This is a genomic window from Candidimonas nitroreducens (assembly GCF_002209565.1).
In the GTDB taxonomy this organism is placed as follows: Bacteria; Pseudomonadota; Gammaproteobacteria; order Burkholderiales; family Burkholderiaceae_B; genus Candidimonas; species Candidimonas nitroreducens.
On record NZ_NJIH01000011.1, the window covers coordinates 1 to 115,343 of the forward strand.

Sequence of the window (115,343 nt, forward strand, 5' to 3'; positions counted from 1 at the left end):
TCGGCAATGTCGTACATCTTGGTGCTGCCCTGTTTGCGCGAGAGCTTGCGGGCGACTTCCTTGATGACCTTGTTGCGCGGGTCGGAGACGGTGTAGACCGGGTGGCCGAAGCCGATGACGACTTCTTTGTTCTCGACGCGGCGGCGGATGTCGGCCTCGGCCTCGTCGGGCGAGTCGTAGCGCTTCTGGATCTCGAAGGCGACCTCGTTGGCCCCGCCGTGCTTGGGCCCGCGCAGCGCGCCGATGCCGCCGACCAGCGCCGAGTACATGTCCGAGCCGGTGCCGGCGATGACGCGGCAAGTGAAGGTCGAGGCGTTGAATTCGTGCTCGGCGTACAGGATCAGCGAGGTGTGCATGGCGCGCACCCAGTCGCCGCTGGGCTCGGCGCCGTGCAGCAGGTGCAGGAAGTGGCCGCCGATGCTGTCGTCCTCGGTCTGCACGTCGATGATGCGGCCGTTGTGGCTGTAGTGGTACCAGTACAGCAGCGCCGAGCCCAGGCTGGCCATGAGGCGGTCGGCGATGTCGCGCGCATCCGGCGCGTTGTGGTCGTCCTTCTCGGGCAGCACGCAGCCCAGCACGGAAGCCGCGGTGCGCATCACGTCCATGGGGTGGCTGGCCGCGGGCAGCGATTCCAGCACGTTCTGCAGCTGGGCGGGCAGGCCGCGCAGCTTGCGCAGCTTCTGCTTGTAGGCGGCCAGCTCGGCCTTGGTGGGCAGCTTGCCGTGGATCAGCAGGTGGGCGATTTCCTCGAATTCGCAGGTGTCGGCGATGTCCAGGATGTCGTAGCCGCGGTAGTGCAGGTCGTTGCCGCTGCGGCCCACCGAGCACAGCGCGGTGTTGCCGGCCGCAACGCCCGACAGCGCCACCGATTTCTTGGGCTTGAAGGCGGGGGCGGGGGTAGAGGTCTTGGGTGCTTTGCTAGCCATGTCTCAACTCCTAAAGGTCGATGGAATCCGTCCTGCGGCGCGTGGGCCGAGGCCGCTCGGGCGCGGCCGCACAGGGTCTTTGCGTACGAGCGGCGGCACTTGCGCCGTCGCCGCCGGCCGCAGTCTTGCGGCGGCGGCCGCGGGCATGGGGCGCAACGCTTGCGGTGCGCCCGGCCGTCATTTCCTTCCGCGGGACTGCCGTCCCGCGCGGTGACAAAGCAAAGGCCCGCTGCCGGGCCTTTGCGCTTGTCTCTGCTTTACTTCAGCAGATCCTTCACGCCATCGCGTTCTTCGAGCAGTTCCTTCAAGGTGAAGTCCATGCGCTCGCGCGAGAAGGCGTCGACTTCCAGGCCGGTGACCCGGGTGTATTCGCCGTTGACGGTAGTGACGGGCACACCGTAGATGATGCCTTCGGGGATGCCGTAGGAACCGTCGGAGGGCACGCCCATGGTGACCCACTTGCCGTCGCTGCCCAGGATCCAGTCGTGCACGTGGTCGATGGCGGCGTTGGCGGCCGAGGCGGCCGAAGACAGGCCGCGCGCCTCGATGATGGCGGCGCCGCGCTTGCCCACGGTGGGGATGAAGGTGTCGCGGTTCCACTTGTCGTCGTTGATCAGCTTGGCCAGGCTCTGGCCGCCGACCGTGGCGTAGCGGTAGTCGGGGTACATGGTGGGCGAGTGGTTGCCCCAGACGATGAGCTTTTCGATGTCGGCCACGGCCTTGCCCGACTTGGCTGCCAGTTGCGACAGCGCGCGGTTGTGATCCAGGCGCAGCATGGCGGTGAAATTCTTGGCCGGCAGGTCGGGCGCCGACTTCATGGCGATGTAGGCATTGGTGTTGGCGGGGTTGCCCACTACCAGCACCTTGACGTTGCGGCTGGCCACGTCGTTCAGGGCCTTGCCCTGGGCGGTGAAGATCTGCGCATTGACGTGCAGCAGGTCTTTGCGTTCCATGCCGGGGCCGCGCGGACGCGCGCCCACCAGCAGGGCCACGTCGGCATCCTTGAAGGCGTCGCGCGGGTCGCTGTGCGCAGTCATGCCGGCCAGCAGCGGGAACGCGCAGTCGTCGAGTTCCATCATGACGCCCTTGAGGGCCTTCTGGGCTTTCTCGTCGGGAATTTCCAGCAGTTGCAGGATGACGGGCTGATCGCGGCCCAGCATTTCGCCGGAGGCGATGCGGAACAGCAGGGCGTAGCCGATCTGGCCGGCTGCGCCGGTGACGGCGACGCGCAGGGCGGGTTTGGACATGAACTATCTCCGGTAGATGAATGATGGGTGGAAAGAAAAACACCCAACAGTTTAATCCTTTGCGATGGCGCGCAAGCGGCCCGGGACGCGTGTGTGCGCGCAAGATGCCCGGCCTGCCGCCGCTGCCCGCCGCCCGCTACGGACTGCGTTGCACCGGCGTTGCGCGCCTCGGCCGCGGGGCATGCCCGCGTGGCCGAAGATTAGTGGAAATTGACGTTAACGTCAAACATTCTTGTATCTTATATAAGAGTGTTAGACAGGCGCGCTGCTACGTGCGAAAATGGCGGGTGTTTCCAATGGCGGGCTCGCTGCCCGGTTCCAGTCCATAATGCCAGACATCCCCTTGTCCGATCGCAGTCCGGGCGCCCAGCGGGCGGCCGGCAGCGCGGCTTTCAGTCCTCTGTATCAGCAGATCAAAGGCCTGCTGTTGCAAAGCCTGGATCGCGGGGAATGGAAGCCGGGCGAAGCCATACCCAGCGAATTCGATCTGGCTGCGCGGTTCCAGGTCAGCCAGGGCACGGTGCGCAAGGCCATCGATGAACTGGCGGCCGAAAACCTGCTGCTGCGGCGCCAGGGCAAAGGCACTTTCGTCGCCACCCACAACGAGGCGCGGGTGCGCTTTCGCTTCCTGCGGCTTACCCCCGACCAGGGCAAGCCGCCGGTATCCGGCAGCCGCATCCTGGAATGCCGGCGCGTCAAGTCGGCGCCCGACATCGCCCGCCTGCTCGACCTGCGCCTGTCCGAAACCGTGGTCAACTTGCGCCGCGTGCTGTCTTTCGACCAGGTGCCCACCATACTGGACGACATCTGGCTGCCGGGCTCGGTGTTCCGCGGCCTGACGGCCGAATCCCTGGCGCGCTACCGCGGCCCGCTGTATGCCTTGTTCGAATCCGAGTTCGGGGTCAGCATGGTGCGCGCCGAAGAAAAGATCAAGGCGGTGCGCGCCGGCGCCGAAGCAGCCGAACTGCTGCAGGTGCCGCAAGACGAACCGCTGCTGCAGGTCGAGCGCGTTTCCTATACCTACGGCGATCGCCCCATGGAATTGCGCCGCGGTCTGTACCTGACCGAGCACTTCCATTACAGAAACAGTTTGAATTAAAAAGGGTTTTGCCGGCAATGTCGTACTGATTTGATACAGCCCCTTCAATCGGCGAAAATACTGGCTGCTCTTTGCCCAAAAAGTTACTTGTCATAAATCCGAGGCTCATATGTCCGACTCAGCTTCCAAGCCGCGTCCGCAGTTCCGCAACCTCAGCATCTCCCAGATCCTGAGCTACCGGCTGCCGCTCGCGGGCAAATCGTCCATTCTGCATCGCGCCAGCGGGGCGCTATTGTTTCTCTGTCTGCCCCTGGTGATATTGCCGCTGTTTGCCCTGAGCGTGACTTCGCCCGATTCTTTCGCCGCCATGAAGGCCTACACCGCCAACCCCGCCTGTAAGGTGGTGCTATTGGTGCTGCTGTGGGGCTACCTGCATCACTTCTGCGCCGGCATCCGCTACCTTACCCTCGACCTGCATATCGGCAACGACAAGATCACGGCACAGAAAAGCGCCGGCATCGTGTTCGGCGTCAGCCTGGCGCTGACCATCGTGTTCGGTCTCAAACTTTTCGGAGCCTGGTAACCATGGCCACACAAGAACGCATCGGCACGCATCGCCTGGTCGTGGGCGCGCACTACGGCTCGCGCGACTTCCTGGTGCAGCGCATGACCGCCATCATCATGGCGATCTACACCCTCATTCTCATCCTGGCCATCATCTTCTCGCCCAGCCTCGACTTCCAGAGCTGGCGCCACCTGTTCACCTTCCATTTCTTTGCGATACCCCTGGGGCAGTTGCTGGCCACGCTGGCCTTCCTGTCGCTGGCCTGGCACGCATGGATAGGCGTGCGCGACATCTGGATGGACTATGCCAAGCCCACTGGCGTGCGACTGTTGCTGGAAGTCCTGACCGCCCTGTGGCTGGTCGGATCCGTCGTCTTTTTCGCAAAAATTCTCTGGAGTCTCTGAGCCGTGGCTGCTGTCAAACATACCCTACCCCGCCGTCAGTTCGATGTGGTGGTCGTAGGCGCCGGCGGGGCCGGCATGCGCTGCTCTCTGCAACTGGCGCAGGCGGGCCTGTCGGTGGCTGTGCTGTCCAAGGTGTTCCCGACCCGTTCGCACACTGTCGCCGCGCAGGGCGGCATCGGCGCATCGCTGGCCAACATGAGCGAAGACAACTGGTACTGGCACATGTACGATACCGTCAAGGGATCCGACTGGCTCGGCGACCAGGACGCCATCGAATTCATGTGCCGCGAGGCGCCTAACGCGGTCTATGAGCTCGAGCACTTCGGCATGCCCTTCGACCGCAATGCCAACGGCACCATCTATCAGCGGCCCTTCGGCGGCCACACCGCCAATTTCGGTGAAAAGCCCGTGCAGCGCGCCTGTGCGGCGGCCGACCGCACCGGCCACGCACTGCTGCATACCTTGTATCAACGCAACGTCGCCGCGCGCACCCAGTTCTTCGTCGAGTGGATGGCGCTCGATCTGCTGCGCAACGAAGACGGCGACGTGCTGGGCGTGACCGCCCTGGAAATGGAAACCGGCGACATCTACGTGCTGGAAGCCAAGACCACGGTGCTGGCCACCGGCGGGGCGGGGCGCATCTGGGCCGCCTCCACCAACGCCTTCATCAATACCGGCGACGGCCTGGGCATGGCCGCCCGCGCCGGGCTGCCGCTGCAGGACATGGAATTCTGGCAGTTCCACCCCACCGGCGTGGCCGGCGCCGGCGTGCTCATCACCGAAGGCGTGCGCGGCGAAGGCGGGATCCTGCTCAATAAAGACGGCGAGCGTTTCATGGAGCGCTATGCGCCCACGCTCAAAGACCTGGCGCCGCGCGACTTCGTGTCGCGCTCGATGGATCAGGAAATCAAGGAAGGCCGCGGCTGCGGCGACGGTTCCCACGTAGTGCTCAAGCTCGATCACCTGGGCGCCGAAACCATCAACAAGCGCCTGCCTTCCATCCGTGAGATCGCCATTCGCTTCGCCAACGTCGATCCCATCAAGGAACCCATCCCGGTAGTTCCCACCATCCACTACCAGATGGGCGGCATCCCCGCCAATTACAACGGCCAGGTGGTCACCACGCAAGACGGCCAGACCAAGATCGTCAAGGGGCTGTACGCCATCGGCGAATGCGCCGCGGTGTCGGTGCACGGCGCCAACCGCCTGGGCACCAATTCTTTGCTCGACCTGGTGGTCTTCGGCCGCGCCGCCGGCAACCATATCGTCGCCTCGCACCCCGAGCGCCAGCATTCCCACCAGCCCATTCCGGAGTCGTCCATCGACTACTCGGTCGACCGCGTCAACAAGCTGGAAAACCGTACTTCGGGCGAAAAAGTGCAAGACGTGGCCAACGCCATCCGCAATTCGATGCAGCATCATTGCGGCGTGTTCCGCACCATGAAGCTGCTCAATGAAGGCGTCGAGCAAATCGAAGAGCTCTCCAAGCGGGTGGACAACATTGCCTTCCAGGACAAGTCCAAGGTCTTCAACACCGCTCGTGTCGAGGCCCTGGAACTGACCAACATGATCGAGGTCGCGCGCGCCACTACCAAGTCGGCCGCCAACCGCAAGGAAAGCCGCGGCGCCCAGGCGCTCAGCGATTATCCCGAGCGTGACGATGTCAACTGGCTCAAGCACACCCTGTGGTACTCCGAAGGCAGCCGCCTGGACTACAAGCCGGTGCAGTTGAAGCCTCTCACCGTAGAGACCTTCCCTCCGAAAGCGCGCACCTTCTAAGCAGGACACCAGGACACTGAAATGAGCGAAAACCGCAAAGTGAAATTCGAGATCTACCGCTACGATCCCGACAAAGACGAACGTCCGTACATGCAGAAGCTCGAGGTCGAGCTGCAGCCCACCGACAAAATGCTGCTGGACGCCATCCTGCGCATCAAGAACGATGTCGACGACAGCCTGGCGCTGCGCCGCTCGTGTCGCGAGGGCGTGTGCGGCTCCGACGCCATGAACATCAACGGCAAGAACGGCCTGGCGTGCATCACCAATCTGCGCGAACTGAAAGAGCCCATCGTCCTGAAGCCGCTGCCCGGCCTGCCCGTGGTGCGCGACCTCATCGTCGACATGACGCACTTCTTCAACCAGTATCACTCGATCAAGCCTTATCTCATCAACGATCAGCCGCCGCCCGAAAAAGAGCGCCTGCAAAGCCCCGAGGCCCGCGAAGAACTCAACGGCCTGTACGAATGCATTCTGTGCGCCTGCTGTTCGACCGCTTGCCCGTCGTTCTGGTGGAACCCCGACAAGTTCGTCGGCCCCGCCGGCCTGCTGCAGGCCTACCGTTTCATCGCCGACAGCCGCGACGAGGCCACGGAAGAGCGCCTGGACAATCTCGAGGATCCATACCGCCTGTTCCGCTGCCATACCATCATGAACTGTGCGGACGTGTGTCCGAAGGGCCTGAATCCGTCGGCTGCAATCGGCAAGATCAAGGAACTTCTGGTTCGCCGCAGCATCTAGTCTTGTAGCGCTGCTTCGATGAGAACCTTGTCCGAGCTGGAACGCGCCCGCCTGAGATGGCGGGCGCGGCGCGGTTTGTTGGAAAACGACCTGATCATCACCCGGTTCCTGGATCGGTATGAAAACCAGCTGACCGATACCGATGTATCGGCGCTGACACAGCTGTTCGACATGGGCGATAACGATTTGCTCGATGTCTTGCTGGGTCGCACGCAGCTTCAGGGGGTTTACGACACCCCCGATCTGCGGCGCCTGGTCGGGCAGATGCGAGAGCTGTAAAACTTTAGAGGAATATTGCTATGCAACTAGCGGATAAAAAAGCCACGCTATCCTTTTCCGACGGTAGCCCTTCGATAGAATTTCCTGTCTACAAGGGTTCGGTGGGCCCGGATGTCATCGACATCCGCAAACTGTACGGCCAGACCGGCATGTTCACCTACGACCCGGGCTTTCTGGCCACGGCCTCGTGCGAGTCGGCCATCACCTACATCGACGGCGACAAGGGCGAATTGCTGTATCGCGGGTACCCCATCGAACAGCTCGCAGTGAACTGCGACTTCATGGACATCAGCTACCTGATCCTCAATGGCGACCTGCCCAACTCCGCCCAGAAAGCCGACTTCGACTCGCTGGTCACGCACCACACCATGGTGCACGAGCAGCTGCATTCCTTCCTGCGCGGCTTTCGCCGCGATGCGCACCCCATGGCCGTGCTCACCGGCCTGGTCGGCGCGCTGGCGGCCTTCTACCACGACTCCACCGACATCACCATCCCGCGCCACCGCGAAGTCTCGGCCATCCGCCTGATCGCCAAGATGCCCACGCTGGTGGCCATGGCCTACAAGTACTCGCAAGGCCAGCCTTTCATCTATCCGCAGAACGACTTGTCCTACACCGGCAACTTCCTGCGCATGATGTTCGCCACGCCTTGCGAAGACTACAAGGTCAACGAGGTGGTCGAGCGCGCCCTGGATCGCATCTTCATCCTGCATGCCGACCACGAGCAGAACGCCTCCACCTCCACCGTGCGCCTGTGCGGCTCGTCGGGCACCAACCCCTTCGCGGCGATCGCCGCCGGCGTGGCGTGCCTGTGGGGCCCGGCCCACGGCGGCGCCAACGAGGCCTGCCTGCAGATGCTCGAGCACCTGCAGGCCAACGGCGGCATCGAGAAGGTCGGCGCCTTCATGGAGCAGGTCAAGGACAAGAACTCGGGCGTGCGCCTGATGGGCTTCGGCCACCGCGTCTACAAGAACTACGATCCGCGCGCCAAGCTCATGCAGCAGACCTGCAAGGAAGTGCTGTCGGCGCTGGGCCTGGAAAAAGACCCGCTGTTCAAGCTGGCCATGGAACTCGAGCGCATCGCGCTGGAAGACCCGTATTTCGTCGACCGCAAGCTGTATCCCAACGTCGACTTCTACTCGGGCATCGTGCAGCGCGCCATCGGTGTGCCCACCTCGATGTTCACGGCTATCTTTGCCCTGGCCCGCACCGTGGGCTGGATCGCCCAATGGAACGAAATGCTGTCCGACCCCGACTACAAGATCGGCCGTCCGCGCCAGCTGTATGTCGGCCCGGCCGCCCGCGACGTGCCCAAGAAGCGCTAAGACACGGCAAATCGTGCCGGCGCCGCGCCGGGGGCTACGACCCCCGCGTGCCCGGCATGCAATAAACAGGGGCCCCTCGGGGCCCCTGTTTGCTTGGGTGCTTGCGGCTTAGCCCTTAGCCGGCGGCTTGCGCTGCGGCCTCTTGCTGCGCATCCACCACGGCCAGCGCGGTCATGTTGACGATGCGCCGCACCGTGGCGCTGGTGGTCAGGATGTGCACTGGGCGCGCTGCCCCCAGCAGCACCGGCCCCATCGCCACCCCGTGGCTGCCGGTCATCTTCAGCATGTTGTAGGTGATGTTGCCGGTATCCAGGTTGGGCATGATCAGCAGGTTTGCCGGGCCCTTCAGCGTCGATTCCGGATACGCCTTGAGGCGGATTTTTTCCGACAGCGCCGCGTCGGCGTGCATTTCGCCGTCGACCTCGAGCTGCGGCGCGCGTTGCGCGATCAGCTGGCGCGCCCGCGCCATTTTGCGCGAGGAGTCGGTGGGGCGGCTGCCGAAATTGGAGTGCGACAGCAGGGCGATCTTGGGCACCACCCCGAAGCGCCGGATTTCTTCGGCGGCCAGGATGGTCATGTCGGCGATCTGCTCGGCGCTGGGGTTTTCATTGACGTGCGTGTCGCAGACGAACAGCGTCTGGTCGGGCAGCATCAGCACATTCATGGCGCCGTAGGTCTGCGCACCGGGCTTCAGGCCGATGACCTGCTCGACGTACTTGAGCTGGTTGTCGTAGCGGCTGCCGACCCCGCACAGCAGGGCGTCGCCGTCGCCACGCTGCAGCAGCATTACGCCGATCAGCGAATTGTGCTTGCGTATCATCGCCTTGGCGATCTCGGGGGTGACGCCTTCGCGGCCCATCAGCTTGTAGTAGGCGGTCCAGGTCTCGTTGAAGCGCTCGTCGTCTTCGGGGTTGACGATCTCGATGTTTTCCCCGGCGTTCAGGCGCAGCCCGAACTTTTCGATGCGCATCTGGATCACCGCCGGACGGCCGATCAGGATGGGGTGGGCGATGTTTTCATCGACCACCGTCTGGGCCGCGCGCAGCACCCGCTCGTCTTCGCCGTCGGCGTAGATGACGCGCTTGGGCGCCGTCTTGGCCTGCATGAACAGCGGCCGCATCAGCTGGCCCGTGTGATACACCAGGCTCATGAGCTTCTGGCGATAGGCTTCCAGGTCTTCGATGGGGCGCGAGGCCACGCCCGAGGCGGCCGCGGCGGCCGCCACCGCCGGTGCAATCTTGACGATGAGGCGCGGGTCGAAGGGCTTGGGGATGATGTAGTCGGGGCCGAACGACAATTCCTGCCCCGCATAGGCCCTGGCCACCTCGTCGTTTTGCTCGGCTTCGGCCAGTTCGGCGATTGCCCTGACGCAGGCCAGCTTCATTTCTTCGTTGATGACCGAGGCGCCGGCATCCATGGCGCCGCGGAAGATGAACGGGAAGCACAGCACGTTGTTGACCTGGTTCGGGTAGTCGGAGCGCCCGGTGGCCACGATGCAGTCGGGGCGCGCCGCCTTGGCCACCTCGGGGCGGATCTCGGGATCCGGGTTGGCCAGGGCCAGGATCAGCGGGCGCGGCGCCATGGTCTTGACCATTTCGGCGGTGAGCAGGCCGGGGGCCGAGCAGCCCAGGAACACATCGGCATCGCGGCAGACGTCGGCCAGGCTGCGCGCGTCGGTGTCTTGCGCGTAGCGCGCCTTGTTGGCCTCCATATTGGCGTCGCGGCCCTTCCAGATGACGCCGCGCGAGTCGGCCACGAAAATATTCGAGCGCTGCACGCCCAGGTGCACCAGCAGGTCGAGGCAGGCGATCGAGGCCGCGCCCGCGCCCGAGCACACCAGCTTGACCTCGCCGATATTCTTGCCCACCACTTTCAGGCCATTGAGGATGGCGGCCGAAGAGATGATGGCCGTGCCGTGCTGGTCATCGTGGAAGACGGGGATCTTCATGCGTTCGCGCAGCTTCTTTTCAATGTAGAAGCATTCGGGCGCCTTGATGTCTTCCAGGTTGATGCCGCCCAGCGTCGGTTCCAGCGCGGCGATGATGTCGACCAGCTTGTCGGGGTCGGTTTCGTTCAGTTCGATGTCGAACACGTCGATGCCGGCGAACTTCTTGAACAGGCAGCCCTTGCCCTCCATGACCGGCTTGGCCGCCAGCGGGCCGATGTTGCCCAGGCCCAGCACCGCGGTGCCGTTGGTGACCACGCCCACCAGGTTCGAGCGCGAGGTGTAGCGCGAGGCCGCGGACTCGCCTTCGTCGTGGATGGCCATGCAGGCCACGGCCACGCCGGGCGAGTAGGCCAGCGACAGGTCGTCCTGGTTGGCCAGGGTCTTGGTTGGGGTGACGGAAATCTTGCCCGGCGTCGGGTAGGCGTGGTAGTCCAGGGCTAGCTTGGCGAGATCGGCGTTGGCGTCCATTATGAAAAACTCCGGATAACGATGATACGGGGATTGCTGATGCAGGGATTGCAGATACGGGAAATATGTTTATTGCGAATCTGTTGGGGGGCCATGCGTGCCGGGGCGGGTCATCGGGTGCGTGTCAGTGTTGTTCGTGTATTAGGTATTAGTGTTGTTCGTGTATTTCAGCAGAGTTTGCGCCCACATGGTTTTGCGACGCAATATAGGCCTTTCCCGCAAGCGCCGCGGCGAAGTGTTTGTTAATGTCAACGTCCGGGCTGTGGATTTGGCCCAATTGCCGCGTATATCGGTCTTGCTGCGTGGTTCGGCGTTATACTACCGCGAATACGGCTTATCAAGGCGTCGTACGTTGCCTTCTGCCCCGCTATCCGCTAACCGGTCTGGCCGTGTCGCGGAAGGTTTTCCTGCATCATAACGAGTGAGACACTCGGCTAGGTGAAGCGAACAAAATGTCATCGGAAACAGAACTCAAATCCAACTCTTATCTATTCGGCAGTAATGCTCCTTACGTAGAAGAACTCTACGAGTCCTATCTGGACAATCCCGGCTCGGTCACCGACGCCTGGCGCGAGTACTTCGACCAGCTCCAGCATCTGCCGGCTACCGATGGCCGCGAAATCACGCGCGACCAGGCTCACGCTCCCATCATCGAATCGTTTGCGCAGCGTGCCCGTGCCAATGCCTTCGTCAGCCGCGCCCAGGAACCCGACCTGTCGGTCGCCAGCAAGCAGGTCAACGTCCAGTCGCTGATCGCCGCCTACCGTTCGCTGGGCTCGCGGGTCGCGCAGCTCGACCCGCTCAAGCGCCACGACCGCCCCGACATCCCCGAGCTCGACCCCAGCTTCTACGGGCTCGCCGAGGCCGACCTCGACCAGGTCTATGCGGCCACCAATACCTATTTCACCAAAGCCGACACCATGACCATGCGCGACATGCTCAAGGCTTTGCGTGACACGTATTGCCGCGACGTGGGCGCCGAGTTCATGTATATATCCGACCCGGCCGCCAAGCGCTGGATCCAGGAACGCCTCGAATCCACCGGCGGCGTGCCCGCCTACACGCCCCAGGAAAAGCGCCACATCCTGCAGCAGCTTACCGAGTCCGAAGGCCTGGAACGCTTCCTGCATACCAAATACGTGGGGCAGAAGCGCTTCTCGCTGGAAGGCGGCGAAAGCTTCATCGCCTCGATGGACGAGATCGTCAACCACGCCGGCGAGAACGGCGTGCAGGAACTGGTGGTCGGCATGGCCCACCGCGGCCGGCTCAACATGCTGGTCAACATCATGGGCAAGATGCCCGGCGACCTGTTCGCCGAATTCGAGGGCAAGCATGCGCAGGGCCTGACCGACGGCGACGTCAAGTACCACAACGGCTTCTCCAGCGACTTGTCGACGCGCGGCGGCCCGGTGCACCTGTCGCTGGCTTTCAACCCCTCGCACCTGGAAATCGTCAACCCCGTGGTCGAAGGCAGCGTGCGCGCCCGTCAAGACCGGCGCGGCGACCAGGAAGGCCGCGAAGTCCTGCCCGTGCTGGTGCACGGCGACGCGGCTTTTGCCGGCCAGGGCGTGGTCATGGAAACCCTCAACCTGGCTCAGACCCGCGGCTACGGCACCGGCGGCACGCTGCACATCGTCATCAACAACCAGATCGGTTTCACCACGTCCGATCCGCGCGACACCCGTTCCACGCTGTATTGCACCGACGTGGTCAAAATGATCGAAGCCCCGGTGTTCCACGTCAACGGCGACGATCCCGAGGCCGTGGTGTACGCCACCCGCCTGGCGCTGGACTACCGCCTGCAGTTCCACCACGACGTGGTGGTCGACATCGTCTGCTACCGCAAGCTGGGCCACAACGAGCAGGACACCCCGTCGCTGACGCAGCCGCTCATGTACAAGAGCATCGGCAAGCACCCGGGCACCCGCAAGCTGTACGGCGACAAGCTGGTGGCCCAAGGCGTGCTGGCCGAAGGCGAACCCGACCAGATGGTCAAGGACTACCGCCAGCTCATGGAAGACGGCCAGCGCACCATCGAGCCGGTGCTCACCGACTTCAAGAGCAAGTATTCCACCGACTGGGCGCCGTTCCTCGGCGCCAAGTGGACCGACAACGCCGATACCGGCGTGCCCGTGGCCGAACTCACCCGCATCGGCGAGCGCATCACCACCGTTCCCGACAACTTCACCGTCCATCCCCTGGTGCAGAAACTGCTGACCGACCGCCGCCACATGGCGCGCGGCGAACAGAAGCTCGACTGGGGCATGGGCGAGCACCTGGCTTTCGCCACGCTGGTGGCTTCGGGCTATCCCATACGCATCACGGGCCAGGATTCCGGCCGCGGCACCTTCTCGCACCGCCATGCCGTGCTGCACGACCAGAAGCGCGAGCGCTGGGACGACGGGGTGTACGTGCCCTTGCAGAACGTGTCGGAAGGCCAGGCGCCGTTCACCGTCATCGATTCGGTGCTGTCCGAAGAGGCGGTGCTGGGCTTCGAATACGGCTATGCCTCGGCCGAACCCAACACTCTCACCATCTGGGAAGCCCAGTTCGGCGACTTCGCTAACGGCGCCCAGGTGGTCATCGACCAGTTCATCGCCTCGGGCGAAGCCAAGTGGGGCCGCCAGTGCGGCCTGACCCTGATGCTGCCGCACGGCTACGAAGGGCAGGGCCCCGAGCACTCGTCAGCGCGCATCGAGCGCTTCCTGCAGCTGTGCGCCGACAACAACATCCAGGCGGTGCAGCCCACCAACAGCGCGCAGATCTTCCACGTATTGCGGCGCCAGATGATCCGCCAGTTCCGCAAGCCGCTGATCCTGTTCACGCCCAAGTCGCTGCTGCGCAACAAAGACGCCGCTTCCGACCTGGCCGATCTGGCCAACGGCCATTTCATGCCGGTGCTGGGCGAGCAAGACCCGTCCATCCAGGACGCCGAGGTCAAGCGCGTGCTGGCCTGCTCGGGCAAGGTCTACTACGACCTCGTGCATGCCCGCAAGGAAGCCGGGCGCGGCGACGTGGCCATCTTTCGCGTCGAGCAGCTCTATCCCTTCGCGCACAAGGCCTTCCAGGCCGAGCTGCAGAAATATGCCAAGGCCAAGGAAGTCGTCTGGGTTCAGGACGAGCCGCAGAACCAGGGCGCCTGGTTCTACGTCCAGCATCATTTGTACGAGAACATGTCCGAAGGGCAGCGCCTGGGCTACGCCGGCCGTCCGCCTTCGGCTTCGCCCGCGGTGGGCTACCTGGCCAAGCACCAGGAGCAGCAGAAGGCCTTGATCGAAGCGGCCCTGGCCGCCAAGTTCAAGGGCTACATGCTTACGAAATAACCGAATACCTTCAAAATAACGGATTGAAAATCATGGCTATTACTGACGTTGTCGTTCCCCAGCTTTCGGAATCCATCTCCGAGGCGACGCTGCTCACCTGGAAGAAACAGCCCGGGGAGGCTGTCGAGGCCGACGAAATCCTGATCGAAGTCGAGACCGACAAGGTCGTGCTGGAAGTGCCCGCGCCGGCCTCCGGCGTGCTCAAGGAAATCGTCAAGGGCGACGGCAGCACCGTCACCGCCGGCGAAGTGCTGGCGCGCATCGATACCGATGCCAAGGCTGCCGCGGCGCCCGCCGCCGCACCCGAGGCGCCGGCTGCGGCGGCTCCCGCAGTGGCCGCCGCCGCAGCGCCCGCGCCGGCCGCCTCGGCCATCGCCTCGCCTGCCGCCGGCAAGATCCTGGCCGACAAGGGTGTGGATCCGGCCTCGGTAGAAGGCTCGGGCAGGGGCGGGCGCATCACCAAGGGCGATGCCCTGGGTGCCGGCGCCGCTCCGGCGGCCAAGCCCGCGGCCGCGCCGGTCGCGCCTCCCACGCTGTCGCTCGACGGCCGCCCGGAACAGCGCGTGCCCATGAGCCGCCTGCGCGCCCGCGTCGCCGAGCGCCTGCTGCAGTCGCAATCGGAAAACGCCATCCTCACGACCTTCAACGAGGTCAGCATGCAAGGCGTCATGGATCTGCGCAGCAAGTACAAAGAAAAATTCGAAAAAGAACACGGCGTCAAGCTCGGCTTCATGTCCTTCTTCGTCAAGGCCGCCGTGGCCGCCCTCAAGAAGTACCCGGTGGTCAATGCCTCGGTCGACGGCAAGGACATCATCTACCACGGCTACTTCGACATCGGTATCGCGGTGGGCAGCCCACGCGGCCTGGTGGTGCCGATCCTGCGCAACGCCGACCAGATGTCCATCGCCGACATCGAAAAGCAGATCGCCGATTTCGGCGCGCGGGCGCGCGACGGCAAGCTGGGCCTAGAAGAACTTACCGGCGGCACCTTCTCCATTTCCAATGGTGGCGTGTTCGGCTCGATGCTTTCCACGCCTATCATCAATCCGCCGCAGGCGGCGATCCTGGGCATCCACGCCACCAAGGAACGCGCCGTGGTGGAAAACGGCCAGATCGTGATCCGTCCCATGAACTATCTGGCCCTGTCCTACGACCATCGGCTCATCGATGGCCGCGAGGCGGTGCTGGCGCTGGTCGCCATCAAAGAGGCGCTCGAGGATCCGCAGCGCCTGCTGCTCGAAGTCTAAGCAGCCGTTATCAGGCGGCGCCGTGCGGCCCCGTAGCGGGGCGCGGCGCTTCGCCGGCGCGGCCCGCCCTAGGCCGCCCGCGCCGGTGCGCGCCAGCGCCGGCCCTTGCGCACCCATCGTGCGCTTCCATCCATACAGCGAGTAAACAACATGGCTAAACAATTCGACGTAGTCGTCATCGGCGCCGGGCCGGGCGGGTACATAGCCGCCATCCGCGCGGCCCAGCTGGGCATGAGCGTGGCGTGCATAGATGCCTGGACTACCGGCGACGGCAAGCCGGCGCCCGGCGGCACCTGCACCAACGTGGGCTGCATTCCCTCCAAGGCGCTGCTGCAGTCTTCCGAGCACTACGAGCAGGCCACGCAACACTTCGCCGAGCACGGCATCGAGATCAAGGGCGCCACGCTCAAGCTCGACACGCTGCTGGGCCGCAAGAACAACGTGGTCAAGCAGAACAACGACGGCATTCTGTATCTGTTCAAGAAGAACAAAGTCACGTTCTTTCATGGCATGGGCTCTTTCGCCGCCCAGGTCGATGGCGGCTGGTCGATCAAGGTGTCGGGCGCTTCCGACGAAGACCTGGTGGCGCGCCACGTCATCGTCGCCACGGGTTCCTCGCCGCGGGCACTGCCCGGCGCCCCCTATGACGAGAAGCAGATCCTGTCCAACGACGGCGCCCTGGCCATACCGGAAGTGCCGAAGAAGCTGGGCGTGATCGGTGCCGGCGTGATCGGCCTGGAACTGGGCAGCGTGTGGCGCCGCCTGGGCGCCGAGGTCACGATCCTTGAAGCCCTGCCCGAATTCCTGTCGGTGGCCGACCAGCAGGTCGCCAAAGAAGCGCAGAAGGCTTTCGCCAAGCAAGGCCTGGCCATCCACACCGGCGTGAAGATCGGCGAGGTCAAGACTGCGGCGCGCAACGTCACGGTCGTGTATACCGATGCCTCCGGCGCCGACCAGAAGCTGGTGGTCGACAAGCTCATCGTTTCTATTGGCCGCGTGCCCCGCACCGAAGGCCTGGGCGCCGAGGTGGTTGGCCTGAAGCTGGACGAGCGTGGCTTCGTCGCGGTCGACGAAGACTGCCGCAGCAACCTGCCCAATGTCTGGGCGGTGGGCGACGTGGTGCGCGGGCCCATGCTGGCCCACAAGGCCGAGGAAGAGGGCGTGGCCGTAGCCGAACGCATCGCCGGCCAGCATGGCCACGTGAATTTCGGCACCATTCCCTCGGTTATTTACACCTCGCCGGAAATCGCCTGGGTCGGCAAGAACGAGCAGCAGCTCAAGACCGAAGGCCGCGAGTACAAGGCCGGCAGCTTCCCGTTCCTGGCCAACGGCCGTGCCCGCGCCCTGGGCGACACCACCGGCTTCGTCAAGATCCTGGCCGATGCCAAGACCGACGAGGTGCTGGGCGTGCACATCATCGGGCCGGTGGCCTCCGAGCTGATCTCCGAAGCGGTAACCATCATGGAGTTCCGCGGTGCGGCCGAGGACATCGCGCGCATCTGCCATGCCCACCCGACCCTGTCCGAGGCCGTCAAGGAAGCAGCCCTGGCGGTGGACAAGCGGGCGTTGAACTTCTGAACCGCCTCATGCCGTAGCGGCGCCAGTGTGAACAGGGCGGACTCGAGTCCGCCCTGTTCACATGCGCGCCCGCGGCGATCCGGCCTGCTGTTTGGCCAGCCGGACGACCATCGGTCGCGCAGGCACTAAAATCCGGCAAGCCCATATCCCCTATCCCCGAATCCCATGAACGTACGCGAGTATTACCAGCAGGCGCTGGCCCAACACGGCTACCGGCCCGACGCGGCGCAGCTGGCCGCGGTCGAGCGCCTGCAGCGCTATTACGATGACTGGGTGGCATACCGGCGGGCGCGCTCCACACGGCTCAAGCGCATGTTCAATCATCCGGTGGTGCCGCGCGGCGTCTACCTGTGGGGCGACGTGGGGCGCGGCAAGAGCTTCCTGATGGACGCCTTCTACCTGACCGTGCCGGTCAAGCGCAAGACGCGCCTGCACTTCCACGAGTTCATGCAGGGCGTGCACCGCGAGCTGGAAGAGGTCAAGGGCCGGGAAAACCCACTGGACGAAGTGGCTAGGCGCGTGGCGCGCCGCTATCGCCTGATCTGCTTCGACGAGTTCCACGTGTCGGACATTGCCGACGCGATGATCCTGTACCGGCTGCTGCTGCGCCTGTTCGAGTTCGGCACATCGTTCGTGATGACTTCCAACTACGAGCCGTCGACCCTGTATCCCGACGGCCTGCAGCGCGAGCGCCTGCTGCCGGCCATCGAGCTGATCCGCAAGCGCATGGACGTCCTCAACGTCGATGGCGGTGTGGACTACCGCCGCCTTACGCTGCAGCAGCTGCGCATGTACCATACCCCCATCACCCCCGAGACCAACGCCGAGCTGCGCCGGGCCTTCGAGAGCCTGTCGGACACCGCGCCGCTGGATCCGGTCATTACCGTGGCCAAGCGCGAACTGCGGGCCATTGCGCTCAGCGGCAGCGTGGCCTGGTTCGATTTCGCCACGCTGTGCGGCGGCCCGCGCTCGCAGATCGATTACCTGGAACTGGCCAGCCGCTTCCACACCGTGATCCTGTCGGACGTGCCTTGCATGGGCCCGCGCCATGCTTCCGAGGCACGGCGTTTTACCTGGCTCGTCGACGTGTTCTATGATCACAGGATCAAGCTGATCATCTCGGCCGAGTGCGAGCCCGACCAGCTCTACACGCATGGCGCGCTGGCCCACGAATTCGTGCGCACCGTCTCCCGCATCATGGAGATGCAGTCGCCCGAATACCTGCAGGCCGAGCGCCGCCAGGCCGCCACGCTTTAGGGGCTGTTCATGCTAAAAGGGGTGCGGCTTCCCTTTTAGTGTAAATAGGCCTCACCCAAGCTGGACGCCGCCAAGGCCCGCGCCTTTGCCGCATCCGTCTCACGATTCAACCACTGCTGACACACCCGCCATGAACACCCGCGTATTGACAGGCATTACCACCTCCGGCACTCCCCATCTGGGCAATTATGCGGGGGCCATACGTCCGTCCATACGCGCCAGCACGCAGGCCGGCGTAGACGCCTTCTACTTCCTGGCCGACTACCACGCGCTGATCAAGTGCGACGACCCGCAGCGCATCGCGCGCTCGCGCCTGGAAATCGCCGCCACCTGGATCGCCGCGGGGCTGGACGCGGAGCGCGTCACCTTTTACCGCCAGTCCGACTTGCCCGAGATTCCCGAGCTGTGCTGGATGCTGACTTGCGTCACGGCCAAGGGCCTGATGAACCGCGCGCATGCCTACAAGGCCTCGGTCGACCAGAACCTGCTCAAGCAGGTCGACCCGGACGACGGCGTCACCATGGGGCTGTTCTCGTATCCGATCCTGATGGCGGCCGACATCCTGATGTTCAATGCCCACAAGGTACCGGTGGGGCGCGACCAGATCCAGCACCTGGAAATGACGCGCGACATCGCGCAGCGCTTCAACCATCTGTACGGCGGCGACTACTTCGTGCTGCCCGAGGTGCAGATCGAGGAAGACGTGGCGACCCTGCCGGGGCTGGACGGGCGCAAGATGTCCAAGAGCTACGACAACACCATTCCTCTGTTCGAGGGCGGCGCCGGCGCGCTGCGCGCCGCGGTCATGCGCATCGTCACCGATTCGCGTGCGCCGGGCGAGCCCAAGGACGCGGAAGGCTCTCATCTGTACACGATCTACCGCGCCTTCGCCAGCCCGGCGGAGGCGGCGCAGTTCCGCACGCAGCTCGAGCAAGGCCTGGGCTGGGGTGATGCCAAGCAGCTGCTGTGCGAGCGCCTGGAACAGGAACTCGCCCCCATGCGCGAGCGCTATGCCGAACTGATGGCCAGGCCCGAGCGCATCGAAGATATTCTGCAGGCCGGCGCCGCCAAGGCGCGCAAGCTGTCCGCGCCCTTCATGGCGCGGCTGCGCGAGGCGGTGGGGCTGCGTGCCGCCGCAAAGCCGGCCGGCAAGGGTGCGTCCGCCAAGGGTAAGGGCGCGGCCGGCGGCAAGGCGCGCTTCGTCAGTTTCCGCGACGAGCAGGGCCTGTTCCGCTTCCGCCTGCTGGGCACCGAGGGGCAGGAGCTGCTGCTGTCGGAATCTTTCGCCGACCCCAAGGCCGCGGGCCGCGCCGTGCAAGCCCTGCGCAGCGGTGTGCTGGACGAACTGCTGAGCCTGGAGGGCCAGTCGGCGGCGCTGAGCGTCGACGGCCGCGTGGTGGCGCGCCTGGCGGCAGAGCATTTGCCGCAGTTGCGCGGCGCCCTGGCCGAGCTGGCCGCGCAATAAGGGCAGGGCGGCGGTGCCTGCCAGAAACGGTTCCAGGCTCGCCAGGCTGGTGAGTCTGTCGTCGTGTAGGGTCAAGATCATTTCCCGATGACGGACGATCCGTCCCCTACGCTCCAGACTCATCTGATGTTGGAATCGCGTAGCCCCGCTCAGGCTCATCTGATATTGGATAAGGCTGGTATTTGACGCCATGCCGCGGCGGTGAAATAATCAAAACGAAAATCATTCTCACGATCAAGAGTGCTAATCCCATGAACATACTTTCCAGTAAATTCTGGGCGGCTGCGTCTTTTTCAGCTGCTGCCATCTTCGGTGCCCAGGCGGGCGCACAAACCCTGGTGATGTACAACGGCCAACACAAGGTTACGGCCAAGGGCGCGGTTCAGGCTTTCGAGAAAGCCACCGGCATCAAGATCGAATTGCGCAACGGTTCCAGTTCGCAACTGGCCAATCTGCTGATCGAGGAAGGCGCGAAGACGCCAGCCGATTTGTTCTATGCCGAAGAAACCCCGCCGTTGGCGGCGCTGGCCGAGAAAGGGCTGCTGTCGCCCATAGACCCGAAGACCCTGGCGCTGTTGCCGGGCGACTACCACGCCAAGAACGGCGACTGGATGGCCACTTCGGCGCGCACGCGCGTGGTGGCTTACGACAAGGCCAAGCTCAAGCCCAGCCAGCTCGAATCCTCGGTGCTGAACTATGCCACCGCAAAGTGGGCCGGCAAGATCGGTTTCGTGCCCACCAGCGGCGCGTTCCAGGAACAGGTGGTGGCCATCGCCAAGCTCAAGGGGCGCGATGCCGCGCTGGCCTGGCTCAAAGGCCTGAAGAAATACGGCAAGGTCTACAACAAGAACATGGCGGCGCTGCAAGGCGTCGAACGCGGCGAAGTCGAAGTTTCTCTCATCAACAACTATTACTGGTACGCGCTGGCCAAAGAAAAGGGCGCCAAGAACATGCATTCGGCGCTGGACTATATCGGGCATAAAGACCCGGGCGCACTCGTCACGTTCTCGGGCATAGGCGTGCTCAAGGCCAGCAAGCACCAGGAACTCGCGCAGAAATTCGTGGCCTGGCTCGCCAGCCCCGAGGGCCAGCGCAACATCGTCAGCGACGTGGCCGAATACCCGGTCAACCACAGCATCAAGTCGCCGTTCGATCTGAAGCCCTTCAGCGAGCTCGATCCCCCGGCGGTGTCGCCCGCCGACCTGGGCGACGCGCACGAGGCCACCGAGCTGATCCGCGAGGCCGGCCTCAGCTGATTAATCCAAATGGCTTGATCCCATGGTGGCCCAGACAATCGCGGCGGCCTGGCGCAGCTGCGGTTACGCAAGGCGCTCGGGCCGCCTGCCTTCTTTCTGGCATAGTGTCGTCATCGCGCTGGTGCTGACGGCCGTTTGCCTGCCTTTCCTGTATGTCATCTGGCGTGCCGGGCAGGTGGGCTTTACGCGCGGCTTCGACCTGCTGTGGCGGCCGCGTGTCGCACAACTGCTGTTCAACACCGTTGCGCTGATGGTGTCGGTCACCGCCGCCACGGTGCTGCTGGGTGCCGGCGCGGCCTGGTGCGTAGAGCGCACCGATCTGCCGGGGCGCCAGGCCTGGGCGGTGCTGTTCAGCATGCCGTTAAGTATCCCGGCCTTTGTCGGCAGCTATACCTGGGTGTCCATCAGTCCGATCTTCGAAGGCTATGGCGGCGCGGTGCTGATCCTGACCCTGGCCACTTATCCGCTGGTGTATTTGCCGGTATCGGCCGCGCTGCGGGGGCTCGATCCGGCGCTGGAAGAGGTCAGCCAATCGCTCGGCCGCAACCGCTGGCAGACTTTCTGGCGAGTGGTGCTGCCGCAACTGAAGCCCGCGCTGGGCGCCGGCGCGCTGCTGGTCAGCCTGCACATGCTGGCCGAATTCGGCGCGCTGGCCCTGCTGCGCTACCAGACCTTCACCACCGCCATCTTCGAAGAATACGAGCTGGAATTCAGCAATGCCTCGGCCGCGCTGCTGGCATTCGTGCTGCTGCTGCTGTGCGTGCCGCTGATCGTGTTCGAGCTGCGGGTGCGTGGCGGCGTGCGCCTGGCCAAGGTGGGCAAGGGCGCGCGCCGGCCGGTAACCCGCGTGCCCCTGGGGCGCTGGCGCTGGCCGGTGCTGGGTGTTTTTACGGCACTGATGACGGCGGCGCTGCTGGTGCCGCTGGGCACGCTGGCCTACTGGCTGACGCATGGCACTTCGGCCGGCATCGACTGGGGCAGCCTGCTGGAATCCACCGGCGATTCACTGTCCTTGTCGCTGGCCGGCGCGCTGTGCACGGTGCTGTGCACCGTGCCCCTGGTGCTGGCCGCCATGCGCTACAAGGCCTTGTTCGGCGACTGGCTGGATCGCATTCCGTATGTGGTGCATGCCTTGCCGGGGCTGGTGATCGCGCTATCCCTGGCGTTTTTCTCCATTACTTATGTCTCGTGGGCCTACCAGAGCTGGCTGCTGATCCTGGTGGCCTATGTGGTGCTGTACCTGCCCCTGGCCCAGGCCTCGGTGCGCGCCGCGCTGGAGCAGCTGCCCACCAGCCTCGAGGACGTGGGCCGCGCCCTGGGCCACAGCCCCTGGTCGGTTTTCTGTAAAATCACGCTGCCCTGCATCGCGCCCGGCGTGGCGGCCGGCGGCGCCCTGGTGTTCCTGCAGCTCATGAAAGAACTGACGGCAACGCTGATCCTCGCGCCCATCGGCGTCGATACGCTGTCGATGCAGGTCTGGTCGGAGACCAATAATTCCGCCTTCGCCGCGGCCGCGCCGTACGCCGCCGTACTCATACTCATTTCCGGCATACCCGTGCATATCCTGCGCAAGGCCGTCTACTTCGATGCGCAATGAACGCCAGCCCGCCACCCTGCAGGTACAGCAGGTGGAGAAATCCTTCGGCGCCCGCAAGGTGCTGCGGGACGTGGACTGCGTCGTCGAGCCGGGGCAGGTGGTGTCGCTGCTGGGCCACTCGGGCTGCGGCAAGACCACGCTGCTGCGCCTGATCGCCGGCTTCGAGCGCCCCGATGCGGGGCGCATCAGCGTCGCGGGCCAGCTGGTGGCCGACGCCCGGGTGTTCGTCGCCGCCGAGAAGCGCCATATCGGCTATGTGCCGCAGGAAGGCGCGCTGTTTCCGCACCTGAACGTCTACGACAATATCGGCTTCGGCCTGTCCAAGGGGCCGGCGCGCAAGCGGGCCGTCGAGCACATGCTGGAGCTTACCGGCATTGCCGAATTGAGTGCCCTGATGCCGCAGCAGCTGTCGGGCGGCCAGCAGCAGCGCGTGGCGCTGGCCCGCGCGCTGGCGCCGGGGCCGCGCATGCTGCTGCTGGACGAGCCCTTCAACGCGCTGGACGCGGCCTTGCGCGCCACCATCTGCCAGGACGTCATGGCGCTGCTGCGCCGGCTGGGCGCCACGGTGCTGCTGGTGACCCACGACCAGCATGAGGCCTTTGTTTCTTCCGATCGCGTCGCCGTGATGCGCGACGGGCGCATCGTGCAGTTCGACGAGCCGGCGCGCGTCTACCGGCAGCCGGTGGACGTGCAGACCGCGCAGCTGGTGGGCAGCGCGGTGTTCTTTGACGGCGTGCTGCGCGACGGCGTGGCGCAGACGGCGCTGGGCCCGATAGCCGCTGCCAACCATTGCGACGGCGCTGCAGCGGTGCGCGTGATGCTGCGCCATGAACAATTGCGCCTGGCCGAACCCGAGCAGGGCCGGCCGGCGCGGGTTACCGGCATTGCCTTCCACGGCCATTATTCCAGCCTCACGGTGGTGCTGGAGCCTGCGCCGCAGGCGGAGACCCCACCTGGCATGGGTGGCGCGGACGGTGCGCAGGACGGCGCCGCCCCGGCCATCGAGTTCCCGGTCAGGGCCCATTACCCCTTCGACTACCGCATCGGCGACCGCGTCGGCGTGCGCGTGCTCGGCCCGGCAATGATCTACGAGCCGCAGGCCTGAAGCGGTTCGGGCTGGTGTCAGGCGCTACGACGGCGTGCGGCACACGGGCAATTTCAATGCACAGCCGCTGCAGGCAGGCTTAGGCTACCGGCTCCAGGCCTACCGTTCCAGGCCGCCGGCTATTTGCGCAGCTTGGCAAACGCGGCGGCCATGGCTCCCATGCCGGCGGGCTCGGCGGGCCGGTCGCCAGTACGCCGGCGCGCCCCGGGGGCGCCGCCCGCGCCGCGTTCGCCGGGCGCGCGGCGCGCCGTGGCCGGGTCGTCCTTGAGCCGCATGGTAAGCGCGATGCGCTTGCGCGCGGCATCGACTTCCAGCACCTTCACCGTCACGGTCTGGCCGACCCGCACCACGTCGCGTGGATCCTTGACGAACTTCTCGGCCAGTGCCGATATGTGCACCAGGCCGTCCTGGTGCACGCCGATATCGACGAAGGCGCCGAAATTGGCCACGTTGGTCACTACGCCTTCCAGCGTCATGCCCGGCAGCAGGTCGGCCAGGGTGTGCACGTCTTCCTTGAAGCGTGCCGTCTTGAATTCCGGGCGCGGGTCGCGGCCCGGTTTTTCCAGCTCGCTGAAGATGTCCTTGACGGTCGGCAGGCCGAAGCGCTCGTCGGTGAACTCGGACGGCGACACACCCTTGAGCGCGCCCTGGCGGCCCATGACCTGGCGCGCATCGGCCTGCAGTTTCTCGAGTATGCGCTGCACCACCGGATAGGCCTCGGGGTGCACCGCCGAGGCGTCCAGCGGGTTGTCGCCGTTCGGTATGCGCAAAAAGCCCGCCGCCTGTTCAAAAGACTTGTCGCCGAAGCGCGGCACCGCCAGCAGTTTGCGCCGGTTGGCAAACGCGCCGTTGGCGTCGCGCCAGGCGACGATGTTCTTGGCCAGCGTGCCGTTCAACCCCGAAACGCGCGTCAGCAGCGCGGCCGAGGCGGTGTTCACGTCCACGCCCACGGCGTTGACGCAGTCTTCGATGACCGCGTCCAGCGAGCGCGCCAGCTCGCGCTGGTTGACGTCGTGCTGGTACTGGCCCACGCCTATGGCCTTGGGCTCGATCTTCACCAGCTCGGCCAGCGGATCCTGCAGGCGCCGCGCGATCGAGACGGCGCCGCGCAGGCTGACGTCGAGTTCGGGGAATTCCAGCGCGGCCAGCTCCGAGGCGGAATACACCGAGGCGCCGGCCTCGGAGACGACCACGCGGGTCAGCGCCAGGTCGGGGAATTTCTCGAGCATGTCGGCCACCAGCTTCTCGGTCTCGCGCGAGGCGGTGCCGTTGCCTATGGCCGCCAGTTCGACCTTGTGCCGCAGCGCCAGCGCGGCCAGCGTGTTGATGGCGCCTTCGCGGTCGCGGCGCGGCTCGAAGGGGTAGACCGTGGCCGTGTCCAGCAGCTTGCCGGTGGCGTCGATGAGCGCCACCTTGACGCCCGTGCGTATGCCGGGATCCAGCCCCATGACGGCCTTGTGGCCGGCCGGCGCGGCCAGCAGCAGATCCTTGAGGTTGGCGGCGAATACGCGTATGGCTTCCTGTTCGCCGCTTTCGCGCAGCCGCCCCAGCAGTTCGGATTCGAAGGCGGTCAGCAGTTTCACGCGCCACGTCCAGCGGCACACTTCACCAAGCCAGCGGGCGCGCGGCGCGGCGTCGACGCCGAAGCCGGCCGTCGGGCACAGGCGCTGGGCGATGCGTTCCACGCAAGGATGCGGCTGGCGGGTTTCCAGCGCTTCTTCCAGGCCCAGGCGCAGATCGAGCACGCCTTGCTGGCGGCCGCGCAGCATGGCCAGGATGCGATGCGAGGGCAGGGTGCGCAGCGGCTCGCTGAAGTCGAACCAGTCGCGGAAATTCGCGCCTTCGGCTTCCTTGCCCTGTATGGCCTTGGAATACAGCCGGCCGCTATTCCACAGGTATTCGCGCAGCTCGGCCAGCAGGTCGGCGTCTTCGGCGTATTGTTCGGCCAGAATGTCGCGTGCGCCGTCCAGCGCGGCCTTGGCGTCGTTGACGCCGGCTTCCGCGTTCAGGTAGCCCGCGGCCAGCACTTGCGGGTCGCAGCCCGGGTCGGCCAGTATGGCCTCGGCCAGCGGCGCCAGCCCCGCCTCGCGCGCGATCTGGGCGCGCGTGCGGCGCTTGGGCTTGTATGGGGCGTACAGATCTTCCAGGCGCTGCTTGGTGTCGGCGGCGGTGATCTCTTGCCGCAGTTCGGGGCTGAGCTTGCCCTGCTGCTCGATGGACTCGAGTATGGCCGCGCGCCGGCTTTCCAGCTCGCGCAGGTAGACCAGGCGCACTTCCAGGTTGCGCAGCACGGTGTCGTCCAGGCCTCCAGTGGCTTCCTTGCGGTAGCGGGCGATGAAGGGCACGGTCGCGCCGTCGTCCAGCAGTTCCACCGCCGCGCCGATCTGGCCGGCGCGCGCGCCCAGTTCCTGGGCGAGCTGGCTAATGATGCGCCCGGCTTCGTCGGCGGAGTTGCGGGTACGGGGGGCGGCGGCAAGAGATGTTTCTGTCATGGGGGAAGGCGCGATTACGTGATTCAAGCGGGGCATTTTGCCACAAGCCGTGTTCCGCCCGGGATCGGGCCGGGTATCATCGGGTGTGTGGCCGTTAGGGATTGTAAACAACGGCCCGCGCGCCGGGCCGGCGCTACACTACGGCCTCGATCACACACAGGCTGCCATGCTGCTGCAGGAACTCTCCGATATCTTCTCCGCGGACGGCCCGCTGGCGGCGGCCGTGCCCGATTATCGCCCGCGCCAGTCGCAAATCGAGATGGCGCAGGCCATAGAGGCCGCGCTGCAGAACCGCAGCACCCTGGTGGCCGAGGCCGGCACCGGCACGGGCAAGACCTGGGCCTATCTGGTGCCGGCTTTCATGGGCGGCGGCAAGGTGCTGGTGTCCACCGGCACCCGTACGCTGCAGGATCAGCTGTTCCGGCGCGACGTACCGCGGCTGCGCGCCGCGCTGGCGCTGCCGATCACGGTGGCACTGCTCAAGGGGCGCGGCAACTACGTCTGCCACTATCACCTGGAACGCCTGGCCGGCGACGAGCGCGCCTTGAAGTCGCGCGCCGAGATGGCGCAACTGCGCCATATCCAGGTCTTCGCGCAACAATCCAAGACGGGCGACCGCGCCGATCTGGCGCAGGTGCCCGAAGAGGCGGACATCTGGAACCGGGTCACGTCCACGCGCGAGAACTGCCTGGGGCAGGAATGCCCGCGCGTGCGCGACTGCTTCCTGATGAAAGCGCGCCGCCAGGCCCAGGACGCCGATCTGGTAGTGGTGAACCACGCCTTGTTCATGGCCGACCTGGCCCTGCGCGAAGAGGGCATCACCGACCTGCTGCCGGCCGTGGATGCCGTCATCTTCGACGAAGCGCATCAGCTGCCCGACATCGCCACCCGCTTCCTGGGCAGCAGCGTGTCCTCCAGCCAGCTGCTGGAACTGGCGCGCAGCATGGAGGCCGCGGGCCTGGCGCAGGCCCGCGAAGCCACCAACTGGAGCGAGGCCGGCAAACGCCTGGAACAGGCGGCGCGCGAGCTGCGCCTGGCCGCCGCGCCCATAGACAAGCTGCCGGGCCGCAAGGCCACGTTCGAGGCCATTCCCGAACCCGAAACCTTCGACCGCGCACTGGCCGAACTGCTGGCCGAGCTGGACAAGTGCGCCGCGCTATTGGGGGCGGTGGCCGAGAAGCATCCCGATCTGGCCGCGGCGGCCAAGACCTGTGTGGATCTGCGCGCGCGGCTGTTCCTCTGGAGCCAGCCCGACCGCCAGGGACACAATGCGCTGGCCGCCGTGCAGGCCCCCGCGCAGGCCGGCGAGGCGGGCACCGAGGCGGGTGCGGTGCGTTGGGTCGAGCACGGCCTGCATCACGTGCGCCTGCACAGTGCGCCGCTGTCGGTGGCGCAGGTATTCTCGCGCTGCCGTAATCCGGATCAGGCCTGGGTGCTGACCTCGGCGACCTTGTCGGTACACGGCGATTTCGGCCATTTCCAGCGCCAGCTCGGCCTGGGCGGCGCGGCCACGCAGCGCTGGGAATCGCCTTTCGACTACCCGCGGCAGGGCCTGTTGTTCGTGCCCCGCGGCCTGCCGCTGCCCAGCGACCGCCAGTTCAACGAGCGTTTCGTCGAGGCGCTGCTGCCCTTGTTGCAGGCCGGCAGCGGCGGGGCGTTAGTGCTTTGCACCACGCTGCGTTCGGTCGACCGCATCGCCGAACTGCTGCAAGAACACGGCCTGCAGCGGCCCATCCTGCGCCAGGGCGACTACTCGCGGCGTATCCTGCTGGAACGCTTCCGCAGTGAAAAAGGCGCGGTGCTGGTGGGCAGTGCCAGTTTCTGGGAAGGCATAGATGTGCCCGGCGACGCGCTGACGCTGGTGGCGATCGACAAGCTGCCGTTCGCGCCGCCCGACGACCCGGTGCTCGAGGCGCGCCTGAAGCGATGCCGCGAGCAGGGCGGCAATCCGTTCATGGAATATCAGCTTCCCGAGGCGGCCATCGCGCTCAAGCAGGGCGCCGGGCGGCTGATACGCTCGGAGGCCGACTGGGGGGTGCTGCTGGTGGGCGATGTACGGATGGTGGATAAACCCTACGGCAAGCTGCTGTGGCGCGGCCTGCCGGCCTTTGCTCGCACGCGAGAGCCGGCCGAGGCCTTGGCCTTCCTGGCTGCCCGGCAGGGACGTCAACATGAAGTGCAAGGGGTTTGAAAAACCGTCCAGGATGCCTGGCTGCGAGCCGGGATGCTCGTAGGGATCCGAGCGGGATGCAAGGCATCCACACAAAATGCAAGGGGTTTGGAAAACCGTCCAGGATGCCTGGCTGCAAGCCGGGATGCTCGTAGGGATCCGAGCGGGATGCAAGGCATCCACACGCAATGCAAGGGGTTTGGAAAACCGTACAGGATGTCTGGCCGCGAGCCGGGAACCCCGCAGGAGTCCGAAGCGCAGGCGAGTCTGCCGAGCATCGGAACTCCGCAGGGCAGCCCCGGCGGTTAAAGAACCAGCCATCGTCGCAATACCACCATCGCCGCGCAATACACCAAATCCTTTGGCCGCTGAGTGAATTCTCGGGCTACCGGGTTCGTTCTTAAGCCGCTGAGGCTGCCCTGCAGAGTTCCGATGCTCGCCCAAACTCGGGCTGTGCTTCGGACTCTTCCGGGTTCCTCAGCTCGCATCGCGGCATGCGGCGGGTTTTAAAACCTCTTGGCATGCCCGCGGCAACACCGTCAGAACCAATTATTACACCCTCAGAACCAATTACACCGTCAGAACCAATTGATCGGGTTCCAGTAATTGACCGGGTCGTTCAGGCCCTGCTTGTAATACTTGCTGTTGGGGAAGTTCTTGTCGAGTATGCGCTTGGCATCGTCGCGCAGCTGCGTCATGCCCAGCTTGTCGTAGCTGAGGTACATGATGTAGAGCGCCTTCTCGGCGATAGGCACGCCCTGGAAGTCGGTAACAGCTTTTTGCGCCCGGTTGGCCGCCGCCACGTAGGCGCCGCGCTCGTAGTAGTACTGCGCTACGTGCACTTCGTTGCGGGCGATGGCGTCGACCAGCCACGCCACGCGCAGCTTGGCATCCGGCGTGTAGGTGCTGTCCGGGTAGCGCTTGATAAGCTGGTTGAAGGATTCGTACGACTCGCGCAGGCCCTTGGGGTCGCGCTCGCTGGGATCCTGGCGGGTGATGTTGCTGAAGGCCGCACTGGGTGGCGTGAAGGTAACCAGCCCCTTCAGGTACAGCATATAGTCGCTGCCCGGATGGTTCGGGTACTGCTGCTGGAAGCGGGCGATGGCCGCCAGCGCCTGGTCGCTTTCTTCGTCCTTCCAGTCGACATAGGCCAGGTCGATCAACGCCTGCTGGGCATATACGCCGAAAGGATAGCGCGCTTCGATGGACTCCAGGCGGGTACGGGCGTCTTTCCAGTTGCTGTTGCTCATATCTTCGCGCGCATCCTGGTACAGGCGCTGCGCGCTCCAGCCGGCGGTCTTGTCGATTTCGCCGCCCTTGAGCGAGCTGCAGGCCGACAGTAGGACGACCGCAGCGAGCGCGACGGCGGTGTATGCCGCACGCCTGAGCAGGGGGCGGAGGGACGAATCGTGGTCTGGGCGGGTCACAAAAAAATCCTTGGTGGTAGCATTGCAGGCTGATTATATGATTAGTGGCCATGCCTGACACAGCTCTTCCAACGGAAAGTCCCGCGGCCGGGGAGCCGGTCGAATTCGAGCTGCCGCTCAAGGCGCTGCCAGATCGTCTCGACAAGGTGCTGGCCGGGCTGATGCCCGAGCATTCCCGCAGCCGCCTGCAGGGCTGGATCGAGGCCGGGTACGTGCTGGTCAACGGCCAGGCGGCGCGGGTGCGCCAGGCGGTGGGGGCCGGCGACAAGATCAGCGTGCGCATGCAGCCCACGCCCGAATCCCTGGCCTTTTGTGCCGAGCCGGTGGATTTCCGCGTAATCGCTGAAAGTCCCGACTGGATCGTCGTGGACAAGCCGGCCGGGCTGGTGACGCATCCCGGCGCCGGCAACTGGCACGGTACTTTGCTCAACGGCCTGCTGCACCGCTACCCGGAGCTGCGCCAGGTGGCGCGCGCCGGTATCGTGCACCGCCTGGACAAAGATACCTCGGGCCTGTTGGTGGTGGCGCGCCACGAGCGCGCCCAGACCGATCTGGTGCGCCAGCTGCAGGCGCGCACGGTCAAGCGCGAGTACTTGGCGCTGGCGCACGGCCTGCTGCAGCGGGCCGTGACCGTGGCGCGCGACATCGGCCGCGATCCGCGCGTGCCGGTGCGCATGACGGTTGAGCGTCCGATTGCCCCCAAGCCTGCCGTGACGCACTGCGAGCCGCGCCGCCGCGGCGCGGACGCGCAGGGTCAGCCCGTCACACTGGCCGCCTGCCGCCTGGAAACCGGCCGCACGCACCAGATCCGCGTGCATCTGGCTAGCCTGGGGCATCCGCTGGTGGGCGACCTGGTGTATGGCGGGCGGTTCATCGCGGGCGCGCGGCGCCACATGCTGCACGCGCGGGCGCTGGGCTTCGACGATGCCGCCAGCGGCCGGCGCGTGTCTTTCGAGGCCGAGCCGCCCGCAGACTTCTGCGTGGTGCTGGACAATATTTCGTGGCAGGCGTGACGCGGATTTGCGGCCGGATGCGCCAGGCGCGCCGCGCCGGCGCCCGGGATCGCGCCTTGGCGTATTATCCTTAAGGTCTGCGGCCGTGCGCCGTGTTCTCTCTTTGATCTGCAAGTCCCTATGAGCGAAATCGTCTCTTTGCCGCGCGTCACCGGCCTGCCGTGGCAGGGCGTGCACTACTTCTGCACCACTCGCGCCGGCGGCGTAAGCACGGGCGAGTACGCCACCCTGAACGTGGGCGGACGCACCGACGACGACTCCTCACATGTGCTCGAAAACCGCCGCCGCCTGCGGGCGGAGCTGCCCTCCGACCCTTGCTGGCTGAGGCAGGTGCATGGCAACCAGGTGGCCGATGCCGACCGGCCGTGGGCAGAGCCGCCGGCCGCCGACGCCGCCGTCACGACGCAAGCCGGCCGGGTGCTGGCCATTCTTACGGCCGATTGCCTGCCGGTGGTGATCGCCGACGGCGGCGGCCGGGCTCTTGGGCTGGCCCACGCGGGCTGGCGCGGGCTGGCTTCCGGCGTACTCGAGGCCAGCCTGGATGCGCTGCGAGCCCGGGTGCCGGACGCGGAATATTGGCGTGCCTGGGTGGGGCCGGGAATCGGCCAGCGCAATTTCGAAGTGGGCGACGATGTGCATGCGGCCTTCGTGCAGCGTGACGCCGGCGCCGCGCCATTTTTCGTGGCCAAGCGCGAGCCGGGCAAATGGCTGGCCGATCTGCCCGGGCTGGCGCGGCACAGACTGCATGCCGCCGGGGTGCGCGACATCGAGCTCAGCGGCCACTGCACTTACGGCGAGCCGGAACGCTTCTATTCATATCGCCGCGAACGCGCGTCGGGGCGGCTGGCCACCGTGGCATGGCTGCGGGGCGAGGAGGGCTGAAACGCCGGCCGGGCAGTCCGGGCCTGATAAATACCGGCACGCACGGCGCGCCGGCCGAACCTCGAGGCTTGCTGCGGCAGAGTTCTGCGGGCCGCCACCCTAGCGACTTACCCTGATTGACAGGCCTTCCAATGCCCCGCAAGATTGATTCAAAGAATCTCAAAATAGCAGGTGTCTGATGGGTGCTCCATTTCTTTCAGAATGGCCCGTCCCGGCGAGCGTGGCGCCGGACAAGTTGGCTGATATTCAGGCCGAATTCGCACGCGATTGGCATGACATCGTCATGCAGGCCAAACAGGGCACGCTGCTGCCGCCCAAAGACCGCCGTTTCCACGGCGCCGCCTGGGCCGCCAATCCTGCCGCCGTGCTGCTTAGCCATGCCTATGTGCTTTCGGCCCGCGCTCTCGAACGCATGACCGAAGCCGCGCAGGTGGCCGAACCGGTGCGCGAACGGCTGCGTTTCTCGATGATGCAATGGATCGACGCCATGTCGCCGTCGAATTTCCTGGCCACCAATCCCGATGCCCAGCAAAAGCTGCTCGACAGCGGCGGCCAAAGCCTGCTCGACGGCCTGCGCAATCTGCAGGAAGACCTGCGCAAGGGGCGGCTGTCCCAAACCGACGAATCGGGCTTCGAGGTCGGCCGCAATGTCGGCAACTCGCCCGGCGCCGTGGTATTCGAGAACCGCCTGTTCCAGCTCATCCAGTACGCGCCGCTTACGCCCAAGGTGCATCAGCTGCCGCTGGTGATCGTGCCGCCTTGCATCAACAAGTTCTACATACTCGACCTGCAGCCCGAAAATTCTTTCGTGCGCCACGCGGTCGCGCAGGGCTTCACGGTATTCCTGGTTTCCTGGCGCAATCCGCTGCCGTCCGACAACGACGGCGTCGACACCGCCGGCTGGGGCGACTACCTGCAGGAAGGCGTGTTGCGCGCGTTGCGCGCGGCGTGCGAAATCTCCGGCCAGCCCAAGGTCAATGCGCTGGGCTTCTGCGTGGGCGGCACCTTGCTGGCCTCGGCCCTGGCCCTGGGCAGGGCGCAAGGCTACGATCCGGTGGCGGCGCTTACGCTGCTGACCACCTTGCTCGATTTCGAAGACACGGGCGTGCTCGACGTCTTCGTCGACGAGCTGCATGCCGAAGCGCGCGAACGCCAGCTCGGCAGCGGCGGCCTGATGTCGGCGCGCGAGCTCGGCACCACCTTTTCGTTCCTGCGTCCGAACGAACTGGTCTGGAACTACGTGGTCGGCAACTACCTGAAAGGCGAGACGCCGCCGGCCTTCGATCTGCTGTTCTGGAATTCCGACGGCACCAATCTGCCCGGCCCTTTCTTTACCTGGTATTTCCGCAATACCTATCTCGAGAACAACCTGAAGCAGCCCGGTCGCCTGCATGTCGACGGTCACGGGCTGGATCTGCACTGCCTGGACATGCCGGCCTATATCTACGGTTCGCGCGAAGACCATATCGTGCCGTGGGCCTCGGCCTACGCTTCGACCCGCATCCTGAAAGGGCCTTTGCGTTTTGTTCTGGGGGCTTCGGGGCATATTGCGGGTGTGGTCAATCCGCCCGCCAAGAAGCGCCGCAGTTACTGGGTATCCGAAGGGCCCGATACGCCGCGCCTGCCTGGCGATCCGCAGGTGTGGCTCGACCAGGCATCCGAGCGCGCCGGCAGCTGGTGGCCCGACTGGTGCGCATGGCTCGCCGCCAGATCCGGAGAACTGCGCAAGGCGCCCAAGTCTCTTGGCAATGCCAGCTACGTTCCCATTGAAGACGCGCCGGGTAGATACGTGAAGGTCAGAGCCGTGTAGCGGGCATGGGCCGCGGGGGCGGCTCGCGCGCACGGCGTGCGGCGCGGGCCTGATGGAAGATTTGCAGTGATGTTTCAGGTGAGGAGAATCAAATGAGTGGCAAACTGGCTTACGTGACGGGTGGAATGGGCGGCATCGGTACCTCTATATGCCGACGCCTGGCCAAAGAGGGTTTCACGGTCATTGCCGGCTGCGGCCCCAGCCGCAACTTCCAGCAGTGGCTCGACGAGCAGGCCGAGCAGGGGTATACCTTCCATGCCTCGGTGGGCAATGTGTCCGACTGGGATTCCACCGTGGCCGCCTTCGAGCGCGTCACCCAAGAACTCGGCCCGGTCGATGTGCTGGTCAACAATGCCGGCATCACCCGCGATGGGTTGTTTCGCAAAATGACCCAGGAAGACTGGCGCGCGGTCATCGACACCAACCTGAACAGCCTGTTCAACGTCACCAAGCAGGTCATCGACGGCATGGTCGAAAAGCAATGGGGCCGCATCATCAACATCAGTTCGGTCAACGGCCAGAAGGGCCAGTTCGGCCAGACCAACTACTCCACGGCCAAGGCGGGCATACACGGCTTCACCATGGCCCTGGCGCAAGAGGTGGCCAACAAGGGCGTCACGGTCAATACGATATCGCCGGGCTACATCGGCACTGACATGGTGCGCGCAATCCGGCCCGACGTGCTGGAAAAAATCGTCGCTACCATTCCGGTCAAGCGTCTGGGCACGCCCGAAGAAATCGGCTCCATCGTGGCCTGGCTGGCGTCGGACGACGCGGGCTTCGCCACCGGTGCCGACTTCTCTTTGAACGGCGGCCTGCACATGGGCTGACGGCGGCGCCGCGCCGCGCCGCGCGGCCCCGCAAGCTCGCGGCGCGGGCCTGCGCCGGGGCTTGCGCGGCGCTCTACCATCTACTATCGCATCGTTCTATTATTACTACTGGACTTACGCATACCCGGCCAATGATATGACCCAAACCTCTTCATCTGCAGCAAACCGCCTGATCAAGAAGTACCCGAACCGCCGGCTCTACGACACCCAGACCAGCGCCTACATCACCTTGTCCGACGTCAAGCAGCTGGTGCTGGACAACCAGGCCTTCCAAGTGGTCGATGCCAAGTCCGGCGAAGATCTTACGCGCAGCATACTGTTGCAGATCATTCTCGAAGAGGAAAGCGGCGGGGTGCCCATGTTCTCGTCCACGGCGCTGTCGCAGATCATCCGCTTCTACGGGCATGCCATGCAAGGCGTAATGGGAACCTTCCTGGAAAAAAACATTCAGGCGTTCATGGACATCCAGGAACGCATGGCCGAACAGTCCAAGGGCCTGTACGGCCATCAGTTCGGCCCCGAGGCCTGGGCCCAGTTCATGAATGTGCAGACGCCGGTGCTGCAGAACATGATGAACAACTACATCGACCAGAGCAAGAATCTGTTCGTGCAGATGCAAGACCAGATGCAGGATCAGACCCGCTCGATGTTTTCCGTTTTCCCCTTCCAGCCCGGCACGCCTCCCAAAGACAACAAGAAATAGGAGGCCGCATAGGGTCTGCCATGCCGTGAGTAAGGCGGCACGGCGCGGGAATTCCTCTCGCTGTATCGGGATCCGTCTCGTCTCATACAAGTATTCTGTGTGCCGAGCCGGCCCAACATGTCATGCCGGCTTATTCCATTTCCAAATCAACCGTGCACTTTGTCAGCTTCGCTTGCCGTACTAGGTGTACTGTCTGCGCGTCGCTTTCGCGTTCACGATTGATTTGGAAATGGAATTAGCCGTGGCCCGAGGCCTCCGGCACCGAGCCTGGGCTTGTGGCATCTGCCGGGCTTCCGGCACTTTTCTTGAACGGGCTGTGCTCGTGCAATTCGTCGATATAGTCCGATATCGCCGGCGTTTCGCGCTCGAGGTAATCGGCGATCGCCGCGGCGTAGCGTTCGTCGCGTATCCAGTGCGCCGACCAGGTGCGCACCGGCAGCATGCCGCGCGATAGCTTGTGCTCGCCCTGGGCCCCGCCCTCGAATACCGCAATGCCTTGCTTTATGCAGAACTCTATGGCCTGCATGTAGCAGGTCTCGAAGTGCAGGCCCGGTATGTAGCGCGTGCAGCCCCAATAGCGTCCGTACAGCCGGTCGCCGCCGCGGATGTTCAGCGCCGCCGCTATCGGCGCGCCTTGCTGCTCGGCCAGGACGAGCGCCAGGTTCGGCGTCATGGTCGTATGCAGCAGCTTGAAGAATTCGCGGTTCAGATAAGGCGCGTTGCCGTGCTCGAGATAGGTGCGGCAGTAGCAGCGGTAGAAATAGTCCAGGGCGGCCTCGTCGATGTCGGCGCCCTGCAGCCAACGAAACGTGACGCCGGCTGCGACCGCCTTTTTTCGATCCTGGCGGATCTTCTTGCGTTTGGGCTGGCTCATGCCGGCCAGAAATTCTTCCAGATTGCGGTAGCCGCGGTTGAACCAGTGGAATTGCACGTTCTCGCGGAACAGGAAGCCGGCTTCGCGCAGCGCTTCGATGTCTGCGTCGGTGGGAAACAGAATGTGCAGCGACGACAACTGGTTGCCGCGCGCCACCTCCACGGCTTCGCGGGCAAGCGCCACACGGTCGGCATGTGTGGCGGCAAGCAAGCGCGGGCCGGGCACCGGTGTGAACGGGATCGCGCCCAGTAGCTTGGGGTAGTACGCCAGGCCGTGCTGAGCGAAGGCGCGGGCCCATGCCATGTCGAAGACGTATTCGCCGCGCGAATGGGATTTCAGGTACAGCGGCATGGCCGCCGCCAGGTTGCCGCCGCGGTGCATCAGCAGATAGTGCGCGGCCCAGCCGGTATCGGCGACCGCGCAGCCGGCCTGCTGCATGGCCAGCAGGTATTCGTGGCTTACCAGTGGGTGGCCCTGCGCCAGGGCATTCCATTGGGCGGGGTTAATATCGTGCAGATCGCGAATGAGGGAAAAGCTGGCAGCCAAGTTCGGGCCTCGTTTTGCGTGGTACGTATCCGGTGCGGCCTTGCTTGCCCGCGTACCGATGGGCGTTCGCTGCATCCGCCGGACGCGCGCCATGGGGCATGCGCCGCAAGTGCGCCGGGATATGGAGAAAGCTTAGCAAAACCAGAGGCGCGTGCGTAAATATTGCGGGCGTGGCTGTGAAATGCCAGCTTGGGGCGAGGCCGAGACGAACTCCATGGTGCGGCGGAAACAGGAGATGAAAGGGTGGCAGGCGTGGGCAGTCGGATTCCGGTCGTGGTGGTGTCGGGCCTGCCGGGCAGCGGCAAGACCTGGCTGATCGAGAGCTTATTGCACGGCGTGCCCGCTGGTTCGGTGGCGGTGATCGGCCGGGCGCAAGGTTCGGCTGCCGCCAGCGCGCTATACAGGCTCGGCGCAGGCCCCGATGCCGCGCCTGCAGGCGCCTGCCCGTGCTGCAGCCTGAGCGGCGAACTTGCTGCTGCGTTGCGCGACCTATTCATGGCGGCGCTGCAGCGGCGCATCGCGGTGCCGCGCCAGGTGCTGATCGAGACTGCGGGGCGGGGTGATCCGGCAGCCATACTGTATTCCCTGCATCACGAAGCTTTCCTGCGCGAGCGCTACTTCTATCGTGGGTGCATCACTGCCGTGTCGGCCCGGGCGCGGCTTGACGATATCGGGCTGCGCCAGGCCGCCCTGGCGGACGCCCTGGTGCTGGGGCCGGCCTCGGCCGGCGAGGAAGGCCAGCGCTCTGCGTTGCGCGCCGCGCTCGAGGAAATGAATCCGCTGGCGCCATGCTTCGACGCGGATCTTCTGCCGGATCTGGCGCATGTACTTCCGCACGACGATTCCGCGGCCGCTGCATCCCTGGCCCTTGCACCCGGCGGCGCCCTTGCAAAGGGCGGCACGCTATGGAGCGGGGCGCGCGCCGGCCGGCTGCGCATGCAATGGAGCGTAGCCGTATTACGGCTGGCGGGCCATTGCGAGTTGACCCAGCCGCAGTTCCTGCGCGCCATGGATCAACTGCAAGATGCCTGTGGCACCCGCATCCTGCGGCTTGCCGCGGTATTGCGGCTGCGCGGCGAAGCTGGCGCCTGGGAATTGCGCGGTGTGCATCACCAACTCTATTGGCGGGCTGCGGCGCCGGAGGTACAGGCGGCGCATCTGGACGAGCCTGCGGCGCCCCTTGCCGCCGCACTCTCCGGCGTGGAATCGTCCCGCTTGCTCGCAGTGCTGGAATCCAGCGCGGTGCACGAGTTCAAGCGGCAGGCCGAGAGCCTCTTGAAGGGCTTGCGGTTTGTGGCGCCCGATACGGGCGGCCCGGAGTGATGCATGGGGGCGAGGCCCAATGATCGGGGTATGGAGATCGGAGTTGGGGTTCGGAGAGCAAGGGTTCGGAGAGCAAGGGTTGGAGTGCAAGGGTTGGGGTGCAAGAACCGGGAAGAGGGCGGCTTGTTTCGGCCGGGGCGCCGGCCAGGGTCGTCCATCTATGATGTTTTTATGCCATTTACGCCCGTCTCCAAGGACGACGGTAGTTGCGCGAAGCGCGGTGTGGTGGTGTAATGTAGGCAGTTGCTCATCGCGTTAGATGCGCAGGCTGCCGCCTGGCGTGCCACGTCCATGTTAAAGCTCATCCAAAAACAACATGGCATCTTTCGGCCGAATTCCGGGAATGTGTACTTCCATCGGCGGCAAGGCAATTTCTATATATCTCAGATTTAAAGCTCTTTGATGTTCGGGCGCTGCCGCTGCACGTGCCGCAGTCGTGGTGTGTCGCATGGCGCCCGCTGGCCACTCGCGGCCCGTGCGCGATTGCGTTGCGAGCCTTTTTCCGATTCATAGTGGTGCCGCTCGCCCTGGTTTTGAACGGCGGGCGCTGGCCGGATCCTATGACTCAGTGAACCCGCGCTTGGCCGCCGGCAGGCAGGAATGCCGTGCCGCCCCTGATGACCATGAAATGATGATTTTCCGCCCAGTGCTGGCGCCTTTCGACCGTTCGTTTTCCGTGATGCCTGCGGCTGCAGCCATGGCGCCTTGCGCCTGCGCCGCCATCGCCGGGTACGGCACGGCTCGCCCGGGCTTTCATCTTCGGTCTTCCGCAATGGGTGTTGTCCGGTTTTTCGTGCGATTCCTCGTCCGATTCCATAGGGGCTTGCGCATAAGCGGCTTACCCCAAAACCTGCCCCAAAATCGCTTGCCCCAACACCGCCTGCTTCAAGATCGGCTAAGCCGCGCGCTTCAAAACCGTCAAGACAAAAACAGTGGGCCGCTTTCACAAGGAAAGCGGCCCACTGGAAAATTCTGGTTGCGGGGGCAGGATTTGAACCTACGACCTTCGGGTTATGAGCCCGACGAGCTGCCAGACTGCTCCACCCCGCGTCTGGAAAAAAGAATTCTAACCTTTATCCATGCTTATTGCAAATCAAGGGCCTGTCCCAGCCGCTGATCGATGACTGATACCGAGATTGTCCGTGTACTGGAAACGGCGCTGCTGTGCGCCGACCAGCCCATGCCGCTGATGGAGCTGCGCAAGCTGTTTCCCGGCGAAGAAATTGCCAACGACGATATACGCAGGCTGCTGGCGCAACTGCAGGGCGAGTGGGGCGAGCGCGGCCTGGAACTCGTCGACCTGGCCAGCGGCTGGCGCTTCCAGAGCCGTGCGGAAATGCAGCGCTACCTAGAACGGCTCAACCCGGAGCGGCCGCCGAAGTATTCCCGCGCCGTGCTGGAAACCCTGGCCATCATCGCCTGGCGCCAGCCGGTCACCCGTGGCGACATTGAAGACATACGCGGGGTGACGGTGTCCTCGCAAATCGTCAAGACGCTCGAAGAGCGTGGCTGGATCGAGGTTCTGGGCTATCGCGACGCGCCCGGCAGGCCGGCGCTGTTCGGTACGACGCGCGCCTTCCTCGACGATCTGGGCCTGAAGGCGCTGGACGAATTGCCGCCGCTCGAGACTCACGAGTCGGTCGCCGCCCTGGCCGGCCTGTCGCTCGAAGAGGCTACGGGCTCCGAGGCCCAGGGCGCCGACACGCAAGCCGTGGGCGAGTCCGCGGCAGACGAGCAGGCCGCCGGCGAGGGAGCCGTAGATGAGCTGGGTGCGGACGAGCAGGTTGCGGATGGGCAGCTTACCGATGAGCCGCCCCCCGACGAGCATCCTATGGATGAGCCTCCCGTGGATGGGCATTCCGTGAATGAGCCTTCCGTGGATGAGTCTCCCGTGAATGAGCCTCCCATGGATGAGCCTCCCGTGGATGAGCATCCCGTAGATGCGCCAGCGGACGGACAGCCCGTGCATGAGCAGCCTACGGGTGCCTCGGAAGAGCGCGGCGTATCGGTCGATACGGCTCTGGACGGCGAACGCCCGGAAGCTGCTGCTACGGAGCAGGCCGAAGCATTGGTGCCCCTCGATGCCCGGCCGGCGGCCGAACTTGCCCAGCCGGCGGTCGAACTCGAATCCGAACTCGAATCCGAATCCGAATCCGAATCCGAATCCGGCGCCGCGGCGCGCATCCCCGAGGCCGGGGCGGAAAGTGAAGACGACCGCCCGCTCGAGCCTGTCCTGGCCCAGAGCGAGGCGCCCGCGGCCGAGCCGGACGATGGCGCGCGGCCTGTGAATGAATGAACTGGAGCCGGCTGGCCCCATCCCGATATTGAAAACGAATTCCCTGAAATAAGAAATGACTGAAATGAATCAAGATAACGAGCCTGGAAACAACACGCCCGTGCTGGAACGCGCCGATGCGCAACCCGCTCAGCTCGAGCTGTCGCTGCCCGAAGGTGGCGCGCAAGCCCCCAAGCCGCGAGGCCGCAAGCTCAGGACGCCCTTTCGCCGCCGGCGCGGCGATGCGGTAGACACGGCCTCGGCAGCCTCTGCCGCCGCATCCGGTTCTCCCGCCGATGCGGATCCGGCCGCCCAGCCCGCCGAGGCCGCGGCGCGGCCCGCCAAGGCGCCCGCCGGGCCTCGCGCACCGCGCACGCCCCGTGCGCGCAAGACCGCCCCCCGTGTCGACAGTGCCGCGGCAGACAAAGAGGCCGATAATGCGCTGTCCTATCTGGACAAGTCGGCCAAGCTGTCCCAGCGCCTGGGCAAATACATGAACAGCGATGCGGTGACGCCCAAGCTGCACAAGGTGTTGGCCGATGCCGGCGTGGGCTCGCGCCGCGAAATGGAAGAACTCATCGTTGCCGGCCGCGTCTCGGTCAATGGCGAACCGGCCCATATCGGACAGCGTGTAGGCGCCAACGACCAGGTGCGCGTGAATGGCCGCCTGGTGGCCCGGCCCAATGCCAAGAAGCCTCCGCGCATCATCCTATATCACAAGCCGGCCGGCGAGATCGTCAGCCACGACGATCCGGGCGGCCGCGCCACGGTTTTCGCCCGTCTGCCCAAGATACGCATCGGCAAGTGGCTGTCCGTCGGCCGGCTCGATCTGAATACCGAGGGCCTGCTGATTCTCACGACCTCGGGCGACCTGGCCAATCGCCTGATGCATCCACGTTACGGCGCCGAGCGCGAATACGCGGTACGCGTCCTGGGCGAGCTCGACGAAGATCAGCAGCAGCGTCTGCTCAAGGGCATAGAGCTCGAAGACGGCATGGCCCAGTTCGGCTCGTTCGAATATCTGGGGGGTGAGGGCAGCAATCGCTGGTATCGCGTCACCTTGACCGAAGGGCGCAACCGCGAGGTGCGCCGCATGTTCGAGGCCGCCGGCGTCACGGTCAGCCGCCTGATACGTACCCGCTTCGGCGAAGTGGTGCTGCCGCGCGGCCTGCGCCGCGGCCGCTGGGAAGAGCTCGATGCCACGCTGGTCAAGGCGCTCATGGTGCAGCTCGGCCTGTTGCGCGACGACGAGCAAGAGGGTTCGGAGCGGCGCGTGCGCCAGCCGGCCTCGCACGATAGCGCGCTGCCGCCGGGTTTCGGCACCCTGGAGCGCAACGGCATGAATGGCGCCAAGCTGGGCCGTCGCGGCAAGCTGTCGGGCGGCGGGCGTACGGCCAAGGCCGCCCAGACGTTCGAGTCGTATCCCTCCGACCCGTACGGTACCGGGCTCATGTTCAGCGGCGGGCTGGCCAACGGCCACCCCAACGCGGGCAAACGCAACGAAGGAGGCAAGCGTACGGAAGGCGGCAAGCGCGCAGAAGGCGGCAAGCGCAAGCCGGCGCGCCCGGCGCAGGGGCCGCAAGCCGCCAAACCGGGCAACCGCCAGCGTGGCGCCGCGAAAAAGACGGCCAAGCCGGCAGCCAAGTCGCCGGGTGGGCGCAAGGCGAACATGCGCGATGACGACTGGCAGCCGCGCAGCGCCTCGGCACATGAATCGCATCTGGGTTTCCTGGGCGCGCGCGGCCGCGGCTCCCGCTGATTCCGCGGGCCTCCGGCGCCTGGGCTCCGCCCGGCCGCCACGCAGGGCGCGCGCCGGCTGTTGCTTTTTATGTGTAAGGCCGTGACTTAGCAGGAATTTTTCTGGATTTCTGCTAAAATAGCGTGTTTTGTAGGGCCATGCTGGCCGGCGGCTTTGCGCTTGCCCGGTTTATCGGGTTCGGGCCGACGCCTGCACATTGATTGTGCGGCGGCTGGCGCGGGAACGGTGCGCCGTTACGCTAGTAACGCCAGGTGCGTAGTGCGCGCCTGTTTGCAGCATGGTGGCACATTCCGAATGCGCCGTTCATCGCAGCCTCCGGCGTGGTTCGGCGGGTGCGGGCGGAGCGGCAATGGTGGGCTGGGCGTACAGCCCATTTTTTTTTTGATTTTCATGGCAGATATATTCGCATTGACACGGGAAGCGTTGGCAGGCACCGACCTTGAGCTGGTCGACGTCGAGCGTGCGCCGCTGGGCTTGCTGCGCATCACCATAGACCGCCCCGATGGCGTGCGCATCGAAGACTGTGAGCAGGTCTCCAAGCAATTGTCGCGCGTGTTCGAGGTCGAGAACGTCGATTACAAGCGTCTCGAAGTTGGCTCGCCGGGCGTAGACCGGCCCTTGAAGAGCCGGGCCGATTTTGCCCGCTACGCCGGCCAGCGCGTCGAGATTCGGCTGCGTACGGCGGTCGGCAACCGCAAGGTGTTTGTCGGCCTGTTGCGGGTGCCCGAGGACATCCTCGCCGCCGAATCGCCCGCGCTCAGTCTCGATCTCGAGGCCGGGCAAAGCGAAGAGGCCGCGCTCGGCTTCACCCTGGACGACATAGAACGAGCCAAACTGAATCCCATTCTTGATTTCAAGGGAAAAAAGCGATGAGTCGCGAAATTCTTCTACTGGTCGACGCCTTGGCGCGCGAGAAAAACGTACCGCGAGAGGTGGTCTTCGGTGCGCTGGAAAACGCGCTGGCCTCGGCCATGAAAAAGCGCTTCAAGGACGATGCCGACATTCGCGTGTCGATCGATCGCGACAGCGGCGAGCATGAAGGCTTTCGTCGCTGGCTGGTGGTGCCCGACGATGCCGGGCTGCAAGAACCCGATCAGCAGGAACTCTATTCCGAGGCACAGGAAATTTCCCCTGGGATCCAGGTGGGCGAATACATTGAAGAACCGCTCGAGCCCGTGGAGTTCGGCCGCATCGGCGCACAGGCGGCCAAGCAGGCCATACTGCAGAAGATCCGCGATGCCGAGCGTGAGCAAGTGCTCAATGATTTTCTCGAGCGTGGCGAAACCATCGTGTCGGGCACCGTCAAGCGCATGGACAAGGGCGATGCCATCATAGAAACCGGCAAGATCGAGGCCCGCCTGCCGCGCAGCGAAATGATCCCCAAAGAAAACATGCGCGTGGGCGACCGCGTGCGCGCCTGGGTGCTGCGGGTGGATCATGCGGCGCGCGGCCAGCAGGTGATCCTGTCGCGCACCGCGCCGGAATTCATCCGCCAGCTGTTCGAGAACGAGGTTCCCGAAATCGAACAAGGCTTGCTCGAGATCAAGGCGGCCGCGCGCGATCCCGGCGTGCGCGCCAAGATCGCCGTCATCGCCTACGACAAGCGCATCGATCCCATCGGCACCTGCGTGGGCATGCGCGGTTCGCGCGTCACGGCAGTGCGCAACGAACTCGGCGGCGAGCAGGTCGACATCGTGTTGTGGGCCGAAGACCCCGCCGAATTCGTCATCGGCGCGCTGGCTCCGGCGCATGTCGAGTCCATCGTCGTCGACGAGGACAAGCACGCCATGGACGTGGTGGTCGACGCCGAGAACCTGCCCAAAGCCATCGGCGCGCGCGGCCAGAATGTGCGGCTCGCGTCCGAACTCACGGGCTGGCAGATCAACATCATGACGCCCGAAGAAAATCAGGATCGCCAGGAAACCGAGCGGGCCGGCCTGCGCCAGACCTTCATCACCAAGCTCGATGTCGACGAAGAAGTGGCCGACATCCTGATCGACGAAGGCTTCACCGGGCTCGAAGAAATCGCCTACGTGCCCATGCAGGAGCTGCTCGAGATCGAAGCCTTCGACGAAGACACGATCAACGAGCTGCGCACCCGTGCCCGCAACGCGCTGCTGACCGAGGCCATCGCCCACGAAGAGCGCGTGCAGACGGCCCAGGATCTGCTGGAAGTAGAGGGCGTGACCCCCGAGCTGGCCGCCAAGCTGGCCGAAAACGAAATCTATACGCGCGACGACCTGGCCGAGCTGGCAACCGACGAATTGTCGGAAATGACGGGCCTGGACGAAGACAGCGCCAGTGAGCTGATCATGCGCGCCCGGGCGCACTGGTTCGATGGCCAGGCGTGAAGCGCCGGCCACCCCCCAGAGGTCGCTTTTATTGAAATGGCAGTAGCAAGTAAGAGAGAGTCGAATGCCGAGTAACACCGTCGTCCAGTTCGCCATCGAACTGAAAATGCCTGCAAACGTACTGCTCGAGCAGTTGCGTTCGGCAGGTGTTGAACTGAAGTCGGTCGACGATACCGTCACGGATACGGACAAGGCAAAATTGCTCGAGTCCCTGCGGCGTACCCATGGCGGTTCCGAAGGCAAGAAAATCACCCTGACTCGCCGGCAGACTTCGGAAATCCGCCAGGCCGATGGGTCGGGGCGCTCGCGCACGATCCAGGTCGAAGTCCGCAAGAAGCGCGTGTTCGTGAAGCGCGATCCGTCCGAGCTGGCCGCCGAGGCCAGGGCGGCCGCTGCTGCGGCCCAGGCCGATGCAAGCGCCCAGGCTGCCGAACCCGCCGCTCTGCCTGGTGCCGAGCCCGGCGCCGTTCCGACGCCCGCGCCGCAGGCGGCCCCGGCCGAAGGCCCGGCTAGCGGCGGCGCCAGCGCTGCCCAGGCTCCTGATGCGCAGCAGCCGGCTGCCGACGTGGCTGCCGAGGCTGCTGAAACGCCCGCAACCCCCGAAACGCCGCAGGCTTCCGAGGCGCCCGCCGTTGCGGCCGATGCGCAGGACGCCGCCGCTCCGGAACCCGCCGCGGAACCGGCCGCGCCCGCCGCCGCAGATAGCAGCGTGCCTGCCGACGATAGCGGCGCGAAAGACCATGCGCCTGCCGAGCAGCCGCAGGCCGATGCGCCCGCCGCGGCGCCTGCGGCCGAGCCCGCGCCCGAAGCACCGAAAGCGTCCGAGCCTCGGCAAGAGGCCGCCCCGAGCGCCGCTGCGCCGAGTGCCGCCGAGCCGAAGGCCGCAGCCCCCGCCGGCGCCAAACCGTCGCCCATGCGCACCTCCTTGAGGCCCGGACACAAGCCGACGGCGGATGCCTTGTCAGAGCGCGAGCGCGCCCGCCGCAAGGCCGAGGCCGAAGCTGCCGCGCTGCGTGAAATGCTCAGCCGCCCGCGCAAGGTGCTCAAGGCGCCCGAGCCTGAAGCCGGCGGCATCTCCGGCACCTTGCACAAACCCAATGCGGGCAAGGCCGCCAAGAAAGACGCCAAGGCCCCGGCCGGTGTGGCCACCGGTGTCAAAAAGACCATCAAGGCATCGGAAGTCTCATCGTCCTGGACCGACGAGAACGGCCGCAAGAAGCCGGCCCAGAAGACCGACGGGCCGGCGGGCCGCGACGGCTGGCGCGCCGGCGGCAAGGGCGGCGGCCGCAGTGGCCGCGGCAGGCACGCGCAGCCGGAACGCAAAGAGCCGCAAGTCGCGGAATTCATTGCCCGCGAGGTTCATGTGCCCGAAACCATTACGGTTGCCGATCTGGCCCACAAGATGTCGGTTAAGGCCGCCGAGGTGATCAAGCACCTGATGAAGCTGGGCCAGATGGTCACCATCAACCAGGTGCTGGATCAGGAAACCGCGATGATCGTCGTCGAGGAACTGGGCCACACGGCCATTGCCGCGAAGCTGGACGACCCCGAGGCCTTCCTCGACGAAAGTCTCGGCCAGCAAACCGAGGCCGAGGCCTTGCCGCGTGCGCCGGTCGTGACCGTCATGGGCCACGTCGATCACGGCAAGACTTCGCTGCTGGACTACATCCGCCGTACCAAGGTGGCCTCCGGCGAGGCCGGCGGCATCACGCAGCACATCGGCGCCTACAACGTCAAGACCAGCCGCGGCATGGTGACCTTCCTCGATACTCCGGGTCACGAGGCCTTTACGGCCATGCGTGCACGCGGCACCAAGGCCACCGACATCGTGATCCTGGTGGTGGCCGCCGACGACGGCGTCATGCCGCAAACCAAGGAAGCCATACACCATGCCAAGGCGGCCGGCGTGCCGCTGGTGGTGGCGATCAACAAGATCGACAAGCCCGAGGCCAATCCCGACCGCGTCAAGCAAGAGCTGGTCGCCGAAGAGGTCGTGCCCGAAGAGTACGGCGGCGATGTCCCCTTCGTGCCCGTCTCGGCCAAGACCGGCGAGGGCATCGATGCGCTGCTGGAAAACGTGCTGTTGCAGGCCGAAATGCTCGAACTCAAGGCGCCGGTCGATGCACCCGCCAAGGGGATCGTCATCGAGGCCCGACTCGACAAGGGCCGCGGCCCGGTGGCCACGATCCTGGTGCAAAGCGGCACCCTGTCGCGCGGCGACGCGGTGCTGGCGGGCGCGAGCTTCGGCCGCGTGCGGGCCATGCTCAACGAGAACGGCAAGCCTGTGAACAGTGCCGGGCCTTCGATCCCGGTCGAGATCCAGGGCTTGACCGAAGTGCCCGCGGCCGGCGACGAGCTGATCGCGCTGGCCGACGAGCGCAAGGCGCGTGAAATCGCGCTGTTCCGCCAGGGTAAGTTCCGCGACGTGAAGCTGGCGCGCCAGCAGGCCGCCAAGCTCGAGTCGATGTTCGACAACCTGGGCGAGGGCGTGCAGACTCTGGCGCTGATCGTCAAGACCGACGTGCAGGGCTCGCAGGAAGCGCTGGTTTCCTCGCTGCTCAAGCTGTCCACCGACGAGGTGCGCGTGCAGGTGGTGCATGCCGCGGTCGGCGGTATCTCGGAAAGCGACGTCAACCTGGCGATTGCCTCGAACGCGGTGGTCATCGGCTTCAACGTGCGCGCCGAGCAAAGCGCCAAGAAGCTGGCCGAGAACAACGGCATCGATCTGCGCTACTACAACATCATCTACGACGCCGTGGACGATGTGCGCAACGCCATGTCGGGCATGCTGGCCCCCGAGAAGAAGGAAGAGGTCATCGGCACGGTCGAGATCCGCGAGGTCTACAGCATTTCGCGCATCGGCAATGTGGCCGGCTGCATGGTGCTCGACGGCGTGGTGCGACGCGATGCGCAAGTGCGCCTGCTGCGCAACCATGTGGTGCACTGGACGGGCTGGCTCGATTCCCTGCGCCGCTTCAAGGACGATGTCAAAGAGGTCAAGGCTGGTTTCGACTGCGGTATTACGCTCAAGGGCAACAACGACATCGAGGTGGGAGACCAGCTCGAGGTCTTCGAGATCCGGGAAGTCGCCCGCACGCTGTAAAGACAAGACCATGAGCCGCCATAAGTCCAAGCCGAATCCGGGCCGCAACACGCGCCTGGCCGACCAGATCCAGAAGGATCTGGCCGGCCTGATCCAGCGCGAGCTCGACATGTCGCGCGCCGGTCTCGTCACCCTGACCGGGGTAGACTTGTCGGCCGATTACGCTCATGCCAAGGTGTACTTCACCGTTATGGGCGCCGAACCCGAGCAGGCCACGGCCGCGCTCAACGAGAAGGCGGGCTGGCTGCATTCGCTGTTGTTCAAGATGTTGCATATCCATACGGTGCCGACGCTGCGCTTCGTGCACGACGCGCAGTTGGCCAAGGGCATCGAGTTGTCGCGGCTCATCGATCAGGCCAACAGCGGCACCGGCCCGGACGCGGCGGTCGACGATACCGTAAACCCCGACGGTCGCGGCTGAAGGCCGGCACGGAATCCAAGGCAGACAGACGATGGCTACGCGGCGCGGGCAGTTGCTCGACGGTGTCCTGTTGCTCGACAAACCCGAAGGCTTGTCCAGCAACCACGCCCTGCAGCGGGCCAAGCGTACGGTCGACGCGCGCAAGGCAGGGCATACCGGCACCCTGGATCCGTTCGCTACCGGCCTGCTGGTGTGCTGCATGGGGCGCGCCACCAAGATATCGGCGGCCATGCTGCAGGCCGACAAGATTTACGAGGCCACGCTGGGCTTCGGCGAAGAGACCGATTCGGGCGACCTGACCGGCCACGTGGTGTTCCGGGCGGCGCCGGATGCGGCTCCGGTCACGCGGCCCGGCCTGGATCGGGCGCTGACCGGATTCAGGGGCGAGATCGAGCAGATTCCGCCCATGTATTCGGCGCTCAAGCGCGACGGGAAGCCGCTGTACGAGTACGCGCGCCAGGGCATCGAGCTGGAACGCGCGCCGCGCCGGGTGTCGATATACCGGCTCGACGTCCTGGAATTTACGCCGCGGCAGGCGCGGCTGTCAGTGCATTGCAGCAAGGGCACTTACGTGCGCACGCTGGCGCAGGACATAGGCCGCGCGCTGGGCTGCGGGGCGCACCTGACGTCGCTGCGCCGCACCGGCGTCGGCCCGTTTGCGCTGGCCGACGCGGTAACGCTGGATGCCTTGCAGGCCATGCCGCGCCCGCAAGATGCCCTGATCGGATTGGATGCTTTGCCCGCGGGTCTGATGCCCGCGGGTTCTACACAAAAGGACGAATTATGAATCGCGCTTTGCGCAATGTGGCGATCATCGCTCACGTCGACCACGGCAAGACCACCCTGGTCGACCAGCTGCTGCGCCAGTCCGGTACGTTTCGCGAGAACCAGCAAATCTCCGAGCGCATCATGGATTCCAACGATATTGAACGGGAACGCGGCATTACCATCCTGGCCAAGAATTGCGCGGTCGAGTATGAGGGTACTCATATCAACATCGTAGATACGCCGGGGCACGCGGACTTCGGCGGCGAGGTCGAGCGCGTGCTGTCCATGGTCGACGGCGTGCTGCTGCTGGTGGACGCCGTGGAAGGGCCCATGCCGCAGACCCGTTTCGTTACCCGCAAGGCGCTGGCACTGGGCCTGAAGCCCATCGTGGTCATCAACAAGATCGACCGCCACGGCGCGCGCCCGGATCATGTCATCAACGCCACGTTCGATCTGTTCGACAAGCTGGGCGCCACTGAAGAGCAACTGGACTTCCCGGTCATTTATGCGTCGGGCCTGGCCGGCTATTCGGGCCTGAGCGCCGATGTGCGCGACGGCGACATGCGCCCTCTGTTCGACGCCATCCTGAAGTATGTGCCGCAGCGCGAAGACGACCCGAACGGCCCGCTGCAGCTGCAGGTCATTTCGCTGGACTACAGCAGCTATGTCGGCAAGATCGGCGTGGGCCGCATCAATCGCGGCCGGCTGCGCGCCGGCCAGGACGTGCTGGCGATGTTCGGCCCCGACGGGGAAGCCATCAAGGGCCGGGTCAACCAGGTGCTGAAGTTCAAGGGCCTGGAGCGCGAGCTGGTCGACGAGGCGCAGGCCGGCGATATCGTGCTGATCAACGGCATCGAGGAAATCGGCATCGGCTGCACGATCGTGGATCCCGCCCAGCCCGAGCCGCTGCCGATGCTGCGCATCGACGAGCCTACCCTGACCATGAATTTCATGGTGAATACCTCGCCTCTGGCGGGCCGCGAGGGCAAGTTCGTGACCAGCCGCCAGCTGCGCGACCGGCTCGACCGCGAACTGAAGTCGAACGTGGCGCTGCGCGTGCGCGACACCGACGACGATACGGTCTTCGAGGTGTCGGGCCGCGGCGAGCTGCATCTGACGATTCTGCTGGAAAACATGCGCCGCGAAGGCTACGAGCTGGCGGTGTCGCGCCCGCGCGTGGTGTTCAAGGAAGAAAACGGTGTGCGGCTCGAACCCTATGAACTGCTGACGGTGGACGTGGAAGACGGCCACCAAGGCGCGGTCATGGAAGAGTTGGGCCGGCGCAAGGGCGACCTGCAGGACATGCAGCCCGACGGCCGCGGCCGCACGCGCCTGGAATACCGCATCCCCGCGCGCGGCCTGATCGGCTTCCAGAGCGAGTTCCTGACGCTGACGCGCGGCACGGGGCTGGCCAGCCACATTTTCGACGAATACGCGCCGATGCGCGAGGGCGGGGTGGGCGAGCGCCGCAATGGTGTGCTGATCAGCCAGGACGACGGCGGCGCGGTGGCCTATGCGCTGTGGAAGCTGCAAGACCGTGGCCGCATGTTCGTGTCGCCCGGCGAGCCGCTGTACGAGGGCATGATCATCGGCATCCACAGTCGCGACAACGATCTGGTGGTCAATCCCATCAAGGAAAAGAAGCTGACCAACGTGCGCGCTTCAGGCAAGGACGAGCACATCGACCTGGTGCCACCGATACGCCTGACGCTGGAATATGCGGTGGAGTTCATCGGCGACGATGAGCTGGTGGAAGTTACGCCCAAGTCGATACGCCTGCGCAAGCGCTATTTGCAGGAACACGAGCGCCGGCGCATGGCGCGCGAGACGGCTTGACAGCCGGTTCTGAATCTTTGAGTATGCTTCTCAGGTTCTTAGATTCTTAGGTTCTTAGGTTCTTAGGTTCTCAGGTTCTTAGATTCTTGGGTTCTTAGGTTCTGAGTCGGTACTGGGGTTTCTGGGTTCTTTACCCGCGCCGCGGGCGGCCGGGGCTGGCCAGGCTCGCTCGCCCGGTGCCGGCTGCGCCGGCACTGCCCTTGACCTCCGGGCGTTTTGGGGGCGGGCGGCAAACTCGTCCGGCGCACCAGCCCCCGGCTGGTGCGCACCCGTCGGACTCAGACAGTGCCGCCCTTGCATCCCCCAAAACGCCCTACGGTGGCGGCGGGCTCGGACGAGCCTGGCCAGCCCCGGCCGCCCGCGACGCTGGATGGTGGCGTGTTGATGATGGTGTCTTGACAGTGGTGTCTTGACGGTGGCGTCTTGACGGTGGCGTGTTGTGGGGTGGTGGGTTTGCTTGTGGGGTGGCCTTGTGTTTTCTAGGGCCTTATGTTTCTTTGGTTTCTTTGAAAGTGGTGGCCGCGGGCTGAAGTGCCTGGGTGGCGCTGCGCCATAGCCTTTGCCGCAACGCGGTGCCGTCGTTGCGGACGTGTTCCAGCAGCCCGTCGGCGTCGGGCTCTTCCATCAGCAGCCAGCCATACATGTGGGCGCCTTGCAGGCAGAGCGCTCCATGGGCTTCGGCTGCTGCCTGTACCGGGCTGGTGACGGTTCTGGCCTGCAGGGGCAGGCGGTTCTGCGAGGCGTCTACGAGCAGTATTTGCGCGGGCTTGCCGTAGTAGTCGGAAATGCGCGCCCGCGCCTGTTCCAGTTGCTTGAAATAAGCGGAGTCGGCCGTGTCGTCGGGCCCGCGCGTGGCCGCTACCAGGAATCCCGAGCGCAGTTCGGCCACCAGCAGGCTTTGTTCCAGCCAGTCTTGCTGCACGAATGCGCCCTTGCGGCGCAGCAGTTCGGCCAGGGCGAATTCGAGGCCGGCGCCTTCTCCGGCCACCAGCCGCTTGTCGGCGCGTAATCGATCGATGGCGCGCAGCGTCGAGTCGAGCTGTGTCTGTGCGTGCTGGATGCGGCTGCGCAATTCGCGTTCGCGCACCAGCAGCTCGCGTTCTTGCGAATTCAGGCAGGCATCGGCCCAGGCCGCAATGTCGCCGCCGCCCGCATGGCCGAGCCGCAGCGCGCAATGCCGCAGGGCATCGATGAATACGTCGCTGAGCGCCGGGTCGGCCAGGGCTTCGGGGCGCAGCCTGGGCAGCAGCAGCATGCCGCCGGGCGGCAGGCTGATGTAGCAGGCCAGCGGTGCGCCGGCGGCATCGTGCAGGATTGCCGTGCCGGGGAAGTCTTCCAGTCGCGCCTGCGGCTGTAGTAAGGCAAGGCTGCGCTCGAACAGGCTGCGAAAGGGCTCTCCGGCGGCTTGCGCGGTGCCAGGCACGGCCGTGGCGCCGGTGTAGCGCAGGGGGCGGGGCAGTAGCAGGGACAAGGGTTCCAGCGGCTCGTAGCGCATGACTTCCTGCAAGGTGTGCACGTGAAACCCGCTGGGCGGAGGCAGCATCGCGACCACGATGCCGCCGCGCTGCATCAGCGCGCCGAACTCGCGGCGCCAGTGGCGCGCCAGCGCCAGCAGGTCTTCGCCGGCGCGCACGCCCAGCACCCTCGGGGAAACGCGTTCCGAGCGGCGTTGGAGTTCGGGGAAGATGGCCGCGGGATCCCACAGGGCCATGTCGATGCCGGCCAGGGACTGGGCTTGCAGATAGCTTCGGCGGTGGATGCCGGCGCGCACCCCGGCAGCAAGGGGAAGATCCAGTGCGGCGATTTTCATGGCGAAAAGGAATTGACGCTTGCCGGCAGTCTAACATAATATATAGACAAGTAGACAACTAGATTAATAGACAGGACAAAGCTAGCCGGCATGAACAAGGCCACTACTCCCGCGATGCTCGCCGCCCCCCTGGATCGCCACTCGCCGCTGCCCTTGTATGAACAGATCAAGCGCCGGGTGCTCGGCATGATTCTCGGCTGGCAGCAGGAAAACGAGCGTTTCCACACGGACAACGAATTGAGCGAACAATTCGGGGTCAGCCGCATGACGGTGCGCCAGGCCGTACAGGAACTGGTCGATGAAGGCTATCTGCGCCGGGTGCCGGGCCTGGGCACTTTCGTCTGCGCGCCGAAGATAGATGAACAGTTCACACCGGCCATGGATTTCCTCGATCAGTGGGCCATCAAGGGGCGCCCGCTCAGCCTGAAGGTGCTGCATTGCTCGCTCGACCCGGCCCCCGCGCACGTGGCGGCCGATCTGCGCCTGCCGGCCGAGGGCAAGGTCTGGAACATATTGCGCCTGCGCACTGTGCAGCATGTGCCCATTTCCATCGATTACCGCTATATCGATGCCGCGCTGGTGCCCGAGATGCAGCCGTCGGACATAAGTTCGGGCTCCTTGCTGGATGTGATCGGCAGGCGCGTCGAGCTCGCCTACGGCGACCTGAAGATCGAGGCCGCCGCGGTACGCGAAGAGCACGCCGATTATCTGGGCCTGTTGGCCGGCGACCCCATTCTCACGCGCCATCTGGTGTATTGCGACACCCAGGGCCGCCCGGTGATGTCGGGGGTCTCGCACTACAGGGCGGATCAGGTGCGCTATTCGGTGCGTATTCCCCTGGGCCAGGACGGACGGGAAATGACCGGCCTGAGCGAGTCGGTCGAGTTTCTTGCCCAGGCGGGCAGCCCGCGGCAGCGCCGCCGCGAATGAGGCCGCTGGTTCGAGCCAGCGCCTTGCGTTTCACAAATACAAATACAGCACAAGGAGACAAACCATGTTGCATTCGACGCAATTCCCCCGGCCGCTCAAGCGTGCCTTGGCCGCAGCCTGCTTGTTGGGCGCCGCCCTGTGCCAGCCGGCGCAGGCAAAAGAGCCGCTAAGCATCGGCTCCATCTTGTCGGTGACCGGCCCGGCGGCTTTCCTGGGCGAAGACATGAAGGCCGGCATGGAGATGGCCATCGATGACATCAATGCCGGCGGCGGCATCAACGGCCAGAAGGTGAAATGGGTGTTCTACGACGCCGAAAGCCAGACCGCCAAGGCGATCAATGCCACGCGCCGCCTGATCTCCCAGGACAAGGTCGACATCATCGTGGGCGGCGGCAACATGAGCGGCATCGCGCTGGCCATGGCGCCCATCGTCGAAAAAGCCGGCATGCCCTTTATTTCCACCGAAGGCAGCATGCAGATCGTCACGCCGGTCGACAAGCGCAAGTATGTGTTCAAGAGCACGGTCGACGACGATCAGGTCATCGAGCGGGTGCTGGACTACTTCGCCAAGAAAGGCATCAAGAAGGTGGCCCTGCTGGCCGACAGCAGCGGCTTCGGGCAAAGCGCGGTCGAGCAGATGAAGCAAATTGCGCCCAAGCGCGGCGTGGACGTCATGTACGAGTCGTTCAATCCGTCCGACACCGACCTGACTCCCCAACTGACCAAGATCAAGGGCGCCGGCGTGCAGGCCATCATCTGCTGGACGGTGACGCCGGCGGGCGTGGTGTTCATCAAGCAGGCCAAGCAGCTCGGCCTGGACAAGCTGACGCTGGTGCACAGCTACGGCTTCGTCGATCAGCGCTACATGAAGCTGGCCGGCGATGCGGTGGGCAATCTGCTGCTGGTCAGCGTGAAGTTCCCGGTGGGCAGCGAGCTGCCGGATACCGACAATGTCAAGAGCCGCATCGTCGATCTGACCAAGCGCTTCGAGGCCAAGTACAAGCGGGCGCCCAATCAGTTTGCGGCCCAAACCTACGACGCGATCATGCTGGCCCGCATCGCGCTCGAGAAAGGCGGCGCCGACAAGGCCAAGATCCGATCCGCGCTGGAATCCATCCACGGCTACAAGGGAGTGGGCGGCGTCTTCAATTTCTCGCCCAAGTCGCATTCCGGCTTGGCCAAGGACGACATCGTGATGCTGGACTATCACGACGGCGCCTTCCATCTGGCCGACTACAAATAGGCGACTCCTGCAGTCGGCCAGCGGCATGCCGGCCCAGGGCACGGCATGCCGGGACAGTACGGAAACTTTTTGGAGCACGGCCATGAGCACAGCAGTTCTCGAACCGCACACCATACTCGACGAGCCCGACGATATGTTCCCGCTCGATCTGGATGTGCGCATTCCGAAGATCCGCGAACTTTTCCACCTCGCCACCCAGAAGCAGTGGGATCCGCGCGTCGACATCGACTGGGAGGCCTTCGATCCTGCGCCCTACACGGAAGAGCAGCGCTACGCGGCGCGCCAGTACTGGAGCCGCCGCGCCTGGAGCGAATACGGCGCGATCTCTGAAAGCCCGGCCTTGCAGATACGCTTCTGCCACGACAAGTGCGAACCCGACCTGCGGCTGTTCTTCACCATCCGTTCGCAGGAGGAAAGCCGCCATGCCGAGGCGTGTTTCCGCATGGCCGAGATATTGGGCGGCTATATCGAGCAGCCCGTGCAGAATGCGTACCAGGGTTCGGTCGCAACCCACGGCGTGCGCAAGATGGCGCTCGACCCCGAAATCTCTGTCGAAGCCATTCTGGCGGCGCTGGTCTGCGGCGCCGAGGAAATCGCCTTCGATGTGTTCCGGCATCTGGTGGACATCACGCGCGACCCCGTCGCCCGGCAGGTGTGCGCGTCCATCATGCGCGACGAGGTGCGGCACTGCGCCTTCGGCTGGCGCTACTTGAATCACCGCATTCCCCACATGAACGCGGAACAGATACGCGTGGTGGAAAACGCCGTCATCACCATGATAGAAAAGGTCGAGCTCAACGGCTACCACAGCGCGTGGCTGGCGCCGGACAACCCGGCCTCCGAGGCCGAGATGGCGGTCGACCGCCTCACCTGGGAAGCGGGGCTGGGTTCCACGGTCGAAGAACTGGAAAAGCCGATCTTCGTCAAGACCGTGCAGCGCGTGCGCGAGCAGATGCGCGACTGGGGCGTGAACCTGCCCACGTTCTCGCACCCCAAGATCGGTGAATTCTGAATCGTCCCTGTATTCCTCCGAACCTACGAGCATGGAGATTTCCGCCATGGCCCTGGCCCACAGCACCCGGATACCCGTCGAGCATCGCTTCCCGCTGCATCTGCGGCGCTCCATCACGTCCATACGCGATCTGTACGAGGCCGGCAAGCAGCAGCGCTGGAATCCCGACACCGACATCGCCTGGAGCCGTTTCGACCCAGCGGCCTACGACGCGGCGGCGCTGCAGGCGGCGCGGCTTACCTGGAGCCGCCGCGCCTGGGTGGAATACGCGGGGCTGGCCGAAACCCCCGCCATTCTGATCCGCTTCTGCCTGGAGGCCGGCCGCGAGTCCGATCCCAAGTACTTCCTGACCGTGCGCAACACCGAAGAGGCCTGGCAGATCGAAAGCTGCCACCGCTATGCCGGCGTGCTCGGCGGCTATGTGGATCAGCCTTCGTCCGTGCGCGAAAAGACCTTGTTCAACCAGTACAGGCACCGCCACGCGCTGGATGCCGAGGAAAGCGCCGACGCGTTCTTTGTCGTCCATTCGGCCGTGGAAGATAGCCTGGAACTGGAACTGTGCCGCGCGTACCTGGACGACGCGCGCGACCCGGTGGCGCGCCAGATACTCGAGAAAAGCACGCAGGCCAAAGAGCGCCATGCCGCCTTCGGCTGGCTCTATGCGACCGAGCGCGCGGCGCGCTGGAGCGCGCCGGAACGTGCCCAGGTGTCGGCCCAGGTACTGGCCTATCTGCGCGACATCGAGCTGGCGGGCTACCACTGCGCATGGCTGGGCGACCCCGCCAGTGCCGAAGCCCGTGCTGCGCAGGCCACTTCCGAGGCCGGCCTGGGCGCGGCCTCGCAGGAACGGGAGCGAGACCTGCTGTGCGACTACGTCGCCGCGGTGCGGGCGCGGCTGGGCGAGCTGGGGGTGGATCTGCCCGAACTCAGCCATCCGGCCCTGGGCCGGCTGTAGGGCACGTGGCGGGCGCTGACATGGGTACATACGGTCAGATCGTACAGTTGCTGGTTGCCGGCCTGACCACCGGCAGCATATATGCCATCGTGGCGGTGGGCTTCAACGTCATTTTCAAGAGCACCGACGCGCTGAATTTCGCCCAAGGCGAATGGGTCATGACCGGCGGCATGGTCGCGGCCACCGCTTATGCCGCGTGGCATGTTCCGGTGTGGGCGGCTTGTGTGGCGGGCGTGGCGGCGGTCGGCCTGGTGGGCGCCTTGTCGGAACGGCTGACGATCCATCCGATAGCCAAGCCCACGCCGATCCTGGTGACGCTGGTCAGCATAGGGCTGGCGATCTGCACCAAGAGTGTGGTGATGCTGACCCTGGGCAAGACGCCGATGGGGTATCCCGCGTTTTCGGGCGACAAGCCGCTGCACCTGGCCGGAGCCAGCATTGAACCCCAGAGCTTCTGGGTGCTGGGCCTGGCGGCCCTGTTCATGCTGCTGGTTCATTTGTTCTTCGAGCACACGCTGCTGGGCAAGACCATGCGCGCCACGGCTGCCGACCGCGACGCCGCCGCCCTGGTGGGCATCAGCGTGCGCAGATCCGTGACCTGGGCCTTCGTGCTGGCGGCGCTGGCCGGCGGCCTGGCCGGGGTGATCATCACGCCGCTGACCTTCACCTCGTACGACCAGGGCACGATGCTGGGCTTCAAGGGTTTCAGCGCGGCGATGCTGGGCGGCCTGGGCAGCCTGCAGGGCGCCTTTGTCGGCGGGCTGCTGCTGGGCGTGGTCGAGGCCTTGTCGGGCGGCCTGATTTCCTCGCATTTCAAAGACGCGGTGTCCTTCGTCATATTGCTGCTGGTGCTGTTCTGCCGCCCGCAGGGCATGCTGGGCAAGGCCAGGATAGAAAAAGTATGAGTACGCAGCCGATCGAAACGGGCGTGATCGCGTCGCACGCCGCCGCACCGGGCACGGCACATGGCGCCGCACATGGGGCGGCGCATGGCACGGATCGTGTGTATGGCCGCCACCTGCGCGTCCTGCTGGCTTTGTGGGTCGTGCTGCTGCTGTTTCCCTGGCTGGCCCCGAGCAGCTACGTGGTCGGCCTGGGCGTGACCTTCTTCATCAATCTGATCCTGGTGGCCAGCCTCAATCTGCTGATGGGCTATTGCGGCCAGATCTCGCTGTGCCACAGCGGCTTTTTCGGCCTGGGCGCCTATGTCAGCGGCGTGCTGTCGGCCAAGTACGGGGTGCCGGTACCGGCAAGCATGGCCTGCGCGCTGGCCCTGACGGCGCTGGCTTCGGTGCTGGTGGGCTTGCCGGCGTTGCGCTTGCGCGGGCATTACTTGGCCATGGCGACGCTGGGGCTGAACGCCATCCTGTCGGTGCTGTTCGTCGAGCTGGTCGGCCTGACCGGCGGCCCCAACGGCTTGAGCAATGTGCCGCCGATCGGCATGGCGGGATACAGTCTGGACAGCGACACCGGCTACTTTTATTTTGCCTGGGCGGTGGGCTTGCTGACGATGTGGGGCATACTCAATCTGGTGCATTCGCGCGTGGGGCGCGCCATGAGCAGCCTGGTGGACAGCGAGATCGGCGCCGCCAGCCTGGGGGTCGACACACGCTCCCTGAAGGTGGCCGTGTTCGCCATATCGGCGACCCTGGCGGCGCTGGCCGGCACGCTGTACGTGCACTACGCGCAGTTCGCTTCGCCCGAAACCTTCAACTTCTCGGCCTCGGTGCTGCTGGTGGTGATCGTGGCGGTCGGCGGCTGGGGCAAGTACTGGGGGCCGCTGTTCGGCGCCTTGGTGTTTACAGCGGTGCCCGAGATCCTGCTGGCGTTCCCCGACCTGCAGCTGCTGCTGTTCGGCCTGGGCATGATCGTCGTGCTGGTGTGTTTCCCGGGCGGCATCGCCGGTGCGTGCACGCGCGCGGCCGCCGCTTTGGCGCGGCGCCGCAAGCCTGCCGGGGAAGCCGTGGGCGCACGGAGGTCGCAGCATGGATGACGCGCGCTATCTCAGTGTTGCCGGGGTGCATGTCAATTTCGGCGGGCTTGTCGCCCTGTCCGATTTGTCTTTCGACATGCGCCGCGGCCAGATAAAGGGCCTGATAGGGCCCAATGGGGCCGGCAAGAGCACGCTGTTCAATGTCATCGCCGGCCTGCTGCGCCCGGCGCGCGGCGGCGTGACGTTTCGCGGCCAGGCCATAGAGGGCCTGCCGCCGCACCGGCGCATCGGCCTGGGCATGGCCCGCACCTTCCAGAACCTGCAGATCTTCAAAGATCTCAGCGTGCTGGAAAACGTCATGGTGGGCTGCCATTCGCGCTTCGGGTCGGGGATATTGGCGGCGGTGCTGCGCACGCGCTCGCAGCGCCAGGAAGAAGAGCGCATCCGCGCCATTGCCATGCAAAGGCTCGAGCAGCTCGGCCTGCAGCACAAGGCCACGGCCCGGGCCAGCGAGCTCAGTTTCGGCGAAGCCAAGATCCTGGAAATTGCGCGCGCGCTGGCGGCCGACCCGACGCTGCTGCTGCTGGACGAGCCCGTGGCCGGCGTGCCGCACGCCGAAGTGCGCCATGTCATGGAGGTCATACGCGAGATCAATCGCAGCGGGGTGGGCATACTGCTGGTCGAGCACAACATGGGCTTCGTCATGAATCTCTGCGACGACATCGTGGTGCTCAACTACGGGCGCAAGATCGCCGACGGCAGCGCGCAATCGGTACGCCACGATCCGCAGGTCTTGCAGGCCTATCTGGGGGAGGACGCCGGCCATGCTTGAAGTCGACGGCCTGCATGCAGGCTATGGTGCCGCGGACGTGCTGCACAGCCTGCGCCTGCAGGTGCGCAAGGGCCAGGTGGCGTGCCTGCTGGGCGCCAACGGCGCCGGCAAGAGCACCACCATGCGCTGCCTCAGCGGCCTGCTGCGGCCATCCCAGGGCAGCATCCGCTACGAGGGCGAGGCGCTGCAGGCCCTGCCGGCCGAACAGATCGTGGCGCGCGGCATCGTGCTGGTGCCCGAGGGCAGAAGGGTGTTCGCTCCGCTTACCGTGCGCGAAAACCTCGAAATGGGCGGCTACAGGTTTCTGCGTGCGCGCCGCAGCGGCGAATTCCGGCGCAGCATGGAGCGGGTGCTGGAGTTTTTCCCGCGTCTGGCCGAGCGCGCCCGCCAGGTCGCGGGCACCTTGTCGGGCGGCGAGCAGCAGATGCTGGCCATCGGCCGGGCCCTCATGAGCGATCCGCGCGTGCTGATGCTCGACGAGCCTTCGATGGGGCTGGCGCCGCTGGTGGTGAAGGACATATTCGCCGCGATCGGCCGGCTCAGGCAGGACGGCCTGACCATGCTGATCGCCGAGCAGAACGCCGGCCTGGCATTGCAAGCGGCCGACTACGGTTATGTATTGCAGGAGGGCACGGTGGCCTATGACGGCAGCGCCGAGACGCTGCGCGGCGACACCCGCGTGCAATCGGCGTACCTGGGAGTTTGATGAAATATGGACATGAGCACAAATAGCGCGGATCCGGCGCCCGCCATCGATTCCGAACTCGAGAGCCACTACAACCTGCGCGCCCGGCATCCGGAGCGCGGCGCCATCTATCACGGCTTCGCCCAGCGCAGCGCCGCCACCCGGCGCAACGCCTCGGCGCATCTCGACTTGCGCTACGGGCCCGAGCCCAGCAGCACGATGGATGTATTCGTTCCCCAGGCCGAGTCGCCGGCCCCCTTGCTGGTATTCATCCATGGCGGGTACTGGCGGGCGCTGGACAAGAATAATTTTTCCTTCGTCGCCGATGCCTATCTCGATGCCGGCGTGGCCGTGGCCATGCCCAATTACGCGCTGGTGCCGCATGCGACGGTGGGCGCCATCGTCGACCAGGTCTGCGCCAGTATGGACTGGCTGATGGGCGAGGCCCCCCGCCTGGGCTTCGACCCCGGCAGGGTGCTGATATCCGGCCATTCGGCCGGCGGCCACATGGCGGCCATCATGGCGTGCCCGCAGCGCGCGCCGGCCCTGCGCGGCCGCTTGCTGGGCTGTGTGTGCCTCAGCGGCCTGTTCGACCTGCAGCCCCTGCTGCGCACCTCCGTCAATACCGACCTGAATATGACGCCGGCCGAAGCGCTGGCCTTGAACGTCTACGCCGCCGAGCTGGCCGACGTGCCGCTGCTGCTGGCGGCCGGCGAACTCGAGACCGTGGGCTTTCGGTCGCAGAGCGAGGAATTCGCCCGCTATCTGGCCGCGCGCGGCAGGGCGGCGCAAAGCATGATCGTGCCGGGACGCAACCATTTCGACCTGGTCGGCGAGTTCGCGGATCCCGGCAGCGCGCTGTTCGCGAAGACGCTGGCTCTGTTGCGCGGCGCGCGGCAATAATCAACCCAGGAGGCGCGAACACCGTGCAAAAAACCGTGCAAAAACACATCAATCCCGCCACGCTGCCGGCGCCGGCAGGCCCCTACAGCCAGGGCATCTTGAGCACCGGGCCGGGGCAGTGGCTGCACATAGCCGGTCAAATTGGGGTGGACAAGGATGGAAACTGCGCGCAAGGCATGACGGCCCAGGCCGAGCGCGCCTGGTTCAACCTGCTGGAAGTCCTGCGAGAAGCTGGCATGGGGGTGGAGCATCTGGTGAAAGTCACCACCTATGTCACCGAACCATCACTGCTGGGCGAGTTCGCGGCGGTGCGAGCCAAATACCTGGAGCAAGTCCGGCCTGACGCGGCCCGGCCTGACGCGGCTCAACCTGGCGCGGCCCAGCCTGGCGCGGCCCAGCCTGTCGCGGCCCGGCCCGCATCCACGCTGATCGTCGTCAAGGCCCTGGCGCGCCCCGAGTGGCTGGTCGAGGTGGAGGCGGTGGCTTTTCTGCCGGCCTGACCGGCACTGCTTTTCCGCGTGCGCCGGCTGTTCCGTGCGCCGTAGCCGCCGCGCGCCGGGCATCCGGCGCACTTTGCATGCCGGGTTTGATGCGCCCCGCTGCAATCAGGCCAGCACGAAGGGCCGGCCCGTGACCGGCGTGGTCGCCACCGCCATGTCTTGTTCGGCCATGATGCCGGCCTGCCAGGCCTTGCGGCCGGCTTCTATGCCCAGGCGGAAGGCCTCGGCCATGAGCACCGGGTCGTGGGCGCCGGATACTGCGGAGTTCAGCAGCACGGCGTCGAAGCCCAGCTCCATGGCCTGTACGGCGTCCATGGGCGAGCCGATGCCGGCATCGACGATCAGCGGTACGTCGGGCATGCGCTCGCGCAAGGTGCGCAGGGCGTAAGGGTTGAGCAGGCCTTGCCCCGAGCCGATGGGCGCGCCCCAGGGCATGAGCACCCGGCAGCCGGCGTCCAGCAGGCGATTGCAGGTGACCAGGTCGTCGGTGCAATAGGGAAAGACCTCGAAGCCCTGTTTGACCAGTTCCGCGGCGGCGTTTACCAGCTCGAAGGGGTCGGGCTGCAAAGTGTAGGTGTCGCCAATGACCTCCAGCTTGATCCAGTGCGTGTCGAAAACCTCGCGCGCCATCTGCGCCAGCGTGATGGCCTCGGCGGCAGTATGGCAGCCGGCGGTGTTGGGCAGCAGCCGCGCGCCGCTCTGGCGGATGATCTCGAAATAGCCTTGGCCTTGCGGGTTGGAGATGGGCTTGCCGCAGCCCTGGGCCAGCTGGCGCTTGAGCCCCACCGTGACGACTTCGGCGCCCGAGGCGCGTATGGCCTGCTCCAGCACCAGCGGCGACGGGTAGCCGGCGGTGCCGAGAAAGAAGCGGCTGGACAGTTCCACGCCAGCGATCGGGAACGGCATGGCTAGCCTCCGGTAATGGGTTCGAATGTAGTGATTGCGTCGCGGTCTTGCAGAACCAGCGTGGCGCGTGCCTGCCTGGCGACGTGCGTGCCGTTGACTGCGCTGGCGATGGGCGCGCCGGGCTCGGCCTCGGGGCGCAGCGTGTCGAGCAGATCCTGCAGCGTCGAGGACGCGGCGACAGTGTGCTCGACGCCGTTGACGGTGATGCGTATGGTGTTCACGATAGTGTCTGTGGGTGTCGCGGTATCGGTTCAGGCACAATAAATGCGCTCAGGTGGCAAATTCCAGTTCCGCCAGCGCTTCCTCGACCAGCGAGGGCGCGATCAGCCAGCCGTGGCGGAACAGGCCGTTGATGCGGGTCAGGCCGGTTTCGTGCTCGATGCGCGGCAGGTTGTCGGCCAGGGCGGGACGCAGATTGGTTTCGCTGTGCACCACTCGCGCCTCGGCCAGCCCGGGCATCACGCTGTGGGCCGCGGCCAGCAGCTCGACGGTGCTGCGCAGCGACACAGGAGAGCGGTCTTCGCTTTCGATCTCGGAGGCCCCCACGACGACGATGCCGTCGCGGCGCGGCACCAGGTAGACACGATGGCGCGGATGCATCAGGCGCACCGGCCGGTGCAATTGTACGTCAGGCGCGTGCAGCCAGAAGATTTCACCGCGCACGCCGCGAACGTTGCGGCAGGAAAGCTGGTTGGCGGGCCCGGGCGGCGCGTCGCCGCGCGCGCCGGTGCCGCGCACATCGAATACCCAGTCGTAATGCAGGTTCGCGCCGTCAGTATGCAGGGTATGCGGCGACAGGCTGCGCACAGGACTGTTCCAGTGCCAGTGCGCGCCGTCGGCCGAGGCCTGCAGCGCCTGCATGGCCTGGACGGTATCCACTTGCCCTTCGTGCGGCAGCAGCCAGGCTTGCGACGGCCCTTGTATGGCGGGTTCGAGCTCGGCCAGCTCGCGCAGCGTCAGAACCTGGGGGCGGTGCTCTTCGGGAGCCTTTTCGCACAGCAGGCTTATCATCCGCTGCGCCGAACCGGTGTCGTGGCGGTATGCCAGCAGCAGGCTGCCGATACGGTGGAAGTCGGCCGGCCCCTGCAGCTGCGGCAGGATTTCCGCCCACAGCTCGATGGAGCGCAGGCCGTGGCGAAATACATTCAGGTCGGCCGATTCCAGCTCGGCCGTGGGGCTGAGCATGCCCGCCGCGGTCCAGCCGGCGGCGCCGCGCGCCAGGGAGCCCGCGGCCGGATCATGGATGTGGATTTCGTGGCCTTGCTGGCAGAGCAGATACGCGAGCAGGCGGCCCAGCAGCCCCGCCCCCGCGACACCAATTTTCATCTGTAATGCACCAAGCAGCCGTGCTGTGCCCGGGCTGCCCGGGCAGCGCGGGGAAGTTGCGGCATATAAAGATAACGGTACGCTATGAGGCTTTTTGTAAAATTCAGGCGCCGCGCACCGATACGCCTGCTTATTTAGTAACTCGAAAAACCGATACAGTCTGTTCCTGAGGTAGAGATGTAAATTATGGACTTCGCCCCTGCGTCCATTGTCGACGAGAGCAAGATCGATGGTAACACTCCTACCATGCGCTTGTTCGCGCTGCTGGAGGTGATCGCGTGCAAAGACCAGTTTTTTTCCCTGCAGAGCCTGGTCGATGAGCTCGGCCTGCCCAAGCCGACCCTGCATCGCATGCTGCAGCAGCTCGAGGGCGCGGGCATGATCCAGCGCGACGGCGATGGGCGCCAATACAGTACTGGCTTGCGGCTGCGGCGCATGGCCGAGAACCTGTTGCTGAACAACACCGTGCATGGCGCCCGTCACGGGGTGCTGAGCCAACTGGTCGAGGAAGTGGGCGAAAGCTGCAACATCACGGCCTGCACAGGCAGCGAAGTGCTGTACCTGGATCGGGTCGAGACGGCAGCGCCGCTGCGCTTCCACCTGCGCCCCGGCGCATGCATACCGCTGCATTGTTCGGCCAGCGGCAAACTGTTCTTGACGCAGATGACGCCCTTGCAGCGCCGCCGCCTGCTGACGCTTGCGCCTTTGACCAGGTATACCGACAAGACGCTGACGGCCTACGAGGCGCTCGACCGCGAAATAGAGCGTGTGCGCCGCGACGGCTATGCCACGGACAATGAAGAGTTTCTGTTGGGTCTGCGCTGCATCGCCGTGCTGGTGCCGGCGGCCGGCGGCAAGTCGAATATGGCGATGGCCCTGCAGGTTCCGACCCTGCGCATGACGGCGGCGAAGGCGCTGCAGTGCCTGCCCGCGCTGCAGCGCGCCGCCCGGTCGCTGGCGAACATAGAACTGGCCAACGGCAAGGGGCGCTAGCCGCCGGCCGCGTTGGCTGCACCGCCGCACAGGCCGACGAGCTTCATGGCCGGCTCGATGGCCCAGGGCCGGGCGGCGCCGGCCCCGGCTGCGGCGATCAGCCCTGTATGCCGCCCAGGCAGACGTATTTCATTTCCATGAAGTCGTCCATGCCGTAGACCGAGCCCTCGCGTCCGAGGCCGGACTGCTTGACGCCGCCGAAGGGCGCCACTTCGTTGGAGATCAGCCCGGTATTGACCCCGACCATGCCGTATTCCAGCGCTTCGGCGATGCGGAAGATGCGGCCGATGTCGCGGCTGTAGAAGTAAGAAGCCAGGCCGTATTCGGTGTCGTTGGCAAGCTCGATGACGTGGGCTTCGTCGGTGAACTTGACCACCGGCGCGACCGGGCCGAAGGTTTCTTCGTGCATGCACAGCATGTCTTCGCTGACGCCGGCCAGGATGGTGGGCTCGAAATAGCGGCCGCCCAGGGCGTGGGGCTTGCCGCCGGCCACCACGTTGGCGCCCTTGTCCACGGCGTCTTTGATGTGCGCACGCACCTTGGCGACGGCCGCATCGTCGATCAGCGGGCCTTGGTTGACGCCGTCGGCGAAGCCGTCGCCGACCTTGAGGCTGGAGCCGACCTTCTCGGCCAGCTTGCGCACGAATTCGTCGTACACCGCCTCATGGACATAGAAACGGTTGGTACACACGCAGGTTTGCCCGGCATTGCGGTATTTGGAGGCCACCGCGCCTTCCACCGCGGCGTCCAGATCGGCGTCGTCGAACACGATGAACGGCGCCAGGCCGCCCAGTTCCAGCGACATCTTCTTGACGGTGGGCGCGCTTTGCTGCATGAGTATGCGCCCCACGGGGGTGGAGCCGGTGAAGGTCATTTTCTTGACGATGGGGCTGGCGCACAGTGCCTTGCCGACGGCAATGGAGCGTTCGCTGTCGGCCGTGACGATGTTCAGCACCCCGGCCGGGATGCCGGCGCGCTCGGCCAGCTCGGCCAGCGCCAGCGCCGACAGCGGCGTCTGTTCGGCCGGCTTGAGCACCGCGGTGCAGCCCGCGGCCAGGGCCGGGGCGACCTTGCGGGTGATCATGGCGTTGGGGAAGTTCCAGGGCGTGATGGCGCCGCAAACCCCTATGGGTTCGCGCATGACCAGCATGCGGTTGGCGGCATTGGGCGAGTTGAGGATGTCGCCGCTGATGCGCTTGGCCTGCTCGGCGAACCATTCCACGAACGAGGCGCCGTAGACGACTTCGCCGCGCGATTCGGCCAGGGGCTTGCCCTGTTCCAGGGTCATGAGCTTGGCGAGGTCGTCGGCGTTTGCCAGTATCAGGTCGAACCAGCGGCGCAGCAGGGCGGCGCGATCTTTGCCGGTGCGCGCGCGCCAGCCCTTGTAGGCCTTGTTGGCGGCCTGTATGGCCTGCTCGGCCTCGGCCGCGCCGAGGTTCGCGACCTGCGCGATGATGGCGCCGCTGGCCGGATTGTCGACCGCGAAGGCAGAGCCGTCGGCCGCGGCAGCCCATTTCCCGTCGATATAGGAAAGCGTGCGGAACAGCGAGGAGTCTTTCAGTTGTATCGGTAGCGTGGGGGTGGTCATGGTTCGAAGCGCGGATAAAGTTGGAAAAAGAGTCTGCTTGGCCATTGTATGCCTGGCCGCTAGTCACCGTCGTTAGTCACCGCAGTTAGTCGCCGCAGTTAGTCGCCGCCGCCTGCCGCTGTTGCTGGCCGTGGCGCCGCCCTGCGGGCGACTCGGGTCGGGCCGGGGGCGGGGCGTAGTGCTATTCGGGCATGACTGGGGCGCAGTCGAGCTGGTCGGCGTGGTCGGCGCAGAAGGTCTGCACCAGGCTGATGGCGACGTCGATGTCGTCGGTGACCGTAAGCAGCTGCGGGTCGTTCGGGCCGATCAGGTGCAGGCCCAGCAACTGTGTGCGGATCCAGTCCATCAGGCCGTTCCAGTAGGCCGAGCCCATCAGGATGATGGGCGCCGGCGGCACCTTGCCCGTCTGCACCAGAGTAAGCACTTCGAAGAGCTCGTCGAGTGTGCCGAAGCCGCCCGGCAGCGCGATATAGGCGGCGCTGTGCATGAAAAAAGTGGCTTTGCGCGAACTGAAATAATCGAAGTGCAGACTGTGGGTCTGGTAGGGGTTGTGCACGGTTTCGTGGGGCAGCGTGATGTTCAGGCCTATGCTGGTGCCGCCGGCTTCGTAGGCGCCCTTGTTGGCGGCCTCCATGATGCCGGGGCCGCCGCCGGCGATGACCGGCAGGCCCGCCTTGGCCAGGCGCTCGCCGACCTGCTGCGCCAGGGCGTAATAGGGCGAATCGGAACGCAGGCGGGCGCTGCCGAATACGCTTACGCCCCAGCCCACATCGTGCAGGCGGTCGGCAGCGGCCTGCATCTCTGACATAATTCGGGGAATCTGCCGATCCACGGGCGTACGGACTGTTTTATTTATTGTCATGAAAAAAACCTTGTTGCTTGTCGATGGTTCCAGCTACTTGTATCGCGCTTTTCACGCGATGCCCGATCTGCGCAATGCAAAAGGTGAGCCGACCGGGGCGCTATATGGCGTTATAGCCATGTTACGAAGACTGTCGCAGGATTACAAGGCGGATTATGCCGCCTGCGTTTTTGATGCAAAAGGCAACACTTTCCGGGACGAACTGTATCCCGACTACAAGGCGCACCGTCCGTCCATGCCCGAAGACCTGGCCGCGCAGATCCCACCCATACACGAGGCGGTCGCGGCCCTGGGCTGGCCGGTGCTGGCGGTGCCGGGGGTCGAGGCCGACGACATCATAGGCACCCTGGCGCAATGGGCCACGCGCGCCGATGTGCACACCGTGGTGTCCACCGGCGACAAAGACCTGGCGCAATTGGTCGACGAGCACGTCGAACTGGTCAACACCATGAGCGGCGAACGCCAGGACGTAGCCGGCGTGATGAAGAAATTCGGCGTTGCGCCCAGCCAGATCGTCGACTATCTGATGCTTATCGGCGACAGCGTCGACAATGTGCCCGGGGTGACCAAAGTAGGCCCCAAAACGGCGGCCAAATGGCTGGCCGAGTACGGCTCCGTAGAAAACCTGGTCGCCAACGCCGAGGCCATCAAGGGCGTGGCCGGCCAGAATCTGCGCGCCGCCGTCCCCAACTTCGAATTGACGCGCAGCCTGCTCAGCCTGAAGCTGGACTGCGAGGTGCCGGGCGTCTCCGGCGATTTGTCCGAGCTGGCGCCGCGCGGCGCCGACCGCGAAGCCTTGATCGCCCTGTATGACCGCTATGGCTTTCGCACCTGGTTGCGCGAGCTGAGCGGCGACCCCGAGCGTATCCCGGCACAAGACGCCCGCATCGCCGCGCCGCCCGAGGGGGCCGCTCCCGCCGGCAGTCCTGTCGCGGTGCACTACGACACGGTGCTCGACTGGCCCGTTTTCGACGAATGGCTGGGCCGCATCGAGGCCGCGCCGCTGGTGGCGCTGGACACCGAAACCACCTCGCTGGATCCGATGCAGGCGCGCCTGGTGGGCATATCGCTGGCCGTCGAGCCGGGCCGCGCCTGCTACATTCCGCTGACCCATCGCGGCGCCGGCCAGCCGGATCAGCTGCCCATCGAGCAAGTGCTGCAGCGCCTGCGGCCCTGGCTGGAAAACTCCGCCGCGCCCAAGCTGCTGCACAATGCCAAATACGACACCCACGTCCTGTTGAACGAAGGGGTCAGGCTGGCGGGCATAGACGAAGACACGATGCTGCAGGCCTATGTGCTGGAATCGCACCGCCGCGTCAATCTGCAGGAACTGGCCGAACGCTGGCTGGGCCGCACCGGCATCACCTACGAAGCGCTGTGCGGCAAGGGCGCCAAGCAGATCGGCTTCGACGAGGTCGAGGTCGAGAAGGCCGCCTATTACGCCAGCGAAGACGCCGATTTCACGCTGCAGCTGCATAATGTGCTGCGCCCCAAGGTGGCGGCCGAGCCGGGCCTGGAAGCCATCTACCGGCTGGAAATCCGCACCTCGGCGGTGCTTACCACCATCGAGCGCAACGGCGTGCGCATCGACGCCCATGCGCTGGCCATGCAAAGCCACGAAATTGGGCGCCAGCTGCTGCAGCTGGAACAAAAGGCCTACGAACTGGCGCAGCAGCCGTTCAACCTGAATTCGCCCAAGCAATTGGGCGAGATCCTGTTCCACAACATGAAGCTGCCGGTAGTGCGCAAGACCGCCAGCGGCGCGCCCTCCACCGACGAAGACGTGCTTACCCGGCTGGCCCAGGATTACCCCCTGCCGCAGGTGCTGCTGGAATACCGCGGGCTGGCCAAGCTGAAATCCACCTATACCGACAAGCTGCCCAAGATGATCAATCCGTCCACGGGGCGCGTGCATACGCGCTACGCCCAGGCGGCCGTCATCACCGGGCGCCTGGCCTCGTCGGATCCCAACTTGCAGAACATACCGGTGCGCACGCCCGAAGGGCGGCGGGTGCGCACCGCCTTCATCGCCACCGACGGCCAGATCGTTTCGGCCGACTATTCGCAGATCGAGCTGCGCGTCATGGCGCATGTGTCGGGCGATGCCAATCTGCAGCGCGCCTTCGCCGAGGGCGAGGACATCCACCGCGCCACCGCCTCGGAAGTGTTCGGCACGCCCCTGGCCGAGGTCACCACGGAACAGCGGCGCGCGGCCAAGGCCATCAACTTCGGCCTGATCTACGGCATGGGCGAATTCGGCCTGGCCTCGGCCCTGGGCATTACGCGCGACGCGGCCAAGTCGTACATAGACCGGTACTTCGCGCGCTATCCGGGCGTCGCCGCGTACATGGCCGACATACGCGTGCGGGCCAAGGAACAGGGCTACGTCGAAACCGTGTTCGGGCGGCGCCTCTGGTTTCCGGAATTGCGCGGCGCCAACGGGCCGCGCGTGGCCGCGGCGCAGCGCGCGGCGATCAATGCGCCCATGCAGGGCACCGCGGCGGATCTGATCAAGATGGCGATGTCGGCCGTGCAGGAATGGCTGGATGCCGAACACTTGCGCACGCTCATGATCATGCAGGTGCACGATGAACTGGTATTCGACGCACCGGCCGACGAGGTCGAGCTGCTGGTGCGCAGCCTGCCCGGCCTGATGTGCAATGTCGCGCCCCTGGCCGTGCCCCTGGTCGCCGAGGTGGGCGTGGGGCCCAACTGGGAACAGGCGCATTAGGGTCTGTTCACACTAAAAGGGGAGCCGCACTGGTGGGCAAATGGGCGCCATGCGTCGTTCAGGTTCGTTGCGTGGAGCGGCCACGCGGCTTCGCCCGCGGCGGCGCCCGAGTGGCGCGGCGCAAGGGCGCCGGTGTCCCGTCTATTTGCCGTCGTCGGGCCGCTGCGGTATTTTGTCTTTGTTTTTCTTGCGCACGCTTTTTTCAGTGTAGTCCAGCATGAAGCTGATCAGCGCGAACCAGACGGCGCAGCAGGCCATCAGGAACAGCATGGGGGCGGGCCTGGCCCCGCCCTCGGTCATGAGCCACAGCGGGCGGCCGAACACCAGTCCGTAAATGAGCACGAAGAAGCCCAGCTGCAGCTTCTTGGAGGTGAGTTTGATTTTCATGGCGTTGGTGGTTCTGCGCCGTAGGCCATGCGATCGGCGCAGCAGCATGCTTCATGGCGCGGCCACCTGACCGGCGCGCATGGGATGGCTCTTTGATTCTAGCGCATTGGTTGCGCCCGGCAAGATAAAATTTGTGCACTATTTTTCCAAGGAGATGAAATGTCTTTTTCCCCCATTACCGGAGCTGCCGACACCACTTTGCACACTTCGGCCGAAGGGCTCAAGCATGGCCTGGTGGACATGCCTACCTTCGACGGCACGATCAAGGCCTATTTCGCCGCGCCGGCCGACCGTGCGCATTGCCCGGTGATACTGGTCATCCAGGAAATCTTCGGCCTGCACGAGCACATCCAGGACGTCTGCCGGCGCTTTGCGCACGAAGGCTATTTCGCGGTCGCCGTCGAACTCTATCAGCGCCAGGGCGATGCGAACGCCTATACCGAAATCCCCAACCTGGTGAAGGAAATCGTCGCCAAGGTGCCCGACGAGCAGGTGCTGGCCGATCTGGACGCCAGCGCCCGCTGGGCCGAATCGCAAGGGGCTGATGCCAAGCGCCTGGGGGTCACCGGCTTTTGCTGGGGCGGCCGCCTGGCGTGGCTGTATGCGGCGCACAACCCGGTTTGCAAGGCGGGCGTGGCCTGGTACGGGCGCCTGACCACGGGACACGGCCCGCTGCAGGTGCGCAACCCCATCGACGTGGCCGCCAGCCTGCATGCCCCGGTGCTGGGGCTGTACGGGGCGCAGGATGCGAGCATTCCCGTGGAAGACATACGCAAGATGGAAGCCGTGCTGGCTCACGGCGGCACGGCTTCCAAGGCCTCGCGCTTCGTGATTTATTCCGATGCCGGCCATGCCTTCTACAGCGATTATCGCCCCAGCTTCCGCAAGTCCGAGGCCGAAGACGGCTGGGCCAAAGCCCTGGAGTGGTTCCGCCGCTATCTCTGATAAAAGGGGGCCGGACGCGAGTTCGGCCCGCAAGGCGGGGCCCGAAGCCGGCAGGCGTAGCGGCCTGGCCGGCCAGCCTGGCCTGCGGCACGCAATATCGCTATTGGTGTGCTTGCGGGCATGCTCTCTACGCATATTGCTGCGCCTACCTCTTCCTCTTCCTCTTTCTTGTGGATCTTTCCATGGATCAGTCGACCCCGACTTATGTAGACGTCGCTGCTGCCGCCGGGCGGCTGCGCGGCCACGCGCACCGTACCCCGGTGCTGGTATCGCATACCGCCAACCAAGAGTTCGGCGCCGAGTTGTACTTCAAGTGCGAAAATTTCCAGCGCATGGGCGCCTTCAAGTTCCGCGGCGCTTTCAATGCGTTGTCGCGCTGCGACGACGAGCAGCGGCGCCGCGGCGTGCTGGCGTTTTCCTCCGGCAACCACGCGCAGGCCATTGCGCTGGCCGCGCGCGTGCTCGGCATCGAGGCCACGATATTGATGCCGCAGGATGCCCCGGCCGCCAAGCTGGCCGCCACCAAGGGCTATGGCGGGAACGTGGTGGTCTACGACCGCTATGCGCAAGATCGCGAAGAGCTGGCGCGGGCCCTGGCCGAAGAAAAAGGCCTGACCTTGATCCCGCCCTACGATCACCCGGACATCATCGCCGGGCAGGGCACCGCGGCCCGAGAGCTGTTCGAAGAGGCGGGAGCGCTCGACTACCTGTTCGTGCCTTTGGGCGGCGGCGGCCTGCTGGCGGGCTCGGCGCTCTCGGCGCGCGCGCTGTCGCCGGGCTGCAAGGTATACGGGGTCGAGCCCGAGGCCGGCAACGACGGCCAGCAATCGCTGCGCGCCGGTTCCATCGTGCACATCGATACGCCGCGTACCATTGCCGACGGCGCCCAGACCCAGCATCTGGGCAAGCACACCTTTGCCATCATCCGCCGCGACGTGCACGACATCGCCACGGCTTCCGATCCCGCCCTGGTCGATGCCATGCGATTCTTCGCGGCGCGCATGAAGATCATGGTCGAACCCACCGGCTGCCTGGGCTATGCCGGCGCCCGCGGCCTGGGCGAGGCGCTGCGCGGCAAACGGGTGGGCGTCATTCTCAGCGGCGGCAACGTCGACCTGCAGCGCTTCAGCGAGCTGCTCGCGGCCTGAGGCCGTGCCGGGGCTACACAAGGCTCCGGCGCCTGGTTCCATGGCCACTCGGGTGCGAGTGCGTACTGAATTTTCGCGGCGTTTCTTGCTTGCCTGGTGCGGCGCTTCGAAGCAGGTAAGGGTCTGAGTCGAAAGTGCGCTAGTGAAAGTACGCTAGCGCGTTTTTTATTCAGATGTTTACACCCGCCGCGCCTGTAAAGGCGCGGCATCAGGTGTGCCGTGAAAATTCGGTAAACATTTGCACCGAATTTGCTTTAGTGTATGCCCGCAAAATGTGGACGCTGTCCAGAATATTTGCTATCTTATTGTGTACGCCGTACACAATTTCTGGAATGCTGGCAGGAATATCGTGCTACGGCGCTTTGCCGCGCAACGGCAGGCGGCAAGATGTTGTCCCACTACAATCTACGCATATCCCGCTAGAGGAGCTTTCCATGCAGCTTCATCCCTACCTGTTCTTCAATGGCCGCTGCGACGAGGCGCTGGCGTTCTATGGCAAGGCGCTGGGCGCCGAGGTGGTCGACCTCATGCGCTACAAGGATGCGCCGGCCGGCGGCGACGGCGACCAATGCCCGTCCTCGGCCGGGCGCCTGGAAAAAGTCATGCACGCCACTGTGCGCATAGGCGAAACGACATTGTTCGTCTCCGACGGCAATGAAGACGGCGGCCCGCAGTTCCGCGGCTTCGGTCTGACATTGCAGGCCAGCGACGAGGCCGAGGCCCGGCGCCTGTTCGACGCGCTGGCCGAAGGCGGCCAGGTCACGGTGCCGCTGGGCCCGACCTTCTTTGCCCAGTCGTTCGGCATGGTGGCCGATCGCTACGGCATGCTGTGGCTGATTATCGTCCGGCAGCACTGACCGGGCCCTGCCTGCGCGGTGGCGCGCGTTCGTGATATATTTTTTTACGCGGCCGGGGTCGGCCGCAACGTTCTCAGGGCGGGGTGCAAGTCCCCACCGGCGGTAATTGCGCGTGCGCGCATAGCCCGCGAGCGCCCGCCGCCATGGCTGCGGGGTCAGCAGACCCGGTGCGATTCCGGGGCCGACGGTCATAGTCCGGATGAAAGAGAGCGGGTCTGCGGCCGTGTGCCCGTCCCGATGCGGGTGGGCGCCCGCGCAGTCCCACTGCGCCCTATTTATGCGTCATCGATAAATAGGAGCATCACAGCATGTGTACCCCCGAAACTTCCCTCAAGATTCCACTCGTGGACGATGCCGCTTGCGGCGCCGTCAGGGTGGCCTTCGTGCAGTCTTGCTGGCATCGAGACATCGTGGACGAATGCCGCGAAGCCTTCTGCGCAGCGCTGCGAGCCAGATCCGTGGCACAGGACACTATCGATTTGTTCGAGGTTCCCGGTGCGTTCGAACTGCCGCTACACGTCCAGCAACTGGCCCGTAGCGGACATTACGATGCGGTGGTGGCCGCCGGTTTCGTCGTCGACGGCGGCATTTATCGCCACGAGTTCGTGGCCCAGGCTGTGCTGGATGGCCTCATGCAGGTGCAGCTTGCAAGCGGCGTGCCGGTGCTGTCGGCAGTCTTGACGCCGCAGCGCTTCAATGCCCAGCCCGAGCATGTCGCATTCTTTCGCAGCCACATGCAGGTCAAGGGCGCCGAGGCGGCGCATGCCTGCATTGCGACCGTGGCTAGCCTGCGGGCGCTGCAAGGCGCGCGCCTGGCGGCCGGCGCCGCCCCTGGCGCTTCATTTGCGAAACAACCCGCGTAGCAGGGTAAGCACCGCCAGCACCAGGAAGATGTAGAACAGGATCTGGGCGATCGAGGCGGCGCCCGCCGCTATCCCGCCGAATCCCAGTACGGCTGCAATGATGGCAATGATGAAGAAAACGACCGCATAGTACAGCATGATGGCTCTCCTTTAAACGTAGCGGATGTCGGCCTGCGACATGGCGGTGCCGGCGTGATCGGCGCCGGCATTGGCGATTGAGGATCTTGGTTCTGCGCTGCGCGGACGGGTGTTTCGTTTCGAGTTGCCCTGGCTAACACTAACTGGCGCCGATCGGCGCGGTCAAGCATGTCCGCGGCAAAATGTAACTGGCCGCCGCGTGGCAGATGGCGGCTGCAGACCCGCTTCGACATAGATGCCGGCGGGCGCCTCGGGCATGCGGGAGCCGCAACATCCACTTAACAAAGAGATGCGCCTGTAACCCGAATCCGGCGTCGTCTTTTTTTCCTGGGACGGCCCGGCGCCAGGAGCGACCCCCACGCTGCGCCTGCGGCTTGCTGCCCCCTAGAAGGGGGCACTTTTTGCCTTGGGGCGGATCAAGGCAAAAAAAAACGGCCTCGTAGCCGAGGCCGTTTCCGGAGCTGGTGCGCTGGCACTCAGGTGCAGCGCGAGGGCGGCGAGACACCCGGCGGTGCGCCGGGTGTGCTCGACCTTAGTTGCTGAGTACGATCTGGGCGATGAGGCCCGTGGCGATGGCCGCGAGCACGTAGTCGCTGCCGGTTTGCACCCAGTAGTAGCCATGCGGCGGGGCGCTCAGGTGATGGGCGCGCCAGTTGTCTATGACGTATTGCCGGTTGCGGTATTCGGAGGGCAGCCGGTCGCCCTTGTAGAAGCTGTGATGCGGGCCGGCGCCGCGGCCGTGATGCTCTACCGGGTGGTGTGGCGGCGCGGCATGGTGCGGAGCCGGCGCATGGTGTGCGGGCGGCGCCGCGTGATGGGGCGGCGGTGCGCCATGATGTACAGGTGCCGGGCCGTGCTGCGGCTCCGGCTGTTGGGGCCCGCGATGGTCATAGCCTTGCGCCAGGGCGGATCCGCCCGCAAGACAGGCGGCTACGAAGGTGGAGACAAGAATTTTGCTTTTCATTTTCATGTAAAGGCTCCTGCTTTTCATGGTGCTACGATCCGTGGCGGTGCGGGGTGGTGTTGACGCCCGAAAATCCGTCATGCGGAAGGCCGGTTGGTTCCTGCCTTGGCGCTATTTGAGCACCAAAAATATTTCAAACCAATGGCGCCGCGGCATTCGTGGTTACAAAATTTGTCGCCCGCGGGCATCGGCCCCTCAGGTGGTATAAAAGAAATGCAAAGAATGCGAGGGTGGCCGGCATGGAAGCGGCTCCGGGTGTCGTGATCATGTCCGCCGTCCGTGGCCGCCAGCCGCTATTTCTCCCTTTCTCTAATCGTGGCGAAGAATAGGTGCGAACGATGCAAAAGCGCATGTTGGGCAGAAGCGGCCTGGAAATCGCGCCGCTGGTGTTCGGCGGCAATGTGTTCGGCTGGACGGCGGACGAAAAAACCTCTTGCTCCTTGCTCGATGCGTGGGTGGACGCGGGGCTGGATGCGGTCGACACGGCTGACGTCTACTCGGCCTGGGTGCCCGGCAATCACGGCGGAGAGTCGGAAACCCTTATCGGCAACTGGCTGGCGCGCCAGCCTGCCAAGCGGGGCAAGGTCACGCTCATCACCAAGGTGGGCTCCGAATTCAGCAAAGAGAAAAAAGGCCTTTCCGCGCGCTGGATCATGCAGGCGGTGGAAGATTCGCTGCGCCGTCTGCGAACCGATTACATCGACCTGTATCTGTCGCACTGGTTCGACCCCGAGACGCCGTATGAAGAAACGCTGGGCGCCTACCGGAAACTGCTCGAGCAGGGCAAGATCCGCGCCATCGGCGCGTCCAACCTGAACGCGCAGCAGTTGTCCGAGTCGCTGCAGGCGGCCGGCGACAAGAGCTTGCCGCGCTATGACGTGCTGCAGCCCGAATACAACCTGTACAACCGTGCGGCTTTCGACGGCCCTTTGGCCGAGCTCGCGATGCGCGAAGACATCGGCGTCATCACATACTCCTCGCTGGCTTCCGGCTTTCTTACGGGCAAGTACCGCTCCAAGGCGGATCTGGGCAAGAGTGTGCGCGGGGAGCGCGTGGCCAAGTATCTGGATGCGCGCGGGGCGCGCATTCTCGATGCCCTGGAGCAAGCGGCCCAGAGCCTGGATGCCAGCATGGCCGAGGTGGCCCTGGCCTGGGTCATGGCCCGCCCCGGGGTGACCGCGCCGATTGCCAGCGCCACCTCGCTCAAGCAGCTCAATAGTCTGCTGCGTTCGGTTCGCCTGGAACTCGGCCCTGCGCAGCAAGCCCTGCTGGACGAGGCCAGCCGCTGAGCCTGGGCGTGGCCAACGGCTGTTCAGCATGCTGCAAGCTTGTCGCGGGCGCCGTGGATTCTGCTGGTAAACAGGCCGGACTCGTTCTATCCTAAGCGCACCGGCGCAGGAGCGCCCGGCTGCTGCGGCTCAGGCCCGATGGCGCGTCGCGATGTCCGTTCATCGCGGCTCGTGCAGCCCACGAGGCCAGCCATCCCGATCTCTCACCGCGCAGATCCTGCGGCGGTCGTCCCATGCCGCGGGCGGGCGGCCTCGTTCGGTTCATCCGAGCGTTCAGGCATGTCCGACATGTCTACGTCCCATGCCTCGCGCCAGCTGTCTCGATGCCGGCGGGCTTCGTCATCCAGAAGTCGCAGGAGATATTCATGAGCGTTCCACAATCCGCGGAAATCGCGGCCAGGCTCGACCGGCTGCCGCCGTCGCGCACGGTCTGGACAATGGTGATATTGATATCGCTGGGCGGTGTGTTCGAGTTCTACGATTTGTTCTTCACGGGCTACGTGGCTCCCGGCATGGTGCAATCGGGCCTGTTCAAGCCCGAGTCGCTGGGCGCCTTCGCATCGCTGGAGCCCCTGGCGGTAGCCGGTTTCGGCACTTTCGTGTTTGCCACTTTTGCCGGGCTATGGCTCGGCACGCTTATATTCGGCTATGTCGCGGATCGCTTCGGCCGGCGGCAGATCTTCACCTGGTCGCTGATCTGGTACATGGTCTGCACCGCCATCATGGCGTTCCAGACTTCGGGTTTCGCGCTGAACATCTGGCGCATCATCGCCGGCATCGGCATAGGCGTGGAACTGGTCACGATCGACACCTATATCTCTGAATTGATACCCAGTGCGGAGCGGGGCCGCGCCTACGCCACCAATCAGTTCATCACTTTCCTGGTGGTGCCCGTGATCGCCTTCCTGGCCTTCGTGATGAAAGGCACGCGGCCTTTCGGCCTGGAGTACTGGCGGGTGCTGATACTGATCGGTTCCGTAGGCGCCATCGTGGTCTGGATCCTGCGCCGCCATATTCCGGAAAGCCCGCGCTGGCTGGCGCGCCATGGCCGCGCCGCGCAGGCCGACCGCATTGTTGCCGAAATCGAGCGCAAGGTGATGGCCGAGAAGGGCCTTGCGTCGCTGCCGCAGCCGCAGGCGCTGCAGGCCGAGAAAGAAGGCGAAGGATCTCTTGGCGAGATCTTCCACCCGCCCTACTTGAAGCGCACCGTGTTGTTGTCCATCTTCAACATGGCCCAGGTCATAGGTTTTTATGGATTCGCGGCCTGGGTGCCGACCTTGCTGATCAGCCGCGGCATCCACGTCACCCACAGCCTGGAATACGCTTTCATCATCGCCATTGCGAATCCGTTCGGGCCGCTGCTGGGAACTCTGTTCGCCGATCGCATCGAGCGCAAGACGCAGATCGTGGGCGGCCTGCTGATCATGGCCATCGTGATCGTGCTGTTTTCGCGCTCGTCGGCGCCGTGGCTGCTGATCCTGCTGGGCGTGTTGTTCACCCTGGCGGCCAATGTCATGTCCTATGCCTATCACAACTACCAGGCCGAGCTGTACCCGACGCGGGTGCGTGCCCGCGCGGTGGGTTTCGTTTATTCATGGAGCCGCCTGGCCGCCGCCTTCGCCGGGCTGGCGGTGGGCATGCTGCTGCATGGCTACGGGGTGCCGGGAGTGGCGGCCTTCGTCGGCGTTTCCATGCTGGTCGGCATCGTGATGATCCTGCTCGGGCCAAGCACGCGTGGCCGCGCGCTCGAGCACATCAGCCATTGAGGCCCGGGCGTGCGGCGGCCGCGGCCGGCCGAAGTTCGGCGCGGCTGCGGCCGGCCTTCAACGCCTGGCCCAATGGCCGTCGATCCAGCGCCAGCCGCGGCGGCCCTGAACCCAGTGGCCGGGGATCCAATGATGGCCAGGCCGCATGGCGCGCCAGTGGCCCGACATCCATACGTAGTGGCCGTGATCCCATCTCCAGCGGCCCTGATCCCACACATAGCCGGGCCGGGGCGCCGGCACGACCTCGACGCGCGGTGCCGGCGGGGCCGCCGGCACGATGATCACGCCCTGCGCAAAACAGGCCGAAACCGCCAGCGAGGCGGCTGCGGCGGCGGCCAGCTGTTCAAGTTTAATGAGCCTCATGCGTTTCTCCTTCATGTTTCGCGAGACCGGCTCTCGGCCTCTGTGCTATTTGAACCCAGCGGCACGGAAAATTCGCGGCTCTGACACAGCTTGGAAATAGTTTCTTGAAACGATCTGTGTCCGGTGTCGGGGCGGCCGAGTCCGGCTGCCCCACGGTTTTCCAGGGCTGGCCAGGGCTGGCGGCAATGCGTGCCGCAGCGTGCCGCTCCCCGGTGCCGGCGGCATGGCCGCGCGCGCTTTTCCGGCTTTCGCGGTACGTCTTAATTTTTTCATGAATCCTAAAATATAGGATATGAATAATAAAATTTGAATGATGAAAAATATTCCATTAGGATGCAGGCGTCTCGGCTCTGTGGAGCTGTCGCTTCCGGGGTGTGACCGCGGCTCTGCGGCCGTTTTCGGTTCGTGTCGCGCCGGGGCCGCGTGTGAGCCGTGCGGGCCATTTTTTTCTTTGACTTTTTCATAAGGACGACGTCATGTGGGTGGATTGGAAAAATACCTTGAGCAGCCTGCGCAAGGCGGCCAGCGTGTTGGCGGAAAAGAATCCGCCGCTGGTCAAGGCGTATCAGGGCCTGAATAAATCGCTGGGTGAAGGCAAGGCGCTGGACGCCAAGACCCGCGAGCTGATCGCGCTGGCGGTGGCCGTTACTACTCGCTGCGACGGCTGCATTTCCTCACATTCCGCGGCGGCGCGTCAGGCCGGCGCCACGGCCGAAGAGGTCGCCGAGGCGCTGGGCACCGCCATAGCCCTGAATGCCGGAGCCGCCTATGTCTATTCGGCTCGCGCCATGGAGGCCTTCAACCAGTTCGGAGAATGAACGGCCGGATCCGGCCGCGGTAGTCAGGTATTGAGTGTTACGTCGTGCTTTTCCCATGGATTACAGCATCGAGAGCGCAGGCTCCGATACATTACACAGGAGACATCAATGGGTAGGAAAAATCTGACAAAGCATGTGGCGGGCCTGGGCTCGTCGATGATATTGGCCGCCGCGGCGCTGCTGGGGCCGCGAGCGGCCTTGGCGGCCTGGCCGCAGGACAAGCCTATACGCATGGTCATTCCCTATGCCCCGGGCGGGGCAACGGATATTCTGGGGCGAGCCGTTTCGGACAAACTCAGCAAGCGCCTGAACCAGACCATCATCGTCGAGAACCGGCCGGGCGCGGGCAGCATGATCGGATCCGAGTACGTCGTGCGCTCGGCGCCGGATGGGTACACGCTGGTGCTGGGCAGTATCTCGAACGTGCTCAATGCCTATTTCTACAAGAATCCGCTCTATGACTTGCGCAAGGATCTCGAGCCGGTCACCCAGATCGTCACGGTGCCCAATTATCTTGCGGTCAGCAAGAAGCTGCCCGTCAAGAGCGTTGCAGATCTGATCAAACTCGCCAAGAAAGAGCCGAAGCAGCTCAGCTGCGCCGTGTCGGGGGTGGGCTCGTCGCCGTACTTGTCTTGCGAGCTGTTCAAAGTGCTGGCGGGGGTAGATGTCATCACCGCGCCCTTCAAAGGTGGAGCCCCGGCCATACAGTCGACCATGGGGGGCCAGACCACCATGGTGTTCGCCAACGAAGTCTACCCGTATATCAGCTCGGGCCAGATGCGCGGCCTGGGTGTGACCACGCTCAAGCGCTCGGAATACGCGCCTGACCTTCCCGCGATTTCGGAAACTTTGCCGTCGTACGACGTAACGGCCTGGTACGGGATCTGGGCGCCGGCGAAGACTCCGCAGGCCATAGTCGAACGCCTCAGCACAGAAGTGAACCAGGTGCTCAAGGATCCGGCCGTGCTGCAGGTTCTGGAAAAACTCGGGGCCACGCCTACGCAAAGCAGTCCGCAGGCGTTCGCCAAATATGTGAACGCCGAAATGGATCGCTGGGGCGATCTGACCAAGAAAATGAAAGTCGTACCTCAGTAATATGACGCAATACGCGGGAGCAACTGTGCAAGTACCAAATGGATCGGAGTCGAAGCAGGCCATGCGCCGCCTGGCGGATTGCCTGTCGTACTGGGCCGAAACCACGCCCGGGCAGCCGGCCGTGTCCGACGAGCGCCACGCCTGGTCGTACCGGCAATTGTCGCAAGCGGTCGACGCCGCGGCCGGATTCATGCGCGAGCAGGGCGTGCGTGCGGGCGATCGTGTGCTGCTGGTCGGGGAAAATGGCGCGACGCTGGCCGCCTTGATCCTGGCGGCTGGGCGTCTGGATGCCTGGGCGGTGCTCGAGAATGCACGCTGCGCGGCCATGGAGGTCGACGCCGTATGCGCCCACGCGCAGCCGCGCCTGGTCATCCATGTCGTGGACAATTCGTCCGCGGCGCGCGACCACGCTGCGCGGCATGGCGGCGCGGTGGTCGCCACCAGCTTCGGGGAAGTGGCGCCCGCCCGCCACGATCCACAAAGCGAGCCGCAGCCCGTGCACGAAGATCCCGCCCTGCAAGTGGCAACCATGATCTACACCACGGGCAGCACCGGCACGCCCAAAGGAGTGATGCTCAGCCATGCGAATCTGCTGCACATCGGCGCGCTCATGCGCCGCCAGCGGCACCTGACGACCGCCGACAGGGTCTACGGGGTATTGCCCATCACGCATGTCATGGGGCTTTCGTCGGGCTTGATCGGCACATTGTCGGCGGGTGCGCATATACGGCTGGTGCCGCGCTTCTCGGCCGATGCCTGCCTGCAAGCCCTGCGCGGCGACGGCATCACCATCCTGCAAGGCGCGCCCGCGATGTTCGGGCGCTTGCTTGCCGCCGCGAGCGGGGCTCCCCCGCACACAGATCTGCGCTTCATCGCCGTCGGAGGTGCTCCGCTGGATCCGGCACTCAAGGCGCAGATCGAGGCCGTATTCGGTTTGCCGCTGCATAATGGCTATGGCTTGACCGAAGCGTCGGCCTGCTGCTGGACCCGGCTCGAGGACGGCGCCCCGGATTGTTCCATCGGCTTGCCCAACCCTGGAATGGAGGCGCGCATACTGGATGCGCAGGGCGAGCCGGTTGCCGACGGCGAAACCGGCGAGCTTTGGGTGCGCGGGCCCTGCGTGATGCTGGGCTACTACCGCATGCCCGAGCGCACTCGCGAGGTTCTGCGCGACGATGGCTGGTTCAATACCCAGGATCTGGCGCGTAGGGGGCCGGACGGCCGCATACACATCGAAGGGCGCACCAAAGACTTGATCATACGTTCGGGCTTCAATGTGTCGCCGCTGGAGGTGGAGACGGCGCTCAACGCTTGCGAGGGCGTGCGCCATTCGGCCGTCCTCGGGGTCATGAACGGCGGCAACGAAGAAATTGTCGCGATCGTCGAACCCGCCCCCGGCTCTCAGCCCACCGAGGCGGCGCTGCGCAGCTTCCTGGCAGCGAGGCTCGCTCCGTACAAGCAGCCGGGCCGCATAATCTTCATGCAGAACCTGCCCACGGCTCCCAACGGCAAGGTGCTGAAACATCAACTCAAGCAGCAGCTCGGAGGCACGTTGTGAACGACGCAGTAACTTATGTATCGAAGGACGGAATTGCAGTCATATCCATCAATCGGCCGGATCGGCTGAACGCGATCGGGCCGGAGGTGGAAAAGGGCCTGGCCGAGGCCTGGGTGCGCCTGCGCGACAGCGATGAAGACCGCGTCGGCATCTTGACCGGAGTGGGCGACAAGGCCTTTTCGGCGGGCAAGGACATGAAGTCCAGCGCGCCGCCGGACTACCGCAGCTTCACCCCCGGTGTCGGGGTGTTGATAGAAAAGCCGCTGATCGCCGCGATCAGCGGCTGGTGCATCGGAGGAGCCATCGTGCTGGCGCAGATGTGCGATTTGTGCGTGGCCACCGAAGATGCCAAATTTACGTATCCGGAGGCGAAGATGGGGTTCGCCGGCGGCATGATCGCCTCGCTGGCCTCGCGCATTCCTCTCAAGGTGGCCATGGAGCTGATGCTGCTGGGCGAGGTCATCGACGCGCGGCGCGCCTACGAGGTCGGCATGGTCAACCGCCTGGTGCCGCCGGGCCAGCATATGGACGAGGCCATGAAGCTGGCGCGCCGGCTGGCCGACAATGCGCCATTGGTCATGACCATGCTCAAGCGCTTCGCCGCGGCCACGGTGCCGCAAAGCCCGGTGGAGGCGGCGGGGCATGCCTGGCGGGAAAACGAAAGGGTGTTCCGCAGCGGCGACTTCCAGGAGGGCCTGGACAGCTTCACCCAGAAGCGCAACCCGCGGTTCACCGGAAAGTAGCCCGCGTCCGGCTCTGGCGGCGGGGGCATGGGCAGACGGGCACGATTGCGGACGTGCTATCGTCTCTGCATCGCAAATCGGGGTCTGCACAGATGGACAAAACTTTATTGAAAGGCCTCATGGTTCTGGAGGCCGTCACCGACGTCGAGCACCCGCCGCGCACAGTCGACGAGCTGGCCGCGGTGGTGGGCCTGACCCGCAGCAACGCCCATCGCACGCTGCAAACGCTCATCCATGCGGGCTATATCGCCCGCGACGAGCGTGGCGGCGGCTATCGCGGAACCGTGCGCCTGTTCGAGCTGGGAGCCAGGCAACTGGCCCAGCTGGACATACGCAAGCTCGCCACGCCCCTGATGCAGGCACTGGCCGACAAGACGGGCGAAACAGTGCACCTGTCGGTACTGGACGGCTTCGATGTGGTGTACATCGACAAGATCGATTCCCCCCAGCCGATACGCGCATATTCCATGGTCGGGGGGCGTGCGCCCGCCTATGCCGTGGCCACCGGCAAGGCCTTGCTGGCCTATCAGTCGGATGCATATATCGATAGCTACGCCAATGCCCTGGTGGCGCATACCCGCGCAACACTTACCAGCCTGGAGGCGCTGCGCGAAGATCTGAAGCGCGTGTTCAAGCAGGGCTACGCCGTAAACCGCGGCGAGTGGCGCGAGGGCGTAGGAGGCGTGGCGCGCGTGGTGTTCAACAATCTGGAGCAGCCCGTGGCCGCGGTCGGCATATCCGGGCCGCTGGATCGCCTTACCGCCGCGCAAGTCAAGCGTTTCGCGCCCGAAGTCGTGGGATGCGCCACCGCCATGTCGCATGGCCTGGGCTATCGCGAAGACTTGCAGCGCAGTCCGGGCAGCGGCGCGGCGACCTCCGCGGTACGCAGCCGCCGCAGCCAATGACCGGGTGCCGCGGGTCTTGCCTGGTGTAGGCCTGCGGGCCGCGCGGCGCCGTATTGACGCCGCCCTTTGTTTGCCGCCTCTTGTCGCTGCCTCTTGTCGCCGCCTTGCCTTTACCCGCAGCAGCGCTCGGCGGCTTTGTCGGCGTCGCAGCAGCCGTCTTCTTCGATCTGCACGGTTACGTGCGTGATGTCGTAGCGCTCGGCCACGCGCTTCCTGACCGCGGCCACGATTTCGTGCGCCTGCGCGTTGCCGCTGGGCACTACGTGCACCGTCAGCAGGTGCTGGCCCGAGGTAATGGACCATACGTGGATGTGGTGCGCATCGCGGATCTGGGCGACATTCTGTTCCAGGTCGGCCTTGATGTCGGCGATGCTGATGCCGGCCGGCGTGCCCTCCAGCAATATGTGGCCCGAAGAGCGGATGATCTGCCAGGCGCCGCGCAGCACGATAAGCGCCACGAAGACGGATAGTATGGGGTCGATCGGCACCCAGCCCGTGCCCATGATGACCAGCGCCGCGACGATGGCGGCGGCCGAGCCCAGCATGTCGCCCAGTACGTGCAGCAGGGCGCTGCGCATGTTCAGGCTGTCGCGGCTGCCGCCGTTGAGCACCAGGAAGGCGGCGATATTGGCGGCCAGGCCGGCGCAGGCGACGATCAGCATGGGCACGCCCATGACGGCCACAGGTTCGAAGAAGCGTTCGATCGCCACGGCCACGATCCATAGCGCGATCAGGAACAGCGCCAGGCCGTTGACGAAGGCGGCCAGGATTTCCATGCGGCGGTAGCCGTACGACAGCTGTTCGGTGGCCTGGCGCCGGCCCACGCGCAGGGCGAACCAGCTGAAGCCCAGCGCGGCGGCATCGCTGACCATGTGGCCGGCGTCGGCCAGCAGGGCCAGCGAGCCCGAAAGCAGGCCGCCGACCACCTCGACCACCAGGAACACGACGATGATGCCGAAGGCCAGAACGACGAGGCGCTCGTCGGTTACGCCGGCGCCGTGGCTATGTCCGCCGGGGCCATGGTGATGCCCGGCATGGCCGTGGGCGTGGCTGTCGCCCGCGTCATGGCTTGCCCCGGCACGGTCGTGATCGTGCCTGGCGCCCGGTTCTCCGGTGTGTTCATGGCCGTGGCCGTCTTCGCACTGATGCTCGTGCCGGTGTCCGTGTTCTGCGCCGGTATGGCTGTGCTGATGCATGCGTCTGGCTCCGCCCGCTGCAGGACTGGCCTGCATTTCCGGGGCCTGTGGTTGGAGCCATTATTGTATGCTGCCGGGCCGGGCCGGGCCGGGCCGAGCCGAGCTCAGCTCAGCGGAGCCCAGCCGAGCCCAGCCGAGCCCAGCCGAGCCCAGCCGAGCCCAGCCGAGCCCAGCGGCGGCCGGCCCGGCCGCCGCGCGGGGCGCTTGCCGGACGGCCCGAGCGGGGTTCGGCCCGGATCAGCTCAGGCCGGCCTTGTCGAGGCCGAAGGCGTCGTCCGCCGAGCCCGGCACCGCGCGAAAGGCGACCGAAAGCCGGTTCCAGCCATTGATGGCGACGACCAGGAAAGTGATGTCGGTGATTTCCGGCTCGGAATACACCTCGCGCATGCGCGCATAGCTTTCGTCCGGGATGCCGTGCGGCGGCAAGTGGGTAACGATTTCCGTCCATTCGAGCGCGGCGCGTTCACGCGCGTCGAACAGCGGGGATTCGCGCCACACCGCGACGTGGTGCAGCCGCAGCTCGCGCTCGCCGTGTATTTTCGCTTCCTTGACATGCATATCGACGCAGAACGCGCAGCCATTGATTTGCGAGGCGCGCAGGAAAATGAGGTCTTTCAGCTTCTCGGGCACCGGCCGGTCTTTCAGCGAGTTGCTGAACTCCTGGTATTTTGCGGCGACCGCAGGCGATTGATGGAAATAATTCAGACGTGCACTCATGCTTGAGGTTCCTTTGATAGGGCTGTGCGGCATGCCGGACGATATCTCCCGGAAGCCGCATGATGGCCTTTGCCTGGCCGGCGCAAGCTGCTTTGCGCATAAATGAGAGGAAGCCGCGGCTTCCCCGCAAGAACGCCGCTACATGCCGCGAAGCCAAGCATCGCATACGTATCATGCAAGCATATGGCCTGTACAGAAAGTGCCAAGAAGTGCCTTTTGTATTGGGCCATGATGCCGGAGCGGCGCATGGGAACCGCCGAAGGCTGGCGCCTCGCATTGCGAGTGGGCCGTTGCGTCCATGTGCGCCGGGCGCCACGGCAGCATCGCCCCGTTCGGCCAGGTTCGTCCTTCAGCTTTACACAGCCCCTTCAGCTTTGCGCAGCGTAGGGATAGATCCTTTCCCTATGGTCGGCTATGACTTCCCGCAGCGCCTGGGTGAATGCTTCGAGCACGGCCGGTTGTTCACGCCCGCGCTTCATGATGAGTTGGAAGCCTAGCGATAGTACGGGGTCGGTCAGTAGCGCCGTGGATATCTGGGCCTCCATGCCTACCGGTGCGACGAACGAGGGGATGATGGTGGGGCCGACCCCGGCCGCGGCCATGCCTATCAGGGACTCGAGCCGGTTCATCCTGATTCCGTCCGAGCGTTTCACGCCACAGGCGGCGCGGTGCTTGTTGACCTGCTCCTGAAGTTCCATGTGCGGCTGCATCTCGACGAAGGGGACATCCGGCAGCTCGTCCCAACGCAATTGCCTTGCGGCTTTGCCGTGAGTCTTCGCCCGCCAGGGCGCGGTGCGCGATTCGAGATAGATAAAGTCGAACTCGAACAGCGTGCGTCGCGAGACCTCGGGAATGCGGCGGGGGAATACGCCCAGCCCGCAGTCGAGTTCGCCGCTGCGCACGCGCAATTCCACCTCGGGCTTGGGCAGGTCATGGATGTGTAGATCCAGCGTCGGCTGCGTGCGGCGCAGCATCATGTACACCTTGGGCATGACCGTGGCCGAGAATATGGGCGGCACGCCCACCCTCAAGGTGCGCCGCCGCTTTTCGGAAAGCTGGCTTAGGACGGGGGCGATGGCCTCTACCTCGTCCACGACCTGCTGGGCAACCGGCACCAAGCGCTGGCCGGCCGCCGTCAGGCGTACCGAGCGGGTGGTGCGCTCGAACAGGCGGCAGGACAACTGGCTTTCCATGTCCTGCATCATCAGGCTCAGACCGGGCTGGCTGATGTGTACGCGTTCCGCCGCACGCGTGAAGCCGCGCGTTTGCACGATGGCGAGGAAGGCCTTGAAATGCCGGATCGTTAGATTCATAAGGAACAGAAATCAATAGATATTAGATATATATTAGACAAATCAAGGGATAGATTCTAGAGTTCTCGCAGCAGACAAGAACACCTTAGGAGATCCCATGAGCGTTGCCAGCCACTATATAGACGGCCACTGGGTCGACGCCGTCGGCGGCACCGCTGTCCTGGGCGATTCGTTCAATCCGGCCACGGGCCTGGCGGCTGCGCGCTATGCCGATGCCGGGCTGGCCGAGGGCGAGGCCGCCATCGCGGCCGCCAGGCGCGCCTTCCAGTACAGCGCATGGCGCCGCTCGCCACGGCTGCGCGCCGATGTGCTGCTGCGCTTCGCCGACCGGCTGGAGGCGCGCAAGGACGAGGTGGCCGACTGGCTGGTCACCCTCAACGGCAAGCTGCGCAGGGAAGCCGTGGGCGAGATTCTGGGGGCGGCGTCCGAGCTGCGCTATTACGCCGGCCTGGCGCGCAACCTGTTCGGCCGGATCGCCGAGATCGAGCCCGGCTGCTATACCTCGCTAGAGCGCGAGGCCGCCGGCGTGGCCGCCATTATTCTGCCCTGGAACGCCCCGATCATCTTGTTGGCGCGTTCCCTGGCACCGGCGCTGGCGGCGGGTTGCACCGTGGTCGTCAAGCCGGCATTCCAGACCGCGCTGGCGCAAAACCTGGCGCTCGAATGCCTGGTGCAGGACGAACGCATTCCGGCTGGTGTCGTCAACTCGGTGATCGAGTCGGGGTCGACGGTATCCCAGCTGCTCTGCACCTCGCCCGAGGTGGACGTGGTGAGCTTTACCGGCTCTACCGCCGTGGGCAAGCGGATCGCGCAGGCCAGCGCCGGCACGCTCAAGCGCTTGTCGCTGGAGCTGGGCGGCAAGTCGCCCGCTGTGGTGTTCGCCGATGCCGCAGACGAGCGCAGCGTCGCGGGCATCGTGGCCGGCAGCCTGATCCAGGCGGGCCAGCAATGCACAGCGATCAGCCGCGTCCTGATCCAGGACAGCGTGTACACCGACTTCACGCGGCGCCTGGCCGAGGCATATGGCGCGGTGCGCGTGGGCCCCGGCAACGACCCCCGCTCGCAGATGGGCTGCCTGATCGACATAGCCAATCGCGACCGCATCGCCGGCTTGGTCGAGCGCGCCAGCGCCGTCGGCGAGGTGCTGGTGCAAGGGCGCGTCCCCGGTGGCGAGCTGGCGCGCGGCGCCTTCATCGAACCCAGCATGGTGGCTGTCGAAGATTTGTCCTCCGACTATATACAGCGCGAGCTGTTTGGCCCACTGGTGGTGGTCGAACGCTTCCGTGACGAGGACGAAGCCATTGCCCGCGCCAATGCGACGCGCTACAGCCTTGCCTCGAGCGTCTGGACGGCCGACGCGGCGCGCAGCCGGCGCATGGCTGCCCGCATGCGGTTCGGCACCGTGTGGGCCAATACTCACAACAAGCTCTTTGCCGAAGCCGAGACCGGCGGCCACGCCGACAGCGGCTACGGGCGCCTGCATGGGCAGGAAGGCCTGAACGATTTCCTGGAAACCAAGCATTTCTACTATGAATTACCGGCCTAGCGCCGTGCCCGGGAAATTCGTACCCGTGAACTCGATGGATGCGCGTGGCGGATTTCTCCTTCGGGGCGCTGGAGCCCGGCCGCTACGGGCGGATCTTTCTTGATGCATCGCCGGCCGCGGCTTTCGACCGCGGCGATTGGAGACATAATGAACCAAGCCGCATCGTCTGCTGCGGTGGCGGCCCCGGCCTTGTCCGGCGAGCCGCGCAGCACCGCGCATTACTTTCTCGAGGGCCTGAATGACGTCGGCGTCGAGTACATCTTCGCCAATCTGGGCACCGACCACGTCGAGCTGATCGAGGAAATGGCCCGCTGGCAGCGCGAAAGCCGGCCGCTGGCGCGCATGATCCTGTGTCCGCACGAAACCGTCGCCATACACATGGCTGCGGGCTACGCCGCCATGACCGGCCGCGGCCAAGCCGTGATGGTGCATGTCGATGCCGGCACGGCGAATGCCGCCATGGGCATGCACAATATGTTCCGCGGCCGCCTGCCGGTGATGCTGATTGCGGGCAAGGCGCCTTACACCATGCGCGGCGAATTGCCCGGCTCGCGCGACAACTATGTGCATTTCGTCCAGGATCCATTCGACATCGGCAGCCTGGTGCGGCCTTATGTGAAGTGGGAATACACCCTGCCATCGGGGGTCGTGGCCAAAGAGGCGCTGCGCCGCGGCCACACCGTCATGCACAGCGATCCGCCAGGCCCCGTCTATGTGAATCTGCCACGCGAGACTTTGGCCGAGGAATGGCGGCCCGAGCAGGTGCGAGGCTTTCCCGCGGACGGCTACGGCGCAGTGGCCGTGGGCGGCATCGACCCGCGCCAGGCCGAGGCCATCGCGCGCCGCTTGATCGGCGCGCGCAACCCGATTGTCGTGACCTCTTATCTGGGCCGCAAGGCGCACGCGGTGCGGGCGCTGCAAGCCCTGGCGCAGCGTTGCGGTGTGCGCGTGTACGAATTCATGCCGACATACATGAACGTATCGCGCGACCTCGCCTGCTTTGGCGGCTTCGACCCCAAGCCGGGGCTGGCCGACGCCGACGTGGGCTTGTTGCTGGATGTGGACGTGCCCTGGTTGCCCAAGTTCGCCAGCGCCCGTCCGGACACGCACTGGACGCACATCGATGTGGATCCGGTCAAGCGCGATTTCCCCATGTGGGGATTCTCTACCCATACGCGGCTGCAGGCAGATTGCGGCCGCGCGCTGGAACAGGTACTGGAGGCGGTCGAACAACTGGCGACACCGGAATTCGAGGCGCACGTGGCACGGCGCATTGCCGGCTGGCAGCAGCCCGACGCGGCACGCCGCGCAGCGTTGGCACGTGCGGCCGAGGCCCCGGGTGCCACGGGCGCGATCTCGCCGCATTACCTGTGCGCCACGCTGGGCGCCGCTTTGCGGCAAGACGATGTCGTCGTCAATGAGGCCATCCGGAATTCTTTGGCGGTACTCAATCAGATACGGCGCACCGAGCCTCTGACATTCCTGGGCTGTGCGGGCGGCGGCCTGGGCTACAGCGGCGGGGTGGCGCTGGGCGTGAAGCTCGCCCGGCCCGCAAGCCGCGTCGTGCAGATCGTGGGAGACGGCGGCTTTCATTTTTCGGCGCCCACGGCGGTCTATGCGGTGGCACAGAACTATCGCCTGCCTATCCTGACGGTGGTGCTGGACAATGGCGGCTGGCAAGCCGTGAAAGAGGCCGTTCTGCGTGTCTACCCGGATGGCGAGGCCATGGCCGGTAACGAATTCCAGGCCCGCTTGGCAGGCGAACGGCGCCGCTTCGACGAGGTGGCGCAGGCCTTTGGCGCGCACGGCGAGCAGGTTGTGGATCCGGCCGAACTGCCGGCCGCCGTGCAGCGCTGCCTGAATGCGCTGGATCGCGGCCAGGCGGCGCTGCTCAATGTCCGGATCGGGCAGATTTAGCGCCGGGGCCTGCATCATGTCCCATCGACCCCGCATCCTGGTAGTGGGCTGCGGCGCCATGGGCGGCATCTTTGCCGCTCATCTGGCGCACGTGGCCGAGGTGGCCGTACTGGATACGGATGCCGCCCACGTGGCGGCGATGCGCCGCGACGGCCTGCGCATTGAGGGTGGCGAGGACAGGGCGGCCGCGCTGCGCGCCGAGACCGGCGCCGCGGCACTGCATGGCCACGTATTCGACGTGATCTTGTTCCTGGTCAAGTCCGGCCATACGGCCAGTGCTCTTGCGGAGCTGCGGCCGCTGCTGGGTAACGAACCGCTGCTGGTCACCTTGCAGAACGGCATGGGCAACAGTGAAATTCTCGAGACCGGCTCCCACTGCAAGGTATTGCGGGGCGTGGTGCTGGATGCCGGGCGCTACTTGGGCCCGGGCCGTGTCGAGCACCTCATCCGCGGCAACACCACCTGGCTGGGCCCGACACGCGGCACGGTCGGCGACTGTGCCTGGCTGGCCGACGTATTGAACGCAGCAGGCTTGCCCACCCGTACCCTGGCCGACCCCATGGACGCGGTCTGGTCGAAGCTCGTTTTCAATTCCGTGATGAACCCTATCGGTGCACTGCTTTTGGGAGTCAACGCCGCGCGCTACGGTTCGCCCGAAATATGCGCGTTGATAGACGATATGGCCGCGGAATGCACACAGGTCGTGCGAGCCCTGGGTGGACGGTATGCCTTCGATCCCTTGACGCTGGTAAAGGAGACACGCGCCGGCCTGCGCCCCGTGACGCGGCATGCCGGATCGATGGCGCTGGACATAGCGAACGGCGCGGCCACCGAGATAGACGAGCTGACCGGCTACATCGTACGTGAAGGCGATCGTTTGAAAGTGCCGGTGCCGGCCTGCCGCACCGTTTACCGGCTGGTGAAGGGGCTGGAAGCCGCGCGTGCCTGGCAGTTGCGGCAGCCATGACTGGCCCGGAACGGGGCGGCGCGGCGGCCCCGCAGAACATTCAAGGAGACTTTGCATGAAACATTCCATTTTCTTCCCGCGCCGCTTCGGCGCGCTGGTGCTGGCGCTGGCCTGCACGGGCGGCGTCGGCGCCGCGCAGGCGCAGGAAGGCTATCCATCACATCCCATCACCATCGTGGTCGGCTACAGCGCCGGGGGAGCGAACGACATCCTGGCGCGCATCCTGGCCAGCAAGATGTCCGACATACTGAAGCAGTCCGTCATCGTCGAGAACAAGCCGGGTATTTCGTCTATTGTGGGCGCCACTTATGTGGCTAGGGCCAAGCCCGACGGCTACACGCTGCTGATGGGCGCCAGCGGGCCGATTTCGTTCAATCCGGCGCTCTACAAGTCGTTGCCGTATTCGCCCGACAAGGATCTGGCACCCATCTCGCAAGTGGGGATCTTCCCGCTGGTACTGCTGACCCAGGCGGCCAACAAGCAGACCGCCACCCTCGAAGGGCTGAAAGCCTATTCCAAGGCCCATCCCGACAAGTCCAACTACAGCGCCAGTTCAGCCTCGTTCCAGCTGATGACGGAACTGTTCAAGAAGCAGACCGGCACGCAGTTCGTGCATATTCCCTACAAGGGCAGCATGAACTCGATCAACGCCGTGGGCACCGGAGACGCCACCATGACGCTGGTGGATATCGGGCCGGCCACGGTGGGCGTCAAGGGCGGCCGGGTACGCGCACTGGCCGTGACATCGGCGCGGCGCGCGCCATATCTGCCGGACGTCCCCACCATGAAAGAGCTGGGCATAGACATGGATGTGCAGCTGTGGAGCGGGCTGTTCGCCCCCGCGGGCACGCCGCCCGCCGTGATCCAGAAACTGGCGCGTACCGTGCATGACGCCATACAGGCGCCCGATGTACGCAAACGCATCGCCGCGCTGTCGATCACCCCCACGAGCGATACCCCGGCCGAATTCGCGGCGCTGATTGCCAAGGAAATCCCGATGTGGAAGCGCGTGGCTAGGGAGGCGGGCGTCAAGCCCAATTGAGCGGCGCCCGCTTGAACGGCGCCGGCGGCCGCGCGCCGCCGGTTCCATAGGCGGCCGACTTCATCGATGCTGCATCGGCCGCACGCCGGCGCGGCGATAGGAACATCTTTTCATACAGGAGCACGACACGTGAACGAAAACATGAAGGACGAGCTGGAAATCCGGCAAATGATAGAGCGCTGGGCGGTGTGGCGCGATGCCGGCGACTGGGAGCGTTTCGCCAGCGTCTGGCATCCCGAAGGCTACATGATGGCCACCTGGTTCCAGGGGCCTTTTGCCGATTTCATCCGCGTCACGCGCGAGGGCTGGGACAAAGGGGTAAGCATCCTCCACTTCCTGGGCGGCAGCGCGGTGGACATTGCCGGCGACAGGGCTATTGCGCAGACCAAGATGACGATCTCGCAGCGCGGGCCGGTGCAGGGCGTGGAGTGTGACGTGCTGTGCACCGGGCGCTTCTACGATTTCGTGGTGCGGCACGAGGGCGCGTGGAAATTGCTGCATCGCCAGCCCATATACGAAAAAGATCGCATCGATCCGATCGACCCGGCCGCCACACTGCAGCTGGATCAGCAGGAACTGGCGCGCATGCCCGAAGGGTACCGGCACCTGGCGTATATCCAGACCCGCATCGGCTACTCGGTCTATATGCACATGCCCATGCTGCAGGGCGAAGCCGTGCAGACGCTGTACCGGCGCGGAGCGGCCTGGCTGGCCGGCGGCCCGCTGCAGCGCTGACCCAAGGAGACCTCGACATGACATTCGACAAACTTCTGGCGACATTGCGCGCCATCGCGTGCGGAGCGGCCGCGGCGCTGCTGACGACGGCGCCGGCCGCCGCCGCCTCTTGGCCGACTCGCCCCATTACCATTGTGGTTCCCTACACGGCGGGCACCAGCATGGACACCCTGGCCCGCATCATCGGCCCCAAGCTGTCGCAGAAACTGGGCCAGCCCATCATCGTTGAAAACCGCCCTGGCGCCAGCGGCAATATCGGCACCGGCTATGTGGCCCATGCCAAGCCGGATGGATATACATTGTTGATGACAGTCATCACTTTCGTGATGAATCCCCAGCTGCACAAAAGCGTGCCTTACGACCCCTTGACCAGCTTCACACCGATTGGCCGCGTGGCCGATGGCGCGCTGGTCTTCGCGGTCAACCCGGGCTTTCCGGCCCACACGCTGACCGAGGCCCTGGCGGCCTTCCGCGCCCACCCCGGCAAGTACGCCTATGCGTCGCCCGGCAACGGCACTCCCCAGCACCTGGCCATGGAGCTGTTCAAGCTGCACACCGGGGTGGACATCATGCACGTGCCCTACAGCGGTTCGGCTGGCGCCATCACGGATCTGCTGGGCGGCCAGGTGCAGGCCATGATTCTTCCCGCCAACACCGCCCTGCCGCTGAAGCAGGCGGGCAAGGTGCGTGTGCTCGCCGCCGCCCAGCAGCAGCGCATCCCGGTCATGCATGACGTGCCGACCTTGGCCGAGTCCGGCGTGCATGGCGCCGACGTCAGCCTGTGGTTCGGCATGATGGCGCCGGCGCGCACGCCCACGGGCATCGTCGAACGCCTCAACCACGAGATCAACCAGATCCTGGCCATGCCGGAAATCAAGGCCAGCCTGGACAAGCAGGGCCTGACGGTGGCGCCCGACACCCCGAAGGAATTCGGCGCGCTCATCGCGTCGGATTACGCGCGCTGGACGGAGGTCATCAAGAAAGCGGGCATCAAAGCGAATTGAATGGAATGATGGAATGAAGATGAAAGACAAGCCCAGGATCCTCATCGCCGGCGCCGGCATCGGCGGCCTGACTGCCGCGGCCAGCCTGCTCAAGCGCGGCTTCCGGGTGCACGTATATGAGCAGGCCGCGGCTCTGGGCGACGTAGGGGCTGGCATCCAGTCCAGCGCCAATGCGGTGAAGGTGCTGTACGACCTGGGGCTGAAGGATGCGCTCGAAGCCATCGTCGTGCGCCCGCAGGCCTTTGAATTCCGGCGCTTCGATACGGCGGAGCTGATGTACCGCATCCCCCTGGGCGAAACGCACGAGCGGCTCAACGGTGCGCCGTATTTCCACATACATCGCGCCGATCTGCACGAGCTGCTGGCCGGGGCGGTGCTGGCGCTGGATCCCGACTGCATCACCCTGGGCGCGCAGGCCGTGGGCTTCGAAGAAGGCGCCGACAGCGTCACGCTGCGCCTGGCCGACGGCAGCCGCGCCAGCGGCGATGTGCTGGTGGGGGCGGACGGCATCAAGTCGGCCGTTCGCGCGCAGATCCTCGGGCCGACCCCCGCCAGCTATACCGGCGATATAGCCTGGCGCGCCGTCGTCCCTGTCGAATGCCTGCCGCCGGGCATCATGGAAACGGTATCGACCGTGTGGTGCGGGCCGAAAAAGCATGCCGTGATGTACTACTTGCGCGGCGGCAAGTTGATGAATTTCGTGGGCCTGGTGGAACATGCCTACGCCGAAAATGAATCGTGGACGCAAAAGCGCCCGTGGGCCGACCTCAAGGCCGACTTCCAGGGGTGGCATCCCACCATACAGACGGTTATCGATGCCACCGACCGCGATGGCTGCTACCGCTATGCCTTGAACGACCGCGCGCCGGTGGGCAATTGGAGCACCGGGCGGGCGACGCTGCTGGGCGACGCGGCGCACCCGACTTTGCCTTATCTGGCATCGGGAGCCGCCATGGCCATCGAAGACGCCGCGGTACTGGCGCGCTGCCTGGATACCTGCCCGCGTGTATCGGACGCCCTGCAGGTATACCAGGACAGCCGTATGAGCCGTACCGCCAAGGTGGTGCTCGAATCCGCCGGCAATCGCGACCTCTACCGCATCGAGGATGAAGCTGAAATGCGCCGCGCCTTCCAGCAGAAGAACATGAGCAAGAGCCGTTCGGAGTGGCTTTTTTCATATGACGCGTTGACGGTGCCGCTGGACGACCGCGCGGTTCGCGGGCGCGGCCATGGTGGCCGGGGCGACGCTCCGGCCGCCCGCACCGCATGACCGCAATAGGACTATATTTCCCTTGTAGGCGGCCTGGCGCCGCTTGGGATGAAGGAAGATCATTGTGCGCAACCTGAATCACGAAACCATCACCGACGCCGTTCTGGCCCGCCACGCCGATACCGCGGATCCGCGCTTCAAGCAGATCATGGGCAGCCTGATCCGGCATCTGCACGATTTCGCGCGCGAAGTGCATCTGACGGAAGACGAGTGGGCGCGGGGCATCGATTTCCTGACCCGCTGTGGGCACATCACCGACGACAGGCGCCAGGAATTCATTTTGTTGTCGGACGTGCTCGGCCTGTCCATGCTGACGGTGGCCATGAACAACGACAAGCCCGCGCAGTGCACGGAATCGACGGTGTTCGGCCCCTTCCATGTGGACGGCGCGCCGCATTACGACCTCGGCGCGGACATTTCCAACGGCGCGCACGGCATACCCTGTCTGGTGCGCGGCACGGTAAGGGCAGCCGATGGCCAGCCCATCGCCGGGGCCAGCATGGACGTATGGCAGTCCGACGAGGACGGCCTATACGATGTCCAGCACCCCGAAATCGGCCATGCCCAGGCGCGCGGCATCCTGCATACCGATGAGGAGGGCCGCTACTATTTTCATTCCATCCTGGCAGTGCCTTACGCCATTCCCCATGACGGCCCGGTGGGCGATCTGCTTGCCGCCAGCGGCCGCCATCCCTGGCGTCCGGCCCACCTGCATTTCATGATCGAGGCGCCAGGCTACCAGACCCTGATCACGCACGTGTTTCGCAGTGACGACCGCTACCTGGACTCGGACGCGGTGTTCGGCGTACGCCAGTCGCTGATCGCGGACTGGAAGCAGCAGCCCGACGGCACTTATCTGGTGGAGTACGATTTTGTGCTCAACCCCGCCGACCGGACATGAAAAGACCCCCACGCTCACTACGTTCGCTGTCCACCTCGCGGCTTGTACGCCGCTCGGATTCGCTAGGCACGACACAGTCCGCAGGGACTGTGTCGTGTCCGGGCTTTCCCACCTCGCGGCTTGTACGCCGCTCGGATTCGCCAGGCACGACACAGTCCGCAGGGACTGTGCCGTGTCCGGGCTTATCCCCCATGGGGGCTTCAGCCTTCTTCGAGGCGGCCGCGCGGAGGCTGAAATGAAAGAATTCGTCTACAGTAGCCTGCCTTCCCGGGTCGTGTTCGGCCGTGGTGCGCTGGCCAATCTGGGCCCTGAAATCGAACTATTGGGCGCGACTCGTGTGCTGGTCTTGTCCACGCCGGGCCATCGCAGCCAGGCGCAGGCGATTGCCGACGACCTGGGCCGGCTCGCGGTCGGGGTGTTTGCCGGGGCCGTCATGCACGTGCCGGCGGACACTGCGCGCGCCGCGAGCGACGAGGCGTGCCGCCTGAATGCCGATTGCACGCTGGCCGTGGGCGGCGGATCCACCGTCGGCCTTGCCAAGGCGATTGCCCTGGACTGCGGCCTGCCGATTGTCGCCGTGCCCACCACCTACGCCGGCAGTGAAATGACGCCGATCTACGGCATTACCGCGGCCGGCGCGAAAAAAACGGGCAGGGACGCGCGGGTATTGCCGCGCACGGTCATCTACGACCCCGACCTGACGCTGGGCCTGCCGGCCGGCCTGAGCATCACCAGCGGCATGAATGCCATCGCCCACGCCGCCGAAGGCCTGTACGCGCGCGACGGCAATCCGATCATGAGCCTGATGGCCGAAGAGGGCATCAGGGCGCTGGCGCACTCCCTGCCGGCCATCAGGCGCCGCCCCGGCGATATCGAGGCCCGCGGCGATGCCTTGTACGGGGCCTGGCTGTGCGGCACGGTGCTGGGCAATGTGGGCATGGCCTTGCATCACAAGCTGTGCCACGTGCTGGGCGGAACTTTCAATCTGCCGCACGCCGAGACGCATACCGTCGTGCTGCCGCATGCGATCGCCTTCAACGCGCAGTCTGCCCCCGACGCCATGCGGCGCATCCAGCGCGCGCTGGGTGTCGATGCCTCGACCAGCGCCGCGGCCGCGCTGTTCGACCTGGCCCGCGACAATGGCGCGCCGGTGGCGTTGCAGGAACTCGGCGCCCTCACCGAGGCGGACATGGCCAAGGCCGCCGACTTGGTGGTGAACGCCCCTTATTGGAACCCGCGCCAGATCGACGCCACGCAGCGTGCCGACATTCTCGGGCTGCTGCTCGATGCCTACCACGGGAACCGGCCCAAGTAAGCCTTGCGGCGCTATCGCTCGCGCCGCGCGGCCGGGTGCGCCATGGATTCTCTTGCGTGTATCGCCCGGTATTGTGGCTGAATGCGATTCCCGGCTATTGGGCCTGGCCAGTTGATAGGGGGGAATGTCGGCGGTATAACTGGGAACGATGAATGGCGCGGGGTTTGTCGCGGCCCGCGCCATGACACTGTTTCTGTTTTTACGCTTACGGAGAATATGCCATGGCTGACGCAGGCGATCCCTCACTGGCCGAGTGGATCATCGAGCAGGTATCCGATGCCCTGATCTTTGCCGACCGCAAGGGCAGCATCGTGCGCTGGAACCAGGCGGCCTGCCGGCTGTTCGGCTTCAGTGCCGAAGAAGCCCTGGGCAGCAACCTCGACCTGATCATTCCCGAGCATCTGCGTGCCGCCCACTGGGCCGGTTTCGACGCGGCCATGGACAGCGGTCGGCTCAAGCTGCAGGGGCACCCCACGCTGACGCGCGCAGTGCGCAAGGGCGGCCAGAAGCTCTATGTCGAAATGACCTTCGCCCTGGTCAAGGATGCCGCCGGCACGCCCGTGGGTTCGGCCGCCATGGCGCGCGATGTCACCGAGCGCGTCGAAAAAGAGCGTGCCGCCCGCAAGGCGGCGATGCCGGCTGCGTAGCGTTCCGGTGTCCGCGGGACGGCCTTCTTGCTCGTGGCATTCTGTGTGCAGCCCGGGCCAGCGTGCCCCGGGCCGGTGTGTCTGCGGCGTCGCCGGCCTCATTTCTTGACGGCCCATGGCGGCGGCTGGCGCGCCCATTCCTTGAGGAACTCGAGCAGATGCCTGACGCGCGCGGGCATGTTCCGCCTGGTGGAGAACACCACGTTGATCTCCACCGCTTGCGGCACTTCGTTCGGAAGCAGTACCTCGAGCAGCCCCTGGGCTATCTCGTCGGACACCATGTAGGTGGGGTGTATGGAAATGCCGGCGCCGTCCAGGGCCGCATGTTTCAACGCATCGCCCAGGTTGGAGCGTATCGTGCCCCGGACGCGCACTTCTTGCGGCGGCGAGCCTTCGAAGCGCCAGATTCCCGAGTGCGATTTGATGGTGTGGATCAGGCAGTTGTGCTGGGCCAGATCCTGCACGCACGCCGGGCGCCGATGCTTTTTCAGGTACTGCGGCGAGGCCACCACGAACTGTGGCGCCAGCATCAGAGGCAAGGCCACGTAGCTTGCATCTTTCAGCGAATGGGCGATGCGGATCGACAGATCCAGCGCTTCGGCGAGTATGTCCGAGCGTCCGTCGTCGTGGACGATCGTCACTTCGATGTCCGGGTAGCGCTGGGTGAACGATGCAATCACCTGCACGAGGTGGTGGGCGCCGAAAGAGGGCGGGGTGCCCACGCGTATCGCGCCGCGCGGCAGTTGAACCGCGTCGCGCACCGCCGATTCCATGGCTTCGTAGCTCTGGATCATGTCCCGGGAGCCCTGCAGCACGCGTTCCCCGGCCTCGGTAAGGGCGACCTGCTTGGAGTTGCGCTTCAGCAGCTGCGCGCCCATGTCGCGCTCCAGCGCGGCGATGTGCTTGGTGACCGTGCTCTTGGGCAAGGACATTTGCATTGCCGCGCGGACAAAGCTTCCGCAGCGGGCGACTTCGCAAAAAACGCGCAGGCTTTGGAGCTTGTCCATGTTTTCAATGTTTCTTTATTGGAAACCTAAAATTGTAGATTGGGGTGCTGCAAAGCGCAAAAACAGCAATAGAATTTTCACTGGGGCCAGTTCAAGGATTAACGGTGAAAGATCACGAACAGGAAACGTTGTTGCAGGAAGCCTGGTCGGCGGCCGAGCCGCCCGGCCTTCCGCCGCGGTTCGTGCAGCGCTATCCTGCAAGCAGGCTGGTGCTGGGTAGCGGCGTGATCGCAACGCTGGCGGCCGAGCTCGCCGGCGCGGGTATCCGCCGCCCCATGGTTCTGGCCGGCGCGCGTACGCGCCAGTCGAATCTGTATGCGCACGTCATGCATGCGCTGCAAGGCCTGCCCTGGCTCGATACCCCGCCCGTGCCGGCGCACTCCAGCGCAGAGCTGGTCGAGCAGCTCGCCCGGCTGGCCCTTGCGGCGCAGGCCGATGGCTTCGTGACGGTCGGCGGCGGCAGCGCTGCCGATACCGCCAAGGCCGTCGCCATCGTCATGGCCGAGGGCGAGCCGCTGGCCCGGCACGCCGTGCGCTTCACGCCGCCATCCACCCTCGTGGTGCCGCCTTTGCTCAAGCCCAAGCTGCCCATACTCGCCATTCCCGGCACGGCTTCGGGCGCCGAGGTCACGGCCAGCGTCGGTGTGCGCGACGCCAGCGGCGCCAAACTGCTGCTGTCCGACCCCGCGGTGGCCGCGCGTGTCGTGCTGCTCGACCCCGTTGCCAACCTGTGCGTGCCGGCTTCCCTGATGTGCACCACGGGCATGAATGCGCTGGCGCATTGCATCGAAGGGCTGTATTCCCGCGAGCGCACGCCGCTGGCCGAGGCCTTCGCCCTGGATGCGCTGGCGCGTCTGGCCTATGCCTTGCCGGCGGTGCGGCGCAGACCCGGCGACGAGGCGGCGCGAGCCCAATTGCTGTATGCCGCGCATCTGGCGGGCCTGGTGCTGGTCTATGCACGCACTTGCCTGCACCATGCCTTGTGTCATGTCATCGGGTCGGTCAGCGGCGTGCCGCACGGCGAGGCCAACTCGGTGATGCTGCCGCATTGCGTGGCCTATAACGCCCAGGCCGCGGCCGAACCCCTGGCGCGTGCGGCGGCAGCGCTGGGGCTGGATGGCGGCCCGCAATCCCTGGTGCGGGCGCTGGGCGCGCTGCAGGTGGCCGCGGGCGTGCCGGCGCGTTTGCGCGACATTGGCGTCGCCGAGCGCGATCTGGATCGCATTGCGGCCAAAGGCATGGGCGAACGCGGCCTGTATTACAACCCGCGCCAGGTCACCGGCGCCGACGAGCTGCGAAGTATCCTCGAAGCAGCCTATTAGCAGCCGGCTGACATCCGCCGGCCATCGGACATTTTTTTGCAAGGATTGCATCATGGCATTGAAGATCGTTCCTACAGGGTATACGCTGGGTGCTCGCATCGAAGGATTGGATCTGTCCCAGCCGCTGGCAGACGCCGACTTCGCGCAATTGCTGCAAGCGCTGGGGCACTATGGGGTACTGAGCTACCCCGGCCAACATCTAAGCGCCGCCGAGCTGCGTGAATTCTCGCGCCGCTTCGGCAAACTGGAAGTCAATGTGGCCGGCGCCTACCAAGAACCCGGGCTGCCCGAGGTAATGGTGCTCTCGAACATCATCGAGAACGGCAAGCCCATAGGCCTTGCGGACGCGGGCCAGGACTGGCATACCGATATGTCCTACAGCAAGATGATTGCCTTCACGAATATTCTTTACGGCATCAAGATCCCTTTTCGAGATGGCAAATCCCTAGGCAATACGCAGTTCTGCAATATGCATGCGGCCTACGAAGGCTTGCCCGAAGACATGAAGCGGCGCCTGGACGGCATGACCGTGCTGCACGACTTCAACAAATTCTGGGAAATGATGCGCCGCGAGCGCGGCAGCCAGCGCCCGCCATTGACGCCCGCCCAGCGCGCGGCCAAGCCGCCGGTGTCGCATCCGCTGTTCCTGCGGCATCCCATTACCGGGCGCAAGGTGCTTTATTGCAATCCGGGCTATGCCATGCGCATCAACGAGCTCGACCAGGCGGAAAGCGATGATATCCTGGCCTTCTTGTTCCGGCATCAAACCCAGCAGCAGTACCAGTATGCGCATAGCTGGCAGACGCATGACGTGCTGATGTGGGACAACATGGGCACCATACACAACGCGATTCCCGATTATCGCCCCGACGAGCCGCGCCTGATCAAGCGATGCCAGGTCATGGCCACACGCTTTTTCAATGCAGACGGAAGCCCGCGCCGCAACAGCGAGTCGGCCGAGGCCGCGGCGGCGTGAGCGCATTGCACCACCCGGCGCCGCGCCGCGTCGCGGACTGCTACTCCATCGCCGACCTGCGCGCCCTGGCGCGGCGCCGGCTGCCCAGGGCCGTGTTCGACTTCTACGCCGGCGGCGCGGAAGACGAAAGCACCCTGCGGGGCAATCGCGCCGCCTTTGCCGCGCTGCGCTTTGCGCCGCACGTGCTGGTGGACGTGGCACGCGTCTCCAGCGCCTGCGAGCTGCTGGGCGCGCCGGCTGGCATGCCCGCGGCCATCGCGCCGACCGGGGCGGCCGGCTTCGGCCGGCGCGACGCCGACCTGGCGCTGGCCAAGGCCGCGGCCGACTACGGCATCCCTTATACGCTGTCCAGCAGCGCGACCACCGCCATCGAAACCATCGCCCGCGAGGCGCCCGGGCGCCACTGGTTCCAGGCCTATGTGCTCAACAACCAGGAATTTTTCTGGAAACTGCTCGAGCGGGCGCTGGCTGCCGACTACGAGGCGCTGGTCATCACGGTGGATCTGCCGGTGGGCGGCAAGCGCGAGCGGGACTTCCACAATCACTTTTCGATCCCGTTCCGGTTTTCCACGCGCAATGTGCTGGACTTCGCAAGCCGGCCGCGCTGGGCGCTGGACATGGCCATGCACGGCCTGCCCGTCATGGAAAACCTGCGCGGCTTCGAGGTCGCGGCCCGCAGCGCGGTCGCCATCGCTTCTTCCGTGGGCCGCAGCTACGACCCCGGCTTCGATTTCCAGCGCCTGGCGCAGGTGCGCGAGCGCTGGCCCCGCAAGCTGATCGTCAAGGGCGTGTGCCGCGGCGACGATGCCGCCCGCCTGGCGGCGCTGGGCGTCGATGCGATCGTCGTGTCCAACCACGGCGGCCGCCAGCTCGATGGCGCGGTCGCCACCCTGGTGGCCTTGCCCGAGGTGCTGCAGGCGGTCGCTGGGCGCGTGCCGGTGCTGGTGGATGGCGGCATACGCCGCGGCGGCGACATTGCCAAAGCCCTGGCGCTGGGCGCGCACGGGGTGCTGCTGGGACGCGCGACGCTGTTCGGCGCGGTCGCCGCGGGCGAGCCCGGCGCCCGCCGGGCGCTGGAGATCCTGCAGGACGAATTGCAGCGCACGCAAAAGCTGTGCGGCGCGACCCTGGTGGGCCGATTTACTTCCGAGCTGCTGCGTTCCGCTCGCGGTTTGCCGGCCCCCTTCACTGACCCTGTCCAAGCAAATTCACAGGGCGATCTTTACCATCACCTCATGGAGACAAGCTATGAAAATCAAACTGTCTAAGCGCAGGGCCGTAGTTCGGCTGGCTACCGTGTGCGCCGCAGGCCTGGTGGGTGCGGCGTCCGTGCCCGGCATGGCGTGGGCTGCTGGCGGCAGCTATCCCGACAGGCCCATACGGCTGATCGTCGGCTACAGCGCCGGCGGCCCCACGGACGTGCTCGCCCGCCTGCTTGCCAAGGAAATGGCCACCAATCTCGGCACCTCGATAGTCGTCGAGAACAAGCCCGGAGCCAATGGCTATATCGGCACCGAGTATGTGCAGCGCGCCGCGCCGGACGGCTACACCATACTCATGAACACCATTTCGCATAACGTCAACCCCCTGATCAAGCCCAATCTGATCCACTACGATCCGATCAAGGACTTCACCCAGATCGCCCAGGTCGCGGTACTGCCGCAATTGCTGGTCGTGGGCGGCCATTCGCCCTACAAGACGCTGAAAGAACTGCTGGACAAGGCCAAGAAGAATCCGGGCCAGGTCAGCTTCGGTTCGGCGGGGGTGGGCGGGTCGGCGCACCTGGCCGCGGCCCTGCTCGAAGAGCGTTCCGGCACCAAGATGAACCATATTCCGTTCCAGGGCAATGGCCCGGCGCTCACCGATGTCATCGCCGGCCGGGTAGATTTCATGTTCTATCCCATGGTCGGCCTGAAGGATTTCGTGTCCAGCGGCAAGCTGCGCATACTGGCGGCCACCACCGCCAAGCGGCTGCCCGATTATCCGCAGGTGCCGACCATGTCGGAAATGGGCTTCCCGGGCTTCGAGGACTACGCCCAGCCCATAGGGTTCGTCGGCCCCGCCCACATACCCGAGGCCATCACCGACAAGCTCGCAAAAGCGGTCAAGACGGTTCTGGACAAGCCCGAAGTCCAGGAAAGGCTGAAGGGCCTGGGGGCGGAGATCAAATACCGCGATTCCAAGGACTACAGGCAGTGGCTGGGCCAGGACAGGCAGCGTTGGGCCGACCTGATCAAAAAGGCCGGCATACGGGCCGAATGACGCGTCGCGCGAACGATTGGCCTGCCCAGAGCATCCCTGGGTGATAATAATGACTTTGGCGGGGCCGTGCGGCGGGCGGCCCCCCGCCCACACAGGACTGAACCATGCGCTGGATAAATTTCTCGCTTCCCGGCTCGGGCCGGCAAGCCTATGGCACACTCGATGAAAATGACCAGGTACGGGAAATCCGCGGCATTCCCTGGGCAGAACACGAGTTCACCGGCCAGCGCCATGGGCTTTCCGACGTCAAGATCGAGGTGCCCGTGGTGCCTCCCACTTTTTATGCCGCGGGCCTGAACTACATTACGCACATACGCGAACAAGAAGCCCTGGCCGGCAGAAAAGTCAATGTCCCGCCGCAGGCGGACATAGGCTACCGGGCCGTCAACGCCCTGGTCGCCCATGAAGAGAATGTCGTCATTCCCGAAGACGCCACGCACATCGAATACGAAGGCGAGCTGGTGGTCGTAATCGGCAAGAAGGCGCGCAACCTGTCCGAAGCCGAGGCCATGCAGTGCGTGTTCGGCTACACCATAGGCAACGACGTCAGCGAGCGGGTCTGGCAGCGCGCCGACCGCACTTTCTGGCGGGCCAAGAACTCGGATACGTTCAAGCCCATGGGGCCATGGATGGAAACCGAATTCGATCTGGCCCGGGCGCAGACCCGCGTTTCGGTCAATGGGGAAGTGAAATCCCATTTCGACACCGGCGACATGCTGTTCAATATCCCCACGTTCCTCAGCCGCATGTCGCGCAACTTGACCCTTTATCCGGGCGACATCGTCTGGATGGGCACCGATGGCCATTCCCCCAAGCTCGACCATGGCGACACGGTAGAGGTCGACATTTCAGGCTTGGGAACCCTGCGCAATACTTTCGTGCGCGCCTAGGCGGATTCCTTCGGCCCGCTTAGTTGCCGGGCTTCTCCAATTGCTTCAGCTTCGTCAGGTCATGCTCGATCAGCATGCGCAAAGCGTTGCCGTCGCCAGGCTGAATCACAATCCCGGTGACCGCGATTCTTTTCTGCACCTCGGGCTGTCCCAGCACATTCAGCAGGCCCTGTGTCAATGCCGAAGATATGTTCGCCGGCAAAGCTGCCGGGCCCCAGAGAGCGGCCCATGCCGGTACCGAAAACCCCGGATAGCCACTTTCCGTGCTGGTCGGCACACCGGGAAAGGCGGCTACGCGCTGGTTGCCCAACGCCGCCAGCACTTTCAGCCTGTCGTTCTTCAGGTAGCCGTCGACCGGGCCAACCCCTATATCCACACGGCCGGCAGCCACGTCCATAGCCATCGGGGCCAGGCCTTTGTATGGAATGTGATTGAAATGTATATGCGCCTCGTGTTCCAGCAGGCGCGCGGCGATCTCGTAAATTGTCGCGGGCCCCGTGGTGCCGAAACTCAGTTCTGAATCTGGCTTACGGGCGTATTCGACCAGTTCTCGCAGATTGCTGACCGGAAGGCCGCTGCGGACAAACAGTACGAAGGGGGCATAGCCGACGATGGCCAGGGGTGTGAAATCGCGCTCCGGATCGTACGGCGTGTCGGCCAGCATCAACGGCGCCACGACGTGTGTGGAGCCGGTACCGAAAAATAATGTATGGCCGTCTGCCGGAGACTTCGCGACGAACCTGGCGCCTATCGTGCCGGATGCGCCGGTTTTGTTCTCTACGATTACCGGCTGCTTCCATAGCGTCTGCAGTCCTTCGGCCAGGATGCGGGCCGATGTATCGCTCGCGCCGCCCGGCGAAGTCGGAACAACGATTCTGACAGGGCTGTCGGGAAACGATGTAGCGGCGTGGGCGATATTTGTTATGGGCAGTATTGCGACCGCCATCAGCAGCAGTAATCGATAGTGATTGCGCAATTTGCGTCTCCTTTGTTGTCTGTGAGCGTGGGGCGGTACTCGACGCGCTAGACGATACGAGTCTCCAGCACTCCGATCTGGTCGACTCCGGCATGGACGATGTCACCGGGCTTCAGGAAGAATGGCCGGGGATCCGGCTTGCGATGCACGGCGACGCCTTCGGGCGTGCCGCTGGCGATTACGTCTCCGGCCTCCAGGCCTATGCGGGACCAAAAAGCCACCAGTTCGTCGAATTGGAAGATCAGATCCGTGCAGTCCGATTGCTGCCGCAATTCGCCATTGACCGTAAGCCAGAGGCGTAGCGCCGTGGGGTCGGGCACTTCGTCCGCGGTCAGAATGCAAGGCCCCAGCGGCCCGAATCCGGGGAAATTCTTGCCCATCATGAGCAATAGGTTTCGCATTTCGGCAAACTGCCATTCGCGCGCCGAAAGATCGTTCATGATGGTATAGCCGAACACCGCCTGGCGTGCCTGGGTTCGCGACGCATTGAGCAAGCTCTCGCCAACGACGACGGCCACCTCAACCTCGTAGTCCATTTGCTCGACGTCTTCGGGCCGTTTGACTTCGGCCCGGTGGCCGACCAGGTTCCGTCCGAGCTTGATGAAGCCCGTTGGAAAATCCATCTGGAATCCCGCTCCGGCCTTGGGGTTGCCATGGATGCTTTCCATCCGGTGCGCTCCGAAGTTGCGCCCCGCCGCGATGCAGGAACGCGGCGGCACCGGAGGCAGCCAAACGATCTCTTCGGCTCGGTGTAGCCACGCCGGATCCGCTTCTGCGTTTGCCTTCCGTACCGTTTCGCGCAATGCGTCCAAGCCGGCCTGCCCGGCGTCGATGACCTGCTTCATGGCCATCGGAAACCCGCTGTTTTCCGATACCCAGGGCAGGGCGGCAACGTCCAGCAGTTGCATGGCGCCGTTGTCTTCGAGCACCACCCCCAGACGTTCCGCGGGATCATTCTGCAGGGAAAATCGCGCCAGCTTCATGGTTATACCGGTTCCAGTTCGCGGGCCGAGCACCAGCGCAATTCACGGCGATATTTTTGATCGTCGAATGGCGTGGCACGGTGCAATGTGCAGCTATCGTCCCAAACCAGAAGGTCGTGGGGCTGCCACTTGTGTTCGTAGCGGAATTGCGGCTGGGTTGCGAATTCGGTGAGCTCTTCCAATAAGGCCCGGCCTTCGCTTTCATCCATGTCGACGATGTGCGATGCATGCGCCCCGATATATAGGCACTTGCGGCCCGAGCCGGCATGCAGCCGCACCAGCGGGTGCTCGCTGGGGGGCAGCAGGTTCCGTGTTTCTGCATTGAAGTTGGTATAGCCGACTTTGGCGCGCGAAGCATAAACACTGTGCACGACACGCAAAGGCTCCAGCTCTGCTTGCCTGGATTTCGGCAGGGCGTCCCAGGCGGCGCGTGTGTCGGCGAATTCGGTGTTGGGGGGATTCTCTTCCGGAAGGACGATGGCATTGAGCGCGGTCACGCGAGCCGGTGGTTGGCGCATGGACATATCCGTGTGCCAGAACAGATTGGCCTGCAGATACAAGCGCCGCTCATGCTCTTGCATCATGATTTTGCCGTTTTCGTCGATATTGGAAACGTCATAGAAATAAGGGTTCTTCATGCGGCTGTTATTCAACTGGCGAGCAAGCGCATTGGGCGGCCCGAACCAGCGTATGAATGCTTCCTGGGCCGCTTCGTCCAGGGGCTGGTTTCGGAAAAAGATCACGCCGTGTCGAGCCAGCGCCGCTTCGATTTCCGTATAGCTTTCCTGATTCAGCGGTTCTTGCAGATCTATGCCTGAAACCTCGGCACCAAATCCCGACGGCATGGGTTTGACAGTGATGGCCATGGCCCGCTCCTTTTCTCTGGTATTGGAGAACTGCTAGTGATGAGTGTGGGTTCGATGGAAGTCTACGCAGCCGTGCACTGTTACGCCAATCGTACGTAGTTATGCCTGTCCATAATGCATTTTGATCGGCTCGATATATATGGCCGCATGGCCGCCGCGTTTGCGATATGCGGATTGTTTGCACACCGGTTCGACCGATGGCGGGTTTCAGGGGCGCAGCACAGAGACCAGCGCTTCGATGGTTGGCGCCTTGTCTAGTTCACGCACGCAGTGCTTCAGCTGTTCGTATCGCGCCGCGCCGTCCTGCCACGGCCATTCATCCGCCATGCCCGACAATATGGCGTCGGCTTCCTGCCAGTCGAAGGCGAACCGGGAAAGCTCGGTGATTTCATCCTCGTACGCCGTGCCGCTTTGTAGGCTGACGCGTACCCGGGCACCCCAGTCGGGCAGCCCCTGCAGGCCAGCGACCGAAACGCGCTCGGCGAGGGTATGGATTTCTCCTGCGCCATACAGAGTGCCGAAGTCTTGGATACGCAGTGTGCGGTTGCGCAAGCCGACGGCCATCATGAACGGGCAGCTCATGATCGCGCCGGTGGGTGTCTCGAAAGGCCCGTGGCGATCGATGCCTGGATATGCGGCATTGCGCTCCGCAAGCCAGACTTCGACTCGATCGACGTCTGCTGCGCCGAAGGCATGCTTGCGTTGCAGGCCCAGCAGCAGATATAGCGGGGCCTGGTTGATCAAACAGCCTGGCAGAGGCTTGAAAATCACCTGAGGCGTGCGCCATGCCCATGTCGGCTCGTTCGCGGCTTCCGAGCCTGCAAACGTGCGGAAAAAACCGCTGCTTCCTTCGAATGAATGCCTGGCGGCAGGATACCCCCGCTTGGCAAGTTCGGCGCAGATCACTCCGGCGCGGGCTGCATTGGCAACCTGTATACGCCATTCCGGCGTACCCTCGAGCCAGCATTGCATTGTGCCGGCGCTGTGCTGGGTGGCCAAGCCCAGGGCGTTCGCGGTTTGCGCGGCGTCGAGGTCTAGCATGCGCGCTGCCGCCGCCGCGGATGCGAACACGCCGAAAACGGAAGTCGCACGAAAACGGCGCCCCACGACGGCGTCCGCGTGGCCGGCGGCCACCATGGCCAGAACTTCGTAGCCGGCTGCCATGGCCGTCAATACTTGTTTCCCGGTAGCCGACTGTTGTTGCGCAAGGGCGAGCACCACCGGAATGATGATGCAGCCAGGGTGCGCATAGGCTTCCGAGTAAGTGTCGTTTTGGCCGCGAGAGCACATGCGGAATGCGTTGATGTATGCAGCGTCGGCGGCGCTGCGCTCGAGATTGGAAACCAGAGTGCGGGCGGGGCCAGGAGCGGCATTGGAGCACAGCACGGCGGTTTCCAATTCATCGCGGGCGCCCGCACTGGCGGCCATCACCATTCCGTAGAGCATACAGGTCTTGAGCTTGGCTAGCACCTGTTCCGGAATGTCTTCGAACTGCAGGCCCGCGGCGCGGGCGGCTATGGTGTCGGAGTAGCTCATGGGCAATCCCTTGTCGTGTCTACGCGGGTTCTTCGGCTGATCACGGGATCACGATGCCGCGTGTTTTCACCAGCGCTCCGATGCGCTCGTGTTCACTCTTGAGCAGGTCGTTGAAAGCCTGTGGCGCTCCCCCCGAAAGGGTGATGCCGAATTCCCGGGCACGGCTTTGAACCACCTGGCTCGTCAGCGACTTGTTCAGCTCTGTATTGAGTTTGGACACCGTGGTGTCGGGCGTTCCGGCGGGTACGAGCACGCCATACCAGGTGCCAGAACGAAACCCTGGCAGACCGGCCTGATCGGAGGTGGGCAGCTCCTTCCAATCCGCAAGCGGTGTATCGCTGCCTATCATCAACGCCTTCAGATATCCTTCTTTGACCATGGTGCGTGTGGCCGGAGCGTCGAACACTGCGTCGACATGGCCGCCAGCCAGAGCGGGCACGAATGCGCTGGAGCCGCCCATCGGAACGTGTACGATCTTGATGCCCGTCATGTCGGCAAATTGCTCGGCGGCGATATGGGGGCTGCTTCCTATGCCGGAAGAGGCGAAAGTCACGCCTTCCGGCCTGGCTTTGGCCCAGGCAAGAAAAGATTTCATGTCGTTGGCGGGGATCGATGAGCGTATGAAAAGTACGGTGGGCTGCCAGCCGACATAGATGACGGGCTTGAACCGGCTTTCGTCGAATGCAGGGCCGCCTTTCTTGTACTGCAGCGTTGTATAGGGTAGGCCGGTGAACAGCAGTGTGCGCCCGTCGGTGGCGGTGGACTGCGCGACAGAGCGGGTTGCAAGCAGAGTGCCCGCGCCCACTTTGTTCAGAGGCGTAACCGATTCTCCGGTCTGCTGCGAGAAAGCAAGGCTTACCGCGCGCGCCATCAAGTCCAGTGAGCCGCCCGCGGCGATGGGAATGATCATTTCATAGTGTCTTTGCGCATGGGCGTGGCGCATGGGCAGCCACGTTAGCGCGAGAGCACTGACGATGCCGACACACAGGCGCGCCAGGGTTGACGTCGCGGTTCGGTGTCCCGCGGATAGCAGTGAAAGCATGACAGTCTCCGTTGTCGATTTGTGGCATATATTCGACGCCTCGCCTTGAGGCGGCGCTGCGCGTATTGTCGGAGGATAGCGTCGAGTATTCCAATCAGAATCATCTATGGCTTGGCATAAATCCTGGATATATTTCGCGCGCCATTCTGGTACCCCAGTCTGGCTGTTGTCTGGCGGCCGTGAGCGATGTATGTTTTGTTCTGATATTTTGGTGTCGGCCAGCCTATGGCTGCTGTTGCCGCAAAGAGGAGACATCTGTGCGCAATATCAATCTTGCGAACCTGGAGACCGCATTCTGGATAGCCCGCCTGGGCAGCTTCACCGCAGCGGCCGAGCGTCTGTACACCACACAACCTGCGATCTCGGCGCGCATGCGCGAATTGGAAGCCGCCTTGGGCGTGAAGCTGTTCGTACGAGTGGGCCGGGGCGTGGAGCTGACCATGGAAGGCCGCAAATTCCTGGAAGATGCGGAACCGATCTTCCAGCAGTTCGAGGCCTTGACCGGGTCTGTCAATTCGGCCTATGCCTCGGGCGGCACGGTGCGCATTGGTGCGGGAAACATTTCCATGAGCTGGTTTCCCAACATGATTCGCGAAATGCAGCGGATCGTTCCCGATCTTACCTATGACGTGGAAATCGATTTGGCCGGCAAAGTGTTGCAAAAGCTCGAGGTGCGCAAATTGGATATAGCCATCGTTGCGGGCCCCGTGCACGGAGACAAGCTGTCGTCGGCTCCCCTTGGGTACGACAGGATGTTGTGGGTGGCTTCCGCGGAATTCTTGACAGAGAACTGGGCCGGCAATTTGCTGGAATTTCTACGCACTGCGCCTATCTGGTGTGTACAGCGCGAGTCCTTCTACTGGACGGAGGCCATGCGCATCATCATGGAAGGGGGCGGTAATCCGCGACACTTCAACGGTATCAGCAACATGGCCGCCGCCCATCAGATCGTGTTGGGCGGTGGTGGCGTAGGCTGCCTGTCGTCGATGCTGATCCGGCAAGATCTGGAGGCGGGCACCTTGCAACTGATACCGGACTTGCGTCAAGGAGGATGGGTCGAGTTTTCTGTCGCCTGTGTCGCCGAGTCCAGGAAGTCGAAGATCATCTCGCAGATCATGGATATGGCCCAGGCGTCGTCCACCCTCAAGCGTCAGCGGGATTGAATCGAGCCCTCGCGATCCTCAAGACATATACGGCCATACGGCGAATATATGGCTCGCTCAAAGCGGGTTCTGTTTATGAGTCGCCATAAAAAATTGTGATTTCCGCTGGTAGGCATTCGACGATAGAGTATGCCTCGTACTCAATCCGCGAAGAACGGAATCGGGCTGGTTCCGATAACAAATGTCATTCGATCCCGCATTCGGCTACAACTTCGACGATCTGCGCACATTGGCCAAGCGCCGCTTGCCCCATGGCCTGTTTGAGTTTATTGATCGGGGCACCGAAGATGACCTGACCATACGCAACAATCTCGATGCGTTTCGCAGGATATGCCTGATCCCTAGACCCTTGAGGGACGTATCGCAGCGGTCGCTGCGCGTTTCATTGTTCGGGCGTGAATATCCCATGCCGGTCTGCCTGGCGCCCACGGGGGCAGCCGGCCTATTATGGTACGAAGGCGAAGTTGCCACGGCATCCGCGGCAGCATCGTTCGGCGTCCCTTATTCCATGTCGACCGGCTCGATTGCTTCGATAGAAAAAGTGGCTGAAAAGGCGGGAGGGGATCTGTGGTTTCAGCTGTATCTTTGGCCCGATCCCGCAATGTCGCATGAATTGCTGCATCGCGCTCGCGATGCAGGATACAAGGCGCTGATCGTGACCGTGGACACCACGGTGACACCCAATCGCGAGTTCAATTACCGAAACGGCTTCACCGTGCCGATGCGCCTGACCAGAAGAAACATGATGGATGCAGCTTTGCATCCGCGCTGGGCCGCGGGAGTGATGGGGCGTTATCTATTGTCCGGTGGCATGCCAAGGTTTCACAATCTGCCGCAGTCCTTGCAGCGCAGCATGACAGATACGAGAAAGAGCGGGCTGATGCCCAAGAACGACGGGTTGACGTGGGACGACCTGAAACGGCTGCGCGATATGTGGAAGGGCCCTCTTATTGTTAAGGGCATTCTGCATCCCGAAGACGCGCGATCTGCGATGGCGGCGGGCGTGGACGGAATCGTTGTTTCGAATCATGGCGGGCGTGTACTGGACAATGCGCCCGCCAGCATGGACATGCTGCCGCTGGTACGCGAGGCGGTCGGGCCCGACGCCGTGCTTTTCCTCGACAGCGGCATCCGCCGCGGCAGTGACATCGTGAAGGCAATCGCCTTGGGAGCGAATGCAGTCATGATAGGCCGTGCCGCGATGTGGGGCACGGCCGTTGGCGGACAGCGCGGCGTGGCTCATGTTCTCGCCATGCTGCGCGACGAAATCAGCCGAATCCTGGCATTCGTCGGGGCGACTCGCATGGAAGACTTGAGTAGCGCACATTGTTGGCAGCCCGGCTCTGTGGCCGAGTCTCGGATGCGCATTGCGGCGGCGCCATGATGTAGATAGAAGAAAACGGTCGAACTCGCACAGGGGCGAATCAAGAAGATCGCCCTTGATCGTAATATTGATCTGTGCATGTGAGCCGCTCGCCCAATCTTAGTCCAATCCGTGCTCGTCGCCTTCCAGTTTCAAGCCAGGACGTGGCCATGGAACCTCCACGAGTCGCCCGGCGTACGACTGCGTGACATAGGCGGTTTTGTGGTCGAGGCCGCCAAAGGCGATATTAGTGCAATGGGTGTCACCGGGCACGGGGACGAACTCGCCTGCACCTCCGTTTGGTGAGCAGACAGTGATGCCACCGGAATCTAATGTCCCGACGCAGATGTTGCCGTTCGCCTCCACCGCCAATGAATCGAAACGGCGATAGGCTGCTACGGCGGAGATGAGTTTGCCGCCGTGAGGTGATGTGGTGGATGCGACAGCCGGAGATTTCAGCTCGCCTGGGCCGGCCAGTTCCCACGCCCAGAGCTTGCCACTTTCGGTTTCCGCGACATACAGCGTGCTGCCATCGGGGGAAAGACCCACGCCGTTTGGTTTAGTAATGGGAAAGATGAGTTCCTTTATCATTGATCCATCGGCCTTTGCATAGCATACGCATCCTCGATCCCAGTCCCGATGTCTGACTTTACCTGGATCGCTAAAATAGAAGCCGCCATGAGCATCGAAGACGATGTCGTTGGGGCCCCGAATTTTCTGGTTCCCCACCTTGTCGTATACGACCTCTGCCTTACCGGTTTGGATATCCACACGTTCGACTCGGCCGGTGACGTAATCATCGGGAGTACCCGCAGTGACAAACTTACCGTCCGCCCGTGGTACAAACTTGAAGCCACCGTTGTTGACGACATAGCAGTATCCGTCTGGGCCCATGGCGGCACCATTGGGGCCTCCGCCCAGTTTGGCGATGACTGTCTGCTTACCTTTGGCGTCGATGTGAGTTAGGGTTTGGCGTCGGATTTCGACGACGATGAATGTACCGTCTTCGAGCGCGATAGGGCCCTCGGGAAACTGCAGGCCTTCCGTGATTATGCGCATTCTGTGCTCCTGGCTTGCGGCTTAGTTTGGTTGGGGAAGTTCGATTGTCATCATCAGGCTGCTGAGCGATTTGCCGTGAGCGTCCTGCGCGAGGGATCGGGTAACGCCGCCCGCGAGCGCGCCTTCAAGGACGAAGTTGAGGGCCTGTAGATTGGGCAGCTCGTAGCGGATTACTTTACCAGTGAGTAGGTGCGCGAAGGCCTTTTCGACGCGCTCCACGGTGAGCTCCTTCTGAAGGAGCTTCCAACCAGAGTCGTCGAAGGCGATGACGGAGATATTCGAAGTGTCGCCCTTGTCGCCGGCGCGGCCATGGGCAATATCGTAGACGCGAATCATTAGCCTATCCTCTCTACCTGAACTTGGGGGTCTACCAGCTTGCGCGGAATCAAAACCGACTGCACGGCCAGTATTTTTCGAACGACAGGATCAGAGCCGCCACCACCGCCGCATGGGCCATTAACGTGCAGCGCGCGAACCTCGAAGCCAACCGCGGCTGCGGCCTTGGGGTTGTCGCAGCGCATAGCAAGACGCAGACGCACTTCATAAGGCTCGGGACGGACATCGGGCCTGCCGTGCAGGCTGGACATGCCAATAAGATCGACGCGAACTTCAGAGTAAGTGTGGCCCGTATCCTTGAGACGCTGTTGCACGATGTCTGCAGCCCATTTGGCCTTGGCGACAGCGTTGATGCCGGCATAGGAGATTTCCCCTATGCCGATATAGCCGTCGTCATAGCCCACGGTGACTTTGTAGGTATCGGTATGTGGCTTAGCTCGGGCTCCACGGAAAGTGACGTGATTCTTACCCGACTGCGTCAGGTGCAGGCCTGTGATATCGAGAACACAATCGGGGGTAATGTAGTGGGCAGGGTCATGCATTTCGTAAAGCAGCTGCTCTTTGCACGTTGCCAAGTCTACGCGGCCGCCGGCGTCGTCGAGCTTGCTGATGGTCATTTCACCATCTTCGAGAATGTCCACGTAGGGAAAGCCGAGGCCAGCTAGATTTTCAACCTCTTTCTTTCCTGGATCCCCGAAGCAGCCACCGCTGACTTGTGCGCAACACTCCAACAGGTGGCCCATGACGGTACCGGCGCCGATACGTTCTATGTTTTCGTATGTCCATCCATAGCGGTGCATGGCAGGAGCCAGGAACAGCGAAGGGTCGGCCACCCGGCCCGTGATGACCATCTGCGCATTCGTTTCGAGCGCCTTGACAATAATGTCGGCGCCAAGGTAAGCGTTCGCCGACGCCATTTTCGGCAGCAGCGTTTCTAGCGGCTCGCCGGACTCCATCAGTGGTAGGCCGGGATGTTGCCGCAGTAGATCCGAGACATCGTCGCCAGTGACGATGGCGCAAGAAAAATCGCCCAGCCCTAGATCTTGCGCCACGCGCCGCACTTCACGCGCGGCGGCAGGTGGGTTCGCAGCGCCCATGTTGGTGACCACTCGTACACGGTTGCGAACCACTGGTGGCAGTACTTGAGCCATACGTTCGCTTAGGCGAGGTGTATAGCCCAGGTCTGGATTCTTGAGGCGAGTAAGATTCTCGCGAGCGACAGTACGCTCGGCGAGGCATTCGAATACCAGATAGTCGAGCTCACCCTTTTCGGCAAGGTCTACGGCCGGTTGAAAGCGGTCGTCAGCGAAACTGGCGCCGGCGCCAACGCGCAATGTATCAGCAGATTTAGGCATAGAGAGCCCCGTTAAGACCTGGGCTTCCCGCAAAGAGCAAGGCTCGCCACGTTTCGGGAAAACCTAGGCATTTGTAATTGTCATTCCAACTTGAGATTGATGGCTTTGATGATGTCACCTTTGGCCTTCATGTCCTGTTTAACGAACTGGGTAAATTCAGCAACCGAACTATTGAAAGCCCGGGAGCCCCCTTGTTCTAATTTGGCGATGAACTTGGGGTCGTTCGCGACTTGGCGGATGTCGTGGTTGAGTTTCTGGACGATGGCATCTGGAGTATGGGCTGGCGCAAGTATGCCGATCCATGAAGAACAGATCTGATCGGTATAGCCGAATTCGCCTACTGTAGGCAGCTTGGGGAAGAGCTTGAGCCGTTTCTGGCCTAGAGTAGCCAGCGCGCGAACTTTGCCACTGCTCAGTTGAGAAGCTACGGAAGGAATTGCGACAAAGCCGATGGGAATGT

Annotated in this window: 99 protein-coding genes, 1 tRNA gene and 1 riboswitch (1 of these 101 running past the window's edge); of the genes, 70 read left to right on the forward strand and 30 right to left on the reverse strand. The window is 64.6% G+C overall.

The window, feature by feature from the left end; translation table 11 throughout:
- Both CEY11_RS18795 and CEY11_RS18800 read right to left on the reverse strand, forming a co-directional pair.
- Window positions 1-926, reverse strand: a 926-nt coding sequence (locus CEY11_RS18795; RefSeq protein WP_088604963.1) for a citrate/2-methylcitrate synthase, incomplete at its 3' end; no start/stop codon positions are given.
- A 257-nt stretch (window positions 927-1,183) separates the two neighbouring features.
- On the reverse strand, window positions 1,184-2,173 hold the full coding sequence (locus CEY11_RS18800; protein ID WP_088604964.1) for a malate dehydrogenase: 990 nt from the start codon (window positions 2,171-2,173) through the stop codon (window positions 1,184-1,186).
- A 328-nt stretch (window positions 2,174-2,501) separates the two neighbouring features.
- Between CEY11_RS18800 and CEY11_RS18805 the strand changes: the two genes are divergently transcribed.
- The 7 genes from CEY11_RS18805 (at window position 2,502) to CEY11_RS18835 (ending at window position 8,302) form a co-directional block, all read left to right on the forward strand.
- Entirely contained in the window at window positions 2,502-3,272 is a 771-nt protein-coding gene (locus CEY11_RS18805; protein ID WP_088604965.1) for a GntR family transcriptional regulator, read from the forward strand.
- A 109-nt stretch (window positions 3,273-3,381) separates the two neighbouring features.
- The gene (sdhC, locus tag CEY11_RS18810; RefSeq protein WP_088604966.1) at window positions 3,382-3,795 is read left to right on the forward strand and encodes a succinate dehydrogenase, cytochrome b556 subunit; all 414 of its coding nucleotides are present in this window, start codon (window positions 3,382-3,384) and stop codon (window positions 3,793-3,795) included.
- Between the two features lie 2 nt (window positions 3,796-3,797).
- Window positions 3,798-4,181, forward strand: coding sequence for a succinate dehydrogenase, hydrophobic membrane anchor protein (gene sdhD / locus CEY11_RS18815; protein ID WP_088604967.1), 384 nt, complete (start codon window positions 3,798-3,800; stop codon window positions 4,179-4,181).
- 3 nt (window positions 4,182-4,184) lie between these two features.
- On the forward strand, window positions 4,185-5,960 hold the full coding sequence (gene sdhA, locus CEY11_RS18820) for a succinate dehydrogenase flavoprotein subunit (protein ID WP_088604968.1): 1,776 nt from the start codon (window positions 4,185-4,187) through the stop codon (window positions 5,958-5,960).
- Between the two features lie 21 nt (window positions 5,961-5,981).
- Window positions 5,982-6,698, forward strand: coding sequence for a succinate dehydrogenase iron-sulfur subunit (locus tag CEY11_RS18825; RefSeq protein ID WP_088604969.1), 717 nt, complete (start codon window positions 5,982-5,984; stop codon window positions 6,696-6,698).
- Window positions 6,699-6,716: 18 nt separating this feature from the next.
- Entirely contained in the window at window positions 6,717-6,977 is a 261-nt protein-coding gene (locus tag CEY11_RS18830) for an FAD assembly factor SdhE (RefSeq protein WP_088604970.1), read from the forward strand.
- A 20-nt stretch (window positions 6,978-6,997) separates the two neighbouring features.
- Window positions 6,998-8,302 (forward strand): citrate synthase, encoded by a 1,305-nt coding sequence (locus CEY11_RS18835; RefSeq protein ID WP_088604971.1) that lies wholly within the window; start codon window positions 6,998-7,000, stop codon window positions 8,300-8,302.
- 115 nt (window positions 8,303-8,417) lie between these two features.
- Here the strand turns inward: CEY11_RS18835 and CEY11_RS18840 are convergent, their stop codons facing one another.
- Window positions 8,418-10,718 (reverse strand): NADP-dependent malic enzyme, encoded by a 2,301-nt coding sequence (locus CEY11_RS18840; RefSeq protein ID WP_088604972.1) that lies wholly within the window; start codon window positions 10,716-10,718, stop codon window positions 8,418-8,420.
- Between the two features lie 452 nt (window positions 10,719-11,170).
- On the opposite strand from CEY11_RS18840, the gene CEY11_RS18845 reads away from it, so the two are divergent.
- The 8 genes from CEY11_RS18845 to CEY11_RS18880 all read left to right on the forward strand — a co-directional run bounded on the left by CEY11_RS18845 (window position 11,171) and on the right by CEY11_RS18880 (window position 23,546).
- Complete coding sequence (locus CEY11_RS18845; RefSeq protein WP_088604973.1) at window positions 11,171-14,041, forward strand: 2-oxoglutarate dehydrogenase E1 component; 2,871 nt, start codon at window positions 11,171-11,173, stop codon at window positions 14,039-14,041.
- 32 nt (window positions 14,042-14,073) lie between these two features.
- A complete protein-coding gene (odhB, locus tag CEY11_RS18850; protein WP_088604974.1) occupies window positions 14,074-15,288 on the forward strand; it encodes a 2-oxoglutarate dehydrogenase complex dihydrolipoyllysine-residue succinyltransferase in 1,215 nt (404 codons plus the stop codon).
- A 150-nt stretch (window positions 15,289-15,438) separates the two neighbouring features.
- On the forward strand, window positions 15,439-16,866 hold the full coding sequence (lpdA, locus tag CEY11_RS18855; protein WP_088604975.1) for a dihydrolipoyl dehydrogenase: 1,428 nt from the start codon (window positions 15,439-15,441) through the stop codon (window positions 16,864-16,866).
- A 165-nt stretch (window positions 16,867-17,031) separates the two neighbouring features.
- A complete protein-coding gene (gene zapE / locus CEY11_RS18860) occupies window positions 17,032-18,123 on the forward strand; it encodes a cell division protein ZapE (RefSeq protein WP_088604976.1) in 1,092 nt (363 codons plus the stop codon).
- Between the two features lie 130 nt (window positions 18,124-18,253).
- The gene (locus CEY11_RS18865) at window positions 18,254-19,588 is read left to right on the forward strand and encodes a tryptophan--tRNA ligase (protein WP_088604977.1); all 1,335 of its coding nucleotides are present in this window, start codon (window positions 18,254-18,256) and stop codon (window positions 19,586-19,588) included.
- Window positions 19,589-19,839: 251 nt separating this feature from the next.
- Window positions 19,840-20,844 carry an iron ABC transporter substrate-binding protein gene (locus CEY11_RS18870; protein ID WP_088604978.1) on the forward strand — a complete coding sequence of 335 codons (1,005 nt, stop codon included), beginning with the start codon at window positions 19,840-19,842 and terminating at the stop codon, window positions 20,842-20,844.
- 22 nt (window positions 20,845-20,866) lie between these two features.
- Window positions 20,867-22,441 (forward strand): ABC transporter permease, encoded by a 1,575-nt coding sequence (locus CEY11_RS18875; protein WP_088604979.1) that lies wholly within the window; start codon window positions 20,867-20,869, stop codon window positions 22,439-22,441.
- A complete protein-coding gene (locus CEY11_RS18880) occupies window positions 22,431-23,546 on the forward strand; it encodes an ABC transporter ATP-binding protein (RefSeq protein ID WP_088604980.1) in 1,116 nt (371 codons plus the stop codon). Before CEY11_RS18875 ends, CEY11_RS18880 begins: the two co-directional genes overlap by 11 nt.
- 119 nt (window positions 23,547-23,665) lie before the next feature.
- On the opposite strand, the gene CEY11_RS18885 is transcribed toward CEY11_RS18880, so the two are convergent.
- Window positions 23,666-26,038: a Tex family protein gene (locus tag CEY11_RS18885; protein WP_088604981.1), complete on the reverse strand. Its 2,373-nt coding sequence runs from the start codon at window positions 26,036-26,038 to the stop codon at window positions 23,666-23,668.
- A 166-nt stretch (window positions 26,039-26,204) separates the two neighbouring features.
- On the opposite strand from CEY11_RS18885, the gene CEY11_RS18890 reads away from it, so the two are divergent.
- Window positions 26,205-28,229, forward strand: a complete 2,025-nt coding sequence (locus tag CEY11_RS18890; RefSeq protein ID WP_088604982.1) for an ATP-dependent DNA helicase — start codon at window positions 26,205-26,207, stop codon at window positions 28,227-28,229.
- 557 nt (window positions 28,230-28,786) lie between these two features.
- On the opposite strand, the gene CEY11_RS18895 is transcribed toward CEY11_RS18890, so the two are convergent.
- On the reverse strand, window positions 28,787-29,599 hold the full coding sequence (locus CEY11_RS18895) for an outer membrane protein assembly factor BamD (RefSeq protein ID WP_088605153.1): 813 nt from the start codon (window positions 29,597-29,599) through the stop codon (window positions 28,787-28,789).
- Between the two features lie 86 nt (window positions 29,600-29,685).
- On the opposite strand from CEY11_RS18895, the gene CEY11_RS18900 reads away from it, so the two are divergent.
- From CEY11_RS18900 to phaR, 5 genes are all read left to right on the forward strand, one after another.
- The gene (locus CEY11_RS18900) at window positions 29,686-30,648 is read left to right on the forward strand and encodes an RluA family pseudouridine synthase (protein ID WP_088604983.1); all 963 of its coding nucleotides are present in this window, start codon (window positions 29,686-29,688) and stop codon (window positions 30,646-30,648) included.
- Window positions 30,649-30,768: 120 nt separating this feature from the next.
- Window positions 30,769-31,530, forward strand: coding sequence for a peptidoglycan editing factor PgeF (gene pgeF, locus CEY11_RS18905; protein ID WP_088604984.1), 762 nt, complete (start codon window positions 30,769-30,771; stop codon window positions 31,528-31,530).
- Between the two features lie 178 nt (window positions 31,531-31,708).
- Window positions 31,709-33,340, forward strand: coding sequence for a PHA/PHB synthase family protein (locus CEY11_RS18910; protein WP_088604985.1), 1,632 nt, complete (start codon window positions 31,709-31,711; stop codon window positions 33,338-33,340).
- 92 nt (window positions 33,341-33,432) lie between these two features.
- Window positions 33,433-34,170, forward strand: coding sequence for an acetoacetyl-CoA reductase (gene phbB, locus CEY11_RS18915; RefSeq protein ID WP_088604986.1), 738 nt, complete (start codon window positions 33,433-33,435; stop codon window positions 34,168-34,170).
- A 136-nt stretch (window positions 34,171-34,306) separates the two neighbouring features.
- On the forward strand, window positions 34,307-34,873 hold the full coding sequence (phaR, locus tag CEY11_RS18920) for a polyhydroxyalkanoate synthesis repressor PhaR (RefSeq protein ID WP_088604987.1): 567 nt from the start codon (window positions 34,307-34,309) through the stop codon (window positions 34,871-34,873).
- Between the two features lie 235 nt (window positions 34,874-35,108).
- Here the strand turns inward: phaR and CEY11_RS18925 are convergent, their stop codons facing one another.
- A complete protein-coding gene (locus tag CEY11_RS18925; RefSeq protein ID WP_233154975.1) occupies window positions 35,109-36,293 on the reverse strand; it encodes a GNAT family N-acetyltransferase in 1,185 nt (394 codons plus the stop codon).
- A 252-nt stretch (window positions 36,294-36,545) separates the two neighbouring features.
- Between CEY11_RS18925 and CEY11_RS18930 the strand changes: the two genes are divergently transcribed.
- Window positions 36,546-37,616: a GTP-binding protein gene (locus CEY11_RS18930; protein ID WP_158215378.1), complete on the forward strand. Its 1,071-nt coding sequence runs from the start codon at window positions 36,546-36,548 to the stop codon at window positions 37,614-37,616.
- A gap of 973 nt (window positions 37,617-38,589) precedes the next feature.
- On the opposite strand, the gene CEY11_RS18935 is transcribed toward CEY11_RS18930, so the two are convergent.
- Window positions 38,590-38,666, reverse strand: a tRNA-Met gene (locus CEY11_RS18935).
- Window positions 38,667-38,736: 70 nt separating this feature from the next.
- Between CEY11_RS18935 and scpB the strand changes: the two genes are divergently transcribed.
- From scpB to typA, 8 genes are all read left to right on the forward strand, one after another.
- Window positions 38,737-39,912, forward strand: coding sequence for an SMC-Scp complex subunit ScpB (gene scpB / locus CEY11_RS25815; RefSeq protein ID WP_233154976.1), 1,176 nt, complete (start codon window positions 38,737-38,739; stop codon window positions 39,910-39,912).
- Window positions 39,913-39,976: 64 nt separating this feature from the next.
- Window positions 39,977-41,650, forward strand: coding sequence for a 23S rRNA pseudouridine(2605) synthase RluB (gene rluB / locus CEY11_RS18945; protein WP_408608147.1), 1,674 nt, complete (start codon window positions 39,977-39,979; stop codon window positions 41,648-41,650).
- Between the two features lie 390 nt (window positions 41,651-42,040).
- The gene (gene rimP, locus CEY11_RS18950; RefSeq protein ID WP_088605154.1) at window positions 42,041-42,523 is read left to right on the forward strand and encodes a ribosome maturation factor RimP; all 483 of its coding nucleotides are present in this window, start codon (window positions 42,041-42,043) and stop codon (window positions 42,521-42,523) included.
- Window positions 42,520-44,001, forward strand: a complete 1,482-nt coding sequence (gene nusA / locus CEY11_RS18955; RefSeq protein WP_088604991.1) for a transcription termination factor NusA — start codon at window positions 42,520-42,522, stop codon at window positions 43,999-44,001. The genes rimP and nusA overlap by 4 nt, the downstream gene beginning before the upstream one ends.
- Before the next feature lie 64 nt (window positions 44,002-44,065).
- Entirely contained in the window at window positions 44,066-47,104 is a 3,039-nt protein-coding gene (gene infB, locus CEY11_RS18960) for a translation initiation factor IF-2 (protein WP_088604992.1), read from the forward strand.
- A 10-nt stretch (window positions 47,105-47,114) separates the two neighbouring features.
- The gene (rbfA, locus tag CEY11_RS18965) at window positions 47,115-47,525 is read left to right on the forward strand and encodes a 30S ribosome-binding factor RbfA (protein ID WP_088604993.1); all 411 of its coding nucleotides are present in this window, start codon (window positions 47,115-47,117) and stop codon (window positions 47,523-47,525) included.
- Window positions 47,526-47,556: 31 nt separating this feature from the next.
- Window positions 47,557-48,312 carry a tRNA pseudouridine(55) synthase TruB gene (gene truB, locus CEY11_RS18970; RefSeq protein ID WP_088604994.1) on the forward strand — a complete coding sequence of 252 codons (756 nt, stop codon included), beginning with the start codon at window positions 47,557-47,559 and terminating at the stop codon, window positions 48,310-48,312.
- The gene (gene typA, locus CEY11_RS18975; RefSeq protein ID WP_088604995.1) at window positions 48,309-50,129 is read left to right on the forward strand and encodes a translational GTPase TypA; all 1,821 of its coding nucleotides are present in this window, start codon (window positions 48,309-48,311) and stop codon (window positions 50,127-50,129) included. Before truB ends, typA begins: the two co-directional genes overlap by 4 nt.
- Window positions 50,130-50,616: 487 nt before the next feature.
- Here typA and CEY11_RS18980 read toward each other — a convergent pair whose 3' ends face one another.
- Window positions 50,617-51,939, reverse strand: coding sequence for a hypothetical protein (locus tag CEY11_RS18980; RefSeq protein ID WP_088604996.1), 1,323 nt, complete (start codon window positions 51,937-51,939; stop codon window positions 50,617-50,619).
- A 90-nt stretch (window positions 51,940-52,029) separates the two neighbouring features.
- Here CEY11_RS18980 and CEY11_RS18985 point away from each other — a divergent pair, with 90 nt between their 5' ends.
- From CEY11_RS18985 to CEY11_RS19030, 10 genes are all read left to right on the forward strand, one after another.
- A complete protein-coding gene (locus CEY11_RS18985) occupies window positions 52,030-52,869 on the forward strand; it encodes a GntR family transcriptional regulator (protein WP_088604997.1) in 840 nt (279 codons plus the stop codon).
- A 64-nt stretch (window positions 52,870-52,933) separates the two neighbouring features.
- On the forward strand, window positions 52,934-54,112 hold the full coding sequence (locus CEY11_RS18990) for an ABC transporter substrate-binding protein (protein WP_088604998.1): 1,179 nt from the start codon (window positions 52,934-52,936) through the stop codon (window positions 54,110-54,112).
- A gap of 82 nt (window positions 54,113-54,194) precedes the next feature.
- Window positions 54,195-55,124 (forward strand): ferritin-like domain-containing protein, encoded by a 930-nt coding sequence (locus tag CEY11_RS18995; RefSeq protein WP_088604999.1) that lies wholly within the window; start codon window positions 54,195-54,197, stop codon window positions 55,122-55,124.
- A gap of 31 nt (window positions 55,125-55,155) precedes the next feature.
- Window positions 55,156-56,079, forward strand: a complete 924-nt coding sequence (locus CEY11_RS19000) for a hypothetical protein (protein ID WP_143322941.1) — start codon at window positions 55,156-55,158, stop codon at window positions 56,077-56,079.
- Window positions 56,080-56,099: 20 nt separating this feature from the next.
- On the forward strand, window positions 56,100-56,984 hold the full coding sequence (locus CEY11_RS19005) for a branched-chain amino acid ABC transporter permease (protein WP_088605001.1): 885 nt from the start codon (window positions 56,100-56,102) through the stop codon (window positions 56,982-56,984).
- Complete coding sequence (locus tag CEY11_RS19010; RefSeq protein ID WP_088605002.1) at window positions 56,981-58,072, forward strand: branched-chain amino acid ABC transporter permease; 1,092 nt, start codon at window positions 56,981-56,983, stop codon at window positions 58,070-58,072. The genes CEY11_RS19005 and CEY11_RS19010 overlap by 4 nt, the downstream gene beginning before the upstream one ends.
- Entirely contained in the window at window positions 58,065-58,844 is a 780-nt protein-coding gene (locus CEY11_RS19015; protein WP_088605003.1) for an ABC transporter ATP-binding protein, read from the forward strand. Before CEY11_RS19010 ends, CEY11_RS19015 begins: the two co-directional genes overlap by 8 nt.
- A complete protein-coding gene (locus tag CEY11_RS19020) occupies window positions 58,837-59,550 on the forward strand; it encodes an ABC transporter ATP-binding protein (RefSeq protein WP_088605004.1) in 714 nt (237 codons plus the stop codon). The genes CEY11_RS19015 and CEY11_RS19020 overlap by 8 nt, the downstream gene beginning before the upstream one ends.
- Window positions 59,551-59,562: 12 nt before the next feature.
- On the forward strand, window positions 59,563-60,432 hold the full coding sequence (locus tag CEY11_RS19025) for an alpha/beta hydrolase (protein WP_158215379.1): 870 nt from the start codon (window positions 59,563-59,565) through the stop codon (window positions 60,430-60,432).
- Window positions 60,433-60,467: 35 nt separating this feature from the next.
- Entirely contained in the window at window positions 60,468-60,932 is a 465-nt protein-coding gene (locus tag CEY11_RS19030) for a RidA family protein (protein ID WP_088605155.1), read from the forward strand.
- A 105-nt stretch (window positions 60,933-61,037) separates the two neighbouring features.
- Here the strand turns inward: CEY11_RS19030 and CEY11_RS19035 are convergent, their stop codons facing one another.
- The 3 genes from CEY11_RS19035 to CEY11_RS19045 are packed head-to-tail and all read right to left on the reverse strand — an operon-like array spanning window position 61,038 to window position 63,164.
- The gene (locus CEY11_RS19035) at window positions 61,038-61,838 is read right to left on the reverse strand and encodes a thiazole synthase (protein ID WP_088605006.1); all 801 of its coding nucleotides are present in this window, start codon (window positions 61,836-61,838) and stop codon (window positions 61,038-61,040) included.
- A 2-nt stretch (window positions 61,839-61,840) separates the two neighbouring features.
- Window positions 61,841-62,059, reverse strand: coding sequence for a sulfur carrier protein ThiS (gene thiS / locus CEY11_RS19040; RefSeq protein ID WP_198958940.1), 219 nt, complete (start codon window positions 62,057-62,059; stop codon window positions 61,841-61,843).
- 49 nt (window positions 62,060-62,108) lie between these two features.
- Complete coding sequence (locus tag CEY11_RS19045) at window positions 62,109-63,164, reverse strand: FAD-dependent oxidoreductase (RefSeq protein ID WP_088605008.1); 1,056 nt, start codon at window positions 63,162-63,164, stop codon at window positions 62,109-62,111.
- A 186-nt stretch (window positions 63,165-63,350) separates the two neighbouring features.
- On the opposite strand from CEY11_RS19045, the gene CEY11_RS19050 reads away from it, so the two are divergent.
- Window positions 63,351-64,157 (forward strand): IclR family transcriptional regulator, encoded by an 807-nt coding sequence (locus CEY11_RS19050; RefSeq protein ID WP_088605009.1) that lies wholly within the window; start codon window positions 63,351-63,353, stop codon window positions 64,155-64,157.
- Window positions 64,158-64,254: 97 nt separating this feature from the next.
- Here CEY11_RS19050 and CEY11_RS19055 read toward each other — a convergent pair whose 3' ends face one another.
- Both CEY11_RS19055 and CEY11_RS19060 read right to left on the reverse strand, forming a co-directional pair.
- Window positions 64,255-65,745, reverse strand: a complete 1,491-nt coding sequence (locus CEY11_RS19055; RefSeq protein WP_088605010.1) for an NAD-dependent succinate-semialdehyde dehydrogenase — start codon at window positions 65,743-65,745, stop codon at window positions 64,255-64,257.
- A 181-nt stretch (window positions 65,746-65,926) separates the two neighbouring features.
- Window positions 65,927-66,607: an LOG family protein gene (locus CEY11_RS19060; protein WP_088605011.1), complete on the reverse strand. Its 681-nt coding sequence runs from the start codon at window positions 66,605-66,607 to the stop codon at window positions 65,927-65,929.
- Between CEY11_RS19060 and polA the strand changes: the two genes are divergently transcribed.
- Window positions 66,606-69,338, forward strand: a complete 2,733-nt coding sequence (polA, locus tag CEY11_RS19065; RefSeq protein WP_088605012.1) for a DNA polymerase I — start codon at window positions 66,606-66,608, stop codon at window positions 69,336-69,338. The two genes, CEY11_RS19060 and polA, sit on opposite strands and share 2 nt — an antisense overlap.
- Window positions 69,339-69,479: 141 nt before the next feature.
- Here the strand turns inward: polA and CEY11_RS19070 are convergent, their stop codons facing one another.
- Window positions 69,480-69,725 (reverse strand): hypothetical protein, encoded by a 246-nt coding sequence (locus CEY11_RS19070; RefSeq protein ID WP_143322944.1) that lies wholly within the window; start codon window positions 69,723-69,725, stop codon window positions 69,480-69,482.
- A 159-nt stretch (window positions 69,726-69,884) separates the two neighbouring features.
- Between CEY11_RS19070 and CEY11_RS19075 the strand changes: the two genes are divergently transcribed.
- From CEY11_RS19075 to CEY11_RS19090, 4 genes are all read left to right on the forward strand, one after another.
- Complete coding sequence (locus tag CEY11_RS19075) at window positions 69,885-70,670, forward strand: dienelactone hydrolase family protein (protein ID WP_088605014.1); 786 nt, start codon at window positions 69,885-69,887, stop codon at window positions 70,668-70,670.
- Between the two features lie 182 nt (window positions 70,671-70,852).
- Window positions 70,853-71,818, forward strand: a complete 966-nt coding sequence (locus CEY11_RS19080) for a threo-3-hydroxy-L-aspartate ammonia-lyase (protein ID WP_088605015.1) — start codon at window positions 70,853-70,855, stop codon at window positions 71,816-71,818.
- A gap of 434 nt (window positions 71,819-72,252) precedes the next feature.
- On the forward strand, window positions 72,253-72,675 hold the full coding sequence (locus tag CEY11_RS19085) for a VOC family protein (RefSeq protein ID WP_088605016.1): 423 nt from the start codon (window positions 72,253-72,255) through the stop codon (window positions 72,673-72,675).
- A 65-nt stretch (window positions 72,676-72,740) separates the two neighbouring features.
- A riboswitch (FMN riboswitch) is annotated at window positions 72,741-72,890 on the forward strand.
- Window positions 72,891-72,983: 93 nt separating this feature from the next.
- Window positions 72,984-73,538, forward strand: coding sequence for a 6,7-dimethyl-8-ribityllumazine synthase (locus CEY11_RS19090; protein ID WP_088605017.1), 555 nt, complete (start codon window positions 72,984-72,986; stop codon window positions 73,536-73,538).
- Here CEY11_RS19090 and CEY11_RS19095 read toward each other — a convergent pair.
- Both CEY11_RS19095 and CEY11_RS19100 read right to left on the reverse strand, forming a co-directional pair.
- Window positions 73,515-73,676, reverse strand: a complete 162-nt coding sequence (locus CEY11_RS19095) for a DUF1328 domain-containing protein (RefSeq protein ID WP_088605018.1) — start codon at window positions 73,674-73,676, stop codon at window positions 73,515-73,517. The genes CEY11_RS19090 and CEY11_RS19095 overlap by 24 nt on opposite strands.
- Window positions 73,677-74,208: 532 nt before the next feature.
- Entirely contained in the window at window positions 74,209-74,646 is a 438-nt protein-coding gene (locus CEY11_RS19100) for an RcnB family protein (RefSeq protein ID WP_332888379.1), read from the reverse strand.
- A 332-nt stretch (window positions 74,647-74,978) separates the two neighbouring features.
- On the opposite strand from CEY11_RS19100, the gene CEY11_RS19105 reads away from it, so the two are divergent.
- Together CEY11_RS19105 and CEY11_RS19110 are read left to right on the forward strand one after the other, a co-directional pair.
- On the forward strand, window positions 74,979-75,929 hold the full coding sequence (locus CEY11_RS19105) for an aldo/keto reductase (protein ID WP_088605019.1): 951 nt from the start codon (window positions 74,979-74,981) through the stop codon (window positions 75,927-75,929).
- Window positions 75,930-76,366: 437 nt separating this feature from the next.
- On the forward strand, window positions 76,367-77,695 hold the full coding sequence (locus tag CEY11_RS19110) for an MFS transporter (RefSeq protein WP_198958943.1): 1,329 nt from the start codon (window positions 76,367-76,369) through the stop codon (window positions 77,693-77,695).
- Between the two features lie 57 nt (window positions 77,696-77,752).
- On the opposite strand, the gene CEY11_RS19115 is transcribed toward CEY11_RS19110, so the two are convergent.
- Complete coding sequence (locus CEY11_RS19115; protein ID WP_088605020.1) at window positions 77,753-78,058, reverse strand: YXWGXW repeat-containing protein; 306 nt, start codon at window positions 78,056-78,058, stop codon at window positions 77,753-77,755.
- Between the two features lie 476 nt (window positions 78,059-78,534).
- Between CEY11_RS19115 and CEY11_RS19120 the strand changes: the two genes are divergently transcribed.
- From CEY11_RS19120 to CEY11_RS19140, 5 genes are all read left to right on the forward strand, one after another.
- Window positions 78,535-78,876 carry a carboxymuconolactone decarboxylase family protein gene (locus CEY11_RS19120; protein ID WP_088605021.1) on the forward strand — a complete coding sequence of 114 codons (342 nt, stop codon included), beginning with the start codon at window positions 78,535-78,537 and terminating at the stop codon, window positions 78,874-78,876.
- 108 nt (window positions 78,877-78,984) lie between these two features.
- The gene (locus CEY11_RS19125; RefSeq protein WP_088605022.1) at window positions 78,985-79,971 is read left to right on the forward strand and encodes a Bug family tripartite tricarboxylate transporter substrate binding protein; all 987 of its coding nucleotides are present in this window, start codon (window positions 78,985-78,987) and stop codon (window positions 79,969-79,971) included.
- Window positions 79,972-79,996: 25 nt separating this feature from the next.
- Window positions 79,997-81,529 carry a class I adenylate-forming enzyme family protein gene (locus CEY11_RS19130; RefSeq protein WP_233154977.1) on the forward strand — a complete coding sequence of 511 codons (1,533 nt, stop codon included), beginning with the start codon at window positions 79,997-79,999 and terminating at the stop codon, window positions 81,527-81,529.
- Complete coding sequence (locus tag CEY11_RS19135; RefSeq protein ID WP_088605024.1) at window positions 81,526-82,272, forward strand: enoyl-CoA hydratase/isomerase family protein; 747 nt, start codon at window positions 81,526-81,528, stop codon at window positions 82,270-82,272. Before CEY11_RS19130 ends, CEY11_RS19135 begins: the two co-directional genes overlap by 4 nt.
- A gap of 92 nt (window positions 82,273-82,364) precedes the next feature.
- Window positions 82,365-83,177: an IclR family transcriptional regulator gene (locus CEY11_RS19140; RefSeq protein ID WP_088605025.1), complete on the forward strand. Its 813-nt coding sequence runs from the start codon at window positions 82,365-82,367 to the stop codon at window positions 83,175-83,177.
- A gap of 110 nt (window positions 83,178-83,287) precedes the next feature.
- Here the strand turns inward: CEY11_RS19140 and CEY11_RS19145 are convergent, their stop codons facing one another.
- The 3 genes from CEY11_RS19145 to CEY11_RS19155 form a co-directional block, all read right to left on the reverse strand.
- On the reverse strand, window positions 83,288-84,373 hold the full coding sequence (locus CEY11_RS19145; RefSeq protein WP_088605026.1) for a cation diffusion facilitator family transporter: 1,086 nt from the start codon (window positions 84,371-84,373) through the stop codon (window positions 83,288-83,290).
- Window positions 84,374-84,610: 237 nt separating this feature from the next.
- Window positions 84,611-85,090 carry a carboxymuconolactone decarboxylase family protein gene (locus CEY11_RS19150; RefSeq protein WP_088605027.1) on the reverse strand — a complete coding sequence of 160 codons (480 nt, stop codon included), beginning with the start codon at window positions 85,088-85,090 and terminating at the stop codon, window positions 84,611-84,613.
- 368 nt (window positions 85,091-85,458) lie between these two features.
- Window positions 85,459-86,403, reverse strand: coding sequence for a LysR family transcriptional regulator (locus CEY11_RS19155; protein WP_088605028.1), 945 nt, complete (start codon window positions 86,401-86,403; stop codon window positions 85,459-85,461).
- Window positions 86,404-86,500: 97 nt separating this feature from the next.
- Here CEY11_RS19155 and CEY11_RS19160 point away from each other — a divergent pair, with 97 nt between their 5' ends.
- The 10 genes from CEY11_RS19160 (at window position 86,501) to CEY11_RS19205 (ending at window position 97,747) form a co-directional block, all read left to right on the forward strand.
- Window positions 86,501-87,949 (forward strand): aldehyde dehydrogenase family protein, encoded by a 1,449-nt coding sequence (locus tag CEY11_RS19160; protein WP_088605029.1) that lies wholly within the window; start codon window positions 86,501-86,503, stop codon window positions 87,947-87,949.
- 147 nt (window positions 87,950-88,096) lie between these two features.
- Window positions 88,097-89,866, forward strand: coding sequence for a thiamine pyrophosphate-requiring protein (locus CEY11_RS19165; RefSeq protein WP_088605030.1), 1,770 nt, complete (start codon window positions 88,097-88,099; stop codon window positions 89,864-89,866).
- Between the two features lie 16 nt (window positions 89,867-89,882).
- On the forward strand, window positions 89,883-90,833 hold the full coding sequence (locus CEY11_RS19170; protein WP_158215380.1) for a ketopantoate reductase family protein: 951 nt from the start codon (window positions 89,883-89,885) through the stop codon (window positions 90,831-90,833).
- A 55-nt stretch (window positions 90,834-90,888) separates the two neighbouring features.
- Window positions 90,889-91,875, forward strand: a complete 987-nt coding sequence (locus CEY11_RS19175; protein ID WP_088605032.1) for a Bug family tripartite tricarboxylate transporter substrate binding protein — start codon at window positions 90,889-90,891, stop codon at window positions 91,873-91,875.
- A 129-nt stretch (window positions 91,876-92,004) separates the two neighbouring features.
- The gene (locus CEY11_RS19180) at window positions 92,005-92,610 is read left to right on the forward strand and encodes a nuclear transport factor 2 family protein (protein ID WP_233154978.1); all 606 of its coding nucleotides are present in this window, start codon (window positions 92,005-92,007) and stop codon (window positions 92,608-92,610) included.
- 17 nt (window positions 92,611-92,627) lie between these two features.
- Window positions 92,628-93,614, forward strand: a complete 987-nt coding sequence (locus CEY11_RS19185) for a Bug family tripartite tricarboxylate transporter substrate binding protein (protein ID WP_088605034.1) — start codon at window positions 92,628-92,630, stop codon at window positions 93,612-93,614.
- A gap of 13 nt (window positions 93,615-93,627) precedes the next feature.
- Complete coding sequence (locus CEY11_RS19190) at window positions 93,628-94,884, forward strand: FAD-dependent monooxygenase (RefSeq protein WP_088605035.1); 1,257 nt, start codon at window positions 93,628-93,630, stop codon at window positions 94,882-94,884.
- Between the two features lie 64 nt (window positions 94,885-94,948).
- On the forward strand, window positions 94,949-95,785 hold the full coding sequence (locus CEY11_RS19195; protein ID WP_088605036.1) for an intradiol ring-cleavage dioxygenase: 837 nt from the start codon (window positions 94,949-94,951) through the stop codon (window positions 95,783-95,785).
- 235 nt (window positions 95,786-96,020) lie between these two features.
- Window positions 96,021-97,100, forward strand: coding sequence for a maleylacetate reductase (locus tag CEY11_RS19200; protein ID WP_088605037.1), 1,080 nt, complete (start codon window positions 96,021-96,023; stop codon window positions 97,098-97,100).
- Window positions 97,101-97,321: 221 nt separating this feature from the next.
- On the forward strand, window positions 97,322-97,747 hold the full coding sequence (locus CEY11_RS19205; protein ID WP_088605038.1) for a PAS domain S-box protein: 426 nt from the start codon (window positions 97,322-97,324) through the stop codon (window positions 97,745-97,747).
- Between the two features lie 98 nt (window positions 97,748-97,845).
- Here the strand turns inward: CEY11_RS19205 and CEY11_RS19210 are convergent, their stop codons facing one another.
- Window positions 97,846-98,754, reverse strand: coding sequence for a LysR family transcriptional regulator (locus tag CEY11_RS19210; RefSeq protein ID WP_088605039.1), 909 nt, complete (start codon window positions 98,752-98,754; stop codon window positions 97,846-97,848).
- Window positions 98,755-98,858: 104 nt separating this feature from the next.
- On the opposite strand from CEY11_RS19210, the gene CEY11_RS19215 reads away from it, so the two are divergent.
- The 5 genes from CEY11_RS19215 (at window position 98,859) to CEY11_RS19235 (ending at window position 104,204) form a co-directional block, all read left to right on the forward strand.
- Window positions 98,859-100,076, forward strand: coding sequence for an iron-containing alcohol dehydrogenase family protein (locus CEY11_RS19215; RefSeq protein ID WP_158215381.1), 1,218 nt, complete (start codon window positions 98,859-98,861; stop codon window positions 100,074-100,076).
- Window positions 100,077-100,128: 52 nt separating this feature from the next.
- On the forward strand, window positions 100,129-101,052 hold the full coding sequence (locus CEY11_RS19220) for a TauD/TfdA dioxygenase family protein (protein ID WP_088605041.1): 924 nt from the start codon (window positions 100,129-100,131) through the stop codon (window positions 101,050-101,052).
- Window positions 101,049-102,320: an alpha-hydroxy acid oxidase gene (locus tag CEY11_RS19225; RefSeq protein WP_233154980.1), complete on the forward strand. Its 1,272-nt coding sequence runs from the start codon at window positions 101,049-101,051 to the stop codon at window positions 102,318-102,320. The genes CEY11_RS19220 and CEY11_RS19225 overlap by 4 nt, the downstream gene beginning before the upstream one ends.
- On the forward strand, window positions 102,301-103,314 hold the full coding sequence (locus tag CEY11_RS19230) for a Bug family tripartite tricarboxylate transporter substrate binding protein (protein WP_088605043.1): 1,014 nt from the start codon (window positions 102,301-102,303) through the stop codon (window positions 103,312-103,314). The genes CEY11_RS19225 and CEY11_RS19230 overlap by 20 nt, the downstream gene beginning before the upstream one ends.
- 104 nt (window positions 103,315-103,418) lie before the next feature.
- Window positions 103,419-104,204 (forward strand): fumarylacetoacetate hydrolase family protein, encoded by a 786-nt coding sequence (locus CEY11_RS19235; RefSeq protein ID WP_088605044.1) that lies wholly within the window; start codon window positions 103,419-103,421, stop codon window positions 104,202-104,204.
- Between the two features lie 19 nt (window positions 104,205-104,223).
- Here the strand turns inward: CEY11_RS19235 and CEY11_RS19240 are convergent, their stop codons facing one another.
- From CEY11_RS19240 to CEY11_RS19260, 5 genes are all read right to left on the reverse strand, one after another.
- Window positions 104,224-105,180, reverse strand: a complete 957-nt coding sequence (locus CEY11_RS19240) for a Bug family tripartite tricarboxylate transporter substrate binding protein (protein ID WP_088605045.1) — start codon at window positions 105,178-105,180, stop codon at window positions 104,224-104,226.
- Window positions 105,181-105,227: 47 nt separating this feature from the next.
- Window positions 105,228-106,163 (reverse strand): fumarylacetoacetate hydrolase family protein, encoded by a 936-nt coding sequence (locus CEY11_RS19245; RefSeq protein ID WP_088605046.1) that lies wholly within the window; start codon window positions 106,161-106,163, stop codon window positions 105,228-105,230.
- Window positions 106,164-106,165: 2 nt separating this feature from the next.
- The gene (locus CEY11_RS19250; protein ID WP_088605047.1) at window positions 106,166-107,029 is read right to left on the reverse strand and encodes a TauD/TfdA dioxygenase family protein; all 864 of its coding nucleotides are present in this window, start codon (window positions 107,027-107,029) and stop codon (window positions 106,166-106,168) included.
- Between the two features lie 207 nt (window positions 107,030-107,236).
- On the reverse strand, window positions 107,237-108,565 hold the full coding sequence (locus tag CEY11_RS19255; protein ID WP_088605048.1) for an MmgE/PrpD family protein: 1,329 nt from the start codon (window positions 108,563-108,565) through the stop codon (window positions 107,237-107,239).
- A gap of 40 nt (window positions 108,566-108,605) precedes the next feature.
- Window positions 108,606-109,607, reverse strand: coding sequence for a Bug family tripartite tricarboxylate transporter substrate binding protein (locus CEY11_RS19260; RefSeq protein WP_158215382.1), 1,002 nt, complete (start codon window positions 109,605-109,607; stop codon window positions 108,606-108,608).
- Window positions 109,608-109,864: 257 nt separating this feature from the next.
- On the opposite strand from CEY11_RS19260, the gene CEY11_RS19265 reads away from it, so the two are divergent.
- Both CEY11_RS19265 and CEY11_RS19270 read left to right on the forward strand, forming a co-directional pair.
- A complete protein-coding gene (locus CEY11_RS19265; RefSeq protein ID WP_158215383.1) occupies window positions 109,865-110,770 on the forward strand; it encodes a LysR family transcriptional regulator in 906 nt (301 codons plus the stop codon).
- 229 nt (window positions 110,771-110,999) lie between these two features.
- Window positions 111,000-112,154 carry an alpha-hydroxy acid oxidase gene (locus tag CEY11_RS19270; protein ID WP_233154981.1) on the forward strand — a complete coding sequence of 385 codons (1,155 nt, stop codon included), beginning with the start codon at window positions 111,000-111,002 and terminating at the stop codon, window positions 112,152-112,154.
- Window positions 112,155-112,253: 99 nt separating this feature from the next.
- On the opposite strand, the gene CEY11_RS19275 is transcribed toward CEY11_RS19270, so the two are convergent.
- From CEY11_RS19275 to CEY11_RS19290, 4 genes are all read right to left on the reverse strand, one after another.
- On the reverse strand, window positions 112,254-113,192 hold the full coding sequence (locus CEY11_RS19275; protein ID WP_088605051.1) for an SMP-30/gluconolactonase/LRE family protein: 939 nt from the start codon (window positions 113,190-113,192) through the stop codon (window positions 112,254-112,256).
- A gap of 21 nt (window positions 113,193-113,213) precedes the next feature.
- Window positions 113,214-113,528, reverse strand: coding sequence for an AtuA-related protein (locus tag CEY11_RS19280; protein WP_088605052.1), 315 nt, complete (start codon window positions 113,526-113,528; stop codon window positions 113,214-113,216).
- A complete protein-coding gene (locus tag CEY11_RS19285; RefSeq protein WP_088605053.1) occupies window positions 113,528-114,883 on the reverse strand; it encodes an acyclic terpene utilization AtuA family protein in 1,356 nt (451 codons plus the stop codon). Before CEY11_RS19285 ends, CEY11_RS19280 begins: the two co-directional genes overlap by 1 nt.
- Window positions 114,884-114,963: 80 nt before the next feature.
- Window positions 114,964-115,343, reverse strand: partial view of a Bug family tripartite tricarboxylate transporter substrate binding protein gene (locus CEY11_RS19290; RefSeq protein WP_158215384.1) — the 3' portion only. The gene runs 637 nt beyond the window's last position; 380 of the gene's 1,017 nt are visible here — the last part of the coding sequence; the start codon falls outside the window, past its right edge; it ends in the stop codon at window positions 114,964-114,966.

Coding starts and splice junctions, on each gene's coding strand:
- rbfA (WP_088604993.1), top strand. CDS start 47,115: ATGAGCCGCCATAAGTCCAAGCCGAATCCGGGCCGCAACACGCGCCTG.
- CEY11_RS19155 (WP_088605028.1), bottom strand. CDS start 86,403: ATGAATCTAACGATCCGGCATTTCAAGGCCTTCCTCGCCATCGTGCAA.
- polA (WP_088605012.1), top strand. CDS start 66,606: ATGAAAAAAACCTTGTTGCTTGTCGATGGTTCCAGCTACTTGTATCGC.
- CEY11_RS19205 (WP_088605038.1), top strand. CDS start 97,322: ATGGCTGACGCAGGCGATCCCTCACTGGCCGAGTGGATCATCGAGCAG.
- CEY11_RS19165 (WP_088605030.1), top strand. CDS start 88,097: ATGAACCAAGCCGCATCGTCTGCTGCGGTGGCGGCCCCGGCCTTGTCC.
- CEY11_RS19150 (WP_088605027.1), bottom strand. CDS start 85,090: ATGAGTGCACGTCTGAATTATTTCCATCAATCGCCTGCGGTCGCCGCA.
- infB (WP_088604992.1), top strand. CDS start 44,066: ATGCCGAGTAACACCGTCGTCCAGTTCGCCATCGAACTGAAAATGCCT.
- CEY11_RS18890 (WP_088604982.1), top strand. CDS start 26,205: ATGCTGCTGCAGGAACTCTCCGATATCTTCTCCGCGGACGGCCCGCTG.
- CEY11_RS18830 (WP_088604970.1), top strand. CDS start 6,717: ATGAGAACCTTGTCCGAGCTGGAACGCGCCCGCCTGAGATGGCGGGCG.
- CEY11_RS19005 (WP_088605001.1), top strand. CDS start 56,100: ATGGGTACATACGGTCAGATCGTACAGTTGCTGGTTGCCGGCCTGACC.
- lpdA (WP_088604975.1), top strand. CDS start 15,439: ATGGCTAAACAATTCGACGTAGTCGTCATCGGCGCCGGGCCGGGCGGG.
- CEY11_RS19000 (WP_143322941.1), top strand. CDS start 55,156: ATGGAGATTTCCGCCATGGCCCTGGCCCACAGCACCCGGATACCCGTC.
- CEY11_RS19015 (WP_088605003.1), top strand. CDS start 58,065: ATGGATGACGCGCGCTATCTCAGTGTTGCCGGGGTGCATGTCAATTTC.
- pgeF (WP_088604984.1), top strand. CDS start 30,769: ATGAGCGAAATCGTCTCTTTGCCGCGCGTCACCGGCCTGCCGTGGCAG.
- CEY11_RS19105 (WP_088605019.1), top strand. CDS start 74,979: ATGCAAAAGCGCATGTTGGGCAGAAGCGGCCTGGAAATCGCGCCGCTG.
- CEY11_RS18865 (WP_088604977.1), top strand. CDS start 18,254: ATGAACACCCGCGTATTGACAGGCATTACCACCTCCGGCACTCCCCAT.
- CEY11_RS18870 (WP_088604978.1), top strand. CDS start 19,840: ATGAACATACTTTCCAGTAAATTCTGGGCGGCTGCGTCTTTTTCAGCT.
- CEY11_RS18885 (WP_088604981.1), bottom strand. CDS start 26,038: ATGACAGAAACATCTCTTGCCGCCGCCCCCCGTACCCGCAACTCCGCC.
- CEY11_RS19075 (WP_088605014.1), top strand. CDS start 69,885: ATGTCTTTTTCCCCCATTACCGGAGCTGCCGACACCACTTTGCACACT.
- CEY11_RS19110 (WP_198958943.1), top strand. CDS start 76,367: ATGGTGATATTGATATCGCTGGGCGGTGTGTTCGAGTTCTACGATTTG.
- CEY11_RS19285 (WP_088605053.1), bottom strand. CDS start 114,883: ATGCCTAAATCTGCTGATACATTGCGCGTTGGCGCCGGCGCCAGTTTC.
- scpB (WP_233154976.1), top strand. CDS start 38,737: ATGACTGATACCGAGATTGTCCGTGTACTGGAAACGGCGCTGCTGTGC.
- phaR (WP_088604987.1), top strand. CDS start 34,307: ATGACCCAAACCTCTTCATCTGCAGCAAACCGCCTGATCAAGAAGTAC.
- CEY11_RS19145 (WP_088605026.1), bottom strand. CDS start 84,373: ATGCATCAGCACAGCCATACCGGCGCAGAACACGGACACCGGCACGAG.
- CEY11_RS19245 (WP_088605046.1), bottom strand. CDS start 106,163: ATGAAGCTGGCGCGATTTTCCCTGCAGAATGATCCCGCGGAACGTCTG.
- phbB (WP_088604986.1), top strand. CDS start 33,433: ATGAGTGGCAAACTGGCTTACGTGACGGGTGGAATGGGCGGCATCGGT.
- CEY11_RS19090 (WP_088605017.1), top strand. CDS start 72,984: ATGTGTACCCCCGAAACTTCCCTCAAGATTCCACTCGTGGACGATGCC.
- CEY11_RS19170 (WP_158215380.1), top strand. CDS start 89,883: ATGTCCCATCGACCCCGCATCCTGGTAGTGGGCTGCGGCGCCATGGGC.
- nusA (WP_088604991.1), top strand. CDS start 42,520: ATGAGTCGCGAAATTCTTCTACTGGTCGACGCCTTGGCGCGCGAGAAA.
- CEY11_RS19230 (WP_088605043.1), top strand. CDS start 102,301: ATGAAAATCAAACTGTCTAAGCGCAGGGCCGTAGTTCGGCTGGCTACC.
- CEY11_RS18900 (WP_088604983.1), top strand. CDS start 29,686: ATGCCTGACACAGCTCTTCCAACGGAAAGTCCCGCGGCCGGGGAGCCG.
- rluB (WP_408608147.1), top strand. CDS start 39,977: ATGAATCAAGATAACGAGCCTGGAAACAACACGCCCGTGCTGGAACGC.
- CEY11_RS19160 (WP_088605029.1), top strand. CDS start 86,501: ATGAGCGTTGCCAGCCACTATATAGACGGCCACTGGGTCGACGCCGTC.
- CEY11_RS19210 (WP_088605039.1), bottom strand. CDS start 98,754: ATGGACAAGCTCCAAAGCCTGCGCGTTTTTTGCGAAGTCGCCCGCTGC.
- CEY11_RS19095 (WP_088605018.1), bottom strand. CDS start 73,676: ATGCTGTACTATGCGGTCGTTTTCTTCATCATTGCCATCATTGCAGCC.
- CEY11_RS19120 (WP_088605021.1), top strand. CDS start 78,535: ATGTGGGTGGATTGGAAAAATACCTTGAGCAGCCTGCGCAAGGCGGCC.
- CEY11_RS18985 (WP_088604997.1), top strand. CDS start 52,030: ATGAACAAGGCCACTACTCCCGCGATGCTCGCCGCCCCCCTGGATCGC.
- truB (WP_088604994.1), top strand. CDS start 47,557: ATGGCTACGCGGCGCGGGCAGTTGCTCGACGGTGTCCTGTTGCTCGAC.
- CEY11_RS19080 (WP_088605015.1), top strand. CDS start 70,853: ATGGATCAGTCGACCCCGACTTATGTAGACGTCGCTGCTGCCGCCGGG.
- CEY11_RS19185 (WP_088605034.1), top strand. CDS start 92,628: ATGACATTCGACAAACTTCTGGCGACATTGCGCGCCATCGCGTGCGGA.
- CEY11_RS19235 (WP_088605044.1), top strand. CDS start 103,419: ATGCGCTGGATAAATTTCTCGCTTCCCGGCTCGGGCCGGCAAGCCTAT.
- CEY11_RS18980 (WP_088604996.1), bottom strand. CDS start 51,939: ATGAAAATCGCCGCACTGGATCTTCCCCTTGCTGCCGGGGTGCGCGCC.
- CEY11_RS18910 (WP_088604985.1), top strand. CDS start 31,709: ATGGGTGCTCCATTTCTTTCAGAATGGCCCGTCCCGGCGAGCGTGGCG.
- CEY11_RS19280 (WP_088605052.1), bottom strand. CDS start 113,528: ATGATTCGCGTCTACGATATTGCCCATGGCCGCGCCGGCGACAAGGGC.
- CEY11_RS18875 (WP_088604979.1), top strand. CDS start 20,867: ATGGTGGCCCAGACAATCGCGGCGGCCTGGCGCAGCTGCGGTTACGCA.
- zapE (WP_088604976.1), top strand. CDS start 17,032: ATGAACGTACGCGAGTATTACCAGCAGGCGCTGGCCCAACACGGCTAC.
- sdhD (WP_088604967.1), top strand. CDS start 3,798: ATGGCCACACAAGAACGCATCGGCACGCATCGCCTGGTCGTGGGCGCG.
- CEY11_RS19200 (WP_088605037.1), top strand. CDS start 96,021: ATGAAAGAATTCGTCTACAGTAGCCTGCCTTCCCGGGTCGTGTTCGGC.
- CEY11_RS18840 (WP_088604972.1), bottom strand. CDS start 10,718: ATGGACGCCAACGCCGATCTCGCCAAGCTAGCCCTGGACTACCACGCC.
- CEY11_RS18880 (WP_088604980.1), top strand. CDS start 22,431: ATGCGCAATGAACGCCAGCCCGCCACCCTGCAGGTACAGCAGGTGGAG.
- CEY11_RS18995 (WP_088604999.1), top strand. CDS start 54,195: ATGAGCACAGCAGTTCTCGAACCGCACACCATACTCGACGAGCCCGAC.
- typA (WP_088604995.1), top strand. CDS start 48,309: ATGAATCGCGCTTTGCGCAATGTGGCGATCATCGCTCACGTCGACCAC.
- CEY11_RS18835 (WP_088604971.1), top strand. CDS start 6,998: ATGCAACTAGCGGATAAAAAAGCCACGCTATCCTTTTCCGACGGTAGC.
- CEY11_RS19050 (WP_088605009.1), top strand. CDS start 63,351: ATGGACTTCGCCCCTGCGTCCATTGTCGACGAGAGCAAGATCGATGGT.
- CEY11_RS18825 (WP_088604969.1), top strand. CDS start 5,982: ATGAGCGAAAACCGCAAAGTGAAATTCGAGATCTACCGCTACGATCCC.
- CEY11_RS19190 (WP_088605035.1), top strand. CDS start 93,628: ATGAAGATGAAAGACAAGCCCAGGATCCTCATCGCCGGCGCCGGCATC.
- CEY11_RS19020 (WP_088605004.1), top strand. CDS start 58,837: ATGCTTGAAGTCGACGGCCTGCATGCAGGCTATGGTGCCGCGGACGTG.
- CEY11_RS19220 (WP_088605041.1), top strand. CDS start 100,129: ATGGCATTGAAGATCGTTCCTACAGGGTATACGCTGGGTGCTCGCATC.
- CEY11_RS19025 (WP_158215379.1), top strand. CDS start 59,563: ATGAGCACAAATAGCGCGGATCCGGCGCCCGCCATCGATTCCGAACTC.
- rimP (WP_088605154.1), top strand. CDS start 42,041: ATGGCAGATATATTCGCATTGACACGGGAAGCGTTGGCAGGCACCGAC.
- sdhC (WP_088604966.1), top strand. CDS start 3,382: ATGTCCGACTCAGCTTCCAAGCCGCGTCCGCAGTTCCGCAACCTCAGC.
- CEY11_RS18805 (WP_088604965.1), top strand. CDS start 2,502: ATGCCAGACATCCCCTTGTCCGATCGCAGTCCGGGCGCCCAGCGGGCG.
- CEY11_RS19255 (WP_088605048.1), bottom strand. CDS start 108,565: ATGAGCTACTCCGACACCATAGCCGCCCGCGCCGCGGGCCTGCAGTTC.
- CEY11_RS19125 (WP_088605022.1), top strand. CDS start 78,985: ATGGGTAGGAAAAATCTGACAAAGCATGTGGCGGGCCTGGGCTCGTCG.
- CEY11_RS19055 (WP_088605010.1), bottom strand. CDS start 65,745: ATGACCACCCCCACGCTACCGATACAACTGAAAGACTCCTCGCTGTTC.
- CEY11_RS19070 (WP_143322944.1), bottom strand. CDS start 69,725: ATGAAAATCAAACTCACCTCCAAGAAGCTGCAGCTGGGCTTCTTCGTG.
- CEY11_RS19260 (WP_158215382.1), bottom strand. CDS start 109,607: ATGCTTTCACTGCTATCCGCGGGACACCGAACCGCGACGTCAACCCTG.
- CEY11_RS18845 (WP_088604973.1), top strand. CDS start 11,171: ATGTCATCGGAAACAGAACTCAAATCCAACTCTTATCTATTCGGCAGT.
- CEY11_RS19100 (WP_332888379.1), bottom strand. CDS start 74,646: ATGAAAATGAAAAGCAAAATTCTTGTCTCCACCTTCGTAGCCGCCTGT.
- CEY11_RS19060 (WP_088605011.1), bottom strand. CDS start 66,607: ATGACAATAAATAAAACAGTCCGTACGCCCGTGGATCGGCAGATTCCC.
- CEY11_RS19035 (WP_088605006.1), bottom strand. CDS start 61,838: ATGCCGTTCCCGATCGCTGGCGTGGAACTGTCCAGCCGCTTCTTTCTC.
- CEY11_RS19140 (WP_088605025.1), top strand. CDS start 82,365: ATGGACAAAACTTTATTGAAAGGCCTCATGGTTCTGGAGGCCGTCACC.
- CEY11_RS18990 (WP_088604998.1), top strand. CDS start 52,934: ATGTTGCATTCGACGCAATTCCCCCGGCCGCTCAAGCGTGCCTTGGCC.
- CEY11_RS19010 (WP_088605002.1), top strand. CDS start 56,981: ATGAGTACGCAGCCGATCGAAACGGGCGTGATCGCGTCGCACGCCGCC.
- CEY11_RS19250 (WP_088605047.1), bottom strand. CDS start 107,029: ATGGCCATCACTGTCAAACCCATGCCGTCGGGATTTGGTGCCGAGGTT.
- odhB (WP_088604974.1), top strand. CDS start 14,074: ATGGCTATTACTGACGTTGTCGTTCCCCAGCTTTCGGAATCCATCTCC.
- CEY11_RS19275 (WP_088605051.1), bottom strand. CDS start 113,192: ATGCGCATAATCACGGAAGGCCTGCAGTTTCCCGAGGGCCCTATCGCG.
- CEY11_RS18800 (WP_088604964.1), bottom strand. CDS start 2,173: ATGTCCAAACCCGCCCTGCGCGTCGCCGTCACCGGCGCAGCCGGCCAG.
- CEY11_RS19175 (WP_088605032.1), top strand. CDS start 90,889: ATGAAACATTCCATTTTCTTCCCGCGCCGCTTCGGCGCGCTGGTGCTG.
- CEY11_RS19045 (WP_088605008.1), bottom strand. CDS start 63,164: ATGAAAATTGGTGTCGCGGGGGCGGGGCTGCTGGGCCGCCTGCTCGCG.
- CEY11_RS19085 (WP_088605016.1), top strand. CDS start 72,253: ATGCAGCTTCATCCCTACCTGTTCTTCAATGGCCGCTGCGACGAGGCG.
- CEY11_RS19115 (WP_088605020.1), bottom strand. CDS start 78,058: ATGAGGCTCATTAAACTTGAACAGCTGGCCGCCGCCGCAGCCGCCTCG.